At 66.7% G+C, this 108958-nt stretch carries 113 protein-coding genes and 1 riboswitch (2 of these 114 only partly in view); of the genes, 51 read left to right on the top strand and 62 right to left on the bottom strand.

Annotated elements, in window-relative coordinates; all coding sequences use genetic code 11:
- The 6 genes in view from ACIIOY_RS11240 to deoA are tightly spaced (at most 4 nt apart) and all read left to right on the top strand, a layout consistent with a single transcriptional unit that may run on beyond the window.
- A protein-coding gene (locus tag ACIIOY_RS11240; RefSeq protein WP_411034743.1) for an ABC transporter permease crosses the window boundary here: on the top strand, window positions 1-550 show its 3' end. The gene continues 584 nt to the left of window position 1, outside the view; only the last 550 of its 1134 coding nucleotides appear in the window; the start codon falls outside the window, past its left edge; it ends in the stop codon at window positions 548-550.
- 4 nt (window positions 551-554) lie between these two features.
- Window positions 555-1526 (top strand): ABC transporter permease, encoded by a 972-nt coding sequence (locus ACIIOY_RS11235; protein WP_411034742.1) that lies wholly within the window; start codon window positions 555-557, stop codon window positions 1524-1526.
- 1 nt (window position 1527) lies between these two features.
- Window positions 1528-1920, top strand: coding sequence for a cytidine deaminase (locus tag ACIIOY_RS11230; RefSeq protein WP_411034741.1), 393 nt, complete (start codon window positions 1528-1530; stop codon window positions 1918-1920).
- Window positions 1917-2729, top strand: a complete 813-nt coding sequence (locus tag ACIIOY_RS11225; protein ID WP_411034740.1) for a purine-nucleoside phosphorylase — start codon at window positions 1917-1919, stop codon at window positions 2727-2729. The genes ACIIOY_RS11230 and ACIIOY_RS11225 overlap by 4 nt, the downstream gene beginning before the upstream one ends.
- Window positions 2722-3495: a deoxyribose-phosphate aldolase gene (gene deoC, locus ACIIOY_RS11220; protein ID WP_411034739.1), complete on the top strand. Its 774-nt coding sequence runs from the start codon at window positions 2722-2724 to the stop codon at window positions 3493-3495. The genes ACIIOY_RS11225 and deoC overlap by 8 nt, the downstream gene beginning before the upstream one ends.
- Window position 3496: 1 nt before the next feature.
- Window positions 3497-4810, top strand: a complete 1314-nt coding sequence (gene deoA, locus ACIIOY_RS11215; RefSeq protein WP_411034738.1) for a thymidine phosphorylase — start codon at window positions 3497-3499, stop codon at window positions 4808-4810.
- Here deoA and ACIIOY_RS11210 read toward each other — a convergent pair.
- The 7 genes from ACIIOY_RS11210 to ACIIOY_RS11180 form a co-directional block, all read right to left on the bottom strand.
- Window positions 4800-5339: a TIGR02281 family clan AA aspartic protease gene (locus ACIIOY_RS11210; RefSeq protein ID WP_411034737.1), complete on the bottom strand. Its 540-nt coding sequence runs from the start codon at window positions 5337-5339 to the stop codon at window positions 4800-4802. The two genes, deoA and ACIIOY_RS11210, sit on opposite strands and share 11 nt — an antisense overlap.
- Before the next feature lie 137 nt (window positions 5340-5476).
- Entirely contained in the window at window positions 5477-6106 is a 630-nt protein-coding gene (gene upp / locus ACIIOY_RS11205; protein WP_411034736.1) for a uracil phosphoribosyltransferase, read from the bottom strand.
- Window positions 6107-6211: 105 nt separating this feature from the next.
- A complete protein-coding gene (locus ACIIOY_RS11200) occupies window positions 6212-7168 on the bottom strand; it encodes an adenosine deaminase (RefSeq protein WP_411034763.1) in 957 nt (318 codons plus the stop codon).
- Between the two features lie 8 nt (window positions 7169-7176).
- Window positions 7177-8406 carry a phosphopentomutase gene (locus ACIIOY_RS11195; protein WP_411034735.1) on the bottom strand — a complete coding sequence of 410 codons (1230 nt, stop codon included), beginning with the start codon at window positions 8404-8406 and terminating at the stop codon, window positions 7177-7179.
- Between the two features lie 85 nt (window positions 8407-8491).
- Entirely contained in the window at window positions 8492-9052 is a 561-nt protein-coding gene (locus ACIIOY_RS11190) for a TadE/TadG family type IV pilus assembly protein (protein WP_411034734.1), read from the bottom strand.
- Window positions 9053-9099: 47 nt separating this feature from the next.
- A complete protein-coding gene (locus ACIIOY_RS11185) occupies window positions 9100-9675 on the bottom strand; it encodes a TadE/TadG family type IV pilus assembly protein (protein WP_411034733.1) in 576 nt (191 codons plus the stop codon).
- Between the two features lie 123 nt (window positions 9676-9798).
- A complete protein-coding gene (locus ACIIOY_RS11180; protein ID WP_411034732.1) occupies window positions 9799-10212 on the bottom strand; it encodes a pilus assembly protein N-terminal domain-containing protein in 414 nt (137 codons plus the stop codon).
- A 322-nt stretch (window positions 10213-10534) separates the two neighbouring features.
- Between ACIIOY_RS11180 and ACIIOY_RS11175 the strand changes: the two genes are divergently transcribed.
- The 9 genes from ACIIOY_RS11175 to ACIIOY_RS11135 all read left to right on the top strand — a co-directional run bounded on the left by ACIIOY_RS11175 (window position 10535) and on the right by ACIIOY_RS11135 (window position 19490).
- A complete protein-coding gene (locus ACIIOY_RS11175) occupies window positions 10535-10708 on the top strand; it encodes a Flp family type IVb pilin (RefSeq protein WP_411034731.1) in 174 nt (57 codons plus the stop codon).
- A 129-nt stretch (window positions 10709-10837) separates the two neighbouring features.
- Window positions 10838-11344, top strand: coding sequence for an A24 family peptidase (locus ACIIOY_RS11170; RefSeq protein ID WP_411034730.1), 507 nt, complete (start codon window positions 10838-10840; stop codon window positions 11342-11344).
- A 159-nt stretch (window positions 11345-11503) separates the two neighbouring features.
- Window positions 11504-12319, top strand: a complete 816-nt coding sequence (gene cpaB / locus ACIIOY_RS11165; RefSeq protein ID WP_411034729.1) for a Flp pilus assembly protein CpaB — start codon at window positions 11504-11506, stop codon at window positions 12317-12319.
- A gap of 58 nt (window positions 12320-12377) precedes the next feature.
- Window positions 12378-13904, top strand: coding sequence for a type II and III secretion system protein family protein (locus tag ACIIOY_RS11160; RefSeq protein WP_411034762.1), 1527 nt, complete (start codon window positions 12378-12380; stop codon window positions 13902-13904).
- A 59-nt stretch (window positions 13905-13963) separates the two neighbouring features.
- Entirely contained in the window at window positions 13964-14617 is a 654-nt protein-coding gene (locus ACIIOY_RS11155; protein ID WP_411034761.1) for a CpaD family pilus assembly protein, read from the top strand.
- A gap of 61 nt (window positions 14618-14678) precedes the next feature.
- The gene (locus ACIIOY_RS11150; RefSeq protein ID WP_411034728.1) at window positions 14679-15959 is read left to right on the top strand and encodes a CpaE/TadZ family protein; all 1281 of its coding nucleotides are present in this window, start codon (window positions 14679-14681) and stop codon (window positions 15957-15959) included.
- A gap of 37 nt (window positions 15960-15996) precedes the next feature.
- The gene (locus ACIIOY_RS11145) at window positions 15997-17475 is read left to right on the top strand and encodes a TadA family conjugal transfer-associated ATPase (RefSeq protein ID WP_411034727.1); all 1479 of its coding nucleotides are present in this window, start codon (window positions 15997-15999) and stop codon (window positions 17473-17475) included.
- A gap of 18 nt (window positions 17476-17493) precedes the next feature.
- Complete coding sequence (locus ACIIOY_RS11140) at window positions 17494-18504, top strand: type II secretion system F family protein (protein WP_411034726.1); 1011 nt, start codon at window positions 17494-17496, stop codon at window positions 18502-18504.
- 11 nt (window positions 18505-18515) lie between these two features.
- Window positions 18516-19490 carry a type II secretion system F family protein gene (locus tag ACIIOY_RS11135; RefSeq protein WP_411034725.1) on the top strand — a complete coding sequence of 325 codons (975 nt, stop codon included), beginning with the start codon at window positions 18516-18518 and terminating at the stop codon, window positions 19488-19490.
- Between the two features lie 87 nt (window positions 19491-19577).
- Here the strand turns inward: ACIIOY_RS11135 and ACIIOY_RS11130 are convergent, their stop codons facing one another.
- Window positions 19578-20387 (bottom strand): tetratricopeptide repeat protein, encoded by an 810-nt coding sequence (locus ACIIOY_RS11130; RefSeq protein ID WP_411034724.1) that lies wholly within the window; start codon window positions 20385-20387, stop codon window positions 19578-19580.
- A gap of 136 nt (window positions 20388-20523) precedes the next feature.
- Here ACIIOY_RS11130 and ACIIOY_RS11125 point away from each other — a divergent pair, with 136 nt between their 5' ends.
- The 3 genes from ACIIOY_RS11125 to ACIIOY_RS11115 all read left to right on the top strand — a co-directional run bounded on the left by ACIIOY_RS11125 (window position 20524) and on the right by ACIIOY_RS11115 (window position 23206).
- A complete protein-coding gene (locus tag ACIIOY_RS11125; protein ID WP_411034723.1) occupies window positions 20524-21915 on the top strand; it encodes a leucyl aminopeptidase family protein in 1392 nt (463 codons plus the stop codon).
- Between the two features lie 64 nt (window positions 21916-21979).
- Window positions 21980-22330 carry a MarR family transcriptional regulator gene (locus ACIIOY_RS11120; RefSeq protein WP_411034722.1) on the top strand — a complete coding sequence of 117 codons (351 nt, stop codon included), beginning with the start codon at window positions 21980-21982 and terminating at the stop codon, window positions 22328-22330.
- A gap of 18 nt (window positions 22331-22348) precedes the next feature.
- Window positions 22349-23206 carry a C40 family peptidase gene (locus tag ACIIOY_RS11115; protein ID WP_411034721.1) on the top strand — a complete coding sequence of 286 codons (858 nt, stop codon included), beginning with the start codon at window positions 22349-22351 and terminating at the stop codon, window positions 23204-23206.
- A 35-nt stretch (window positions 23207-23241) separates the two neighbouring features.
- On the opposite strand, the gene ACIIOY_RS11110 is transcribed toward ACIIOY_RS11115, so the two are convergent.
- From ACIIOY_RS11110 to ACIIOY_RS11080, 7 genes are all read right to left on the bottom strand, one after another.
- Window positions 23242-24000 (bottom strand): SDR family NAD(P)-dependent oxidoreductase, encoded by a 759-nt coding sequence (locus ACIIOY_RS11110; protein ID WP_411034720.1) that lies wholly within the window; start codon window positions 23998-24000, stop codon window positions 23242-23244.
- 3 nt (window positions 24001-24003) lie between these two features.
- A complete protein-coding gene (locus tag ACIIOY_RS11105) occupies window positions 24004-25455 on the bottom strand; it encodes an aldehyde dehydrogenase (protein WP_411034719.1) in 1452 nt (483 codons plus the stop codon).
- A gap of 20 nt (window positions 25456-25475) precedes the next feature.
- On the bottom strand, window positions 25476-26189 hold the full coding sequence (locus ACIIOY_RS11100; protein ID WP_411034718.1) for an ABC transporter ATP-binding protein: 714 nt from the start codon (window positions 26187-26189) through the stop codon (window positions 25476-25478).
- The gene (locus ACIIOY_RS11095; protein ID WP_411034717.1) at window positions 26182-26910 is read right to left on the bottom strand and encodes an ABC transporter ATP-binding protein; all 729 of its coding nucleotides are present in this window, start codon (window positions 26908-26910) and stop codon (window positions 26182-26184) included. Before ACIIOY_RS11095 ends, ACIIOY_RS11100 begins: the two co-directional genes overlap by 8 nt.
- Window positions 26907-27830 carry a branched-chain amino acid ABC transporter permease gene (locus ACIIOY_RS11090; protein WP_411034716.1) on the bottom strand — a complete coding sequence of 308 codons (924 nt, stop codon included), beginning with the start codon at window positions 27828-27830 and terminating at the stop codon, window positions 26907-26909. Before ACIIOY_RS11090 ends, ACIIOY_RS11095 begins: the two co-directional genes overlap by 4 nt.
- Window positions 27827-28699, bottom strand: a complete 873-nt coding sequence (locus ACIIOY_RS11085) for a branched-chain amino acid ABC transporter permease (protein ID WP_411034715.1) — start codon at window positions 28697-28699, stop codon at window positions 27827-27829. Before ACIIOY_RS11085 ends, ACIIOY_RS11090 begins: the two co-directional genes overlap by 4 nt.
- 203 nt (window positions 28700-28902) lie before the next feature.
- Window positions 28903-30129: an amino acid ABC transporter substrate-binding protein gene (locus ACIIOY_RS11080; RefSeq protein ID WP_411034714.1), complete on the bottom strand. Its 1227-nt coding sequence runs from the start codon at window positions 30127-30129 to the stop codon at window positions 28903-28905.
- Window positions 30130-30311: 182 nt separating this feature from the next.
- Here ACIIOY_RS11080 and ACIIOY_RS11075 point away from each other — a divergent pair, with 182 nt between their 5' ends.
- Complete coding sequence (locus ACIIOY_RS11075; RefSeq protein ID WP_411034713.1) at window positions 30312-31205, top strand: helix-turn-helix domain-containing protein; 894 nt, start codon at window positions 30312-30314, stop codon at window positions 31203-31205.
- 3 nt (window positions 31206-31208) lie between these two features.
- On the opposite strand, the gene ACIIOY_RS11070 is transcribed toward ACIIOY_RS11075, so the two are convergent.
- Genes ACIIOY_RS11070 through ACIIOY_RS11060 form a run of 3 tightly spaced genes read right to left on the bottom strand, consistent with a single transcriptional unit; the run spans window position 31209 to window position 33398 of the window.
- A complete protein-coding gene (locus ACIIOY_RS11070; RefSeq protein ID WP_411034712.1) occupies window positions 31209-31553 on the bottom strand; it encodes an ArsC family reductase in 345 nt (114 codons plus the stop codon).
- A 50-nt stretch (window positions 31554-31603) separates the two neighbouring features.
- Complete coding sequence (locus ACIIOY_RS11065) at window positions 31604-32221, bottom strand: YitT family protein (RefSeq protein WP_411034711.1); 618 nt, start codon at window positions 32219-32221, stop codon at window positions 31604-31606.
- Window positions 32222-32228: 7 nt separating this feature from the next.
- The gene (locus ACIIOY_RS11060; protein WP_411034710.1) at window positions 32229-33398 is read right to left on the bottom strand and encodes an amino acid aminotransferase; all 1170 of its coding nucleotides are present in this window, start codon (window positions 33396-33398) and stop codon (window positions 32229-32231) included.
- Between the two features lie 149 nt (window positions 33399-33547).
- On the opposite strand from ACIIOY_RS11060, the gene ACIIOY_RS11055 reads away from it, so the two are divergent.
- Both ACIIOY_RS11055 and ACIIOY_RS11050 read left to right on the top strand, forming a co-directional pair.
- Complete coding sequence (locus ACIIOY_RS11055; protein WP_411034709.1) at window positions 33548-34027, top strand: Lrp/AsnC family transcriptional regulator; 480 nt, start codon at window positions 33548-33550, stop codon at window positions 34025-34027.
- Between the two features lie 116 nt (window positions 34028-34143).
- Window positions 34144-34965 carry an endonuclease/exonuclease/phosphatase family protein gene (locus ACIIOY_RS11050; protein WP_411034760.1) on the top strand — a complete coding sequence of 274 codons (822 nt, stop codon included), beginning with the start codon at window positions 34144-34146 and terminating at the stop codon, window positions 34963-34965.
- Here the strand turns inward: ACIIOY_RS11050 and ACIIOY_RS11045 are convergent.
- Together ACIIOY_RS11045 and ACIIOY_RS11040 are read right to left on the bottom strand one after the other, a co-directional pair.
- Window positions 34937-36397, bottom strand: a complete 1461-nt coding sequence (locus tag ACIIOY_RS11045) for a phospholipase D-like domain-containing protein (RefSeq protein ID WP_411034708.1) — start codon at window positions 36395-36397, stop codon at window positions 34937-34939. The genes ACIIOY_RS11050 and ACIIOY_RS11045 overlap by 29 nt on opposite strands.
- Window positions 36398-36515: 118 nt before the next feature.
- Window positions 36516-37574 (bottom strand): M14 family metallopeptidase, encoded by a 1059-nt coding sequence (locus ACIIOY_RS11040; RefSeq protein WP_411034707.1) that lies wholly within the window; start codon window positions 37572-37574, stop codon window positions 36516-36518.
- A gap of 129 nt (window positions 37575-37703) precedes the next feature.
- Between ACIIOY_RS11040 and ACIIOY_RS11035 the strand changes: the two genes are divergently transcribed.
- On the top strand, window positions 37704-38264 hold the full coding sequence (locus tag ACIIOY_RS11035) for a methylated-DNA--[protein]-cysteine S-methyltransferase (RefSeq protein WP_411034706.1): 561 nt from the start codon (window positions 37704-37706) through the stop codon (window positions 38262-38264).
- 7 nt (window positions 38265-38271) lie between these two features.
- On the opposite strand, the gene guaA is transcribed toward ACIIOY_RS11035, so the two are convergent.
- The 13 genes from guaA to ACIIOY_RS10970 form a co-directional block, all read right to left on the bottom strand.
- A complete protein-coding gene (gene guaA, locus ACIIOY_RS11030) occupies window positions 38272-39834 on the bottom strand; it encodes a glutamine-hydrolyzing GMP synthase (RefSeq protein ID WP_411034705.1) in 1563 nt (520 codons plus the stop codon).
- A 53-nt stretch (window positions 39835-39887) separates the two neighbouring features.
- Window positions 39888-40532, bottom strand: a complete 645-nt coding sequence (locus tag ACIIOY_RS11025; RefSeq protein ID WP_411034704.1) for a 5'-methylthioadenosine/S-adenosylhomocysteine nucleosidase — start codon at window positions 40530-40532, stop codon at window positions 39888-39890.
- On the bottom strand, window positions 40529-40978 hold the full coding sequence (locus tag ACIIOY_RS11020) for a PaaI family thioesterase (protein WP_411034703.1): 450 nt from the start codon (window positions 40976-40978) through the stop codon (window positions 40529-40531). The genes ACIIOY_RS11025 and ACIIOY_RS11020 overlap by 4 nt, the downstream gene beginning before the upstream one ends.
- 86 nt (window positions 40979-41064) lie before the next feature.
- Window positions 41065-41520 (bottom strand): TspO/MBR family protein, encoded by a 456-nt coding sequence (locus tag ACIIOY_RS11015; protein WP_411034702.1) that lies wholly within the window; start codon window positions 41518-41520, stop codon window positions 41065-41067.
- Window positions 41521-41563: 43 nt separating this feature from the next.
- Window positions 41564-42667 (bottom strand): DUF1513 domain-containing protein, encoded by a 1104-nt coding sequence (locus ACIIOY_RS11010; RefSeq protein ID WP_411034701.1) that lies wholly within the window; start codon window positions 42665-42667, stop codon window positions 41564-41566.
- Window positions 42667-43791, bottom strand: coding sequence for an imelysin family protein (locus ACIIOY_RS11005; RefSeq protein ID WP_411034700.1), 1125 nt, complete (start codon window positions 43789-43791; stop codon window positions 42667-42669). The genes ACIIOY_RS11010 and ACIIOY_RS11005 overlap by 1 nt, the downstream gene beginning before the upstream one ends.
- The gene (locus ACIIOY_RS11000; protein WP_411034699.1) at window positions 43791-45326 is read right to left on the bottom strand and encodes a di-heme oxidoreductase family protein; all 1536 of its coding nucleotides are present in this window, start codon (window positions 45324-45326) and stop codon (window positions 43791-43793) included. Before ACIIOY_RS11000 ends, ACIIOY_RS11005 begins: the two co-directional genes overlap by 1 nt.
- A gap of 46 nt (window positions 45327-45372) precedes the next feature.
- Window positions 45373-46650, bottom strand: coding sequence for an imelysin family protein (locus ACIIOY_RS10995; protein ID WP_411034698.1), 1278 nt, complete (start codon window positions 46648-46650; stop codon window positions 45373-45375).
- A 211-nt stretch (window positions 46651-46861) separates the two neighbouring features.
- The gene (locus ACIIOY_RS10990) at window positions 46862-48151 is read right to left on the bottom strand and encodes an RsmB/NOP family class I SAM-dependent RNA methyltransferase (RefSeq protein WP_411034697.1); all 1290 of its coding nucleotides are present in this window, start codon (window positions 48149-48151) and stop codon (window positions 46862-46864) included.
- A 78-nt stretch (window positions 48152-48229) separates the two neighbouring features.
- Window positions 48230-48592, bottom strand: a complete 363-nt coding sequence (locus ACIIOY_RS10985) for a septal ring lytic transglycosylase RlpA family protein (RefSeq protein ID WP_411034696.1) — start codon at window positions 48590-48592, stop codon at window positions 48230-48232.
- A gap of 361 nt (window positions 48593-48953) precedes the next feature.
- Entirely contained in the window at window positions 48954-49829 is an 876-nt protein-coding gene (locus ACIIOY_RS10980) for an SDR family oxidoreductase (protein WP_411034695.1), read from the bottom strand.
- Window positions 49826-50971: a tRNA epoxyqueuosine(34) reductase QueG gene (gene queG, locus ACIIOY_RS10975; RefSeq protein ID WP_411034694.1), complete on the bottom strand. Its 1146-nt coding sequence runs from the start codon at window positions 50969-50971 to the stop codon at window positions 49826-49828. Before queG ends, ACIIOY_RS10980 begins: the two co-directional genes overlap by 4 nt.
- Window positions 50972-50981: 10 nt before the next feature.
- On the bottom strand, window positions 50982-51674 hold the full coding sequence (locus ACIIOY_RS10970; RefSeq protein ID WP_411034693.1) for a glutathione S-transferase family protein: 693 nt from the start codon (window positions 51672-51674) through the stop codon (window positions 50982-50984).
- A 189-nt stretch (window positions 51675-51863) separates the two neighbouring features.
- Here ACIIOY_RS10970 and ACIIOY_RS10965 point away from each other — a divergent pair, with 189 nt between their 5' ends.
- Window positions 51864-52670, top strand: a complete 807-nt coding sequence (locus tag ACIIOY_RS10965) for an undecaprenyl-diphosphate phosphatase (RefSeq protein ID WP_411034692.1) — start codon at window positions 51864-51866, stop codon at window positions 52668-52670.
- 442 nt (window positions 52671-53112) lie between these two features.
- Here the strand turns inward: ACIIOY_RS10965 and ACIIOY_RS10960 are convergent, their stop codons facing one another.
- The 6 genes from ACIIOY_RS10960 to dnaN form a co-directional block, all read right to left on the bottom strand.
- Window positions 53113-54093: a complex I NDUFA9 subunit family protein gene (locus tag ACIIOY_RS10960; protein ID WP_411034691.1), complete on the bottom strand. Its 981-nt coding sequence runs from the start codon at window positions 54091-54093 to the stop codon at window positions 53113-53115.
- Between the two features lie 119 nt (window positions 54094-54212).
- Window positions 54213-54500 (bottom strand): DUF1330 domain-containing protein, encoded by a 288-nt coding sequence (locus tag ACIIOY_RS10955; protein ID WP_411034690.1) that lies wholly within the window; start codon window positions 54498-54500, stop codon window positions 54213-54215.
- A 120-nt stretch (window positions 54501-54620) separates the two neighbouring features.
- On the bottom strand, window positions 54621-55319 hold the full coding sequence (gene pyrF, locus ACIIOY_RS10950; RefSeq protein WP_411034689.1) for an orotidine-5'-phosphate decarboxylase: 699 nt from the start codon (window positions 55317-55319) through the stop codon (window positions 54621-54623).
- A 2-nt stretch (window positions 55320-55321) separates the two neighbouring features.
- Window positions 55322-55903, bottom strand: a complete 582-nt coding sequence (locus ACIIOY_RS10945) for a histidine phosphatase family protein (RefSeq protein ID WP_411034688.1) — start codon at window positions 55901-55903, stop codon at window positions 55322-55324.
- Between the two features lie 10 nt (window positions 55904-55913).
- On the bottom strand, window positions 55914-56516 hold the full coding sequence (pmtA, locus tag ACIIOY_RS10940; protein WP_411034687.1) for a phospholipid N-methyltransferase PmtA: 603 nt from the start codon (window positions 56514-56516) through the stop codon (window positions 55914-55916).
- 220 nt (window positions 56517-56736) lie between these two features.
- Window positions 56737-57855: a DNA polymerase III subunit beta gene (dnaN, locus tag ACIIOY_RS10935; RefSeq protein WP_411034686.1), complete on the bottom strand. Its 1119-nt coding sequence runs from the start codon at window positions 57853-57855 to the stop codon at window positions 56737-56739.
- Window positions 57856-58069: 214 nt separating this feature from the next.
- Here dnaN and rsmI point away from each other — a divergent pair, with 214 nt between their 5' ends.
- From rsmI to ACIIOY_RS10890, 9 genes are all read left to right on the top strand, one after another.
- Complete coding sequence (gene rsmI, locus ACIIOY_RS10930) at window positions 58070-58996, top strand: 16S rRNA (cytidine(1402)-2'-O)-methyltransferase (protein ID WP_411034685.1); 927 nt, start codon at window positions 58070-58072, stop codon at window positions 58994-58996.
- Window positions 58986-59354, top strand: coding sequence for a YraN family protein (locus ACIIOY_RS10925; protein ID WP_411034684.1), 369 nt, complete (start codon window positions 58986-58988; stop codon window positions 59352-59354). The genes rsmI and ACIIOY_RS10925 overlap by 11 nt, the downstream gene beginning before the upstream one ends.
- 102 nt (window positions 59355-59456) lie before the next feature.
- Window positions 59457-60755, top strand: a complete 1299-nt coding sequence (locus tag ACIIOY_RS10920; RefSeq protein WP_411034683.1) for an extracellular solute-binding protein — start codon at window positions 59457-59459, stop codon at window positions 60753-60755.
- Window positions 60756-60914: 159 nt separating this feature from the next.
- Window positions 60915-61796 carry an ABC transporter permease subunit gene (locus tag ACIIOY_RS10915; RefSeq protein WP_411034682.1) on the top strand — a complete coding sequence of 294 codons (882 nt, stop codon included), beginning with the start codon at window positions 60915-60917 and terminating at the stop codon, window positions 61794-61796.
- Between the two features lie 13 nt (window positions 61797-61809).
- Window positions 61810-62652: a sn-glycerol-3-phosphate ABC transporter permease UgpE gene (gene ugpE / locus ACIIOY_RS10910; RefSeq protein ID WP_411034681.1), complete on the top strand. Its 843-nt coding sequence runs from the start codon at window positions 61810-61812 to the stop codon at window positions 62650-62652.
- 14 nt (window positions 62653-62666) lie between these two features.
- A complete protein-coding gene (locus tag ACIIOY_RS10905) occupies window positions 62667-63773 on the top strand; it encodes a sn-glycerol-3-phosphate import ATP-binding protein UgpC (RefSeq protein WP_411034680.1) in 1107 nt (368 codons plus the stop codon).
- Window positions 63770-64762: an endonuclease/exonuclease/phosphatase family protein gene (locus tag ACIIOY_RS10900; RefSeq protein ID WP_411034679.1), complete on the top strand. Its 993-nt coding sequence runs from the start codon at window positions 63770-63772 to the stop codon at window positions 64760-64762. Before ACIIOY_RS10905 ends, ACIIOY_RS10900 begins: the two co-directional genes overlap by 4 nt.
- Window positions 64763-64830: 68 nt before the next feature.
- Window positions 64831-65775: a glutathione synthase gene (gshB, locus tag ACIIOY_RS10895; protein WP_411034678.1), complete on the top strand. Its 945-nt coding sequence runs from the start codon at window positions 64831-64833 to the stop codon at window positions 65773-65775.
- Between the two features lie 221 nt (window positions 65776-65996).
- Window positions 65997-67529, top strand: coding sequence for a YifB family Mg chelatase-like AAA ATPase (locus tag ACIIOY_RS10890; RefSeq protein ID WP_411034677.1), 1533 nt, complete (start codon window positions 65997-65999; stop codon window positions 67527-67529).
- A 288-nt stretch (window positions 67530-67817) separates the two neighbouring features.
- On the opposite strand, the gene cysK is transcribed toward ACIIOY_RS10890, so the two are convergent.
- From cysK to dut, 3 genes are all read right to left on the bottom strand, one after another.
- Window positions 67818-68786, bottom strand: a complete 969-nt coding sequence (gene cysK / locus ACIIOY_RS10885) for a cysteine synthase A (RefSeq protein ID WP_411034676.1) — start codon at window positions 68784-68786, stop codon at window positions 67818-67820.
- 131 nt (window positions 68787-68917) lie between these two features.
- Entirely contained in the window at window positions 68918-69535 is a 618-nt protein-coding gene (locus tag ACIIOY_RS10880; RefSeq protein WP_411034675.1) for a LysE family translocator, read from the bottom strand.
- An 84-nt stretch (window positions 69536-69619) separates the two neighbouring features.
- Complete coding sequence (gene dut, locus ACIIOY_RS10875; protein ID WP_411034674.1) at window positions 69620-70093, bottom strand: dUTP diphosphatase; 474 nt, start codon at window positions 70091-70093, stop codon at window positions 69620-69622.
- Between the two features lie 95 nt (window positions 70094-70188).
- On the opposite strand from dut, the gene ACIIOY_RS10870 reads away from it, so the two are divergent.
- Both ACIIOY_RS10870 and thiD read left to right on the top strand, forming a co-directional pair.
- Entirely contained in the window at window positions 70189-71769 is a 1581-nt protein-coding gene (locus ACIIOY_RS10870; RefSeq protein WP_411034673.1) for a peptide chain release factor 3, read from the top strand.
- 52 nt (window positions 71770-71821) lie between these two features.
- Window positions 71822-71918, top strand: a riboswitch (TPP riboswitch).
- A 44-nt stretch (window positions 71919-71962) separates the two neighbouring features.
- Window positions 71963-72772: a bifunctional hydroxymethylpyrimidine kinase/phosphomethylpyrimidine kinase gene (thiD, locus tag ACIIOY_RS10865; protein ID WP_411034672.1), complete on the top strand. Its 810-nt coding sequence runs from the start codon at window positions 71963-71965 to the stop codon at window positions 72770-72772.
- 3 nt (window positions 72773-72775) lie between these two features.
- Here the strand turns inward: thiD and ACIIOY_RS10860 are convergent, their stop codons facing one another.
- The 3 genes from ACIIOY_RS10860 to ACIIOY_RS10850 all read right to left on the bottom strand — a co-directional run bounded on the left by ACIIOY_RS10860 (window position 72776) and on the right by ACIIOY_RS10850 (window position 74682).
- The gene (locus ACIIOY_RS10860; protein ID WP_411034671.1) at window positions 72776-73390 is read right to left on the bottom strand and encodes a LysE family translocator; all 615 of its coding nucleotides are present in this window, start codon (window positions 73388-73390) and stop codon (window positions 72776-72778) included.
- A gap of 74 nt (window positions 73391-73464) precedes the next feature.
- Window positions 73465-74274, bottom strand: coding sequence for an AraC family transcriptional regulator (locus tag ACIIOY_RS10855; protein ID WP_411034670.1), 810 nt, complete (start codon window positions 74272-74274; stop codon window positions 73465-73467).
- Between the two features lie 3 nt (window positions 74275-74277).
- Entirely contained in the window at window positions 74278-74682 is a 405-nt protein-coding gene (locus ACIIOY_RS10850) for a GFA family protein (RefSeq protein WP_411034669.1), read from the bottom strand.
- Window positions 74683-74933: 251 nt separating this feature from the next.
- Between ACIIOY_RS10850 and ACIIOY_RS10845 the strand changes: the two genes are divergently transcribed.
- Window positions 74934-75755, top strand: a complete 822-nt coding sequence (locus tag ACIIOY_RS10845) for a class II glutamine amidotransferase (protein ID WP_411034668.1) — start codon at window positions 74934-74936, stop codon at window positions 75753-75755.
- Here ACIIOY_RS10845 and coaBC read toward each other — a convergent pair.
- The 4 genes from coaBC to ubiE all read right to left on the bottom strand — a co-directional run bounded on the left by coaBC (window position 75748) and on the right by ubiE (window position 80285).
- Window positions 75748-76953, bottom strand: coding sequence for a bifunctional phosphopantothenoylcysteine decarboxylase/phosphopantothenate--cysteine ligase CoaBC (gene coaBC / locus ACIIOY_RS10840; protein WP_411034759.1), 1206 nt, complete (start codon window positions 76951-76953; stop codon window positions 75748-75750). The two genes, ACIIOY_RS10845 and coaBC, sit on opposite strands and share 8 nt — an antisense overlap.
- 92 nt (window positions 76954-77045) lie before the next feature.
- Entirely contained in the window at window positions 77046-77849 is an 804-nt protein-coding gene (locus ACIIOY_RS10835) for an ion channel (protein ID WP_411034667.1), read from the bottom strand.
- Between the two features lie 47 nt (window positions 77850-77896).
- Window positions 77897-79471 (bottom strand): 2-polyprenylphenol 6-hydroxylase, encoded by a 1575-nt coding sequence (gene ubiB, locus ACIIOY_RS10830; protein WP_411034666.1) that lies wholly within the window; start codon window positions 79469-79471, stop codon window positions 77897-77899.
- 37 nt (window positions 79472-79508) lie between these two features.
- The gene (gene ubiE / locus ACIIOY_RS10825) at window positions 79509-80285 is read right to left on the bottom strand and encodes a bifunctional demethylmenaquinone methyltransferase/2-methoxy-6-polyprenyl-1,4-benzoquinol methylase UbiE (RefSeq protein ID WP_411034665.1); all 777 of its coding nucleotides are present in this window, start codon (window positions 80283-80285) and stop codon (window positions 79509-79511) included.
- A 183-nt stretch (window positions 80286-80468) separates the two neighbouring features.
- Between ubiE and mutM the strand changes: the two genes are divergently transcribed.
- From mutM to dnaA, 4 genes are all read left to right on the top strand, one after another.
- Window positions 80469-81362, top strand: a complete 894-nt coding sequence (gene mutM, locus ACIIOY_RS10820; protein ID WP_411034664.1) for a bifunctional DNA-formamidopyrimidine glycosylase/DNA-(apurinic or apyrimidinic site) lyase — start codon at window positions 80469-80471, stop codon at window positions 81360-81362.
- Window positions 81363-81428: 66 nt separating this feature from the next.
- Window positions 81429-82214 (top strand): enoyl-CoA hydratase, encoded by a 786-nt coding sequence (locus ACIIOY_RS10815; RefSeq protein WP_411034663.1) that lies wholly within the window; start codon window positions 81429-81431, stop codon window positions 82212-82214.
- A 191-nt stretch (window positions 82215-82405) separates the two neighbouring features.
- Window positions 82406-82672, top strand: a complete 267-nt coding sequence (gene rpsT / locus ACIIOY_RS10810) for a 30S ribosomal protein S20 (RefSeq protein ID WP_411034662.1) — start codon at window positions 82406-82408, stop codon at window positions 82670-82672.
- An 850-nt stretch (window positions 82673-83522) separates the two neighbouring features.
- Complete coding sequence (dnaA, locus tag ACIIOY_RS10805) at window positions 83523-85094, top strand: chromosomal replication initiator protein DnaA (protein ID WP_411034661.1); 1572 nt, start codon at window positions 83523-83525, stop codon at window positions 85092-85094.
- Window positions 85095-85157: 63 nt separating this feature from the next.
- On the opposite strand, the gene gcvA is transcribed toward dnaA, so the two are convergent.
- Window positions 85158-86054, bottom strand: coding sequence for a transcriptional regulator GcvA (gene gcvA / locus ACIIOY_RS10800; RefSeq protein WP_411034660.1), 897 nt, complete (start codon window positions 86052-86054; stop codon window positions 85158-85160).
- Between the two features lie 138 nt (window positions 86055-86192).
- On the opposite strand from gcvA, the gene ACIIOY_RS10795 reads away from it, so the two are divergent.
- Complete coding sequence (locus tag ACIIOY_RS10795; RefSeq protein ID WP_411034659.1) at window positions 86193-87128, top strand: DMT family transporter; 936 nt, start codon at window positions 86193-86195, stop codon at window positions 87126-87128.
- A gap of 6 nt (window positions 87129-87134) precedes the next feature.
- On the opposite strand, the gene hemW is transcribed toward ACIIOY_RS10795, so the two are convergent.
- From hemW to rph, 4 genes are read right to left on the bottom strand one after another with little or no spacing between them, the layout of a single operon-like run.
- Complete coding sequence (hemW, locus tag ACIIOY_RS10790) at window positions 87135-88328, bottom strand: radical SAM family heme chaperone HemW (RefSeq protein WP_411034658.1); 1194 nt, start codon at window positions 88326-88328, stop codon at window positions 87135-87137.
- A gap of 6 nt (window positions 88329-88334) precedes the next feature.
- Window positions 88335-88979 (bottom strand): RdgB/HAM1 family non-canonical purine NTP pyrophosphatase, encoded by a 645-nt coding sequence (rdgB, locus tag ACIIOY_RS10785; RefSeq protein WP_411034657.1) that lies wholly within the window; start codon window positions 88977-88979, stop codon window positions 88335-88337.
- Window positions 88980-88987: 8 nt separating this feature from the next.
- Window positions 88988-89404, bottom strand: a complete 417-nt coding sequence (locus ACIIOY_RS10780) for a VOC family protein (RefSeq protein WP_411034656.1) — start codon at window positions 89402-89404, stop codon at window positions 88988-88990.
- A 13-nt stretch (window positions 89405-89417) separates the two neighbouring features.
- The gene (gene rph, locus ACIIOY_RS10775) at window positions 89418-90134 is read right to left on the bottom strand and encodes a ribonuclease PH (protein WP_411034655.1); all 717 of its coding nucleotides are present in this window, start codon (window positions 90132-90134) and stop codon (window positions 89418-89420) included.
- A gap of 157 nt (window positions 90135-90291) precedes the next feature.
- Between rph and hrcA the strand changes: the two genes are divergently transcribed.
- Entirely contained in the window at window positions 90292-91368 is a 1077-nt protein-coding gene (hrcA, locus tag ACIIOY_RS10770; protein WP_411034654.1) for a heat-inducible transcriptional repressor HrcA, read from the top strand.
- Between the two features lie 90 nt (window positions 91369-91458).
- Window positions 91459-92082, top strand: coding sequence for a nucleotide exchange factor GrpE (grpE, locus tag ACIIOY_RS10765; protein WP_411034653.1), 624 nt, complete (start codon window positions 91459-91461; stop codon window positions 92080-92082).
- A 235-nt stretch (window positions 92083-92317) separates the two neighbouring features.
- Here the strand turns inward: grpE and ptsN are convergent, their stop codons facing one another.
- The 6 genes from ptsN to lptC form a co-directional block, all read right to left on the bottom strand.
- Window positions 92318-92782 (bottom strand): PTS IIA-like nitrogen regulatory protein PtsN, encoded by a 465-nt coding sequence (ptsN, locus tag ACIIOY_RS10760; protein ID WP_411034652.1) that lies wholly within the window; start codon window positions 92780-92782, stop codon window positions 92318-92320.
- A gap of 75 nt (window positions 92783-92857) precedes the next feature.
- Window positions 92858-93433 carry a ribosome hibernation-promoting factor, HPF/YfiA family gene (hpf, locus tag ACIIOY_RS10755; RefSeq protein WP_411034651.1) on the bottom strand — a complete coding sequence of 192 codons (576 nt, stop codon included), beginning with the start codon at window positions 93431-93433 and terminating at the stop codon, window positions 92858-92860.
- A gap of 248 nt (window positions 93434-93681) precedes the next feature.
- Entirely contained in the window at window positions 93682-95229 is a 1548-nt protein-coding gene (rpoN, locus tag ACIIOY_RS10750) for an RNA polymerase factor sigma-54 (protein ID WP_411034650.1), read from the bottom strand.
- Window positions 95230-95368: 139 nt separating this feature from the next.
- Complete coding sequence (gene lptB, locus ACIIOY_RS10745; RefSeq protein WP_411034758.1) at window positions 95369-96166, bottom strand: LPS export ABC transporter ATP-binding protein; 798 nt, start codon at window positions 96164-96166, stop codon at window positions 95369-95371.
- Window positions 96167-96193: 27 nt separating this feature from the next.
- Window positions 96194-96754 carry an LptA/OstA family protein gene (locus ACIIOY_RS10740; protein WP_411034649.1) on the bottom strand — a complete coding sequence of 187 codons (561 nt, stop codon included), beginning with the start codon at window positions 96752-96754 and terminating at the stop codon, window positions 96194-96196.
- 7 nt (window positions 96755-96761) lie between these two features.
- Window positions 96762-97433: an LPS export ABC transporter periplasmic protein LptC gene (lptC, locus tag ACIIOY_RS10735; RefSeq protein ID WP_411034648.1), complete on the bottom strand. Its 672-nt coding sequence runs from the start codon at window positions 97431-97433 to the stop codon at window positions 96762-96764.
- A 241-nt stretch (window positions 97434-97674) separates the two neighbouring features.
- Here lptC and sppA point away from each other — a divergent pair, with 241 nt between their 5' ends.
- From sppA to ACIIOY_RS10720, 3 genes are all read left to right on the top strand, one after another.
- Window positions 97675-98625 carry a signal peptide peptidase SppA gene (sppA, locus tag ACIIOY_RS10730; RefSeq protein ID WP_411034647.1) on the top strand — a complete coding sequence of 317 codons (951 nt, stop codon included), beginning with the start codon at window positions 97675-97677 and terminating at the stop codon, window positions 98623-98625.
- Between the two features lie 10 nt (window positions 98626-98635).
- Window positions 98636-98953, top strand: coding sequence for an integration host factor subunit beta (locus ACIIOY_RS10725; RefSeq protein ID WP_411034757.1), 318 nt, complete (start codon window positions 98636-98638; stop codon window positions 98951-98953).
- A gap of 87 nt (window positions 98954-99040) precedes the next feature.
- Complete coding sequence (locus ACIIOY_RS10720) at window positions 99041-99385, top strand: DUF1049 domain-containing protein (protein WP_411034646.1); 345 nt, start codon at window positions 99041-99043, stop codon at window positions 99383-99385.
- Here ACIIOY_RS10720 and ACIIOY_RS10715 read toward each other — a convergent pair whose 3' ends face one another.
- On the bottom strand, window positions 99386-99835 hold the full coding sequence (locus ACIIOY_RS10715) for an SRPBCC family protein (RefSeq protein ID WP_411034645.1): 450 nt from the start codon (window positions 99833-99835) through the stop codon (window positions 99386-99388).
- Between the two features lie 131 nt (window positions 99836-99966).
- Here ACIIOY_RS10715 and ACIIOY_RS10710 point away from each other — a divergent pair, with 131 nt between their 5' ends.
- The 5 genes from ACIIOY_RS10710 (at window position 99967) to olsB (ending at window position 105730) form a co-directional block, all read left to right on the top strand.
- A complete protein-coding gene (locus ACIIOY_RS10710) occupies window positions 99967-101061 on the top strand; it encodes a class I SAM-dependent methyltransferase (protein ID WP_411034644.1) in 1095 nt (364 codons plus the stop codon).
- Window positions 101058-101912 (top strand): TrmH family RNA methyltransferase, encoded by an 855-nt coding sequence (locus tag ACIIOY_RS10705; protein WP_411034643.1) that lies wholly within the window; start codon window positions 101058-101060, stop codon window positions 101910-101912. The genes ACIIOY_RS10710 and ACIIOY_RS10705 overlap by 4 nt, the downstream gene beginning before the upstream one ends.
- Window positions 101909-102400 carry a signal peptidase II gene (gene lspA / locus ACIIOY_RS10700; protein WP_411034642.1) on the top strand — a complete coding sequence of 164 codons (492 nt, stop codon included), beginning with the start codon at window positions 101909-101911 and terminating at the stop codon, window positions 102398-102400. Before ACIIOY_RS10705 ends, lspA begins: the two co-directional genes overlap by 4 nt.
- A gap of 56 nt (window positions 102401-102456) precedes the next feature.
- Window positions 102457-104745 (top strand): hybrid sensor histidine kinase/response regulator, encoded by a 2289-nt coding sequence (locus ACIIOY_RS10695; protein WP_411034641.1) that lies wholly within the window; start codon window positions 102457-102459, stop codon window positions 104743-104745.
- Window positions 104746-104851: 106 nt separating this feature from the next.
- On the top strand, window positions 104852-105730 hold the full coding sequence (olsB, locus tag ACIIOY_RS10690; RefSeq protein ID WP_411034640.1) for a l-ornithine N(alpha)-acyltransferase: 879 nt from the start codon (window positions 104852-104854) through the stop codon (window positions 105728-105730).
- Between the two features lie 91 nt (window positions 105731-105821).
- Here olsB and ACIIOY_RS10685 read toward each other — a convergent pair whose 3' ends face one another.
- Window positions 105822-108107, bottom strand: a complete 2286-nt coding sequence (locus ACIIOY_RS10685) for an NADP-dependent malic enzyme (RefSeq protein ID WP_411034639.1) — start codon at window positions 108105-108107, stop codon at window positions 105822-105824.
- A gap of 114 nt (window positions 108108-108221) precedes the next feature.
- On the opposite strand from ACIIOY_RS10685, the gene mutS reads away from it, so the two are divergent.
- Window positions 108222-108958 carry the beginning of a DNA mismatch repair protein MutS gene (mutS, locus tag ACIIOY_RS10680; RefSeq protein WP_411034638.1) on the top strand. Its footprint extends 2002 nt past the window's final position, so 737 of the gene's 2739 nt are visible here — the first part of the coding sequence; its start codon is at window positions 108222-108224; its stop codon lies beyond the right edge, outside the window.

Below are 108958 nucleotides of genomic sequence, written 5' to 3'. Positions count from 1 at the left end.
GATCTTCGGCCTTTCCGTCGGCTCGGCGCCGTTCAACATTTCCTTCCTGCTGGCGCTTCTCGCCGCCTTCGGCGTCTGGGTGCTGATCTGGCGCACGAAACTCGGCTACGAGATGCGCACGATGGGCCACAGCCCGGCCGCCGCGCGCTATGCCGGCATCAAGGAGGCGAAGATCATCGTCATCACCATGATGATCTCTGGCGGGCTCGCCGGCATGATGGCGCTGAACCCGATCATGGGCGAGCAGTTCCGCATGCAGCTCGATTTCGTGCAAGGGGCGGGCTTCGTCGGCATCGCCGTGGCGCTGATGGGCCGGTCGCATCCGGCGGGCATCATCCCCGCCGCGCTGCTCTTCGGCATGCTCTACCAGGGCGGGGCGGAAATCGCCTTCGAGATGCCCTCCATCTCGCGCGACATGATCGTCATCATCCAGGGTCTTGTGATCCTCTTTGCCGGCGCGCTCGAGCACATGTTCCGCCCGGCCATCACGCGGATCGTCCTCGGGCTGTCGCCCAAGGGCCGCGACGTCGCCGCCACCAAGGGAGCCTGACGCCATGGATTTCTTCCAGGTCTTCATCGAGCTGGCGCAGTCGACCGTCCGCGTCTCGACGCCGCTGATCCTCGCTGCCCTTGCCGGCCTTTTCACCGAGCGCGCCGGCGTCTTCGACATCGGCCTCGAGGGCAAGATGCTGGGCGCGGCCTTCGCCGCCGGCTGCGTCGCCTATATCGCGCAGTCCGTGACGATGGGGCTCTTCGCGGCCGTCCTCGTCTCCGTGCTGCTCTCGCTGGTGCACGGCTACGCCTCGATCACCCAGCGCGGCAGCCAGATCGTCTCGGGCGTCGCGATCAACTTCATCGTCGCCGGCTCCACGGTCATCCTCGGCGAGGCCTGGTTCCGCCAGGGCGGGCGCACGCCGGCGCTTTCGGCGGATGGTCGCTTCGGCACGATCCAGCTGCCCTTCGCAGACAGCCTGCGCGAGGTGCCGGTCCTCGGTCCCCTCTATTCGGGCCTCCTCTCCGGCCATTCGCCGCTCACCTACCTCGCCTTCCTGATGGTGCCTGTGAGCTGGTGGATCCTCTACCGCACGCGCTTCGGCCTGCGCCTTCGCGCCGTCGGCGAGAATCCCGGCGCGGTCGACACGGCCGGCATATCGGTCATCTGGCTGCGCTACCGCGCCGTCATCTGCTGCGGCATCCTGTGCGGCGTCGCGGGGGCCTACCTTTCGCTTGCGGCCAATGCCGGCTTCACGAAAGGCATGACGGCGGGCAAGGGCTACATCGCGCTCGCCGCCCTCATCTTCGCCAAGTGGCGGCCGAAGAACATCCTGTTCGCCTGCCTGCTCTTCGGCTTCCTCGATGCCTTCGCCATCCGCTACCAGGGCTATGCCTTCCCGCTGATCGGCCGGGTGCCGGTACAGCTCATGCAGGCGCTGCCCTATATCCTGACGGTGATCCTGCTCGCAGGCTTCATCGGCAAGGCCATTCCGCCGAAGGCCGGCGGCGTGCCCTACGTCAAGGAGCGATAAGATGTCCCACGACCTCTTCGAGGCGGCGCGCGCGGCGATGCGCCTCGCGTATGCGCCCTATTCGAAATTCCCGGTCGGCGCGGCGATCCGCGCCGAGGACGGCAGGATCTATGCCGGTGCCAATATCGAGAACATCTCCTTTCCCCAGGGCTGGTGCGCCGAGCCGACGGCGATCAGCCACATGATCATGGGCGGCGCGAAGAAGATCGTCGAGATGGCGGTGATCGCGGAAAAGCTGCCGCTCTGCCCGCCCTGTGGCGGCTGCCGGCAGAAGATCGCGGAATTCGCGACGGCCGAAACGCCGATCTACCTGTGCGACGAGACCGGCGTGAAGAAGACCGTCACCATGGCGGACCTGCTGCCGCACAGTTTCGAAACGGATGTCATCGGATGAGCATTCAGACCACGGACCTCCTGATCTCCCGCCTCGGCGGCATGCTCCCGCGCTACGGCATCGTGCTCGGCTCAGGCCTCGGCGCGCTGGTGGAGGCGGTGCGCGAGCCGCTGCGCATCCCCTATTCGGACCTGCCCAGCTTCCCGGTCAGCACCGTCTCCGGGCACGCGGGCGAGCTGGTCATAGGGCATCTCGGCAATGTGCCGGTCATCATGCTCTCCGGCCGCGTCCACTATTACGAGCGGGGCGACGCCAATGCCATGCGCACGCCGATCGAGGTGCTGAAGGGGCTCGGCGTCACCTCGCTGATCCTCACCAATTCGGCAGGGTCGCTGCGCGAGGACATGCCGCCCGGCTCGGTGATGCGCATTGCCGACCACATCAACTTCTCCGGCACGAACCCGCTGATCGGCCTCGACGGCGACGACCGCTTCGTCGGCATGACCAATGCCTATGACGCCGGCCTCGCCGCGCGCATGGACGCGGCGGCGGAAAGGCTCGGCATCCCGCTTTCGTCCGGCGTCTACATGTGGTTCTCCGGCCCGAGCTTCGAGACGCCGGCGGAAATCCGCATGGCGCGCGTCTTCGGCGCGGATGCCGTCGGCATGTCGACCGTGCCGGAAGTGCTGATCGCCCGGCATCTCGGCCTCAGGGTCGCGGCCGCTTCGGTCATCACCAATTTCGGCGCCGGCATGACGGGCACCGAGCTCAGCCATCACGAGACCAAGGACATGGCCCCGATCGGCGGTAGGCGGCTTGCTGCGATCCTTTCCGAAATGATCGCGGGCGGAGGCAGCGACCATGCATGAGGACAGCGCAAAGGAAACGGCGGGGACCGCGCTCTCGCTGCTCGACCTGACCGACCTCACAGACGACTGCGACGCAGCCGCCATCGAAAAGCTCTGCCGCCAGGCGCAAACCCCCTTCGGCAACACGGCCGCCATCTGCATCTGGCCGCGCTTCGTGACGCAGGCCCGCGGCATCCTGGGCAAGGATCATGCGGTGAAGATCGCGACCGTCGTCAACTTCCCTTCCGGCGAGCTTGCCGTTGCGGACGTGGTGGCCGAGACGCGGCAGGCGATCGCCGACGGCGCCGACGAGATCGACCTCGTCATCCCCTACCGTGCCCTCATCGCCGGCAACGAGGCGGCGGTGACGGGGATGGTGACCGCGGTGAAGGCCGCCTCTCCGCCGCCCGTCATCCTGAAGACGATCCTGGAGACCGGCGAGATCGGCGACCCGGCGCTCATCCGCAAGGCCTCGGACCTTGCCATCGCCGCCGGCAGCGACCTCATCAAGACCTCGACCGGCAAGGTCGCCGTCAATGCGACCCTGCCGGCCGCCGAGGTCATGCTGACGGCGATCAGGGACAGCGGCAAACCGGTCGGCTTCAAGCCGGCCGGCGGCGTGCGGACCGTTGCCGATGCCGGCGCCTATCTCGCGCTCGCCGCCTCGATTCTCGGGGAAGGCTGGGCGACGCCGAAGACCTTCCGCTTCGGCGCCTCGGGCCTCCTCGGCGACATTCTCGCCGTTCTCGGCGGCGGGGCCGCACCGGCTGCGCCGGCGAGCTACTGATATGCTCCCGCAGGAGACGATCCGCCGCAAGCGCGACGGCGAGCCTCTTTCCCCGCAAGAGATCGCCCGCTTCGTCGCCGGCGTGACCGAGGGCAGCGTCTCGGAGGGACAGGTGGCGGCCTTTGCCATGGCCGTCTGGTTCAACGGCATGGCGCGGGACGAGACGGTGGCGCTGACGCTCGCCATGCGCGACTCGGGCGACGTGCTCGACTGGTCCGGCATCGACCGGCCGATCGCCGACAAGCATTCGACCGGCGGCGTCGGCGACAATGTTTCCCTGATGCTGGCGCCGATAGCGGCGGCCTGCGGGCTTGCCGTGCCGATGATCTCCGGCCGCGGCCTCGGCCATACCGGCGGCACGCTGGACAAGCTGGAATCGATTCCCGGCTACGCCATCATGCCGTCCGCCGATCTTTTCCGCCGCACGGTGAAGGAGGTCGGCTGCGCGATCATCGGCCAGACGGCGGATCTCGCGCCTGCCGACAAGCGTATCTATGCGATCCGCGACGTGACGGCGACGGTCGATTCCGTGCCGCTGATCACCGCCTCCATCCTCTCCAAGAAGCTGGCCGCCGGTCTTGGATCGCTCGTCCTGGACGTGAAGGTCGGCAATGGCGCCTTCATGACGGAAGCGGCCGAAGCCGAGATGCTCGCCCGCTCGCTTGTGGATGTGGCGAACGGCGCCGGCGTGAAGACCTCCGCCCTCATGACCGACATGAACCAGCCGCTCGCCGATGCGGCAGGCAATGCCGTCGAGGTCGCCAACTGCGTCGCCTTTCTTACGGGCGGGAAGGCGGGGACGCGGCTCGAACGCATCGTGCTCGCCTTCGCTGCCGAGATGCTGGTGCTGTCCGGGCTGGAGACGGACCTGGCCGCTGCCGAGGCAAAGGCGGGCAGGGCGCTTGCCAGCGGCGCGGCGGCGGAAATCTTCGCCCGCATGGTGCATGCGCTCGGCGGGCCCGCCGATCTCGTGGACAGACCGGATAGCCGTCTGGCGCCGGCACCGATCATCCGCCCGGTCGCGGCGCCGCAAGCCGGCTATCTCGTGTCCTGCGACACGCGCGGCGTCGGCCTTGCCGTCATCGAGCTTGGCGGCGGGCGCAGCCGGCCGGACGATAGGGTCGATCATCGCGTCGGCTTCGACCGGTTGTTGCCGCTCGGCGCGAAGGTGGACAGTGGCGCGGAAATCGGCCGCGTGCATGCCGCCGACGAAGCGGATGCGGCACGCGCGGCGGAGCGGCTCGCTGGCCTTTACCGGATCGGGCCCGAACCCGCCGGCGCTTCGCCGGACATCCTGACGCGCATCAGCGGGTAAGGTGCAGCCTGCCGTCCTCCACCTTGTAGGAGGACAGGGCCTTCAGGAAGCTCATGCCGATCAGCATGCCGGAAAGGGCCTTGTCCTCCAGCACCATGGCGCCGACATTCTCGATGCGCACCGGGCCGATCTCGACCTTGTCGAGGCGGACATAGGCGGCGCGCGCCTTGCCGTTCGCCGTGTCGACGGCGTAGCGGAAATCGAGGTCGGCCCTGTCGATGCCGATGCGACGGGCCGTCGAGACGTTGAGCGCGACCATGCTGGCGCCCGTATCGACCATGCCCTCCTCCTTGCGGCCGTTGATGGAAAAGAGGCCGGTGAAATGGCCGTTCGCATCGGCGCTGATGACGGCGCTGCGATTGCCGGTGTAGCGCGCCGCGCCCTGCCCGGTCTGAACGGCGACCTTCTCGATCTTCGTTTCGGGCGCGCCGTTCCCTGTCGTTTCGAGATAGCGGGTCGCTATGCCGGGCACGAAAGCGGCTGCGGCGACGACGGAACCGACGACAAAAACAAGGCTGCGAACGAACATGGGGCTGTCTCCGGGAGGATTTGTCCCGAAATAGCACGGCCCCGGCTAACGGACGGCAAAAGCGCCGCCTGGGGCCGCCCCCTTCCACGATCTTTTACGCGCTTGGTGAACGGCGGGTTAAACCGCGAAGGAAAGCGTCACTTCGTGCCGTACATGCGATCGCCCGCGTCGCCGAGGCCGGGCACGATATAACCCTTCTCGTTGAGCTGGCGGTCGATGGAGGCGGTGTAGACCGGCACGTCCGGATGGTGCTCGCGGAAGCTCCTGATGCCTTCCGGGGCCGCCAGCAGGCAGAGGAAACGGATGTTCCTCGCGCCGCGTCCCTTCAGCGTGTCGATGGCGGCGATGGCCGAGTTGCCGGTCGCCAGCATCGGGTCGACGACGATGACGAGTCGCTCGTCGATGCTGTCCGGCGCCTTGAAGAAATATTCGACCGCCTCCAGCGTCTCATGGTCGCGATAGACGCCGATATGGGAGACGCGGGCGGACGGCACCAGCTCCAGCATGCCTTCCAGGAGGCCGTTGCCGGCGCGCAGGATCGAGGCGAAGACGAGCTTCTTGCCCTCCAGGACCGGCGCATCGATCTCTTCGAGCGGCGTCTCGATGCGTGCGGTCGTAAGCTCCAGGTCGCGCGTGACTTCGTAGCAGAGCAGCGTCGAGATTTCGCGCAGCAGGCGCCGGAAACTGCCGGTGGACGTTTCCTTCTTGCGCATGATGGTCAGCTTGTGCTGCACGAGCGGGTGATCGATGACTGTGACGCCGTCCATGGCCAACCTTCCCAGAAGTAAGTGAACACTTCTTTTTCCACGGAACGGCCGGGGCCTGCAAGAGAAGAGCGCCGGCCGCGCGCACCATCCCCAGCCGCCTGTGCATTACAGGCGGGAAAGCAGCCTCCGGCGCGTCGGCTCGTCGACGAAGGCCGCCTCGATGGCGGTGCGCGTCATGCCGAGGATGTCCTCGCCGCTGAAGCCCATGACGGTGGAGGCGATCTCGTATTCGCGGGCGAGCGAGGTGTGGAAGAAGGGCGGGTCGTCCGAATTGAGCGTGACGCGCACGCCGGCCGCATGAAGGGCGCGCAGCGGGTGGCTCTGGAAATCCGGAAAGACGTTCAGCGCGATATTCGAACCGGGGCAGACTTCCAGCACCACGCCGTCGTCCGCCAGCCGCCTGACGAGATCGACATCCTCGATGGCGCGCACGCCGTGGCTGATGCGCGAAGGGCGGACGTGGTCGAGCGCGTCGCGCACGCTGAAGGCGCCGCAAAGCTCGCCGGCGTGGATGGTGATGCCGAGACCGGCATCACGGGCGATGTCGAACGCGCGGGCGAAGTCGGCGACACGGTGCATGCGCTCCTCGCCGGCAAGGTTGAAGCCGGTGATCAGCGGATGCGGCCGTCGCGCGGCGTATTGCGCGGCCTTCACGACGCGCTCCGGCCCGAAATGGCGGATGCCGACGATGAGCAGCCGCGTTTCGATGCCGGTCTTGGCCTTCGCCCTTTCGGCTCCCTCCGCAAGGCCGCGGATATAGGCGTCGGCGCCGATGCCGACGGCATCTCCCTGGTCGGGCGAGACGATCAGCTCGCTGTAGATGGCGCCGGCTTCGGCGATCTCGGTGAGATAGGTTTCCGCAAGAAGGGCATAATCGTCCTCCGTGCGGAAGAGGTTGGCCGTCGCGTCGTAGCTCTCGACGAAGCTGGTGAAATCCCGCCAGGCATAGGCACCGTCGCGGATGAAGGCGGAGGTGTCGATATCATAGCGCTGCGCCTGTGCCAGCGCGAGCGCGGGGGGAGTGGCGCCCTCGATATGGCAGTGCAGCTCCGCCTTCGGCATGGCTATGGTCACAGGAAGCTCCTTCCGTGCGGTCCCGGCGGGATGCCGAGATGCCGGGCGACGCTTTCGCCGATATCGGCGAAGGTGGTGCGGGTTTCGATGAGCCGCGAGCGGAGGCCGGGGCCGAAGCTCATGATCGGCACGCGCTCGCGCGTATGGTCCGTGCCGCGCCAGGTCGGGTCGCAGCCGTGATCGGCGGTGAGGATCACGATGTCGCCGGGTTTGAGCTTGCGGTCCAGTTCCGGCAGGCGCCGGTCGAAGGCCTCGAGCGCCGCCGCATAACCGGCGACATCGCGCCGGTGGCCGTAGAGCATGTCGAAATCGACGAAATTGGTGAAGACGAGGTCGCCGTCCTTCGCTTCGTCCATCACGCGCAGCGTGGCGTCGAAGAGCGCCATGTTGCCGTTCGCCTTGGTGAGCGTTCCGATGCCCTGATGGGCGAAGATGTCGCCGATCTTGCCGACGGCATGCACCGTGCGGCTGGCCTCGGTCAGCCGATCGAGCAGGGTCGGTTCCGGCGGCAGCACGGAGTAGTCCCGCCGGTTGCCCGTGCGCTCGAAGGTCTGCGGCGTCTCGCCGAGGAAGGGGCGGGCGATGACGCGGCCGATGCGCCCGCCGGGCCGCTCGTCGAGGATCTTTCGCACAATCTCGCAAAAGGCGAGCAGGCGGTCGAGGCCGAAATGCTTCTCGTGCGCGGCGATCTGGAAGACGGAGTCGGAGGAAGTGTAGCAGATCGGCTTGCCGGTGCGGATATGCTCCTGGCCGTGCCGGGCGATGATCTCGGTGCCGGAGGCATGGCAATTGCCGAGGATGCCCGGAACGCCGCCGGCCGTACAGATGGCTTCCACGAGCGCAGGCTCGAACGCATCGCCCTCTGCGGGAAAATAGCTCCAGTCGAAGGTGACGGGAGTGCCGGCGATCTCCCAGTGGCCGGAGGGCGTGTCCTTGCCGTTCGACACTTCGCTCGCCGCGCCGTGATAACCGAAGACGCGCTGCGGCACGTCCATGCCCTGCGGGAACCGGCCGGTCGCGGCGCGAGCGGCGTGCAGCAGGCCGAGTGCGGACATGTTGGGAAGCTTCAGCGGCCCCTGCCGGAGGCCGGGCCGGTCGGCGACGCCCGCTGCGCAGAACTCGGCGATATGGCCGAGCGTGTCGGAGCCGAGATCGCCGAAGGCCGCCGCATCCGGTCCGCCGCCGATGCCGAAGGAATCGAGAACGAAGAGAAAGGCTCGCGCCATGGATCACCTGCCGACTGTCCGCATCTGCGTGACATGGCACGGGCGCGGCAGGGCGTTCAAGCGAAATTGAGCTGTGGAGGTGGTATCAGCAGTCGCTGCACGTGATCCTTTCGCCGGTACGCTGGCGGAAGTAGCTCGTCTTGGAGAGGTTGATCTTGTTGAGGCTGGAGCTCAATCCCGGTGCCATCAGAAGGATCGTATGCGGCACGGTGAGCTCCGTGCGCACGATGAAGGTGCTCCTCGCATCCATGTTCGCGGGCAGCGTGACCGGGCCGTTTTTGGAATAAGGTGAAGCCGCCTTCTGGTCACGCGACCAGGCGACGGTCGCATTGCCGTCGGCATCCACGGCGATGCCGGTGATCTTCAGCGTGTAGCCTTCCTGGGAAAAGGGGGCGATGACGTTCTTCGTGACATCCTTCATCGAATCGAGCGTCGCCAGGTTCGTCGTTTCGTTCCGCGTCAGCAGGTCGGAGACGGTACTGGAGGCCCGGCTGACCTTGCGCGACATGGCGATGGCGACCGAGATCTCGAAGGCGCCGATATAGGTCATGATCAACAGTGGCGCGACGATCGCAAATTCGATCGCGCCGACCCCGCGGCGGTCGTCGACAAAACGGCGCAGCCGAAGGAGCACCCCTCTACCCAACTGCTTTCCGTCCCGCCCGGTTTCCGCAGACGAAGTTTCTCCTTTCATCACGGATAGTCCTCGTTCTGGACGACGGTGGTTGCCACCATCAGGTAGTTCCGCCGGGAGCCGTCAGCCGACTGGATGTTAGCAATCAGGGGGCGCACGAGATCCGTCACAACATCCCATCGGTAGTAGGCGCGCACGATGTTGATAGACTTCTTGCCGCCGGGAGCGAACCTCAAGCTGTTCGTGTCGAGGTCCATATCGACAAGGGGAACGGCAGCCGGAATGTCGGAATACTTGTCGAAGCTGCGCACGTCGAGAAAGAGCTTGCCGGAGCAGGGCATCAATATCTTGATTTCTTCGCAGAACTCCGCCCGGAACGTCTGTTCTGCATTGGGTGTGGTGGCACGGATCTCGCCGGTGCGGATCTTGCGCGCCATTGTTTCCGTTGCATTTGCCAGCAATTGCTCGCCCGTGAAGGCGATGAAGGTCTCGATCGAGGCGAAGATGATCACGAAGAAGGGGATGGCGAGAATTGCGAATTCTATGGCCGTCGCGCCATCCCGGCGGGCGAAGAGGCGGCCAAACAGGCCCGTCATCCGCCGGCGTCGAGTGGTTGCGTCATGATCGAGCGACATCGCGATCCGTTCCCAAATCCTTGAGATGACGAGATTACGCGGCAGACCGTTTATATTTCGTGTGCGGGGCAGGGAAGATTTGAAAGGGTTCCCGTATTCGCACGCCCTGTGCGGGACATGGCGTCAACCGCCGCTGCCGGTCTTGGCGACATGCTCCTCGCAATTCGGCGTGCAGGAAAGGACGGATCGATCCGTCTGCCGGAAGACGCGCACGGTGTTGCCTTCATCGATCGACACGAGAATGCGCTCGTCGACGATCGCGTTGCCGTCGGCGTCGAGCAGCACGAGGTTGGTCGTTCCGAAATTGCGGCCGGTCAGGACGATCGTGTGTGCGTCGGCCACCGTCGCGTCGGCGACCTCGGCATTGCCCAGGATCACCTTGCTGACGGGCCGGTCCAGCCGGAGCACGCGCGCATGATCCATGTAGACGCGAAGGAAATGCTCCTCCGCCGCGGCATTGGCGGCAGTAGACAGCAAGACAAAGGCAATCGTCGCAAGCTTTGCTGCGCCCGCAGCGAGGGTCCGGTCGCGTCCCATAAACAGTCATCCCGACAAGAAAACACGCACAGCATCGCTGCGAATGGTGAATGAAGATTTAAGGAGGTCGCCGGCATTCTCATTTCAACTCTAGCGCTCATCGCCGGCCTTGGCGGCATAAACAGCGAAAACGGGGTCGGAATGCGGATATACGAGCAAATTAACCGATGTATAACCATATATCCGGTAGCCGGACGATAAGGCTTCGTTAACCGATTTCCTTAAGCCGATGGAAATGGCCTGCCTGTAGGTTGCAGTCATCCGAACAACGGAAACAGTTGGCGGACGTGCTGAACCAACACCGTGGAGCTAGGAGAGTACCATGACCAAGATTTTCGCTCGTCTTATGAAGGACGAGTCTGGCGCAACCGCCATCGAATACGGCCTGATCGCCGCCCTGATTTCCGTCGCCCTCATCACCGGCGCAACCGCGCTCGGCGGCTCGCTGAACAACCAGTTCAACGAACTGTCCAAGACGCTTAACTTCAAGAAGTAAGAGCTTCAAACCTTGGTTGGCTCGACAAACCGCCTCCGGCTAGGGGGCGGTTTGTTTTTTGGAAAGCGCTTTACGCGTTTAGTTCATCTTAAAGTCGGCTGGGCAGATCTTCTCAATCGGAGCACGTCAATGGTAAACGCTGTTATTTTTGTCGTTTTTCCTCTCTGCCTTGCCATGGCCACTTTCTCCGATTTCTTCACCATGACAATTCCGAACAGGGTGTCAGTAATACTGCTCGGCGCCTTTATCTTGGTTGCGCCACTCGCCGGCATGGATTTTTCACAGATCGCGGGTCATCTAGGCGCCGGACTACTCGTCTTCTCGGCTTGTTTCGTACTTTTCGCGCTTAACATCATGGGCGGTGGCGATGCGAAGCTATTGACTGCGAGTGCCGTTTGGTTCGGGATGACCTTCTCTCTCATTGAATATCTGGTTTATGTCTCCTTTTTTGGCGGTATTCTTACGCTGGGCATCCTGTCCCTTCGTTCGCATGCCGATACTATCCTGGCTTCCGGTCTGCCCGTTCCGGCACACCTTATGACGGCCAAGAAAGTGCCGTATGGCATCGCCATCGGCTTGGCAGCTTTCGCCGCATATCCATCCTCTCCACTGATGCTCGCCGTTCTCGGCAACTAAGCTCTGTAGGTCGTACGGAAAGCGGGTTTTCATCGTGCATCAGCCTATGGCGCTCCGCTAACCTGCCGTTAACCATACTCGTAAGGCGCTCATTAACCATAATTACACCTTTGCCGGTCAATGTGGGCGGATAGAACAGTCCGCATCCAGGGAAACCACATGAGACCGGCGCGAATCATCATTCTGGCAGTGGCCGTCGTTTCGGCGGGCGTTGCAGGGTTCCTCGCCTTGCAGATCGCCCGTGGCGGCGGCAAGTCGGTGGTGCAGACCGAGACCGTCGTCGAGCGCGAACCGACCATCAACGTGCTGGTCGCCAAGGAAAGCCTGCCGGTGGGCTCGCGGCTCAATTCCGAGGTGCTCGCCTGGGCGGCCTGGCCGGAAGGGTCCGTCGTCGAGGGTTTCATCACCGATCAGAATCGGCCGGACGCAATGGAAGCCCTCGCGGGCGCCATCGCCCGCATGCCGATCTTAAACGGCGAGCCGATCCGCCAGGAAAAGATCGCCGACTCGTCCAGCCGCATCATGTCGTCGCTGCTGCCTTCAGGCAAAAGGGCTGTGGCGACGGAAATTTCCGTCGCCACGGGTGCCGGCGGTTTCATCCTGCCGAACGACCGCGTCGACGTCATCATGGTGCGCAAGGGGGAAGCGAGCGCCTACCTCACGGAGACCGTGCTGTCCAATGTGCGCGTTCTCGCGATCGACCAGCAGATCCAGGAAAATCCGGACGGCTCCAAGGCCGTCGTCGGCACCACCGCCACGCTCGAGCTCACGCCCGACCAGACCAAGGTGATCGCCGTCGCCCAGCAGATGGCCGAACGCCTGTCTTTGGCGCTGCGCAGCGTCGCGGACGCGCAGGAGCCCGACACCGGCGCGGCCGACCACCTGCTCAGCGGCGGCGACGGCACGCCGCAGGTCCAGGTGATCAAGACCGGTACAATCGTCAACGGCGCCGCGCCGGCCGCAACGCAGCAATGACCAGGAGCTGACCGTGTTTGGAATCGCAAGAACTTTTCGGGCTTCTGTCGCCGGCGGGATGAGCTTCTGCCTGGCGTTTTCCGGCCTGCCGGCGGCCATTGCCACCGGTCAGCCCGTCGCGATCGCCAAGGCGGCGACCGCATCGGTCATCCGCATCCAGGAGAGTGGCCCTGGCGCCCGCAAGGCGGTGAAGCTCGGACTAAATAAGGCGGTGGTGGTGGACCTGCCGACCGACGCCCATGACATCCTCGTAGCCGATCCAGTCAAGGCGGACGCCGTCACACGTACTTCGCGCCGTATCTATCTCTTCGGCAAGGAGGTCGGCCAGACCAACATCTTCGTCTTCGGTCCCAACGGCGAGGAAATCGTCAGCATCGACCTTAACGTCGAACGCGACATCGATGGGCTTCAAGCGAATCTGCGCCGCTTCATTCCCGACTCCGATATCGAGGTTGAGATCATCTCGGATAATATCGTTTTGAACGGTACAGTCCGTACGCCGCAAGACGCCACTCAGGCGACACGCCTTGCGGAAATCTTCCTGCAGGGCGGCGAGGCGACGACCCGCAACATCACCGCCCAAGGCAACAATGGTGACGCTGCAATCTTCGGCGAGGTGCGCCAGCGCTCCCAAGTGGTCAATATGCTCAAGATCGAAGGCGAGGACCAGGTGACGCTCAAGGTCACGGTCGCCGAGGTCAGCCGCCAGGTGCTGAAACAGCTCGGCTTCAACGGCAGCGTCTACAGCAGCACGAGCGGCAATGGTATCAGTTTCGCCAATCCGACAAATCTCGGCTCTGCGGTCAACCCCACATCGGCCCTGCTTTCGGGCGCGCTCGGATCGGGGAGCATGGGGTTTGCGAGCTATCTGAACGCCATGGAGCAGGCAGGCGTAATGCGCACGCTGGCCGAGCCGAGCCTGACGGCGATCTCGGGCGAAGCCGCGCGATTCAAGGTGGGTGGCGAGTATCGCCTCAGCGGCACGCAATCCATCAACACGGAAGAGAATTCCGTGACCGGCAGGGAACGCCTCGTGCTCAACCGCCAAGTCGAAACGGTCGAGTATGGCATCGAACTGAACTTCCGCCCCGTCGTGCTGTCCGCCGGACGCATCAGCCTACGGATCGAGACAAAAGTCTCCGAACCCACCTATGAAGGCTCCGCCGTCACCGGCAACACCCGCGCGGATATGCCAGGAGCCACCTATCTCTCGATCCGCCGCCGCGAGGCGACGACGAGCGTGGAGCTTCCCTCCGGCGGTTCCATCGTGATTGCGGGCCTCGTGCAGGACAATATCCGCCAAGCCATGTCCGGCCTGCCAGGCCTCTCGAAGGTTCCGATCTTCGGCACGCTCTTCCGCTCGAAGGACTTTGTGCGCAACGAGACGGAAATGGTTATCATCGCGACGCCCTATCTTGTGCGGCCGGTGGCGCGTACCGCGCTGTCGCGTCCCGATGACAATTTCAACGCGGCGAATGATGCTGCGGGCTTTTTCCTCGGGCGGGTGAACAATATCTACGGCCGCAAGGAGAACGCTATGCCGGCCGGCAAGTACCACGGCTCCATCGGCTTTATTTACAAGTGATGAGGCGGGACATGCGCGACACGATCAGAAAGACCCGCCCTCCGGCAAGGAACTATGCCATGTCCAAGAGTTTGCCCATGCTCGCGACGCTGCTTCTCTCCGCCGCGATGCTTTCCGGCTGCGGAAACCGGGTCCGTTCTGTGACGGGTTCCATTCCGGATGACTACCGCACGCGTCATCCAATTATCTTGACTGAAACGGCCCAAACGATGGACATCCCGATCGCCACCGGCGACCGCGAGCTGACGATCGCCGTGCGGGACAATATTCGCGGCTTTGCCGCCGACCACGCCGCTAAGTCGCGTGGGGCGGTGCAGGTCATGCTGCCGCTCGGATCTGTTAATGCGGCGACGGCACAGCGCCTCGGCAAGGAGATTCGCGCCACGCTGATCGCGGCGGGAGTCAGACGCGACCAAGTGATCATGACGCGCTACGACGCGGCTGGCTATGGCGCCTCGGCACCGATCCGCCTTGCATTCTTCGCGATTACGGCAAACGCCGGTCCGTGCGGTGAATGGCCGGAGGATCTTGTGGTGAACACGATGGAGAATCGGAACTACCACAACTTCGGCTGCGCCTCGCAGGCGAACCTCGCTGCCCAAGTCGCCAATCCGATGGATCTGGTCCAGCCGCGCGGCATGACGCCGATCGACGCTGAGCAGCGTAACCTAGTGATCCAGGATTACCGTGACGTGGGACAACCGGAGTTCTGATGCTGGGCGTTACAGGCAACAGAGACATCCGGTCCGCCGGACATCAGGAACGGATATGACGATGAGCACAGTCGATTATAGTATTGAGGCCGCACCGGAGCAGCCGGACGAGATGGTTCGCTCGGCGGACCTCGAGGCCGTGCGTCCGTTGCCGCGCATCTCCGTGCATGCCTTCTGCGAGAGCGAGGCGATGCTGCGCACCATGGAGCGGTGCGGGCAGGACCGGCGCATGGCGAAGGTGAGCCTCAGGATATCGAGCGCGAGCATCGCGGCGGCAGCCAACATGTTCGCCTCCGCTCCCACGCCGAACCTCCTGATCCTTGAGACCTCGACGGAGCCGCGCGGCATCATGGCGGAGCTCGCCCCGCTCGCCGAAGTGTGCGATCCGAGCACCAAGGTCATCATCGTCGGCCGCTACAACGATATCCCGCTCTACCGTGAGCTCATCCGCAACGGCATCTCCGAATACATGGTCGGCCCCGTCGGGATGGCCGAGGTGCTGAATGCCATGGCGGCGATCTTCGTCGATCCGGATGCCGAGCCTCTTGGCCGCACCGTCGCCTTCATCGGCGCAAAGGGGGGATCGGGCTCATCGACGATCGCGCACAATTGCGCCTTCGATATTTCCAACCTGTTCCAGACCGAGGTGATCCTCGCCGATCTCGACCTGCCCTACGGCACGGCCAACATCGACTTCGACCAGGATCCGCCGCAGGGCATTTCCGAGGCGATCTATGCGCCGGAGCGCCTGGACGAGGTCTTCCTCGATCGCCTGCTGGCCAAGTGCTCCGAGCATCTTTCGCTGCTGGCCGCTCCCTCCATGCTCGACCGCGGCTATGATCTCGAGCGCGGCTCCTTCCAGCCGGTTCTGGAGGTGCTCCAGCGCAGCGCGCCGGTGACCGTGCTCGATGTGCCGCACGCCTGGTCGGAATGGACGCGCGCGCTGCTTTCCGAGGTGGACGAGCTGGTCATCACGGCCGTGCCGGACCTTGCCAACCTGCGCAACGCGAAGAACATGCTCGACGCGCTGAAGAAGCTCCGGCCGAACGACAAGCCGCCGCACCTGATCCTCAACCAGGTCGGCCTGCCGAAACGCCCGGAAATCGCGCCCGCCGACTTCTGCGAACCGCTCGGCATCGAGCCGGTCGCGATCATTCCCTTCGACGCGCAGCTTTTCGGCACGGCCGCCAACAGCGGGCGCATGATCACCGAGATGGATCGTAAGTCGCCGACGGCGGAGACCTTTTCGCAGATCGCCCACCTCGTGACGGGCCGTGCGACGGTGAAGAAACCCAAGAAGGCCGGGCTCGGCAAGATGCTGGGCCTGCTCGGACGCAAGTAGGCCCTGAAGGGCGATGCAACAGACTGGATGAAGCTGCATGTTCGGCAAACGTGGCAATGAAGGTTTCGGCAAGAGCGGCACGACGGGTCAGGCGACCCATGCCGTGCCCGCGGCCGCCACGACGGTAACGGCCGAGCGGCCGGTCGCCGCGGCCCCGGCCCAACCCGTCTTCGAACCTGCGCCTCCTCCCTTGGTGGCTCCTGCGCCCGCCGCGGCCGTTCGCCGCCGCACGCCGCGCACGGAGGACTACTACGACACCAAGAGCCAGGTCTTCTCCGCGCTCATCGACACGATCGACCTGTCGCAGCTCGCCAAGCTCGATACGGAGAGCGCGCGCGAGGAAATCCGCGACATCGTCAACGACATCATCACGATCAAGAATTTCGCGATGTCGATCTCCGAGCAGGAGGAGCTGCTCGACGACATCTGCAACGACGTTCTCGGCTACGGCCCGCTGGAGCCGCTGCTGGCACGCGACGACATCGCCGACATCATGGTGAACGGCGCCGGCAAGACCTATATCGAAGTGGGCGGCAAGGTGCAGGAATCGGAAATCCGCTTCCGCGACAACGCCCAGCTCCTCTCCATCTGCCAGCGCATCGTCAGCCAGGTCGGCCGCCGCGTCGACGAATCGAGCCCGATCTGCGACGCGCGCCTGCCGGACGGCTCGCGCGTCAACGTCATCGCCCCGCCGCTCGCCATCGACGGCACCGCGCTCACCATCCGCAAGTTCAAGAAGGACAAGCTGACGCTCGACCAGCTCGTGCGGTTCGGCTCGATCACGCCGGAAGGCGCGACGCTGCTCCAGATCATCGGCCGCGTGCGCTGCAACCTCGTCATCTCCGGCGGCACGGGCTCAGGCAAGACGACGCTGCTCAACTGCCTGACGCGCTACATCGATCCCGACGAGCGCGTCATCACCTGCGAGGACTCGGCCGAACTCCAGCTGCAGCAGCCGCATGTGGTGCGCCTCGAAACCCGTCCGCCGAACATCGAGGGCGAGGGCGAGATCACCATGCGCGACCTCATCAAGAACTGCCTGCGCATGCGTCCCGAACGCATCATCGTCGGCGAAGTGCGCGGACCGGAGGTCTTCGACCTGCTCCAGGCGATGAACACCGGTCACGACGGCTCGATGGGCACGATCCACGCTAATACGCCGCGCGAATGCCTCAGCCGCATGGAATCGATGATCGCGATGGGCGGCTACACGCTGCCGGCCAAGACCGTGCGCGAGATCATCGCCGGTTCCATCGACATCATCATCCAGGCCTCGCGCCTGCGCGACGGCTCGCGCCGCATCACCCACATCACGGAGGTGATCGGCATGGAAGGCGACGTCATCGTCACGCAGGACCTGATGCGCTTCGAGATCCAGGGCGAAGATGCCAACGGCCGCATCATCGGCCAGCACAAGGGCACCGGCATCGGCAAGCCGCATTTCTGGGACCGCGCCCGCTATTTCAACGAGGACAAGCGCCTGGCGGCAACGCTCGACGCGATGGAGAAGCCGTAAGGGGCGGGTGACGCGCGGATGTTCGGAATGGATATCACCATCGTGGCGATCTTCGCGCTGGCGGCGCTTTCCACCGCCGGCCTTGCCTATGGCGTGCTCTTCTCGCGCATCGAGGCCCAGAAGAAGGCGGAAAGCCGCGTCCGCCGCGTGCAGGCGGCCGAGACCGACCAGTCCAAGGCGAAGGCGGCGCGCGACCGCATGCAAGAGCTCTCTAAGCGCCGCAAGTCGGTGCAGGAATCCTTGAAGGACCTGGAGAAGAGGCAGCAGGAACAGACCAAGCGCGTCGCCGCCACGCTGAAGGCGAAGCTCGTTCAGGCCGGCCTTTCGATCAGCGAGACCCAGTTCTACCTCCTCAGTGCCGTCCTCGGCCTCTTTGCCTTCGTGCTGTCGCTTCTGGCCGGCACGGGCCTTCTCGTCTCGCTCGGCATCGCCTTCATCGCCGCCGCGGGCATTCCCCGCTGGCTGGTCGGCTTCCTGGTCAAGCGCCGCCTGAACAAGTTTCTCGAGGAGTTTCCGAACTCGCTCGACGTCATGGTGCGGTCCATCAAGTCAGGCCTGCCGCTGACCGACGCCCTGCGGCTGATCGCCGCCGAGGGCCAGGAGCCGGTGAAGACGGAATTCCGCAAGGTCGTCGAATCCCAGCAGGTCGGCCTCAGCGTGCCGGAAGCCTGCGCGCGCATGTTCACCAGCATTCCGCTGCAGGAGGTCAATTTCTTCTCGATCGTCATCGCCATCCAGAGCCAGGCGGGCGGCAACCTTTCCGAAGCGCTGGGCAACCTCTCCCGCGTGCTGCGCGAGCGCCGCAAGATGCGCGCCAAGGTCAACGCGCTGTCGATGGAGGCCAAGGCCTCGGCCGCGATCATCGGCGCGCTGCCGTTCATCGTGGCGCTCCTCGTCTACCTGACGTCACCGGAATACATCATGATCCTGTTCCAGGATTCACGCGGTCACCTCATCCTCGGGATTTCCGCCGTCTGGATGTCGATCGGCATTCTCGTGATGCGCAACATGATCAACTTCGACATCTAGGAGCGCGGATCATGATTGCCATGCTTACCGATCCAGCAGTCCTTCTCCCCGCCTTCGTGATGATTGCGGTTCTCGCGACCTTCTATACGCTCGCGGCACCCTATTTCGAGCGCGGCGACCTCGAAAAGCGCATGAAGGCCGTGGCGCTGGAGCGCGAGCAGATGCGCGCCCGCGAGCGTGCACGCCTCAACGCCGAAGCCGCCCAGAGCAAGGCGTCGCTGCGTGCGCAGCACAACACGTCCGTGCGCCAGATCGTCGAAAGGCTGAACCTGCGCGAGGCGCTGGTCGACGCCAACACGATGAACCGGCTGAGGCAGGCGGGCTACCGCTCGCAGAACGCGCTCAACGTCTTCCTCTTCGCGCGTTTCATCCTGCCATTCGTCTTCCTGGCGATCGCCGCCTTCTACATCTTCTATCTCGGCTTTCTCGGCGACAAGCCGCTGCCGATGCGCATACTCGCGACCGTCGTCATCGCCTATATCGGCTTCTATGCGCCCAACATCTTCATCTCCAACAAGGTGACGAAGCGCCAGCAGTCGATCCGCAGGGCCTGGCCGGATGCGCTCGACCTCATGCTGATCTGCGTGGAATCGGGCATTTCCATCGAGGTCGCCTTCAAGCGCGTGGCGGACGAGATCACCATGGCCTCGCCGGAACTCGCCGAGGAGCTGGTGCTCACCACGGCCGAGCTCTCCTTCCTGCAGGAGCGGCGCGTCGCCTACGAAAACCTCGGCAACCGCATCGGCCTCGACACGGTCAAATCGGTCACGCAGGCCCTCATCCAGGCGGAGCGCTACGGCACGCCGCTTGCCCAGGCGCTGCGCGTCCTGGCGCAGGAATGCCGCGACCAGCGCATGAACGAGGCGGAGAAGAAGGCCGCCGCGCTGCCGCCGAAGCTGACCGTGCCGATGATCCTCTTCTTCCTTCCCGTGCTGGTCGCCGTCATCCTCGGCCCCGCAGGCATCCAGGTCGCCGACCGCTTTTGACCGTACATGGACGACGACGCGCAAAAAAACGCCCCGGTCGAGACATCGGCCGGGGCGATAAGCGTCCTTGGGAGGAGACGCGGGAGGTTAATTCGTGTTGCCGCTGTCGTCGGCAGCGAGCTTCTTCCAGGCATTCTGCTGGGTGAGCATCGAACGAAGGTAGGCGACGTTCGCCTCGGCCTGCGCGGCGGTCAGTTCCTGGCGCGCGATGGTCTCCGCCTCCTGGAAGCGGCCCTGCAGGCCGACGGTGAGCGCGAGGTTCTGGCGCACGCTGCTGTCGGCGCCGGGCTGCGCGACGGCCGAGCGCAGATAGGTTTCCGCCGTCTTGAGGTCTCTGGCCAGCACGTAGGACATGCCGAGATTGGAGAGGACCGAAGGTTCGTTCGGGTTGAGGTCGAGCGCCTCGCGGTAACGCTGGCGCGCCTCGCCCGAGCGGCCGAGCTGGTCGAGGATCGCGCCTTCCGCCGACTTCAGCCGCCAGTCCGGCCGGTCCGGCGTCTGGGCGCGTAGGATCGTGTTCAGCGCCTGTTCGAGCTGGCCGGCGGCCGCCTGCGCCTTGCCGTAGGCGGCAAGCACCTCGCGGTTGCTCGGATTGCTGATGGCGACCTGCTGCATGACGGCGAGCGCCTGTTCGTTGCGCCCGTTCATGCGCAGGACGTTGGCATAGTTCATGCCGACCTGCGGATCCCTCGGGTTCTTCTCGTAGGCCTGGCCGATGCTGTCGGCGGCATTGCGCAGCTCCGTCGCATTCATCTCGCCGATCGGCTTCGAGCTCTTCGGGACGGAACCGGTGGTGATGTTGCTTTTGCCGGCGCACCCCGCCACCGCAACGCCGATGGCAACCAGTGCCGCGCCCGTAAGGAGCGCTGAGCGAAGTGATGTAAGGCAAGCGGCCATGTACGGTCCCCGAAGCGATTTCCGCATCTTGCGGCGGTTAAGGAATCACGCCGCAATCTCCACTCCAGCAATAATCTGTTAACCCTAACAGAGTGTTAATTGCCCCGATTCTGAAGCTCTCTTCAAAGGTTGCGCCATGGCCCCCTTCCAGTTCATCGACCGGCCCTCTCCCTTCAACACGAAGAACGGCAGGACGTTGCCGATCTTCGCGATCACGCCGGCCCATATCGAGACCGGGACGATCGACCCGATCGCGCTCGACTGGGCGCGAAAGGCCGGCTTCAAGGCCGAATCGGGCGCGCTGCTGATGGTGCCGACGGCGGACGGGCACCTCGGCGGCGCGCTGTTCGGCCTCGGCAAGAATCCCTCCGACGCGCCGTTCCTGACGGGCAAGCTCGCCCGGACGCTGCCGGCCGGCGACTGGCACATCGAGACCGCGCCGCTGACGGCAAACCGGCTGGCGCTCGGCTACGGTCTCGGCAGCTACCGCTTCGAGCGCTACAAGGCGTCCGCTTCCGAAGCACCGACCCTGCTCATACCGACCGATGCGGACGCCGCCGACATCAAGCGCCAGCTTGCCGGCGTCTTCCTCGCCCGCGACCTCATCAATACGCCGACCAACGACATGGGCCCGGAAGCATTGGAGGACGTTTTCCGCGCGCTCGGCGAGCACTACAAGGCGAAGGTTTCCGTCATCGCCGGCGACGACCTTCTCAAGGAAAACTTCCCGCTCATCCACACGGTCGGCCGCGCCTCGGCGCAGGCGCCGCGTCTGCTCGAGATGCGCTGGGGCAAGAAGGGCCACAAGCGCGTGACGCTCGTCGGCAAGGGCGTCTGCTTCGATACAGGCGGCCTCGACATCAAGCCGGCCTCCTCCATGCTCCTGATGAAGAAGGACATGGGCGGCGCGGCGAACGTCATGGGCCTTGCCCTGATGATCATGGACGCCAAGCTGAAGGTGGACCTGCGCGTGCTGCTGCCGGTCGTCGAGAACTCCATCTCCGCCAATGCCTTCCGTCCTGGCGACATTTATAAAAGCCGCAAGGGCCTGACGGTCCAGATCGACAATACCGACGCCGAGGGCCGCCTGGTCCTCGCCGACGCGCTCGCCTATGCGGACGAGGAGGACGCCGACCTCATCCTCGACATGGCGACGCTGACGGGTGCCGCCCGTGTCGCGCTCGGCCCCGACCTGCCGCCGTTCTTCACCGACGACGACGACCTTGCCCACGATCTTACCGAGGCGAGCCTTGCGGTCGACGATCCGATATGGCGGATGCCGCTCTACATGGGTTACGACAAGGACGTCTCCGCCCGCATCGCGGACCTCACCAATGCGCCGTCGGGCGGCATGGCGGGTTCGATCACCGCGGCGCTCTTCCTGAAGCGCTTCGTCACGCGCAACAAGCGCTGGGCGCATTTCGACATCTATGCCTGGGCGCAGTCCGAGCGGCCGCATTCGCCCGTCGGCGGCGAAGCGCAGGCGATCCGCGCGCTCTATCATCACCTGCGCCGGGCGGCTGCCTGACGCGGCGCTTTCCTTCCGGCGAATGATACGGTAGCGTAACGAAGTACATTCGCCCGGAGGAGCCGTGCCGGTAGATCTGACCCCATCGCAGGCGCTCGGCCTCTGGCACGCGGTGACCTTGCAGCAGGTTCATCAGGACGGGCGCGACCTGACGCTGCGGCAGCTCGCCCTCCTGCTCGAAATCTATCTCGTGCCGCCGCCGCATACGGTGCGCGGGCTGGCGGCCAAGCTCGGCGTCACCAAGCCGGTGATCACCCGCGCGCTCGACACGATGGGCGAACAGGGCCTCGTGACCCGCATGCGCGACGAGCGCGACCGCCGCAACGTCGTCATCAAGCGCACCGTCGACGGCGCGCTCTACCTCGAACGCCTCGGCGACCTTATTATCGCCAAGGGCCGCGCCCAGAATTCATGAAAGCCCCGTGAGAAGACCATGAACGCTCTGCCGGACCGCCGCCTCAACGCCTATCGCCCCGACCTCGCCGAAGAGGCCCTGCAGGGGACCGTCACGGCGGTGCGCTATGTGGCCGGCGTGCCCGCTCGCGTGGCCGTCCCGGTCGCCGCCCTCCGGCCCCGGCCGGACGAGGCCGCCGGCATCGACACGCAGGTGCTGTTCGGGGAAGACGTGCGCGTGCTCGACCGGGCGGACGGCTGGGCCTGGGTGAAATCGGATTTCGACGGATATGTCGGCTATCTGCCCGAGCCGGCGCTGGACGCCTCCGCGACGTCCGCAACCCATGTCGTCGCGGTGCCGCGCACCTTCGTCTATACCGGCGCCGACCTGCGCACGCCCGCAGCCTTCTCCCTTTCCATCGGAAGCCGGCTGACGGTCGTCGGCGAGAGCGAGACGCGCGGCACACGCTATCTGACGCTCGAAGGCGGCCAGTCCGTCGTCGCGGGCCATTGCCTGCCCATCGGCGTGGCCGCCAGCGACGACTATGTCTGCGTCGCCGCCCGCTTCCTCGAAACGCCCTATCTCTGGGGCGGCCGCTCCGGCTTCGGCCTCGATTGCTCTGCCCTCGTGCAGCTCTCGATGATGATGACGGGCCGCAGCGTGCCGCGCGATTCCGACATGCAGGCGGCAAGCCTCGGCACGCCCGTCGCGCGCGAGGAGCTGCGGCGCGGCGACCTCGTCTTCTGGAAGGGCCATGTCGCGATCATGGAGGACGAGCGCACGATCCTGCACGCGAACGGCCATACGATGAGCGTGGCCCGCGAGCCGCTGGCCACGGCCATCGAGCGCACCGGCTATCTCTACCAGGAGCCGACCGGCTACCGCCGGCCTGTCTGAAACCTTTCCGAACCGCGAAAAGCCCCGGAATTTCCTTAGGCGCTCATCCCGCCATCCACCATCAGCATCGTGCCGGTGACGAAACTCGCCTGGTCGGAGGCGAGATAGAGCACCGAGCGGGCGATCTCCTGCGGGCTGGCATGGCGGCCCATGGGAATGAGCGTGTTGAAGAATTCCGTGCCGTCCGCGCCGATCGCAGCGCCGAGGCCCTGCTCCACGGTGCGTTGGAAGTCGTTGTCGACGGGGCCGGGATTGACCGTGTTGACGCGGATGCCGCGCGGGGCGAGCTCCTTGGCAAGGCATCGCATCAGCCCCGTCTGGGCGTGTTTCGCCGTGATATAGGCATAGACGCCGGGATCGCCGCGCGTCGCCGCGACGCTCGAGGTGATGACGATGCTGCCGCCCGACCGCATGTGCGGCACGGCGTATTTCGCGGCAAGGAAAGCGCCGCGGACATGCACCGCCTGTACGGCGTCGAAGACCTCCAGCGGATAGGCGGCAATCGGCGCGACGGTGCCGAAGGTGCCGGCATTGGAGAAGAGCACGTCGACGCCGCCGAAGCGGTCGACGGCGAGTTTCACATAGGCCTTCGTCGAAAGCTCGTCGGTGACGTCCGCCGCGGCGAGCGCGACGCGTTCCCTCGGCAGGCTCGCCGCCGCCCTTTCGAGCGCTGCGCGGTCGCGGTCGACCAGGACCACGTTGGCGCCTTCGGCGAGGAACAGCCGGGCGGTGGCCAGGCCGATGCTGCCGGCCCCGCCCGTCACGATTGCGGTCTTGCTGCCGAGATGCGCCATGGCTCAGATCGGGTAGTGGATGTGGCCGTCCTGCACGGTGATCCAGCGCAGCTCGGTGAATTCGGCAATGCCGGCCTTGCCGCCGAAGCGTCCGTAGCCGGATTCCTTGACGCCGCCGAAGGGCATCTGCGCTTCGTCGTGCACCGTCGGGCCGTTGATGTGGCAGATGCCGGATTCGATGCGGCGGGCGACCTGCATGGCGCGGTTGACGTCCCTGCCGAAGACGGCGGCCGAAAGGCCGTATTCCGTGTCGTTGGCGACGCGCACGGCCTCGTCGAGCGAGCCGACCCGGATGACGCTGGCCACCGGCCCGAAACTTTCCTCGCCGTAGATGCGCATGGCGGGCGTCACGCGGTCGAGCAGCGTGGCGTCGACGATGGTGCCCTTGACGGTGCCGCCGGCGGCGAGCACCGCGCCCTTGCCGACCGCATCGCGGATGAGCTGCTCGAGGCGCTGCGCCGCATGGGCATCGACCACGGAGCCGAGCGGCGTATCGCCCGCGCGCGGGTCGCCGGCGACCAGCGTCTTCGCCTTTTCGGCGAGCGCCGCGACGAAGCGGTCGGCGATCGTCTCCTCGACGACGATGCGCTCGGTCGACATGCAGATCTGGCCCTGGTTCATGTAGGCGCCGAAGGCGGCGGCGGCGACGGCCTCGTCGAGGTCGGCATCGTCCAGCACGACGAAGGGCGCCTTGCCGCCGAGTTCGAGCAGAGCCGGCTTGAGATAGCGTCCTGCCGTCTCGGCGATGATGCGGCCGACGCGGGTGGAGCCGGTGAAGTTGACGCGGCGGACGGCCGGATGGGCGATCATCGCCTCGACGATGGCCGCGGCGTCCTCGGGAGCGTTGGAGACGGCGTTCAGCACGCCCTCCGGCAGGCCGGCCTCGTGCAGCGCGTCGACGATCAGCCGATGCGTGCGCGGGCAGATTTCCGAGGTCTTCATGACGACCGTGTTGCCGCAGGCGAGCGGCGTCGCCAGGGAGCGCACGCCGAGGATGACCGGTGCGTTCCACGGCGCGATGGAGAGCACGACGCCCGCCGGCTGGCGCACGCCCATGGCGAGCGAGCCGGGGCGGTTGGAGGGAATGATCTCGCCGGTGATCTGCGTCGTCAGCGCCGCGGCCTCGCGCAGCATGTCGGCGGCAAGGCCGACGTTGAACATGGCCCAGCCGGCGGTCGCGCCCGTCTCGGCGGCCATGGCGGCGACGAAGTCGTCTGCCTTCGCCTGCAATATGTCGGCCGCGGCGAGCAGCAGCTTGCGGCGCTGCCCGGGACCGGTCGCCGCCCAGGCGGGAAAGGCCTTCGCCGCGGCGTTCACGGCCTGGCGCGCATCCTCCAGCGAGGCGGCGGCGACCTCCGAGGCGACCTCACCGGAGATCGGGTTGATACGGGAGAAGGTGCGCCCGTCGGAGGCGGCCTGGTCCAGGTTGTTGATCTTCAGTCCAAGGACAGACATGGTTTGCTCCTGCTCGAAATTCAGACGGTTGCGCCGAGGAACGCGCGCTTGACGGCGTCGTCGTCCATCAGGGCTGTTGCGGTGTTCTCGCCGACGATGCGCCCGGCCTCCATGAGGTAGCCGCGGTCGGCGACGGAAAGGCTCATCTTGACGTTCTGCTCGACGACCAGCAGCGCAAGGCCGCTCTCGCGCACCCGGCCGAGCGCGGCGAAAAGCTCGCCGACCACGACGGGAGCAAGGCCGAGGCTCGGCTCGTCCAGCATGAGGAGTTCGGGCTTCGACATCAGCGCGCGGCCGATCGCCACCATCTGCTGCTCGCCGCCCGACATGGTGTTGACGAACTGCTTTCGCCGGTCGGCAAGCTTCGGGAAGAGGGCGTAGACGAGATCGCGGCTCGCCCCGCCGTGGGCGCGGGCACGCCGGGCGTAGGCGCCGAGCGCGAGGTTTTCTTCCACCGTCAGGTCGCCGAAGACGCCGCGGCCTTCCGGCACCAGCGCGATGCCCGCTTCGAGGATGAGATGGGCGGGACGGCCGGCGACATCCGCGCCGGCAAAGCGGATGTCGGCGCCGGGATCGGGCGCGACGAGGCCGGCGGCCGCCTTCAGCAGCGAGGACTTGCCCGCGCCGTTGGCACCGAGGATGACGACGGTCTCGCCCCTGCCGACGGTCACGCCGACGCGGTCGAGCGCGAGGTGCTGGCCGTAGTGGAGGCGGAGGTTGCGGATCTCAAGCATGGCCGTCTCCGAGATAGGCGCGCACGACCTCCGGGTCCTTCAGGGCCTCGGCGGTCGGCCCGTCGGCGATCTTGCGGCCGGCGTTCATGACGACGCATCGGCCGCAGAGGGCGCGGATCGCGTCCATCACGTGCTCGACCAGCAGCACGCTGATGCCGCGGTCCTTTAGCGAGAGGATGAGGTCGATGCCGGTCCGAAGCTCCGTCGGGTTGAGGCCGGCAAGCCACTCGTCGAGCAGCAGGAGCTCCGGTTCGGCGGCAAGCGCGCGGGCAAGCTCCATGCGCTTCTGGTCTATATAGGTGAGGAAACCGGCCGGCATGTCGGCGCGCCCGGCAAGGCCGACGGCCGCAAGATGCTGCAGGGCCGTCTCCCGGGCCGCCGCGCCCCAGAGCTTCCGCCGGCCGAAGGCGAGGGCGGCGACGACGTTTTCCGCGACGGTGAGCGAGGGCAGCGCCCGCACGAGCTGGAAGGTGCGGGCGACACCCTTCTTCGCGATGCGGTTCGGGCCGAGGCCGGAAATGGCCTCGCCGTTGAGCGCGATGCGCCCGCCGGTCGGCGGCAGGAAGCCGGAGATCATGTTGAGCACAGTCGTCTTGCCGGAGCCGTTCGGCCCGAGCAGCCCGACGACCTCGCCGCGCTCCAGCGAGAAGGAGACGGCGTTGACGGCGGTGAGGCCGCCGAAGCGCTTGGTGAGGCCGGTGAGGGCGAGCAGTTCGCTCATCGCGCGCCCTCCTTTTTGAGCCGGCTTTCGACGGCGGCCAGCACGCCCCTCGGCAGCACGAAGACGATGGCGATGAAGACGAGGCCGAGGATGATCGGATAGTGGTTCGGGAAATTGGCCGACAGCCATTCGAACAGAAGGAAGAGGGGAACGGCGCCGAGCAGCGGCCCCCACAGCCGGTCCGCCCCGCCGAGCAGCGCCATGATCAGCGTCAGGAACGAGATCGTCGGGTTGAAGACGATGCTAGGCTCGATATAGGTCCAACGCGGTGCCTGGATCGCCCCGACGAGGGTGATGATCACGGCGCTCGTCGCGAAGAGCGCGAGCTTCAGCCTCGTGATGTCGATGCCGCAATGGCTCGCCACCACCTCGTCGTCGCCGATCACCTTCAGCGCAAGCCCCCAGCGCGTGCGGCCGATGCCCCAGGAGAGGAGGAGGGTGGCGGCGGCGAGGGCGAGCAGCTGCCAGTAGATGCCCTCCGGCGTCACCGGCAGGAAGATGTAGCGGCCGAGCGTGCCGGTGACGTTGACCTCGTACCAGGTGACGATCTGGCGGGTCAGTTCGGCAAGCCCGAAGGTGAAGATGACGAAGTAGACGCCGGCGAGCCTCAGCGTCGAGAGCCCGACGACAACCGCCACGGCAACGCCGATGAGGGCCGCGACGAGGAGGACGAGCGGATAGGGCAGGGTCTCGCTGAGCGCGCCCACCGTATAGGCGCCGATGCCGAAGAAGGCGACCGTGGCGAGCGAGACGTAGCGCGTCGGGCCGGAGAAGAGGCCCCAGGCGGTGGCGAGGACGACATAGCCGGTCATGCCGATCATGAGGGTCACCGCGTAGGGGCCGGCGAAGAAGGGTAGCGCCGCAAGTAAAGCGAGGACGAGGCCGGCAACGGCGGGACCGAGAAGCATGCGGGCGTTCATCGCGCAGCCCTCCCGAACAGGCCGGCGGGACGCCAGAGCAGGATGGCGAGGAAGATGAGATAGGTGGCGGCGAGCGTCAGGCCGGGATCCACATAGGTCGCGACGAAGGTCTCGACGAGGCCGAGGATGAGGCCGGAGAAGAGCGCGCCGAGAATGTTGCCGACGCCGCCCATGATGACGACGATCAGCGCCTTCATGGTGAAGACGACGCCGGCCGTCGCGGTGAAGGTCTGGTACATGGAGATGACGACGCCGCCCGCCGCCGCGAGCGCACCGCCGATGGCGAAGGCGACGCGGGCCGCGCGATCGACGTCGATGCCGACGAGCGGGGCGGGGGCGGGCGAGACCGCGACGGCGCGCAATGCCGTGCCCCAGAGGGTGCGGGTGAGCAGGAGATAGAGCCCGCCGCCGAGCACGACGGCGAGGACGAAGGCGAGCAGGCGGTTGGCGGCGATATTGGTGCCGAGCACGTTGACGCCGACATTGAGGTAGCTGTAGCTCGTATAGTTGCTGCCGAAGAGCACGAGCATCACGCCCTGGATGACGAAGAGCAGGCCGAAGGTGGCGAGGATGGAGTCGATCTCCAGGCTTTCCCGGTTTCTCGCCCGGCGCACCAGCGGGCGCATCATCAGGCCGTAGACGAGATAGCCGAAGGCGAAACCGAGCGGGACGGCGAGAAGAAGGCCGAGCACCGGATTGATGCCGAGGCCGTTGAACAGCACATAGGCAAGGAAGGCGGCGGCGATGATCGTCTCGCCATAGGCAAGGTTCATGATGCGCGCGATGCCGTACTGGAGCGTCAGCCCCATGGCGACCAGCGCATAGGTTCCGCCGAGCACGAGCCCGGACAACAAGGCCGTGGCGAGCATGGCCGCTCCTTCATGTCTCGACCGGTCACGGCCGGTCTTCCGATTTCACAGAGTGCCCCTCATCCGGCCTGCCGGCCACCTTCCCCCGCAAGCGGGAAGAAGGAACCTGCCGCACCGTCCTCTCCCCGTCTGCGGGGAGAGGACCGGGGTGAGGTGCAAAGTCCCGAGCACACCGCGCATGGAAATGGTGGATCCGGAGCCCGCTATTTCTTCCACGCCTGCCGCGGCAGGATCGGCTGGCTGGCGCCGGCGCGGTCTGCGGGCGCGATGCCGACGAACTGGCCGTCCTGCCACTGGCCGGTCCACCAGAGCGTGCGAAGCTGGTTGTCTTCCATCCTCGTCTCGCCGAGCACGGTCTGGAAGGTTCCGGTCGACAGTTCCTGCGAGACCGCCTCGCGGTCGAGGCCCTTGCGCTTGATCGCCTCCTGCAGCATCTGGAGCGAGGCATAGGTGATGACGCTGCCCCAGTAGTCCGGCCCCTGGCCGGTGACGTCCTCGTGGCGCTTGCGGTAGGCGGCGTTCTCCGCGTTCGACGGGTCTATGCCGCCGAGGCTCATGATGCCGGTGGCATTGTCGCCGTTGTTCTTGCCATAGGCCGGAAAGCCCGTGCCGACGCCGAGATAGAGCAGTTTCGGATTGAAATCCGCGACCTGCGCCTGCTGGGTGATGGCGAACGTGTCCGGCGGATAGGAGAAGGCGACGAAGCTGTCGGCGCCGCTTGCCTTGGCTTCGTTGATCATCGGCGTGAAGTCGGAGGTGCCGACCGGATAGGTCTTGTCGTAGACGAGCTCGATGCCGGCTTCCTCGAAGGCGGGCCGGGCGGCGGTCACGAGGTCGATGCCGAAACCGTCGGCGACCGAGACCATGGCGACCTTGTTGTTGAGCGTGCCGTCGGTCGCCGCCTTCTTGATGATGCCGGCCAGCGCGCTCGCATAGTCATGGCCGCCGCCGAGCATCCAGAAGCTTCTCTTCCAGCGCTTGACGAAGTCCGGCGCCTTGTCGGTGACGGAGGAGACGGGGAGCTGCGGATAGCCGTAGCGGTCGAAGAGGGGGGCCGCGGCGAGGTTGAAGCCCGTGCCCCACGGCGCGAGGATGAAGTCCGCCTCGTCCTGGGTGGCCAGCCGCTCGACGGCGCGCACCAGCTCCTCCGAGGCGGAGCGGTCGTCATACTCGATCACCTCGATCGGCAGCCTCTTGCCGTCCGGCAGCTCGAGGCCGCCGGCATCGTTCACGTCCTTCACCCAGAGCTGGTAGTTCGGCAGCGTCGTGATGCCGGCGCCGCCGGCGTTGGGGCCGGTCTTGGAAATGGCATAGCCGATCTTCACGGACGTGCGGTCCTGGGCGAGCGCTGCCGGCGCCACGCCCGTCGCCAGCAAGGCGGAGACAGCCGCCATCACGCGCAGGACGCGCCTGCGTTGCAGAAGTGTCATTGTCGATTCCTCCCAAAAGGCCTGCTCTCCGGCAGGCGGCGCGTCACGGCGGTCAGCGGCCGCATTCTCCTCCGGGCCGGCTGTCGCTTCTTGACGGTTGAAAGGTTAGCCGCAGCGCAGCCGAAGCGGAATAGACTTCTACAAGAGATATTTGTACTTTTCACGGGAGGGAGGGCAGCCGCATGCCGTTCACGGAGGTTCTTGCGTCGCATCGTGCCGCCGGCAATCCGCCGCTGCCGACCGAGGCGCGTTTGTTCCGCGGCGCGTTATCACAATCGGGCTGGACCTTCCGCGGCGGACGCAACCGCGTCTTCCTGCTGCTGTCGGGCACCGGCCGCGTCACGCTGGGTTCTGCGGATCTGGGGCTTGCCGGTCCCTGTCTCGTCTGGGCGCCGGCGGGCGAGCGCGGCGCCGTGCTCTTCGATGCGGGAGCGGAGGGAGCGGCACTGGCGATCCCGGAACTGGCGCTCGGCCCCGCCATGCCGACGGGAGCGGTCTTCGCCGAGGTGCGCGACGCCATCGCCCGGCCGATCCTCGGCGCCAAGCTGGCGCCCGCGGATGCGCGCAAGATGCTGCAGACGGTGGAGACGATCGAGGCGGAACTGCGCGAGAACGCGGCGGGCATGCAGGAGGTGGTGCGCCATCATCTCGCGCTGCTGCTTATCGCCATCTGGCGCCGGGCCAATCCTGCGGCGGAAAAGCCGAAGCCCTCGCCGCGCGCCACGGTGCGCAGCTTCCTGCATCTGGTCGAGCTGCACATGCGCGAGCACTGGCCGCTCGCCGCCTATGCCGGCGTGCTGGGCGTCACGCCGGACCGGCTCAACACGGCGGTGCGGCGCGCGACGGGCCGCTCGCCGATGGAGCTGATCCATGCCCGGCTGATGATGGAGGCGGAGATGCTGCTCGACGGGTCGAGCCTGCAGATCGCCGAGGTGGCGGAAGCGCTCGGCTTCCGCGACGCGGCCTATTTCAGCCGCTTCTTCAAGCGGCTCGCCGGCGTGTCGCCGCGGGCACGGCGGGCCGGCCTCGCCAGCCGGCAGGTGCGCGAGGAGACCTCCTATGCCGCCTGGCCGTGAGGCTCAGAACAGGGTCTCGTAGAGGTCGGGCTTGAAGCCGGCGGCAAGCGCTCCGTCGCGGTCGAGGATGGGGCGCTTGATCATCGACGGCTGGGCGAGCATCAGCGCGATCGCCTTCTTCGCGTCGAGGTCCTGCTTGTCGGCATCCGGCAAGGTCCGGAAAGTGGTGCCGGCACGGTTGAGCACCGTTTCCCAGCCGAGCGCGTCGACGAAGCGCGTGAGGTTCGCCCTGTCGATGCCTTCGGCCTTGTAGTCGTGGAAGCGGTAGGCGACGCCCCTGGCGTCGAGCCAGGCCCGGGCCTTCTTCATCGTGTCGCAGTTCTTGATGCCGTAGATCGTGACGGTCACGCGTCTCTCCTCGATTGTCTCAACCCCGCCTTCTTAGAGGGGCCTTGCCGTCACGTCACCCCGAGATAGCGGCCGGGACGGTGATTGATGGCGAGCGTCATGTTGACGACGACGGCGCCGAGCACGGAAAGGGCGAGGCGGTCGAGCGGAAGGACGAAGAAGGCGGCGGACAGGATGGCAAGGTCGACGGCGAGCTGGAAATAGCCGGCACGCAGGCCGAAGCGGTCCTGCAGGTAGATCGCCAGCACATTGATGCCGCCGAGCCCCGTGCGGTGACGGAAGAGGATGAGCAGGCCCGTCCCGGAGAGCGCTCCGCCCATGACGGCCGCGTAGAGCGGATCGAGATGGGAGAAGGAGACGAGGCCGGACGTGAGCCGGGTAAAGATCGACACCAGCGTCACGGCGGCGAAGGTGCGCAGTGTGAAGGCCCAGCCGAGCTTTTTTGCCGCGAGGATGTAGAAGGGCAGGTTGACGGCGAAGAACAGCCACCAGAAGCCGATGCCGCTCGCATATTGCAGGAGCAGGGCAAGGCCCGCCGTGCTGCCGGCAAGCAATACGGTCTTCGTGTAGATCACCACGCCGAGCGCCATGAACATCGTGCCGACGACGATCGCGATGACATCCTCGTACGCGGAATGGCGCTCGGGCCGGGCGGCTTCGACGGACATGCTGCCCTCAGAGGCTCAGGAACTTCTCGATGACGGCATCGACCTCCGCCGACTTGAGGCCGGCGATGTTGATGCGCCCGGAAGTCGGCATGTAGATGGCGTGGTCGGCGCGCAGCTTCAGCACGTCCGCCTCTTCGAGCGGCAGCAGCGAGAACATGCCTTCCTGCTCGCGGATGGCCGTCAGCACCTGCCAGCGGGCGGAAAGGCCGGCGGCGAGCCGTTCGCGGATCGAGGTTATGCGCAGCCGCATGGCTTCGATCTCCGTCTTCCAGTCCGCCGTCAGCGCCGCGTCGCCGAGGATCGTGCTGACGACGGCCGCGCCGTGGTCCGGCGGCATGGAGTAGCTGGTGCGGGCCAGGGCGGCGAGGTTGCTGCGCACGGAAAGCGCGGTCTCGGCGCTGCCGCAGGCGGCATAGATCGCGCCGGTGCGCTCGCGGTAGAGGCCGAAGGATTTCGAGCAGGAGACGGCGACGAGGGCTTCCGGGACGGTGGCGAGCAACGTGCGCAGGCCCGCGGCATCCTCGTCGAGGCCGCGGCCGTATCCCTGATAGGCGATGTCGACGAGCGGCAGCAGGCCGCGCGACGCGATGAGGTCGGAAACGGCGCGCCATTCCTCGGCGGAAAGGTTCGCGCCCGTCGGATTGTGGCAGCTTGCATGCAGCAGCACCGCGTCACCCGGCGCCGCACCCGAGAGAGCTTCCATCATGCGGTCGAAGAGCACGGCTTGCGAGGGGATGTCGAAGAACGGATAGGCGATCACCTCGAGGCCGGCGGCCTTGAAGATGCTGGCGTGGTTCGGCCAGCTCGGCAGACCGAGCCAGATGCCCTTGGTGCCCATGCGTGCCATCAGGTCGGCGGCGAGGCGCAGCGCCCCGGAGCCGCCCGGCGTCTGGAGGGCGGCGGTCGCGCGGCCGCGGCCGGCCTCGCCCGCCGTCAGCGCCCACAGCCGCTCGAGGAAGATGGCATCGCCTTCCGGCCCGACATAGGCCTTGGTCGGCTGGGTCTCGACGAGGCGGCGTTCCGCCTCCTTCACCGCGCGGAAGATCGGCGTCGCGCCCGTTTCGTCGCGGTAGACGCCGACGCCGAGGTCCACTTTGCCGGCGCGCCCGTCCGCCCGGAAAAGGCCGATCAGGGCAAGCAGCGGGTCGTCGGGCTGGCGGGTGAGGGCGTCGAACATGGCCGGTTTCCTGTATGGCTGGAGCGTGGAAGCGGTGTAGGACAAAGCGCCCGCAAAATCGACCATGATATTGCGGAGGAGGCGCAACAAGCTTTTGTATTCTTGCCGATGCTTGCTAGATTGATGCAGGTTTTTGCGCGGAGACGGACATGGACAGAAAGGCGGGCGACGAGGTGGTGCTGGACCAGACCGACCGGCGCATCATCCGCCTGCTCGTCGAGGATGCCGGGCTCTCCAACAACCGGCTCGCGGAGAAGGTCGGCCTGTCGCCCGCGCCGCTCTCGCGCCGGCTCGCCCGGCTGGAGGCGGAGGGCGTGATCCATCATACCGTCATCGTCGATCCGCGCGCCGCCGGCATCGGCTTCCAGGCCTTCCTGGAGGTGACGCTGGAGCGCACGGCGCCGCGCGTCGGCGAGCGCTTCATCGATCTCGTGCGGCGCATGCCGGAGGTCGTCGAGTGCCACACGGTCGCGGGCGATTTCGATTTTCTCCTGAAGATCGCGGTGAAGGACGTCGCCGATTACCGGCGGCTGCTCTGGAGCGAGTTCGAGCGTATCGGCGAGATCAAGACGCTGCGCTCGACCATCCTGCTCGACAGCCCGAAGATGCAGGTGAGCGCGCTTCCTTGAGGACGCTTGCGGAACCTTTCGCGTCGGAGAGAGGTTGCCCATCGAAGAAAAGCGCCCATATGATGCGCTGCGCCACGAAGGAAGGACAAGTGGACAGGAAGCTGAACGACAGGATCATGTCGGCCGCGCTGCTTTCGGCCATCCGCAACCGCCGCGGCCACCGGCCGCCGGAAAACAATCGCCCGGGCGACACCGTGATCGCGTCCTACAACGTGCACAAATGCGTGGGCGTCGACAGGCGCTTCGACCCGGAGCGCACGGCGAGCGTGATTGCGGAGATCGACGCCGACATCATCGCCATCCAGGAGGCGGACAAGCGCTTCGGCGAGCGCTCGGGTCTCCTAGACCTCGACCTGCTGGAACGCGAATGCGGCCTCGTGCCGGTGCCGATCACCGCGCTGTCCTCCACCGGCCACGGCTGGCACGGCAACATGATCATGATCCGCAAGGGCGCCGTCGGCGGCGTGCGGCAGTTGAAGCTGCCGGGCGTCGAGCCGCGCGGTGCGCTGGTCGTGACGCTGGATCTGCCCGTCGGAAAGCTCCGGCTCGTCGCCGCCCATTTCGGCCTCCTGAAACGCTCGCGCGAGCAGCAGGCGATGGCGATCCTCGCCTCCGTGGCCGAGGAAGAGCAGATGCCGACCCTGCTCGTCGGTGACCTCAACGAATGGCGCGTCGGCCGCCGTTCCTCGCTCTCGCGTCTCCAGCCGACCTTCGATCCGGCCTCCGGCGCCGTGCCCAGCTTCCCGTCCCGCTTCCCGGTGCTGGCGCTCGACCGGGCGCTCGGCCATCCGCACGACCTCGTCACCTCCGTCGAGGTGCACGATACGCCGCTCGCCCGCGTCGCCTCCGATCATCTGCCGATCAAGGCGCATATCGACCTCAAGGTCGTTTGGGAGCGGTCGTTCGGCGCTACAGATAGGGTGAGCCAAGCCATGTGATTCGCTCGACGAGGCGTTGGGCGAAGGGCCGTGCCTTCAGGTCCTCGAGCCTGACTTCTTCCGCATCGGAAAGGGCGACGGCGATGCGGTTGGTGATGAGGTCGGCGAAGTCCGGATCCACCACCTCGATGTCCACCTCGAAATTCAGCCGAAGCGAGCGCGGATCGATGTTCGACGAGCCGATATAGGACCACGCGCTGTCGACGACCGTGAGCTTGGAATGGTTGAAGGCGCCGGATGCCCGCCAGATGCGGCAGCCGTATTTCAGGAGCTGGTCGAACTGCGCCGTCATGGCGAGGTCGACGAGCTTCAGGTTGTTGGAGGAGGGCACGACGATGTCGATCTCCACCCCGCGCCGCGCCGCCGTCACGATGGCGCTGATGAGCTCGCGATCGGGCAGGAAATAGGGCGACATGATGCGGATGTGCTTCTTGGCGACGGAGACGGCGCCCATCAGCATGCGGTGGTTGGTCTCCAGGCTCTTGTCCGGACCGGAAGGCACGACGCGGGCGAGCATGCCGCTCTCCGGCGCGTCCGGCGGCGGCGCGATCTGCCAGGCTTCGCCCGACAGGTCGTCGCCGCCGGAAAAGCGCCAGTCCTCGTAGGCGATGCGGAAGAGGTCGCTGACGACCGGGCCGGTGAGGCGGAAATGGGTGTCGAGCGCGGCCGCTTCGCCGGCGAACTCGGCGCAGAAGCCGGCGCGGATGTTGAGCCCGCCGGTGAAGGCGACGCTGCCGTCGACGATGAGGATCTTGCGGTGGGTGCGCAGGTTCGCATAGGGCAGGCGCAGGCCCATGACGATATTGCCGTTGAAGACATCCGTCGGCACGTTCGCCTGCTGCAGTTCCGAGACGATCGAGGGAATGGAATAGCGCGCGCCGACCGCATCGATCAGCACGCGCACCTCGACGCCGCGCGCCACTGCGGCCGACAGCGCCTCGACGAAGCGCTCGCCCGCCTTGTCGCGGTCGAAGATATAGGTTTCGAGCAGGATGGAGCGCTCCGCGGCGGCGATCGCCGCCAGCATCGCCGCATAGGCCTCGTCGCCGGTCGACAGCAGCGTGATGCGGTTGCCGGACGTGAGCTTGCAGCGCCCGACGGAATCGCCGAGCCGCTGCATGGCGGCGAGCGCCCCGCCATAGGTCACCTGCATGTGCTCGTTCGAGACGTCGTATTCCGCCATGTGGTGCCAGCCGGCGGCCAGCAGGCCCTCCCGGCTGAGGTTCAGCGTCTTGCGGCGGATGCGGTTCACGCCGCCGACGAAATAGATGACCGCGCCGACGACCGGCGACAGCACGATGACGCCCACCCAGCCGATCGCCGCCCGCACCTCTTCCTTCGTCATGGTCGCGTGGATGGCGGCCGGCACGCCGAGGGCGATCGACAGGGCGACGAGGATATGCGGCCAGTAGGTGGAGAACGTCTCAAACATGATGCGTGCGGATCATCCCAAGGCGGCGACCTCTTTGTCGCCTCTATATATTGCTTCGGATGATACGAATGCGAGGGGGACAATAGTCCCCCTTCCGAAGATTTTCTTGCAGGCAGGCTCAGTCCTCCAGCGTGCCCGGCCTGCGGTCCTTGCGCGTCGCCTCGTGGCAGGCGATCTTCATCAGGTCGTCGCCGCGCCGGGCATAGCGGGCGGAGCTGCGCGTGGCGACCAGCCCGTCATGGCCGGCCTTCACCGCGATCGCGCCGTCCGCCTCGCCCGGACAGGCGATGAGGGTCGCGAGAAGGTCGCCCGCCTTCACCTGCTCGCCGATGTCGCGGTGGAAGAGCACGGTGCCGGGCTGCGGTGCGCGCACCATCTCGATATTGTCGAGCGGTACGGCAGGGCCGGCGAAGGATTTCGGCTCGTGGGCGGGATCGGCGACGACGCGGCGGCCGGCGAGGAAGCGCCACAGACCGTCCGCATCGCGCCTGGCCATGTCGGGATGGACGTCGCGCCGTCCGCGCAGCTCGACCGTCACCGAGAGGCGGCCCGGCACGGCTTTCAGCTTCTCTCCGCCCTGGTGCTTGAAGGCATGGCCGACGGCTTCCTCGAAGGCGGTGCTTTCGCCGTCCGACAGGAACACGGCCTGCATGTCGAGCGCCGCGGCAAGGTCGGCGGCCTCCGGCCAGAACGCCTCGTCGACATAGGCATATTGCAGGGACTCGTCGTCGCAATGCAGGTCGAGCACGAGGTCGGCGCCGAGCGCGGTGTGGAGGAGCGTTCGCTTCAGCCGGTCGGCGGCGTCGCGGCCATCGAGATCGTGGAGCAGCGTGTCGCGGTCGCCGAGCCCCACCAGCGGGAAGTCGCGGTTGAAATTGGTGCGCGAGCCGAGATCGAACCGGCCCTGCATCTCGCCGAAATGGAATTGCGCAAGGCCGATCGGGTTGGCCTGCGGAACCACGGTGATGTCGCCGCGGATCGCGCCGCCGGCCTCCGCCTTGCGCAGCCGTTCGAGAAGGAAATGGAGGAGCGCTACGCCCGGCAGCTCGTTGGCGTGGAGCGCCGCCTGGAGATAGGCGGACGGCGCCGCCGCATCGCTGCCCTTGAAGCGAAAGACCGGCACGCGCCATTCGATGCCCGCCGTATCCCCGCCGATGATGATCTCCGAACGCACCACGCCGTCTTCTCCTGAATCGTTGCACAGGGTTTATGCGGATTGCCGCGGACGGCGCAAGGCCCGCAGGAAACGGGTTGAAAGCGGGCGGGCGAAGCCCGATCTTGTGGCAAACGGGAAGAGGAGCCGATCATGGCCGGCAAGACCCACTACCTGATCTTCGAAACCGAGGGCGGCCCCTGCGGCATCGCCTGGACGACGGCGGGCGTCGTGCGCTTCCAGCTGCCGGGCGAGGACGCCGCAACCACGCGCCGCCTGCTCCTGCGCCACCTTCCGGACGCGGAGGCCGCCGAGCCGCCGCCGGCGGTCGCCAGGGCCGTCGATGCCGCGAAACGCTATTTCGCCGGCGAGGCGGCGGATTTTTCGGATGTCCCGCTCGACCTTGGCGGCCAGAGCGATTTCTTCCGCGCGGTCTACGAGGCCGCGCGCCGCGTGCACTGGGGCAGGACGACCACCTACGGCACGCTCGCCCGAGAGCTCGGCGCCGGGCCGGAAGCCGCGCGCGAGGTCGGCCAGGCCATGGCCAAGAACCCCGTCGCCCTCATCATCCCATGCCACCGCGTTCTCGCCGCCGGCGGCAAGGTCGGCGGCTTCTCCGCCCCTGGCGGCTCCTCGTCCAAGGTGCGGATGCTTGCCCTTGAAGGCATTTCCTTCGCGCCGCCGGAGCCGGCCCAGCAGTCGTTCGGGTTCTAGGGGAGCCTTACTCCCACTCGATCGTGCCCGGCGGCTTCGACGTCACGTCGTAGACGACGCGGTTGATGCCGCGGACCTCGTTGATGATGCGGGTGGCGGCGCGGCCGAGGAAGTTCATGTCGTAGTGGTAGAAATCGGCCGTCATGCCGTCGACGGAGGTGACGGCGCGAAGGGCGCAGACGAATTCGTAGGTGCGCCCGTCGCCCATGACACCGACGGTCTGGACGGGCAGCAGCACGGCGAAGGCCTGCCAGATCTTGTCGTAGAGGCCGGCCTTGCGGATCTCGTCGAGATAGATGGCGTCGGCCTCGCGCAGGATCTCCAGCTTCTCGCGGGAAATGCCGCCCGGGCAGCGGATGGCAAGGCCCGGCCCCGGGAAGGGATGGCGGCCGATGAAACTGTCCGGCAGGCCGAGTTCGCGGCCGAGCGCGCGCACCTCGTCCTTGAAGAGCTCGCGCAGCGGCTCCACGAGCTGCATGTTCATGCGCTCGGGCAAGCCGCCGACATTGTGGTGCGACTTGATGGTGACCGAGGGGCCGCCGGTGAAGGAGACGCTCTCGATGACGTCCGGATAGAGCGTGCCCTGGGCGAGGAAATCCGCGCCGCCGAGCTTCCTCGCCTCGTCCTCGAACACCTCGATGAACAGGCGGCCGATGATCTTGCGCTTGGTCTCCGGGTCGGAAACGCCCTCCAGCTCGCCGATGAAGCGGTCGGAGGCGTCGACATGGATGAGGTGCAGGTTGTAGTGCTCGCGGAACATGGCGACGACGTCCGCCGCCTCGTTCTTGCGCATCAGGCCGTGGTCGACGAGGATGCAGGTGAGCTGCGCGCCGACCGCCTCGTGGATGAGGAGGGCCGCAACCGACGAATCGACGCCGCCCGAAAGGGCGCAGATGACGCGCTTGTCGTCGACCTGCTCGCGGATGGCTTCCACGGCGCGGGCGCGGTAGGCCGACATCGACCAGTCGCCCTTGATGCCGGCGATCTTGTGCACGAAGTTGGAGAGCAGCTTCGCGCCGTCCGGCGTGTGCACCACTTCCGGATGGAACATGGTGGTGTAATAGCGCTTCGCCTCGTTGACGCAGATGGCGAAGGGGGCATTCTCCGAGGTGCCGATGATCTCGAAGCCCTCGGGCGCGACGGTGACGCGGTCGCCGTGGCTCATCCAGACCGGATACTTTTTGCCGACCTCCCAGAAGCCTTCGAAGAGCGGGCTTTCCTTCAGGATCTCGACGTCCGCGCGGCCGAACTCGCGGGCGTGGCCCCCTTCGACTTTGCCGCCGAGCTGGGTGGCGAGCGTCTGCTGGCCGTAGCAGATGGCGAGGATGGGCAGGCCGGAATCGAAGGCGATCTGCGGTGCGCGGGGGCTGCCCTGGTCGAGGACCGAAGCGGGACCGCCGGAGAAGATGATCGCCTTCGGCTGCATGCGATGGAAGGCGTCTTCCGCCGACTGGAAGGGTATGATCTCGCAATAGACGCCTGCTTCGCGCACGCGCCGCCCGATGAGCTGGGTCACCTGGCTGCCGAAATCGATGATGAGGACGCTGTCGGGATGGGCTGTCTGGGTCATGGCGAGCCTTTAATGAATATCCTTTCGCCGCGCAACGGGGGAACGCCGGATTTTCAGCCCTTGAAGACGAGCGTCCCGTCGGCGAGCGCCGCTTCCAGCCGGTCGACCGCAGCGGCGAGCTTTTCGTCGATCACGTGCAGGTATTCCGTCCAGTCGCCAATATGGCTGAGCTCCGCCTTGCCGTCGGAAATGCCGCGAAGGCCGACGAGCCGGACGCCGAAGGCCTGGCAGGCGCGGAGCGCCGCATAGGTCTCCATTTCCACCATGTCCGCATCTATACTTGCATAGGCGGAGCCCGAGACGACGTCGGCGCCGGTCGAAAGCCGGGCCTCCGGAATGCCGGGGATGCGGACCGGAAGCGGCACTTCCGCCGGAAGGTCGAGGAAGGGCGTCGCCCCTTTCGTGAAGCCGAGCGGCGAGGCGTCCATGTCGCGATAGGACACGGTGGCCGCCTGGTAGATGCCGGTCTGCTCGAGGCTCGCCGAGCCGGCCGAGCCGAGCGAGACGACGAAGTCCGGCAGCCAGCCCTCGGCCTCCAGGTGGCAAAGGGCAAGCGTGAGCTGCACGGCGGCCTCGACCGGCCCGACGCCGGTCATGAAGGGCGTGATGCGGGCCTTCAGGTGCGGCCCGTATTCGGCGTCGACGGCCATGACGTAGAGGATGCGGTGCGCGCCGACGGCCTTGAGGGTCACGCTCATTCGGCGATGTCCTCGCGGCCGCGCACGACCATCATCGTTCCCGTCATGGAGGCGATCAGCTTTGCCGGGCCGTCCGAGACGGCATAGCCGCGCCCGTCGGCGACGATGATGTTGCTGCCCGGCTTGGTGACCTCGCCGCGGAAGAGGAAACGCTCGCCGCGCCCCGGCGACATGAGGTTGACCTTGAACTCGATGGTGAGGATCGAGGCATCCGCGCCGATGACGGAATAGGCGGCATAGCCGCAGGCGGCGTCGAGCGCGGCGGAGATGACGCCGGCATGCAGGAAGCCGTGCTGTTGCGTCAGCTTGGCGTCGAAGGGCAGCTCGATCTCGACCGTGCCGTGCGAGACCCGGGTGAGCTCGGCGCCGATCAGCCGCATGGCCGCCTGCCGGTTAAAACTCTTGGCGATGCGGTCGGCGAAATCGGCTGGCGGAAAATCGGTCATGGGTAGCGCACATGTCTGCCGGCACGCCGGCGTGGAAAGCGGAGATGGCCGACGTTTGCACGACCCATGCTGCACTGCAAGCGTCTTTAGTTCAGGACGAGGATCGCCGCGTTGAGCGCCGTCGCGAAGGCGACCCAGGCGAGATAGGGCAGGAACAGGAACGCAGCCGTGCGGTCCTGCCGCCACGAGGCGATGATGAAGCCGATGACGCAGACGAAGAGGCCGAGGATGATGATCATCGCCGAGGTCGGATCGCGAAGGCCGAAGAAGGCGGGCGACCAGGCGAAGTTGAAGACGAGCTGGGCGAACCAGAGCCGCATCGCCATCGAGCGGCGAAGCGAGAGCCAGGTGCGGGCGCCGGCCACGCCGATGAGGATGTAAAGGATGCTCCAGACCGGCGCGAAGACCCAGTTCGGCGGGTTGAATGCGGGCTTCGCCAGCGACTGGTACCACTCGTCCGGCATGTTGCCGGCGCCGATCAATAGGCCGCCGCCGAGAACGAGGATGATGAAGGCGAGATAGACGAGGGGCTTGTTGCTCATGCCTTGGAGGTAGTGCGCCCCGCGCGCCCGTCCAGGGGAGGCATCAACGGTGCGGCGCCAGGCCGGCGATATGCTGGTCCCAGGCGACATCCTCGCGGCGTCCGGCGAAACGGCCGTCATAGGAGGAGACGGCAAAGCCCTGCCGCGCGGCGGCGATGCCCGCGGCGTCGGACACGGCCTCGTCGCGCAGGACGCGGCCCGTCCCGGCGTCCAGCACCACGAAGCGCCCGCTGTTCGGCGAGGTAAGGCCGACGAGGCCCTCGCGCCGGTTGACGGCGATGGCGCCCACATAGTTGGCAAGGCCGATCGTGGTTTCCTCGGGCAGGGGAACGAAGGTCAGGCCTTCGCCCCTGCCGAAATGGCCGACGAGCGGCGGCAGGTCGTTGCGCGGCCCCTCGTACTGGCAGGCGAACCAGATGCGGCCTCGTGCGTCGAGGTCGATATGGCGGGTGGAGAGCCGGCGCAGCTTCTCCGGCAGGGCATGACGTTCGACCAAAGCGCCGGTCGCCGCGTCGATGAGGGCGAGCGAGGGCTCCATGCGGTCGAGGTTGAGCTTGGTGCGGCCGAAGTCCGGATGGGTTTCGATGCCGCCGTTGGCCGCGATCAGCAGCCTTCCGTCGTCGCTGACGGAGAGGTCGTGCGTGCCGATGCCGTAGGTCGGATATTCGCCGATGCGGCGGTAGCCGTCGCGGGCGTCGTAGAGGCCGATCACGCCGCGGCCCGCATCGAAGTGGTTCTCGCTTGCATAGAGCAGCTTTCCGTCCGGCGAGAAGCAGCCATGGCCGAAGAAGTGCCGGTCCTCGGCGGCGGCGATGGTCACGGGCTCCGCCCTGCCGCTTCGGTCGATCGCCAGCGCGAAGGTGCCGGGGCGCCGCGCGAAGGCGACGAGGTGGCCGGTGGCGGGCGAGAAGGCCATGCCGTGGCTGCGGGCGGGCAGCGCCGTGCGGTCGATCACCGTTCCGTCTTCCGCGAGCACCGCGATGCCGAAATTGCCGTCGCGGTCCATGTAGCCGGAGGCGAAGACGGCGTCGGTGCGGGAGAGAGCGAAGGCCTGGCGGGCGCCGAGCGTCGCGACGAAGGCCGCGCCCGCCATGCGCAGGAAGGCGCGCCGCTCGACGGCCGCGCTGCGGATGCCCGCCGCCCGCATCAGTCGCCGTCCGCGAAGGAGAAGCCGGCGCCGAGCCCGATGGCGCCGCCGTATTCCGTGTTGAGGCGCACGATCAGGTCACGGGAATTGACGAGCAGGAAGGCGATCTTCTGCTGCTCCCCGGGCGTCGAGACGGCCTTCTCGATGTCGGGGTCGACGGTCGGCGCGACGCGGCGGAGCGACTTCAGCACGAAGTCGATGTTGCCGGCGATCGAGCGGAAGCCCGGATCGATGAGGTCCGCCATGCCGGACTTGTCGAACAGCGTTTGCAGGCCTTCGATATTGGCGCCGATCGACGTCCAGGTATTGCCGGACCGCCAGAAGACGGCGGACTTCGGCCGTGCCGTGCCGCCGTTGCGGTAGAAGGTCTCGATACGCTGGTCGCGCACCGCCTCCGCGCCGTGCACGAGGATGCCGAGAAGGGCGGTGACCGCCTCCTTGCCGGTGCGGAAGACGGGGTTCTCGGGGCCGGGATGCTTCCAGTGCCGCTGCACGCCCTCCGGCGCCTCCCAGGCCGCGACGAGCTGGCCCGCCGTCGCGCCGATATGCGCGGCGACGGCCGCGCCATAGCGGCAGCGGAACGTGCCCGGCGCCTGCATCAGCCTTTCGGCGCCGGTGCCGTAGAGCACGAATTCGAGCGCGCCGAAGCCCTGGACGGCGACGCTCTTGCCCGCCATGGCCGCGGCATCCGTATCCGCCTCGTCCTCTTTCCGCAGTAGCGCCTGCACCTGCTTGAGGCCGGTGCTCTTGCGGTCCGGGTAGAAGAGGATGCGCTCGAAGCGGTTGTCCTCGAGCACGGGGCCGATGCGCACGATCTCGATGCGGCCCCAGTCGGCGACCGCCTGCCGGAAGGCGTCGTCGACGGCCTTGCGCGACGTTTCGGAAGGCGCCTTGCAGAAGGCGGTGGTGGCCTCGGCGAGTGCACCCGCGGAGGCCTCGAAGGCGCGGTAGCCGGGGCGGATGACCTCGTCGACGGCGCGCGTCATGACGCCAGCCACGCTCTCGTTGGTCAGGTCCGGCGGCACGGGCGTTCCGCCTTCCTGTGCCAGGGCCGGCGGGGTGGCGGACAACATCAGGCCTGCAAGAAGCGAGGTGAAACGAAGGTAAGGCGGGCGCCGGGTCATCACAGGCTCTCCAGGAAGGTCAGAAGGGCGTCGCGGTCACGTTTTTCCAGCGCGGCGAAGCGGTCGCGCGCAGCCTGCCCCTCGCCGCCGTGCCAAAGGATGGCCTCGGTGAGGTTGCGCGCGCGCCCGTCATGCAGGAAGAACGTATGGCCGTTGACGGTTTTAGTAAGGCCGATGCCCCAGAGCGGCGGGGTGCGCCACTCCCGGCCGCTCGCGGCCCCGACCTGCTGCCCGTCGCCGAGGCCCTCGCCCATGTCGTGCAGCAGGAAATCGGAATAGGGCCAGATGAGCTGGAAGGCATGGGCCTTGTTGCCGGCATCGCGCCGGGTCACGAATTTCGGTCGGTGGCAGGAAACGCAGCCGGTCTCGTAGAAGACGCGCTTGCCGGCCAGCGTCTCGGGGAAACTCGCCTTGCGCCGGGCCGGAACGGCGAGGTTCTCCGCATAGAAGGTCACGAGGTCCATGACCGGCGGCGGCGCTTCCGCCTCGCCGAGCCGGGCCTGCACGCCGTCCGGGCGTTCGAGGCAGGCGGCCTGCGCCTGCGTGCAGTCGCCCTGGTGCAGGGGCATTTCCGGCGTCGATATGCCGATGTCGAACGCGAAGGCTTCGGCGCTCTGCTGGCGTACGGTGGCGGACTGCGCCTTCCAGCCGAACCGGCCGAGCGTCTGCCTGCCGGTCTTCGGATCGATGGCGACGGCGGCCTTGCCGCTGATGCCGTCGCCGTCCGCGTCGTCCGGATCCGCGAGCGCCAGGATGTCCCTCTCGTGGATCGCCTCGACAAGGCCGAGGCCGAGCATCGGCTGGGTGATGCGCGGCGAGAGCGTGGTCGTCGGGTCGAGGTCGCCGTAGGCGAGGTCCGCGACGGAATAGGCCGGCCGGCGCAGCATGACGACCTCGCCGCCGGCAAGCGTCACGGGCTCTTCCGCGTAGTCGATCACGATGCGGCCTTCCGCCTTGAGGCCGGGGATCGCGAGGTCCTGGAGCTGGCGGCCGTAGACCGGGTCCGGCAGGCTCATCTCGCGTAAGCTTTCCAGCGCCGCCTCTTCCTCCTTGGTCCTTGCCGCGCGCGCGAGGCGCAGGAACATCGATGTCGCATCCGCCGCGCCTTCCGGCGGATGGCCGCGGCCGTCCCTGATATGGCAGGTCTGGCAGGAGCGGGCGTTGTAGAGCGGCCCGAGCCCGTCGGAGGCCTGCGTGGAGGAGGGCGACGACACCCAGAGCTTCTGGAAGAGCGCGTTGCCGAGCTTGAAGGTCTCTTCCTCGGCGAAGGTGATGTTCTCCGAAAAGTGGGAGAAGCTGTCCTTGTTGATGGAGGCGAGCGAGGTCGCCGCGCCGCCGGACATGGCCTCGTATTGCTCGGCCTTGGAAAAGTCCGTCGCCAGCGCCGTCACGGCTTCGACGCGCTTGCGGTCCTTCTGCGAAAGGTCGCCACGCCCGCCGCCGGCGGAATGGGCATCGGCCAGAACGGAAACGCCCGCCGCGACGGTGAACGCGGCGCAAACCGCGAGCAGGCGACGGGCGGGGCGTTCGGTCATTGTCGAAATCGGGCCGCCGCCCGGCCGGGAGGCGGCCCGCCTTCTATCATTGGAAGACGGCGTTAGGATTATCCAGGCTGTCGGAGCCTTCAAGTTCGATCTTGCCGAGGTCGAGCGACGCGATGACGCGTTCGATCGTCTTGGTCTGGTCGATCAGGCTGTCGACGGCGGCCTGCACCACCTTGTTGCCCTCGTCGTTGCCCTCGCCGATCATCTGGTCGTAGGCCTCGCCGCCTTCGGCGCGGTCGACCAGCGCCTTGAAGGCGGCATGGCTGGCATCGAGCTTCGCTTTCATCTCGGTATCGAGCGCCGCATCCTTCTCCGCAACCAGTTCGGAGAGCGACGGGCCGGTGAGCTTCGAGCCGTCCGGGCGGGTATATTCGCCCGTATAGACGGTCTGGATGCCGACGACGTCGTAGTAGTGCGAGTTGTGCGTGTTGTCGGAGAAGCAATCGTGCTCCTCTTCCGGATCGTGCAGCAGCAGGCCAAGCTTCATGCGCTCGCCGGCAAGCTCGCCGTAGGAGAGCGAGCCCATGCCCGTCAGCATGGCGGTGATGCCGGCCTTCGGATCGGCAGTCACGGTCTTGGTGGCGTCGCCGTCCGGCGACCAGGCCTTCACCATCTCTTCCAGATCGGTGACGAGCAGCGAGGAGGCGGCCTTCAGGTAGGCGGCGCGGCGGTCGCAATTGCCGTTGGTGCAGTTGGCCGTGTCGTAGTCGCTCGCCGGGCGGTTGCCGGCGCCCTTGCCGGTGCCGTTCAGGTCCTGGCCCCACAGCAGGAACTCGATGGCATGGTAGCCGGTGGCGACGTTCGCCTCGACCTCGCCGGCCTCGTGCAGCTCCTGCAGCACTTCCGGCGTGATCGTGGTGGCGTCGATCGTCTTGCCGGCGATCTCGACCTTCGGATTGGCAATGATATTGGCGACGAAGAGGGCGTTCTCGTCGCTTTCCGTGCCGTAGCCCGCGTCGACATAGTCGATCAGGCCTTCGTCGAGCGGCCAGGCGTTCACCTTGCCCTCCCAGTCGTCGACGATCGGATTGCCGAAGCGGTAGGCTTCCGTCTGCTGGTAGGGGATGCGGGACTTCAGCCACGCCTCGCGCGCCGCCGTCAACGTTTCGTCGCTCGGCTTGGCGATGAGGGCGTCGATCGCCGCGTCGAGCGCCTTGGCGGCTTCGAGCGAGTCGGAGAACTTGGCGTGCGCGATCTCGGCGTAGTGCTTGACGATCGCGGCCGGATCGGCTGCCGCGTGGGCGGAGCCGATGGCAAGGCTTGACGCCGCGGCAGCAAGCGCAAAGGCGGCCGCGCGAAGGAAGGAAGTGGTCATGACGTCTCCTGGTGTCCTGTTCGATGTGTCCCCCGACACCGGACGGCGCGGCTTGCCTTGATCAGCGGCCGTCGCCCGGATGGTCCGGCTTCCCGCCGGTCCCGGGTTTATTCAGGCGTTACTGTCATGGACCAAATAAAAACTGGTGTCAAAGTGTATAGTTTAGAACGATTTCAAGCTGTTCTGCACTTTTTGACAGAGCGCAACAGACTCACGCCTTGCGGCCCATCGCGCAGAAGAAGAAACCGTCCGTGTCGGTCGAGGCCGGCGTCAACGTCACGGTCTTTCCGTCCTTCGAGCGGGGCTGCGGCCCGTCGCTGCCGAAGAGGTTCCGCCAGGTGTCGGCGGCCGGCAGAATCTCGAATTCCGGATTGGCCGCGCAGAAGCCGTGGACCTGCGCCTCGTTCTCCTGCGGCAGGATCGAACAGGTGACGTAAAGCAGCAAGCCGCCCGGCCGCACGAAGGCACTCGCATTGGCAAGGGCTTCCTGCTGCTGGGCGAGGCGTTCTTCAAGGTTCTTTTCGGTAAGGCGCCATTTGGTGTCCGGCCGGCGGCGCCAGGTGCCGGTGCCCGTGCAGGGCGCATCGACCAGCACGCGGTCGAAACGGGCCGCAAGCGGCGAGAGGCTGGACATGTCCTCGTGGACCTGGACGTTGCGGGTGCCGGCGCGCTTCAGCCGCTCGATGATCGGGGCGAGGCGCTTGCGGTCGGTGTCGTAGGCGTGCACCTGGCCCTTGTTGTTCATCGCGGCCGCCATGGCGAGCGTCTTGCCGCCGCCGCCGGCGCAGAAGTCGAGCACCTGCTCGCCCTCCTGCGCGAAGACGAGGTCGGCGACGATCTGCGAACCTTCGTCCTGCACCTCGAACCAGCCCTTCTGGAAGGCGAGGTCGGCGGTGACGTTCGGCAGGCGGGACGGGCCCTCGCCGGCCGGGATGCGGATGCCGTGGCGGGCGATGGCGGCGGCGGCGGCGCCGTTGCGCTCGAGCGCCTTCAGAACCTTGTCGCGGCCTGCCTTCAGCGTGTTGGCGCGCAGGTCCAGCGTCGGCCGGCCGGCGAGCGCCTTGGCCTCGGCGAGCCAGTCGTCGGAAAAGTTGGCCTCGAAGGCGGGCTGCACCCACTCCGGGATATCGCCCTGCACATGCGGCGCGGCCTCGTCGAGGTTGCGGGCGCGCAAGGCCGCGAGCTTTTCGCCAGAGAGCGGCTCCGGGGCGAAACGGTCGCCTTCGAACTCGACGGCGAGCGCCTCGGGCGAAAGGCCCCACTGGCGCAGGAGGACGGCATGGCCGAGGGCGGCGGGGCTGTCGTCGTCCATCAGGTAGGCGTGCGACAGTTTCATGCGCAGCGCGTCGTAGACGATGTTGCCGATGGCGGCGCGGTCGCCGGAGCCGGCGAACCGGTGGGACAGGCCCCAGTCCTTGAGCGCATCGGCGACGGGGCGCCGCCGCGTCTCGATATCCGTCAGAACGTCGATGGCTCCCGAGAGCCGCCCACCCAATCGCATCCGTTTACTCCGTTTTGCGTCGTGGTAGCGGCGGAACGCGCGAAGGGCAAGCCGGGAGCCGCAGATTCGCGGCCGCCGTCAGCCGATGATCTGGTAGCAGATCTTGGCGTGGCCCGAGCGGATCATGCCGATGTTTGCGGCTGCCGCCTTGGAAAGATCCAGCACCCGGCCGCGGATGAAGGGGCCGCGATCGTTGATGCGCACCACGACGCTCTTGCCGTTCCTCGCGTTGGTGACCTTGACCTTGGTGCCGAAGCGCAGGCTCCGGTGGGCGGCCGTCATCAGGTTGGGGTTCATGCGCTCGCCCGAGGCGGTGCGCGACGTCAGCGAATACCAGGAAGCGCGGCCGCATCCTGCGGCTTGAGCATCGGAGAATGTAACGAAGGAGGAAGAGGCGGCGAGGAGAGAAGCGAGAGCGAGGCTGGAGAGCTTTGTCAGCATGTATCGGATGACCCTTGGGCGAGTTGTGGAAGTCCCCTGTGATGGTCGCCCTATGAAGAAGCAAAAATGGCGAAAACGTGCCTCAACCGGCCGCAATTGCTGCCAGATTGCCTCCGGATATACAGTCCATCGCCAGCGATGGATTCTTAATCTTCGTTAAGGTGGCAGGAAAAGTTCTTCCGAATCAGTCGCTAAACTGTCTCGACTTCAAAGCTGGAATGGCTGTGCGGCAATCGCGCAAATTTTCGGAAAAAACTTTCAATATTAGCGCTTTCTGCGCATGAATTCGGCGGCAAAAATGAGGCAGGTAAATTTCAGGTTGTATAAAACCGCAAAAGCCCTCCCTCCCGACTCCGCCCCATTAGCCCCGCCATCGCCCGGACAAGAAGAGCTCGGCGAGCGACTGGCGGTAGTTCGGGAAGCGGAATCGGAAGCCCGCAGCCTTCAGTTTCGCGTTCGAGACGCGTTTGTTCTCTCCGTAGAAAGACCGTGCCATGGGAGAAAGTTCCGCCGTCTCGAAAGGAATGTCGGGCGGGATCGGCCGGCCCAGCAGGCGCGCGGCCTCGGCGACGACATCCTGCGGCGGGCCGGGCTCGTCGTCGGTGATGTTCCACACGCCGCCGAGATGTCTTTCCGCAAGGAAGAGCGCCGCGCGGCCGATGTCCTCGACGCGGATGCGGTTGAACACCTGGTCCTTCTTGATGAGCCGGCGGGCGGTGCCCTCTTCCATGTTGCGCAGCGCGTTGCGTCCCGGCCCGTAGATGCCCGCAAGGCGCAGCACGGCGACCGGCAGTCCGGACGCCCTGCCGAAGCCGAGCCAGCGGTTCTCCGCCTCGACCCGCTCGACGGAGCGGGCGGAGACGGGGTTCAGCGCCGTCTCCTCGTCCACCCAGCTGCCCTTGTGGTCGCCGTAGACGCCGACCGTGGAAAGGTAGCCGGCCCATTCCAGCTCGGGCAACAGCGTGGAGAGCGCGGGCGTGCCCGCGCGGAAGAGCGGATCGCCGTCCTTGCCGGGGGCGATCGACTGCACGGCATGGGTGGCGCGCTTCATGTCGGCGGCAAGGGCCTCGGAAATCGCGCCGCCGTCGTAGAGGATGGGTTCGATGCCGCATTCGCGAAGGCTTTCCGCCTTCTCGGCCGAGCGCGTCGTGCCCGAGACGGAAAAGCCGGCCGCCCTGAAGGTTTCGCCGATGGCCTTGCCGGAAAAGCCGGCGCCGAGGATCAAAAGGTGCTTCATCGACAGTCTGCCTTCGCTCTTTCATACTCCGCGCGCACGTCTTCGTCCGCGTCTTCGGCCCTTCCTGCCGCAAATCGGCGGAATTCGGAAGCCGCCATCAGGCGGGAGAGCGCCCAGGCGGCCATGCCGCGCACCACGGGCGCGGCATCGTCGGCAAGGCGGACGCATTGGTCTATCAGGCTGCGGTCGCCGGAATTGCCGGCGGCGATCAGCACGTTGCGCACGAAGCGGTCGCGGCCGATGCGCTTGACGGGCGAGCCGGAAAAGTGGGCGCGGAAGCCGGCGTCGTCGAGCGTCAAAAGGTCGGCGATCCTCGGCGCCTTCAGCTCTTCGCGGGCGACGAGCTTCATTTCGGCGGCCGCGGCGGCGAACTTGTTCCAGGGGCAGGCGGCGAGGCAATCGTCGCAGCCGTAGATGCGGTTGCCGATCTTCGTGCGCAATTGCGGATCGATCGTGCCCTTGTGCTCGATGGTGAGATAGGAGATGCAGCGCCGCGCATCGAGCCTGTAGGGCGCGGGAAAGGCATCCGTCGGGCAGGCGTCGAGGCAGGCCCGGCACGAGCCGCAATGGTCGCGCTCCGGCGCGTCGCGGAGGAGATCGGCGGTGGTGAAGAGGCTGCCGAGGAAGAGCCAGGAGCCGTGCGTGCGGCTGACGAGGTTGGTGTGCTTGCCCTGCCAGCCGAGGCCGGCGGCCGCGGCAAGCGGCTTTTCCATCACCGGCGCCGTGTCGACGAAGACTTTCACGTCCGCCCCGCCGCGCGCGGCAAAGCGCGTCGCCACCTCCTTGAGCCTGCCCTTGATGATGTCGTGATAGTCGCGGTTCTGCGCATAGACGGAGATCGCCGCCCGGTCCGGCATGGCGAGCACGGCGCGCGGATCGTGCTCAGGCCCGTAGTTCATGCCGAACAGGATGACGGAGCGCACCTCGCTCCACAGCACGCGCGGATCGGCGCGGCGCGCCTCGGTCTCGGCCATCCAGTCCATCGTGCCGTGGTATCCGGCGGCGAGGAAATCGGCGAGCCGGGCGGGCGCTTGCGGGATCGAGTCGGGCCCGGTGATGCGACAGAGGTCGAACCCCTTGTCCGCTGCCTCCGCCTTGACGAAATCGGTCAGGCGGCGCCGGATCTTCTCCTCGCCCGACACGGCATCGTCCTCAGAAGTCCAGGTCCGCGTAGTGCGAGACCGGGGTGACGCCGCGCACGCGCTCGGCGAGCAGCGGGCGGAAGGAGGGGCGGGATTTCAGCCGCTGGTACCATTCCTTGGCCTGCGGCGCGTCCGCCCAGCTGATCTCGCCCATGTAGTCGAGCACGGAAATGGAGGCCGCGGCGGCGAGATCGGCATAGCTGAGGCGATCGCCGGCAAGGTAGGTGCGCGAACCGGCGAGCCAGGAGAGGTATTTCATGTGCTGGCGGATGTTGGCGCGGGAATTGCGCAGGATCTTGCTGTCCGGTGGTCCGCCGCCCTGGTCCGGCGTCATCTGCAGCTTGAAGATGCGCTCGCGCACCAGCGGACGCGTGACGTCCTGCTCCATCTTCTGCAGGAACCATTCGGTGAGGCGGCGGATCTCGGCGCGCTGGAACGGATCCTCCGCGAGCAGCCGGCGATCGCGCTTCAGGACGCCGTGGGTCTCGTCGAGATATTCCGAGATCACGCTGGCGCCACAGAGCGCCCGCATGCTGTCGTCGACATAGACGGGCAGCGTGCCGGCCGGGTTGAGCGCGAGAAAATCGCGCCGGTTCTCCCAGGGCTGTTCCTCGGCAAGCTCCGTCTGGAAGCCGTATTCGGCCAGGATGAGGCGGACAAAGCGGGAGGCCGAGGACATCGGGTGGTGATAGAGTGTGGGCATGAACGCAGCTTTTACTCGTCTTGCGGAAGGGTTTGCGCCGGGCCGGCCGCCTCATGCGGACCTGATTTGGCCACGGCTGATTTGACGAACCTATAGAAATTTGGTGGTACAAACACAAGCGAATCGGGCTTTTTGCCGTACGCCCGCTTCCGCATCGCGCATTTCCTTCCCCTGTCCCAAGGAACTTTCATGGCAGACCAATCCATTGTCAGCGCCCTCATTCTCGGTCTCATCGAGGGCCTGACCGAATTCATTCCCGTGTCCTCCACCGCCCATATCCTGCTCGCCGGGCATTTCCTCGGCTTCAAGTCGCCGGGCAACACCTTCGCCGTGCTGATCCAGCTCGGCGCGATTCTCGCGATCCTCTCCGTCTATGCGGCAAAGCTCCTGCATATCGCCTTCGCGCTGCCCTCCAGCCCTGAAGCGCGGCGCTTCGTCGCCAGCATCCTCGTCGCCTTCCTGCCGGCGGCCGTCATCGGCGCGCTGGCGCACGATTTCATCAAGACGGTGCTCTTCGAGACGCCGATGCTGATCTGCATCGTGCTGATCGTCGGCGGGGTCATCCTCTACGTGATCGACCGCCTGCCGCTCACGCCCCGCTATACGGACGCGATGACGTATCCGCCGTCGCTCGCCTTCAAGATCGGCCTCTGCCAGTGCCTGGCGATGATTCCCGGCACGTCGCGCTCGGGCGCGACGATCGCCGGCGCCCTGCTGATGGGCACGGACAAGCGGTCCGCCGCGGAGTTCTCGTTCTTCCTCGCCATGCCGACCATGGTCGGCGCCTTCACGCTCGATCTCTACAAGAACCGCGACGCGCTCTCGTCCGACGATCTTCTCGTCATCGGCGTCGGTTTCGCCGCTGCCTTCGTGGCGGGTCTCTTCGTCGTGCGCTCGCTGCTCGACTTCGTGTCGCGCCGCGGCTTCACACCCTTCGCCATCTGGCGGATCGTCGTCGGAACGCTGGGCCTGATCGGCCTCATGGTCTTCGGCTGAAGGGCGCGCTTCGGCCGGTCGGCTCAGGCCGGCCGGAGCCTATCTTGCCGCTGCCGTGGTGCAGGGATCGATGCCGTAGGCCGGCGAGCAGCCGTGCTTGCTGGCGGAGACCGTCGACGGCGCGGCAAAGGACCCGGCCACGATGACCAGAGCCGAAAATCCGAAGAAGATTGCAATTGCCTTGCCCATATGCGCCGGAAGCCTCTCAACGTGCTGAAATGCGCCGCTCTCTGCCTTTCATGCATCACGCGGCGGGGGCGGTGTTTATTCGCTGGTCCGGTCACAATCAATATCGGGACATGCTGAATCCCGCGTAAACGCCTCAACGCTTTTTTTAACCGCTGCATAAGTGCAACAGCGCGTCCAAGGCGCCTTCAGGAAAAGGGCCGGCCGCCGCGGGATTGCCCCCGCGGCGGCCGGTTCCGGATGGGAGAAGGGCGCCTCAGACCGTGCGGTCGATACGCGTGAACTGGCCCTGCTGGCGATAGTGCACGAGGTAGCTCGGCAGGATCGCCTCGGCGAGCACCGGCTCGATGCCGATCCCTTCGAGCGTGCGGCCTTCGTTGCGCGCGGCTTGCGAGACGACATTGTCCGAGCGCAGCAGCGCCACCTGGTCGGCCGTCAGCGGCGGCGTGATGAAGGGTACGAGCGAGGCGATGGAGCCGATCAGCGAGGCGATGCCGAAGGGCAGGGTGACGAACGGCCGCTTGCGGTCGACCACGCGCAGCATCAATTCGAGACACTGGCGGAAGGTCAGCACTTCCGGGCCGCCGAGCTCGTAGATGCGGCCGCGTTCGATGGTGCCGTCCACCGAGCGGGCGACGGCTTCCGCGACGTCGGAGACATAGACCGGCTGAAACTTCGTGTGGCCGCCGCCGATGAGCGGCAGGGCAGGGGCCAGGCGCGACATGTCGGCGAACTTGTTGAAGAAGCCGTCCTCCGGGCCGAAGACGATGGAAGGGCGCAGGATGACCGCGTCCGGAACCGTCTTCATGACGGCGGCTTCGCCGCGGGCCTTGGTGCGGGCATAGGAGGAGGCGGACTTTTCGTCGGCGCCGATCGCCGAGATGTGGGTGAGCTTGGCGCCGACGGCACGGGCGGCCTCGGCGACGGCGCGGGCGCCGAAATCCTGCACGGCATCGAAATTGTTGCGGCCGCTCTCGAAGAGGATGCCGACGCAGTTGACGACGTGGTCGGCGCCCTCGACGGCACGGTCGACGGACTGGCGGTAGCGCAGGTTCGCCTGGACGAAGGAGATCTGGCCGACGCCGCCGATCGGCTGGAGGAAGCCGGCGAGATCCGGGCGGCGGACGGCGACGCGGATGCGATAGCCGCGCCGCGCGAGCGCGCGCACCACATGACGCCCGACGAAGCCCGAGCCGCCGAAGACGGTGACGAGCGGCGGAAGGTTGGACAAGGTCATGAGGCTGCTCCTGAAGAACATGATGGGTAGGTGAGGCCTACATAGCCCAAACGACCGGCAAGGTGAAGCGCGGCGAAGCGTCCCTCATGCCGGTCTTGCAAGGGCTTGCGGCTTGCGGTTCAGAGGCCTTCGACGACCACCATCTCCGCGTCGGCCACTTCGTGGCGGATGGCGGCGGCGATCTGGTATTCCGGCGAGTTGTAGCATTCGACGGCGGCGGCAAGCGAAGGGAACTCGATGATCACGTTGCGGGCACGCACGCGGCCTTCCAGCCGCTCGTAGGCGCCGCCCCGGGCGATGAACTTCGCGCCGTACTTCTCGAAGGCCGGCTTGGCGGCGGCGACGTAGTCCTTGTAGCGCTCGGGGTCGCGTATGTCGACCTGTGCGATCCAGTAGCCCTTGGGCATGTTTCTCTCCCTTTTCTGTCAGCGTTGCCGTGGATACCCCTTCACGTCTGCCGCACCTTCTCCCCCAACGGGGGAAGGGAACGGAGGACCGGACGAAGGGAACCCGAAAGGGACGTTATTTCACGCCGCCAGCACGCCGTCCATCTCGGCGAGGATCGCCCTGGCCGCGGCCAGCGGGTCGTCGGCCTTGACGATCGGGCGGGCGACGACGAGGTGGCTGGAGCCGGCCTTCAGCGCATCGGCCGGCGTCATCACGCGCTTCTGATCCCCGGGTTCCGCGCCGGCGGGGCGGATGCCGGGCGTGACGATCGCCATGTCGGGGCCGACGATCTTGCGTACCGCCCTGGATTCTTCGGCCGAGCAGACGACGCCGCCCATGCCGGCGATGCGCGCCTGTTCGGCGCGGCGCAGGACGAGCGTATGCGGGTCGTATTCGTAGCCGGCGTCGATGACGTCCTTGGCGTCCATGGAGGTCAGCACGGTCACGCCAAGCAGACGGAGGTCGGAGCCCTTCGCGGCGGCGACGGCGGCGGCCATGGCCTTCGGATAGGCGTGCAGGGTCAGCATCGACATGCCCATCTTGACGATGTTCTCGACGCCCTTCGCCACCGTGTTGTCGATGTCGAGCAGCTTCATGTCGAGGAAGACCTTCTTGCCGTCCCTGGCAAGGTCGCGGGCGAATTCCAGGCCGCCGGCAAAGACGAGCTGGTAGCCGATCTTGTAGAAGAGTGCGGTATCGCCCAGCGTCCGGACCACTTTTTCCGCCTCCGCGACGGACGGTACATCGAGGCCAACGATCAGGCGGTCGCGCGCGGGCATGGTCAAATCCCCTTCCAAGATTCCATCGGCGTCCAGTCGCATGTCACGGTGCGGTCCGCAAGGCGGAACGCGAAAAGATTGCCGCCGCCGGCCGGCTGGTCGCCGTCCCGCCGGATCGGCGTACCCTTGAGATGGCATTTCAGCAGCGTGCCGACGCCGCCATGGCCGACGAAGGCGATGGGAACCGCCGGGTCATGCCCGGCAAGCACGCGCTCGACTGCCGCAACGATGCGCGCCTGCGCATCCGCCGCGCGCTCCCAGCCGCGGAAGCTCGTTTCCGGACGGGCGAAGAATTCGTCGGCCGCCGCCTCGAAGGCGTCGGGCGGCAGGAATCCGGTCGCGGAACGGTCGTTCTCGCCCATGTCGGGGTCGGTTTCGACGGGAAGGCGGCCGGCGGAAAGGATGTCCGCCGTCTCGGTCGCCTTGCGCTCGGTGCTGGCGACGAAGCGCCCGATCCGCCGTGCCCAGCCGGACCCCGCGGCGATCCGCGCCCGCGCCCGGCCGCGCTCGGAAAGGGACCATTCAGGCACAGGCACGGCGGGGTCGATCGCGACCTGCGGGTGGGTGATGTAGAGGGCGAACACCGCTGCCCGCTCAATGGGTGCGGCGGTAGGTCCACAGCTGCGCCGGCGGGATGTTGCGCACGACGAAGTCGAGATGGCTGATCTGGTAGCGGTCCGGCACGGCGACGACGGGGGAGAGCGGACCGTAGGAGATCTGCACGACGGGGCGGCCGACCGGGACGCGGGCAAGCAGGTCTTCGATCAGCGCGACGCGCCGGTGCATCGGGAAGTTGAGGAGCGGCACGGCGGAGATGACGCTGTCGAAGGTCGCGTCGCGGAGGTCGCCGAGGGTCCTGTCGAGGTCGAAGGCGTCGCCGTTGATGAAATTGACGCCGTGGAAGCGCTCGACGAGGTAATTGTAGAAATCCGTGGAGAATTCGACCGACGTCAACTTCTCCGGCGCAAGGCCGGTCTGGAGGATCGCCTTGGTGATGACGCCGGTGCCGGGACCGAGTTCGAGAACGGGCAGGCCGGAGGCGGGATTGACGACGCTCGCCATGCGGCGCGCGGTGACGGAAGACGTCGGGATGATGGCGCCGACCGCTTTCGTGTTGCTCACCCAGCCCTTGAAGAAGCGGATCTCGTCGTCGAACTTCTTGCCGAGCCGCTCCTTCACCTTTACGCGCAACGTCATGCCGTCCCCCTTCGTGGTAGCATCCAAACGGCCGCGGCGGCTTTCATTCCGCCCGGTCCGTCCAGCGTAGACAGAATATGTGACGCGGTTTGCGTCAAAAACAAGTCTGATTGCGCCGCCGCCTGCAAGTTTCCTTCGAGGCGGCGCGCTGCTTAAAAAAGAACCCGCCGGCCGGCCGGCGGGTTCCTCACAGGGTTTCCCGACGCCGCGGCGGCCGTTCTCACACGCGCATCGGCATGAGCACGTAGAGCGCGTCGTCACCGGCAAGGTCGCGCACCAGCGTCGGCGAGCCCGGATCGGCCAGCATGAAGACGGCTTCGGAGCCGGAAAGCTGCGCGGTGATGTCGAGCAGGTACTTCGCGTTGAAGCCGATTTCCAGCGGGTCGTTCTCGTAGCCGACCGGCAGTTCTTCCGTAGCGCTGCCCGAATCCGGGTTGTTGACCGTCAGCGTCAGCTGGCCGTCGCTCAGCGCCAGCTTCACGGCGCGGCCGCGTTCGGAGGAGATGGTGGAAACGCGGTCGACGGCCTGGGCGAAGGACTGGCAGTCGATCTTCAGCTCCTTGTCGTTGCTGGTCGGGATGACGCGCTGGTAATCCGGGAAGGTGCCGTCGATCAGCTTGGAGGTCAGCACGATCGAGCCGATGGTGAAGCGGATCTTCGCGTCGGAGACCTCGACGGTAACGGTAAGGTCCGGGTTGTCGACGAGCTTCTGCAGCTCGCCGACCGTCTTGCGCGGGATGATGATGCCCGGCATGCCCTCCGAGCCGGACGGGGCGTCCACATCGGCGCGGGCCAGGCGGTGGCCGTCGGTGGCGACGGCGCGCAGCTTGAGGTCGCCCTTGCTCTCGATCGTGTGGATGAAGATGCCATTGAGGTAGTAGCGGGTCTCCTCCGTCGAGATCGCGAACTGGGTGCGATCGATCAGCATCTTCAGGTCCGTCGCCTTGAGGCGGAAGGTGTGCGAGAAGCTGCCGGCGGTCAGGTCCGGGAAGTCGGACTGCGGCAGGCATTGCAGCGAGAACTTCGAGCGGCCCGAGGCCACCGTCATCGAAGCGCCGTCGGCACCGGTGGCCAGCAGCACTTCCGAGCCGTCGGGCAGCTTGCGCACGATGTCGTAGAGCAGGTGCGCCGGAACGGTGGTGGCGCCGGCCTGCTCCACCTGGGCGGGCGTCGCCTCGGTGATCTCGAGGTCGAGGTCGGTCGCCTTCATGTCGAGGCTCGCGCCGTCCGCGCGCAGGAGCACGTTCGAGAGGATCGGGATCGTGTTGCGCCGTTCGACCACGCGATGGACGTGGTTCAGCGACTTCAGAAGGTTGGACCGCTCGAGAGTAATGCGCATGAACTGTACCGCTTTCGACCGCTAGCACGCCGGGAGCCGGCGCGGCATTGCCTTGGAATTCCGGCAGGCGCCGGAAGATGTGGACGGGCAAAATGGCAGAAACTTGCGGAACTTTGCAAGTGCTAACGATACGAGACGCATCTTCCTTGGCGGCTGCACCTTGCGGGGGCCTGCTTGCTCGCCCATAAGGAGGAAAAGGAAGGGCGAGGGAACGATGCAGGACGGCAGGGCGGCAGGCGGCGCAGGCGAGGGCGGAAAGACTTTCCGCCTCAACAATGCCGTGATCCCCGCCCGGCCGTTGGAGCCGGCGCTCTACCTGGTCGCAACGCCCATCGGCAACCTGTCGGACATCACGCTGCGCGCGCTGGAAACGCTCGCCGGCGCCGACGTGCTCGCCTGCGAGGATACCCGCGTCACCCGCGTTCTGCTCGACCGCTACGGCATTGCGGGCCGGCCCTATGCCTATCACGAGCACAATGCCGCCGAGGCCGGCCCGCGCCTCATCGCCGCGCTTGCGGCCGGAAAGTCCGTGGCGCTCGTCTCCGATGCCGGCACGCCGCTCGTCTCCGATCCCGGATACCGGCTGGCGCTTTCGGCGATCGAGGCCGGCCATCGCGTCGTGCCGATCCCGGGCGCGTCCGCGCCGCTCGCCGCCCTCGTCGGCTCCGGCCTGCCGAACGACGCGTTCTTCTTCGCCGGCTTCCTGCCCTCCAGGGACAAGGCGCGGCGCGACCGCCTGGCCGAGCTGGCGGGCGTTCCGGCAACGCTCCTCTTCTTTGAATCGCCGCACCGCATCGCCGCGACGGTCGCGGCTGCCGCGGAGGTGCTGGGCGAAGGGCGCGCGGCCTGCGTCTGCCGGGAGCTCACGAAGACCTTCGAGGAATTCCGCCGCGGCACGCTCGGCGAGCTCGCGGCCCGCTACAAGGACGGGCCGGCGGTGAAGGGCGAGATCGTCTTCGTCGTCGGCCCGCCCGGCGAGGCGGCGGCGCCGGAGGCGGCGGACGTCGACCGGCTGCTTTCCGCGCTGGCAAAAGACATGCCGGCCGGCAAGGCGGCGACCGAGGCGGCGCGCCGGACCGGCCTGCCGCGCAAGGAGCTCTACCAGCGCCTCCTCGGCCTGAAGGACGCCGATGCGGGATAGGACGGCGGATCCGAACCGGCTCAGGGCCTTCCGCCGCGGGCGCGTCTGCGAATACGTTGCCGCGCTCTACCTCATCGCCAAGGGATACCGCATCCGTGCCATCCGCCATCGCACCAGGCTCGGCGAGATCGACATCATCGCCCGGCGCGGCGACTTGGTGGTCTGCGTGGAGGTGAAGGCCCGCCGCGATGTCGGCAGCGCCGTCTTCGCCGTCACCGGAACCGCCCAGCAGCGCATCCGCGCGGCGAGCGAGCTCTGGCTCGCCCGCCAGCCGGATGCCCATCGCCTGTCGCTGCGCTACGACATCGTGGCGGTGCTTCCGTGGCGGCTTCCCCGGCATTTTGTGGATGCGTTCTGATCAAAGGCAAAATGTAACGGAACTGACACGAAACCGTAACGCGTCCGTCACGGTGGCTGATTAGTGCACCCTCACACCAAGTCCGGTGAAGAGGAGCAACCCATGTTCAAGCCGCTTTCCCTCGCAGGTTTCGCACTCGCCGTTTCCGCCACGACCGCGATGGCCGCCACCAACATCACCTGGTGGCACGGCATGGCCGGCCGCAACGGCGAAGTCATCAACGAAGTCGCCCAGAAGTTCAACGCCGCCCAGTCGGCCTGCGCCCTCACGCCGGTTTCCAAGGGCACCTACGAGGAAGCGCTCGCCTCCGGCATCGCGGCCTTCCGCTCGGGCGAACAGCCCAACATCCTGCAGGTCTTCGACGCCGGCGCGGCGACGATCATCAACGCGCCCGGCGCCGTCATCCCGGCGGAGGATCTCATCACCGGCGCCGGCCACGCGTTCGACCGCGATGCCTTCATCGAGGGCGTGCGCTACTTCTACGCCGCGCCGGACGGCAAGTTCGTCGGCATGCCGTTCAACTCCTCGGCGCCGATCATGTATATCAACACCGAGGCCCTCGAAAAGGCCGGCGTCGAAGCGCCGAAGACCTGGGAGGAGTTCGAGGCGATCGCCCCGAAGCTGAAGGAAGCCGGCTACCTGCCGCTCGTCCAGTCGCAGCTCACCTGGCAGTTCACGGAGAACTTCTTCTCGCGCCACAACATCCAGTTCGCGACGAACAACAACGGCTACGACTCGGTCACCGACACCAGGATCAACATGACGGACAAAAACCTCGTCATGATGTTCACCAAGCTGAAAGCCTGGGCTGACGAAGGCTATTTCGGCTACTACGGCGCCGGCTGGAACGACAACCAGAAGCTCTTCGAAGACGGCAAGGCCGCGTTCTGGATCGGCTCCTCGGGCTCGTTCGGCGGCCTCCAGAAGACCGCGCAGAAGCCCTTCACGGCGACCTTCCTGCCCTACTGGCAGAGCGTCGAGGGCGCCGGCACCAACACCTTCATCGGCGGCGCCGCCCTCTTCGCCATGTCCGGCAAGCCGGACGCCGAGAACAAGTGCACGGCCGACTTCTTCCAGTTCCTGACCTCGCCGGAAATCCAGAAGTTCTACCATCAGGCCACCGGCTACGTCGCCATCACCAAGGCGGCCTACGAGCTAGCGAAGTCCGAGGGCTATTACGAGAAGACCCCGGTCGCCGAAGTCGGCATCCAGCAGCTCATGCTGCCGTCGGGCGAATGGTCGAAGGGCTACCGCCTCGGCTTCTACCCGCAGATCCGCGAGATCATGGAGCGCGAATACGGCCGCATCTTCGCCGGCGAAACCTCCGTCGAGGACGCCATGAAGACCATCGAGACCGAAGCGAACGAGCTGCTCGCCCGCTTCGCCAAGACCGCCGGTTGATAGGGTAGGGGTTTCCCCTCACCCCGCCTCCGCTTCGCTCGGCGACCCTCTTCCCACGGGGAGAGGGGGGACCGGCGACGTTACAGCATCTCACCTTCTCCCCTCGGGGAGAAGGTGGCCGGCAGGCCGGATGAGGGGGCTGCCATCGAAGGATCGCCCATGAAGCGCGTGCAATTCTCCTCGCCCTTTCTGCCCTATCTCTTCCTCGCGCCGCAGATGGCGATCATCGTCGTCTTCTTCTACTGGCCGTCGATCCAGGCGATCCGCTCGTCCTTCTATCTCGAGGATCCCTTCGGCTTCGGCTCCACCTTCGTCGGCCTCGGCAACTATTCGGATGCCTTCGCTTCCCTGCAGTACCAGGCGATTGCCCGCTTCACCGTCGTCTTCACGGCGCTCGTCACCTTCCTGTCGCTTGGGCTCGGCATGCTGCTCGCCGTGAAGGCGGATGCGGTGCTGAAGGGCGCCTCCGCCTACAAGACGCTGCTGATCTGGGTCTACGCCATCGCCCCGCCGGTCGCCGGCCTCATGGGCATGATGTTCTTCGACCAGCATATCGGCCCGCTGGTCAAGTTCGCCGGGCTTTTCGGCTGGGACATGAAGGTCGGCCTCAACTACTACGACACCGCCTTCGCGATGATCGTCGTGTCGGTCTGGAAGCAGATCCCCTACAATTTCATCTTCATCCTCTCGGGCCTGCAGGGCATCCCCGCCTCCGTGCGCGAAGCCGCCGCCATCGACTGCCGCTCCGGCATGCGGCGCTTCTGGACGATGACGCTGCCGCTGCTCGCGCCCACCGCCTTCTTCCTGCTCATCATCAACATGACCTACGCGCTGTTCGACACGTTCGGCGTCATCGACGTGATGGTGAAGGACAAGGCCGCCAACAACCCCATCACGCTCGTCTACAAGGTCTACATGGACGGCTTCCGCGGCAACGACCTCGGCGGTTCCTCCGCCCAGTCCGTGATCCTGATGATCGTCGTCTTCGTGCTCACCGTCTTCCAGTTCCGCTTCATCGAGCGGCGCGTGCACTACAATTGAGAGGGCGCCCGCGATGAACCGCATCCGTCTTTTCGATCACCTCGTCCTCCTCCTCGGCGTCTTCGTCATGGTCGCGCCCGTCGTGGTCGCCTTCATGACCTCGACGCACGAGGCGGCCGACATCCACAGGAACGGCCTGTCGCTGTCCTGGGGCGGCAACTTCACCGAGACCTACAACACCGTGCTGACCCGCAAGGGCGGTTTCACCGGCGAGATCACCGGCGCGCGCATGGTGTGGAATTCCCTGATCCTCGGCGTGGGTTTCGCCGCCGGCAAGATCATCCTGTCCATGCTCGCCGCCTATGCGATTGTCTATTTCCGCTTCAAGCTCGGCACGCTGTTCTTCTGGATGATCTTCACGACCCTGCTGCTGCCGCTCGAAGTGCGCATCGTCCCCTCCTACGAGGTGATGAACAAGCTCTCGCTCACCAACACCTATACGGGCCTCATCGTGCCCCTGCTCGCCTCCGCCACCGGCACCTTCTTCTTCCGCCAGTTCTTCAAGTCCGTGCCGGAGGAACTGCTGGAGGCCGCGCGCATCGACGGGGCAGGGCCGTTCAAGTTCTTCATCGACGTGCTCGTGCCGCTCTCGCGCACCATGATCGCCGCCATCTTCATCATCATGTTCGTCTACGGCTGGAACCAGTATCTCTGGCCGACGCTGATGACCACCGATGAGCGCTTCTTCACGCTGGTGCGCGGCATCAAGCAGATCCTGCTCGTCTGGGTGGGCTCCAACATTCCCGACTACAACGAGGCCTTTGCGCTGGCGATCCTCGCCATGCTGCCGCCGGTGATGATCGTCCTGATCTTCCAGCGGTGGTTCATCAAGGGCCTGACCGAAAGCGACAAATAGGGGAGTTTCGTCCGATGGCATCGATCGGCATCAGGGACGTGTCCAAGGTCTACAATGGCGGGGTGACCGCGGTCAGCTCCGTCAGCATCGACATCGCCGACGGCGAGTTCATCGTGCTCGTCGGCCCGTCCGGCTGCGGGAAGTCGACGCTCTTGCGCATGGTCGCCGGGCTGGAGACGATAAGCCGAGGACAGGTGGCGATCGGCGGGCGCGTGGTCAACGAGGTCGACCCCGCCGACCGGGACATCGCCATGGTCTTCCAGAACTACGCGCTCTATCCGCACATGACGGTCTACGAGAACCTCGCCTACGGCCTGAAGAACCGCCGCACGCCCAAGGCGGAGATCGACGCGCGCGTGGCGGAAGCCGCCCGCATGCTGGAGCTCCAGCCCTATCTGGAGCGCAAGCCCCGCGCGCTCTCCGGCGGCCAGCGCCAGCGCGTCGCCATGGGCCGCGCCATCGTCCGAAAACCCTCCGCCTTCCTCTTCGACGAGCCGCTGTCGAACCTCGATGCGAAGCTGCGCGTCTCCATGCGCGGCGAGATCAAGCGCCTGCAGCGCCGCGTCGGCACGACCTCGCTCTATGTGACGCACGACCAGCTGGAGGCCATGACGCTGGCCGACCGGCTCGTCGTGCTTTCCGGTGGCCGGATCGAGCAGGTCGGCCGCCCGCTCGACGTCTACCACCGTCCGGCGACGACCTTCGTCGCGAGCTTCATCGGCTCGCCGGCCATGAACCTCGTCAGCGGCGAAATTCACGGCAGCAGGCTTGCGATCGGCCCGGCCCTGGTCGACCTCGGTTCGGCCGTGCCCGCGCAGGGTGCCGTCACCGTGGGCCTGCGTGCGGAAGACCTTCGCCTTCATTCGGGACCGGAAGGCGCCTTGCCCTTCCGCGTCGACTATGTCGAGGAACTCGGCGCCCAGCGGCTCGTGCACGGCTTCGTCGGCGATCAGCCCATGGTCGCGGCGACCTCCTCCGAAGTCCCGCTTCCCGAGACCGCATCTCTCTCCATCCAGCCCTCCAGGCTGCACTTCTTCGACACCGCGGGCGGTCGCCGCATCGACTGGTCGCAGACGGCGATCGGCCGTGCCGCGGCCGCTCCGGAGGCCGTGGCGTCATGATCCGCACGACCGTCGACCGGCTGGCCGCGCCGACCCCTGCGGAACGCGCCGCGATCGCCGCGCTGGAGAAATCCGTTTCCGCGCACGACGCCCGCATGGCGGAGCTCGCCTGCATGAACGCCGTCGAAGCCGGCGGCCTTGCCGAACGCGCCGAGCCGCTACCCTTTCCTTTCACCGTGGCCGCCTGGAACCTGGAGCGCTGCCTGTTTCCGCTGCAAAGCGCCGAGCATCTCGGCGCGACCGGCGCCGAGATCGTGCTGGTCTCCGAAATGGACGACGGCATGGCCCGCACGCGCCAGCGCCATACCACGGCGGAAGTCGCCGAGGAGCTGGGCATGGCCTACCTTTACGGCGTCGAATTCATCGAGCTCGGGCTCGGCTCCGACACGGAGCGCGAATTCTGCAAGGACGATTTCAACCGCCGGGGCCTGCACGGCAACGGCCTCCTCTCCACCGTGCCCGTGCACGAGCCCTTCCTGCTGCGCCTCGAAGGCGGTCGGCTCTGGTTCATGGGCGAGGTGGATCAGCCGCGTCTCGGCGAACGCATGGCGATCGGCGGGACCGTCGTGACGCAGGCCGGTCCGCTCGTCGTCGTCTCCACCCACCTGGAAAGCGCCGCCAGCGCCGCCTATCGCGAACGCCAGATGGTGGGCCTCATGGACGCGCTGGACGCGGCGTTCCCCGGCCGGCCGCTGCTTATCGGCGGCGACCTCAACACCGGCAACCATGCCGGCGGCGATTTCGAGGCCGAGGGCCTTTTCGCCCGCGCCGCCGAACGCGGCTTCACCCGCCATGGCGGCCCGCTCGACGCCATGACCACGCGTCCGAGCCTCATCACCCGCTGGCCCGAACGGGCGATGAAGCTCGACTGGTTCCTCTCGCGCGGCCTTGCTGTGTCCGACACGCGCATCGTTGCCTCGCTTTGCCCCTCCGGACGGCCGCTCTCCGACCACGACCTCATCACCTGCCGCATCGACGGTTTCGCCTGAGGAGGCAAGCCCGTTGCGTTCCCGCCTGCGGCACCCTAAATGTGTCGGGCATTCCTGAGGGGACTTTCATGGCCAAGATCAAGAACGTCGCGGTCCAAATGGACCACGTGTCGACCATCAGCATCGCCGGCGATTCCACCTTCGCCATGAGCCTCGAGGCGCAAAGCCGCGGCTACAGGCTCTTCCACTATACGCCGGATCGCCTCAGCCTGCGCGACGGCAAGGTCTATGCCACCGTCGAGCCGATGGAACTGCGCGACGTCAAGGGCGACCACTACACGCTGGGTGAGGCCGAGCGCGTCGACCTTTCCACGATGGACGTGGTGCTGCTGCGCCAGGACCCGCCCTTCGACATGTCCTACATCACCTCGACGCACCTGCTGGAGCGCATCCACCCGAAGACCCTCGTCGTCAACGACCCGGCCTGGGTGCGCAACTCCCCGGAAAAGATCTTCGTCACCGAATTTGCCGACCTGATGCCGGCCACCCTCATCACCCGCGATCCGGCGGAGATCCGCCGCTTCCGGGAGGAGATGGGCGACATCATCCTCAAGCCGCTCTACGGCAACGGCGGGGCCGGCGTCTTCCATTCCACCAGGGACGACCGCAACCTCTCCTCGCTTCTCGAAATGTTCGGCCAGATGTTCCGCGAGCCCTTCATCGCCCAGCAATACCTGCCGGACGTGCGCAAGGGCGACAAGCGCATCATCCTCGTCGACGGCGAGCCGGTCGGTGCGATCAACCGCGTGCCCGCCGAGCATGACAGCCGCTCCAACATGCATGTCGGCGGCCGCGCCGAGGCGACGGAGCTGACGGCGCGCGAGGAGGAGATATGCGCCCGCATCGGCCCCGCCCTGCGCGAACGCGGCTTCCTGCTCGTCGGCATCGACGTCATCGGCGACTACATGACCGAGATCAACGTGACGTCCCCGACCGGGATCCGCGAGGTCAGGAAGTTCGGCGGCGCCGACATCGCGGCCCTCCTCTGGGACGCGATCGAAAAGAAGCGCTGAAACCCGTTTCTCATCCCTTGCGAAAGTTTCACGGGGACGGTCCGTTCGCGAACGTCCCGTTTTCGTTCCGCCGATGCAACCCGGTGCAACCGAAGCGTGGAGAACGTCTTAGCAAGTTCTATAATTGTTCTTGTTTCATTCCGGAATTCGTGCCAGATTTGCAGTTGCAACCCAGAGGCGGCTTGAAGGGCCGTTTTCGGCCAGGGCGAGCGGGGGCGATCATGGTGGCACGAGTCGGTACCATTGCGTTTCAGGGCATCGAGGGCGTGCCCGTAGATGTGCAGGTCATGGTGGCGCCCGGCAAGGTGGGCATGCAGATCGTCGGCCTGCCGGACAAGGCGGTCGCCGAAAGCCGCGAACGGGTGCAGGCGGCGCTTCATGCCTCCGGCCTTTCCCTGCCGCCGAAGCGCGTGACGGTCAATCTCGCGCCTGCCGACCTGCCGAAGGAAGGCAGCCACTACGACCTTGCCATCGCCCTCGGCCTCATGATGGCGCTCGGCGCCGTGCCGGGCGATGCGCTGGAGGACTATCTCGTCATCGGCGAGCTCAACCTCGACGGCACCATTGCGCCCGTCGCCGGTGCGCTGCCGGCCGCGATGGGCGCCAATGCGCTCGGCAAGGGCCTTGTCTGCCCGGCGGAAAACGGCGCGGAAGCCGCCTGGGCCGGCGGCGGCCTCGACATCCTCGCCCCGCGCAGCCTGATCGCGCTCGCCAACCACTTCAAGGGCACGCAGGTCCTGTCGCGGCCGACACCCGCGATCCGCGCGCCGGCGGCGGACCTGCCGGACCTTGCCGACATCCGCGGCCAGGAGAGCGCCAAGCGCGCGCTGGAAGTGGCGGCCGCCGGCAACCACAATCTCCTGATGGTCGGCCCGCCCGGCTCGGGAAAATCCATGCTCGCCGCGCGTCTGGCGGCCATCCTGCCGCCGCTTTCCCCGGCGGAGCTGCTGGAGGTCTCGATGATCCATTCCATCGCCGGCCAGCTTTCCGGCGGCCGCCTGTCGGATCGCCGCCCCTTCCGCGCGCCGCACCATTCCGCCACCATGGCCGCCCTCGTCGGCGGCGGGCCGCGGGCAAGGCCCGGCGAGGCCTCGCTCGCCCACAACGGCGTGCTCTTCCTCGATGAGCTGCCGGAATTCTCGCCGCAGGCGCTCGATGCGCTGCGCCAGCCGCTCGAAACCGGCGAATGCATCATCGCCCGCGCCAACCACCGGGTGAGCTACCCCGCCGCCGTCCAGCTCGTCGCGGCGATGAATCCCTGCCGCTGCGGCATGGCGGGCGAGCCGGGCCGCACCTGCGCCCGCGGTCCGCGGTGCATGAGCGACTACCAGGCCCGCGTCTCCGGCCCGCTGATGGACCGCATCGACATCCGCATCGACGTGCCGGCCGTCGCCGCGACGGACCTCATCCGCCCCATGGCCGCCGAGCCGAGCGAAACCGTCGCCCGCCGCGTCGCCCGCGCCAGGGCCTTGCAGGTCGATCGTTTCGCCCGTCTCGGCATGGGGTCGGTGACGAGCAATGCCCGCGCCTCGACGGCCCTCGTCGAAAAGGTCGCCGAACCCGATCCCGGCGGCCTGCAACTGCTGCGCGACGCGGCGGAGAAGATGCGTTTTTCCGCCCGCGGCTATCATCGCGTCCTGAAGGTCGCCCGTACGCTCGCCGATCTCGACGAGGCGCCGGTCGTCGGCCGCATCCATCTGGCGGAGGCGATTTCCTACCGCATCGCCGGCGAACGGCTGGTCGCGGCGGCATGATCGCGCAATGAATGCCCGTTCGCGGCAGCCGTCCGGACGGAACGGGTTCCTGTGCCGAAGGCCGGGTGCGGCAGCGGTTGGCGGCTCACGCTGCGTGACGCGGCAGCCGCCCCGAGGCGTGCGCAAAAAGGCAGGCCGCCGCTTCGGGAAGCGGCGGCCGTGGTTTCGTCCGGAGCAATTCCGGCCGGATTTGCAGGGCCATGCGGCTGGATTTCGCGAAAGCGAGGAGACGGAGTGCTTTCGCGATTTGCGTAAATGCGCAGACGATGACGTCTTGCGGGCCTTGCCTCAGCCGCCGAGACCCTCGAAGAGCGCAGTGGAAAGATAGCGCTCGGCGAAGGAGGGGATGATGACGACGACGGTCTTGCCCGCGTTTTCAGGGCGGCTGCCGACCTTGGCGGCGGCGGCGAGCGCCGCGCCGGAGGAGATGCCGACGGGAATGCCTTCGAGCCGTGCGACGAGCCGGGCGTTCTCGAAGGCCTCGTCATTGGTGACGGTCACGACCTCGTCGTAGATCGACGTGTCGAGGATCGCCGGGGCAAAGCCGGCACCGATGCCCTGGATCTTGTGCGGGCCGGGATTGCCGCCGGAAAGGACCGGGCTGTCGGCGGGCTCGACGGCGACGACCCTGATGCCGGGCTTCCGCGCCTTCAGGACCTGGCCGGCGCCCGTGATCGTGCCGCCGGTGCCGATGCCGGAAACGAGGATATCGACAGCGCCCTCCGTGTCGTTCCAGATTTCCTCCGCGGTCGTCCTGCGGTGGATTTCCGGGTTGGCCGGGTTCTCGAACTGCTGCGGGATGACCGCGTCCGGAATGGTGGCAGCCAGTTCCTGCGCCATGGCGATCGCGCCCTTCATGCCCTTCGGGCCTTCCGTCAGCACCAGCTCGGCGCCGAGCAGCGCCAGCATCTTGCGGCGCTCGACGGACATGGTCTCCGGCATGGTGAGGATGAGGCGATAGCCCTTGGCCGCGGCGGCAAAGGCGAGCGCGATGCCCGTATTGCCCGAGGTCGGTTCGACCAGCGTCGACTTGCCGGGCGTGATCCTGCCCTCGGCTTCGAGCGCTTCGATCATCGCCACGCCGATGCGGTCCTTCACCGAGGCGATCGGATTGAAGAATTCGAGCTTGGCGAGAAGGCTGGCCTGGACGCCCTTCTCCCTGGCAAACTTGTCGAGCCGCACGATCGGCGTATCGCCGATGGTCTCGGTGATGGAGGCGTAGATACGGCCGCGGCCGGGTTTGCGGGTGTCGGTCATCGGGGGCTCCCTCGGTTCTCGTTATTCGGAAGATAGGAGGGAACGCGCCCTTAGACGAGTCCGGATTTCGCGGCAAAAGCGCCGAAGGCGGAATAATTCCGTGACGATCCGGCCGAAGCCGGGTCGGCCGATCAGGCCGCGCGGGTCGCGATATAGGCGGCGGTGCCGGCGAGGATGCCGGCGGCGATGCGGTTCAGCCGCTGCAGCGCCTTCGGCTGCCTGAGCAGAAGCCGGGCGCGCGAGGCGAGCGCCATGTAGGGAATGAGCACGGTGAGCAGCACCACGAAGGTTGCGCCGAGCAGCACGCCATAGTCCTTCAGGCCGATCGCGTTGAGATCGACCAGCGTCGGCACGAGCGCGACATAGAAGAGCATGGTCTTCGGATTGCCGAGCGTCACGAACAGCCCGGAGAGGAAGGACATGGTCATGCCGGTCGAGCGCCGTGCCTCGATGTCCTGCGGCAGGAGGCCGGTGGTCCAGAGCTTCCAGGCGATGTAGCCGAGATAGAGCGCCCCGGCGATCTTGATCAGCATGAAGGTGGTGGTGAAGGTCTGCGCGATGAAGGCAAGCCCGAGGATGACCGCGGTCAGGTAGATCATGTCGCCGAGGATGAGCCCGAGCCCCATGAAGAAGGTCGGCCGGAAGCCGGAGCCGAGCGCGCGGGCGACGATCGCCGTGATGCCGGGACCCGGAATGACGGCGGCGATGAACAGCGCGCCGCAATAGGCGATCAGGACGGCGAGGGTCATGGAGAGCTCCTTGGATGGCCTCTTTTACCGCCCCCGGCGTTTTCCGGCAATGGCCGCGGGTCACGTTGCGGGGCGGGCATGCCCCTAGCGCACGCCGGTGGAGCCGAAGCCGCCGGCGCCGCGGGCGGTCTCGCTCGCTTCCGTCGCCTCGCGCACGGCGACCTGCGTGACGGGCGCGATCACCATCTGGGCGATGCGCATGCCGCGCTCGATCACGAAGGGTTCCTCGCCGAGGTTTATGAGCAGGACCTTCACCTCGCCGCGATAGTCGCTGTCGACGGTGCCCGGCGTGTTGAGGCAGGTGATGCCGTGCTTGAAGGCGAGGCCCGAGCGCGGGCGCACCTGGCCTTCGTAGCCGTGCGGAATCTCGAGGACGAAGCCGGTCGGCACGAGCGCCCGCTTTCCGGGTTGGAGTGTCAGCGGAGCGTCCGCCTCGACGGCGGCGCGCAGGTCCATGCCGGCGGCGCCGGATGTCTCGTAGGCGGGCAGCGCGATGCCCGCGCCGTGCGGCAGGCGGACGAGGCGGAGCGTGGGCTGGGCGGGGGCGTGCGCGTTCATGCGCCCAATAAGCCGGCGTGTCGTTCGCCTCGTCAATTGCGCTTTGCCGGCGGAGCCTGTAAAGACCGCGGCAACCCACAGGATATTGCTTGAAAATGGCCGAAACCCTTGCCGAGGCGGTCTCCCGCCGCCGCACCTTCGCGATCATCGCGCACCCGGACGCCGGTAAAACCACCCTCACGGAAAAACTCCTTCTCTTCGGCGGCGCCATCCAGCTTGCCGGCGAGGTGAAGGCGAAGAAGGACCGCATCCAGACCCGCTCGGACTGGATGAAGATCGAGCGCGAGCGCGGCATCTCGGTCGTCACCTCCGTGATGACCTTCGAATATGACGGCAACGTCTTCAACATCCTCGACACGCCCGGCCACGAGGACTTCGCGGACGATACCTACCGCACGCTGACCGCGGTGGACGCCGCCGTCATGGTCATCGACGCGGCGAAGGGCATCGAGCCGCGCACGCTGAAGCTCTTCGAGGTCTGCCGCCTGCGCGACATCCCGATCATCACCTTCGTCAACAAGATGGACCGCGAGAGCCGCGATCCGTTCGAAATTTTGGACGAAGTGGAGGAAAAGCTCGCGCTCGACACCGCCCCGGTGACCTGGCCCGTCGGTCGCTCGAAGACCTTCTGCGGCTCCTACCACCTCGCCGACCGCACCTTCCGCGGCTCTGATACGCAGGTCCAGCCGACGAGGATCGACGATGCCGACGAGGTTGCCAAGCACCTGCCGGAAAACGAGCGCCAGGCCTTCGTCGACGAGATGGAGCTTGCCCGCGAGGCCTGCCGCCCGTTCGACCGAGAGGCCTTCCTCGAAGGGCATATGACGCCGGTCTTCTTCGGCTCGGCGCTCCGCAATTTCGGCGTGCGCGACCTCATCAACGCGCTCGGGGCCTTCGCGCCGCCGCCGCGCGACCAGGTGGCGGACGTGCGCACGGTGCATGCCTCGGAAGACAGGATGACGGCCTTCGTCTTCAAGATCCAGGCGAACATGGACCCGAACCACCGCGACCGCATCGCTTTCGCCCGCGTCTGCTCGGGCATGCTGGAGCGCGGCATGAAGGTGCGCCTTGCCCGCACGGGCAAGACGATCGGCCTGTCGGCGCCGCAGTTCTTCTTCGCCTCGCAGCGCCAGCTTGCCGATACGGCCTATGCCGGCGACGTGGTCGGCATTCCGAACCACGGAACGCTGAGGATCGGCGACACGCTGACGGAAGGCGAGGCGCTGGTCTTCGAGGGCGTGCCGAACTTCGCGCCGGAGATCCTGCGCCGCGTGCGGCTGGAAGACGCCATGAAGGCGAAGAAGCTGAAGGAAGCGCTCCAGCAGATGGCGGAGGAGGGCGTCGTGCAGCTCTTCTCGCCGGAGGACGGCTCGCCGGCCATCGTCGGCGTGGTCGGCGCGCTCCAGCTCGACGTCCTGAAGGAGCGCCTTTCGGCGGAATACGGCCTGCCGGTCTCCTTCGAGATGTCGCGCTTTTCCGTCTGCCGCTGGATTTCCTCCGACAGCCCGGGCGAACTGGACAAGTTCGTCACCCAGCGCCGCGGCGATATCGCCCGCGATCTCGACGGCGATCCGGTGTTCCTGGCGCAGGACGCCTTTTCGCTGCGCTACGAGGCTGAACGCTATCCGGCCATCAAGATGGTCGCCATCAAGGAGTACCACGTCACCAAGGCGTAACCCGCGCCTGTCACTTTCATGGTGACAGGCGTCTCTCCATTTGCGAAAAGCATTGCCGAGACAGGGGCGTCCGCCGCAAGGCGGGCTGAGAAGCACCCTTTGAACCTGAACCGGATCATGCCGGCGGAGGGAGTCGCTCGGGTGCCGCATCGCGGTTGCCCGCAGGCCGCCTCCGCCGTCGATGGGAGGCAAGATGGCTGGCACGATCGCAAACATTCTCTCAATCGCAGGCTCCGATCCCTCGGGCGGCGCCGGCATCCAGGCCGACCTGAAGACCTTTGCCGCCTGCGGCACCTACGGCATGGCCGCGCTGACGGCGCTGACGGCGCAGAACACGCAAGGGGTGTCCGGCGTGCACCTCGTGCCGCCCGCCTTCGTCGCGGCGCAGATCGCGGACGTCTTCGCCGATGTGCGCGTCGACGCGGTGAAGATCGGCATGATCGCCTCGGCGGAGATCGCCGGGGCCGTGGCCGACGCGCTGTCGCCGCGCCGCGGCGTGCCCGTCGTGCTCGATCCGGTGATGGTCGCCAAGGGCGGCGCCTCGCTGCTCGCGCCGGAGGCCGTCGAGGCCCTGACGCGCCGGCTGCTGCCGCTCGCCGCCGTATTGACGCCGAACCTGCCGGAGGCGGCCGCCCTGCTGGGCGAGCCGGAGGCGGCCGACCGGGCGGCCATGGAAGACCAGGCCAGGAAGCTGCTCGCGCTCGGCCCGCGGGCGGTGCTCCTGAAGGGCGGGCATCTTGCGGGCGGCGAAAGCCCGGATGTGCTGGCGACGCCGGAAGGCTCGCGCTGGTTCGAGGGGGTGCGCATTCTGACGCGCAACACGCACGGCACCGGCTGCTCGCTGTCGAGCGCCATCGCCGCCGAGCTCGGCAAGGGGCGGTCCCTTGCCGATGCGGTGGCGGCGGCGAAGAGCTTCATCGCCGCCGCCGTGCGCGGTTCGGATGCGCTCGCCGTCGGATCGGGCCATGGGCCGCTCCATCATTTTCACGCGCTCTGGACCTGACCGTCAGCGGTCCGCCAGCGCGAGCCGCAGGCCCATGAGGCCGAGGGCGGCGGCGAAGCTGCGCTGCATCCAGACCATGATCTTCGGCCGGCTCAGCACCTGCCGGCGCAGGCCTGCGGCGAGCGCCGCGTAGAGGGCGAAGACGAGGAAGGTGAGCAGCATGAAGACGCCGCCGAGGAACAGCATCTGCGCCGTGGCGCCGGGCGCGCTGGCGGGAACGAACTGCGGCAGGAAGGCGAGGAAGAACAGCGACAGTTTCGGGTTCAGGATATTGGTGAGGACGCCCTTGCGCACGATGCGGAAGGCCTTTCCGGCCGGCGCCTGCTCCGCCCGCAGGTCCAGCGCCTTGCTCTCCTTCACGAGGCTCCAGGCGATGAAGAGGAGGTAGGCGACGCCGATATAGCGCAGCACCTCGAAGGCGAGCGCGCTGGCATGCAGCAGGGCGGCAAGGCCGACGACGCTGGCGAGGATGTGCGGGACGATGCCGAGCGTGCAGCCGAAGGCGGCGAGGAGGCCTGCGCGAAAGCCGCCGCCGATGCCGAGCGCCAGCGTGTAGATCACGCCGGTGCCCGGAAGCAGGATGACGACGAGCGAGGTGATGAGGAATTCGTAGGTCATGTGGGGCTCCATGCCGCTGGGGAAGCGGCAGGAGACACCGGAAGGCCCTCACGGGTCTTGAACGAAATTGCAGGTCAGGCGAGGGCGGCGAGATAGGCGCCCGGCGTATAGCCGTAGCGGCGCGTGAAGTTGCGCGTCATGTGGCTCTGGTCGGCAAAGCCGGCCGTAATCGCCGCCTCGGCAAGCGGCGTGCCCGCGGCGATCAACTGGCGGGCGAGTTCGACCCGCCGCTGAATGAGGTAGGCATGGGGCGTAAGGCCCGTGACGCGGGCGAAGTCGCGCACCAGCCGGAAGCGGCCGAGCCCGCAATCGGCGGCAAGGTCCTCGAGCGTCACCAGCGAGGCCGGATCGGCATCGAGCCGGTCGCGGGCGCGGGCGACGGCCGGCGCCGCGGCGCCCTCCGGCCGTGGCGGCTGCTCCCGCAGGGCCGCGGAAAGCAAGAGAAGGAGCCGCTCCTCCCCGGCGATGGAGGCGGCATGATCGTCCAACAGCGCGGCAAGGGCGGCCGAGACGAGCCCGGCAATGCGCCCGTCCTCCAGCACCGGTGCATGAAATTCCTCGCGCGGCCGGCCGTCGAAAATGTCCTCCACCGCGGCCGCGACGATGGCCTGCCGGATGTAGAGCATGCGCCAGGCGCGCGGCGCATCGCCGAGCGGTGCCCCGTCGTGCACCTCGCCGGGATTGACGGTGATCGTGTTGCCGGCTTCGGCCTCCACCATGCCCCGGCCGCTCGCCGACTTCTGCGCGCCGCGCTCCACGACGCCGATGCCGTAGACGTCATGGCTGTGGCGCGCGAATGTGTGGCGGCTATCCGCGAGGACGGCCTCGATGCCGTCGATGCCCGTCCGGAAGATCCGGAAGATCCGGAAGTGTCCGCTCGCCATGGCTCAGTCCCTCGGCGCGCCGGGCAGCGCGGCCGTCTCGCCGAACCAGTCCACGGCGGAACGGCACCAGATCTGGCGCGTCGGCCTCAGCGCGGCCCGCTGGCTGATGCTGCCCCAGCGGATGCCCCAGGTTTCGGCATCCGCGCCGGTGCCGGTGGTGAAGAGCGGCGAGCCGCATTCGGGGCAGAAATACTGCAGGCGGCTGCGGCCGCTGTCGGCGGTCTTGGTGTAGAGCTTCGGCGGGTTGCCGGTAAGGCGCACGGCCGTGCGCGGCACGCTCGCCGTGACGCGGTAGGGCGAGCCCGTCAGGCGCTGGCAGTCCGTGCAATGACAGATCGAGACCTGGTCCGGGTCTATCTCGGCCTCGTAGGTCACGAAGCCGCAATGGCATTGGCCGTCGATCCGCATGCCTGCCGTCCTCCATGGCGCGCAGATAAGGATAGGTGTTGATGCCAGCCCGTCAACGCACGATGGAAAATTCCCTGTTCCGCTGGAAACTGCCCGCGTTCTTCGATGTCGCCAAAATGACACGCATGGTTTCCGCCCGTTTACATTCTTTAACGCATTTTTACCCATTTGCGTTGAAAATCCGGGCAGTGCCATGGTTAATCTGTGTTTAACGCCGGTTCGCGCCGGTCTTCGAAAGCGAGAATTGCGTCATGTGCCGTTGGGCAGCCTACCGCGGGGAGCCGCTTTATCTCGAGGAGATCGTCTCCTCGCCCGCCCATTCGCTGATCGAGCAATCCCACTGCGCCACCCGCGCCAAGACGGCCACCAACGGCGACGGCTTCGGCATCGCCTGGTACGGCGAGCGGCCGGAGCCCGGACGCTACCGCGACATCCTGCCCGCCTGGTCCGATTGCAACCTGAGGAGCATCGCCCGGCAGGTCCGTTCGCCGCTCTTCCTCGCCCATGTGCGCGCCGCGACGGGCGGCGGCACGCGACGCGACAATTGCCATCCCTTCGTCAACGGCATCTGGTCCTTCATGCACAACGGCCAGATCGCCGATTTCGAGCATCTGCGCCGGCCGCTCGAAACGATGCTCGACAACGACCTCTACCATGCCCGCACCGGCTCGACGGATTCCGAGCTGCTTTTCCTGCTGGCGCTGCAATTCGGCCTTGCGCGCGATCCGCTCGGCGCCATGGCCGAGACGATCGCCTTCGTCGAGCGCCTTGCCGCGCATCTGGAGCGCCGCGTGCTCGTGCGCTTCACCGCCGCCTTCTCCGATGGCGCCGAGCTCTATGCCGTGCGCTATGCGACGGACTATGCCGCCCCGACGCTCTATGCCGCGCCGATGGGCGCGACCGGCGGCTACTGCCTCGTCTCCGAGCCGCTGAACGACGATACGGAAGCCTGGGTGGAGATCCCGGACGGCAGCGCGGTCGTGCTCGGGGAAAACGGCGTGGACGTGCGCATCTTCTCGCCTGCCGGCCGCCCGGCCGGCGCGATGGAAACGAAGCTCGCCCTCGTCAAGTAAGACGCCCGGCGATCCAGTCGGCAAGACGGCGGGCGACGTCGTCCTTCGAAAGGTCCGGCCATTCCTCCACGCCCGCGGCGGTGATCAGCTTCACGCTGTTGCGCGTGCCGCCCATGATGCCGGTCTGCGGCGAGACGTCGTTGGCGACGATGAGGTCCGCGCCCTTCTTCTCAAGCTTCACGCGGCCGTTCTTCTCGACATCCTGCGTCTCGGCGGCGAAGCCGACGACGACCTTCGGGCGCTGCTCGTGGTGGCCGACGGTCTTCAGGATGTCCGGGTTCTCCGCCAGCATGAGCGGTGGCGGGCCCTTGCCCGGCTGCTTCTTGATTTTCTCCGCGCCCGGCGCCGCGACGTGCCAGTCGGCGACGGCGGCGACCATGACCGCGATGTCCGCCGGCAGCGCGGCGAGCACGGCTCGAAGCATCTCCTCCGCCCGTTCCACCCTGACGACCCGGACCCCCGGCGGGTCGGGCAGCGCGACGGGGCCGGAGACGAGCGTCACGTCGGCGCCGAGCCGGGCGAGGGCCGCGGCGATGGCATGGCCCTGCCGGCCCGAAGAGCGGTTGGCGATGTAGCGCACCGGGTCGATCGGCTCGTGGGTCGGGCCGGAGGTGACGATGGCCCTGCGGCCGGCAAGCGGCCTTTGCCCGCCGTCGAGTAGGCCTTCCGCCGCCGCGACGATTTCGAGCGGCTCCGCCATGCGGCCGAGGCCCGCCTCGCCGCCCTCGGCCATCTCGCCGGCATTGGGGCCGACGAAGGAAAGGCCGTCCCTGCGCAAGGTCTCGACATTGCGGCGCGTCGCCGGATGCGCCCACATCTTCGGGTTCATGGCGGGCGCCAGCAGCACCGGACGGTCGGTGGCGAGGAGCACGGTCGAGGCGAGGTCGTCGGCAAGGCCGTGCGCCATCTTCGCCATCAGGTCGGCGGTGGCGGGAGCGACGACGACGAGGTCGCAGTCGCGCGCCAGCCTTATGTGGCCGACATCCTGCTCGTCCTCGCGGGAGAAGAGGTCCGTATAGACATGGCCCGCCGAGAGCGCGCCGACGGCGAGCGGCGTCACGAATTCCCGCGCCCCGGCCGTCATGACGGGCCGCACCTCCGCGCCCCGCTCGCGCAGCCGGCGGATGAGGTCCAGGCTTTTGTAGGCGGCGATGCCGCCGGAGATGACGAGGAGGATGCGTTTTCCTGCAAGCGGCATGGCGGGTCCCGGGCTCGTGAGGCGCATGGTCGGCGCCAGTTTCTCCTATCCCTTTGAAAGCGCTTTTCCAAGCCGTTTCAGGGCCGGGCGGATCAGGTGCCCTCGTCGGGAATGTTCAGCACATGGCCGCAGGCCTTGCAGTGCACCGCGTCCGCCTCGTGGCGCGACAGGCCGCATTGCGGGCAGGGAAAGGTGACCTTGTAGGGCCGCACGATCGCCTGCGCGAGGCGCACGAAGAGCGAGATGCCGACGATCATGGTGACGATGGAGGTGAGCTTGCCGAGCGTGCCGGGCAGCGTGATGTCGCCGAAGCCGGTGGTGGTGACGGTCGCGACCGAGAAGTAGAGCGCATCGACGAAACCCTCGAAGCCCTTCGCGCCGTAGAAGAAGTTGCTGTAGACGAAGCCGGCGATGAGGAAGAGGAAGACGAGGAAGTTCACGCAGGCCTGGATGACGTCTTCCTTGTCGCCGTGACCCGTGCGGCGGAGCGTCAGCGTCACGAGCTTGCTCTGGCTGATCGCCCAGATGCGCAGGACGCGGAGGAAGGCGAAGTTGTGCAGCTGGTTCGGGAACAGGAGCGTGCCGAGGATGACGATGTCCACCCAGGTCATCGGCCGCATCGCCCAGTAGCGCAGGTTCGGGGCGATCAGGGCCCGCGCGCCGAGCTCGCAGGCGATGATGGCGGCGATCGCGTAGTCGACGATGATATAGGCGGGCCCCGTGCGCAGATAGGGGCCGGCGATGAAGAAGACCAGTATCGCGATATCGACCAGCAGCATCGCGGCCTGGAAGCGGACCGCCTCGCGGTCGCGCCCGAAATAGAGCCCGCGCAACTGCCGGCGCGCCCGTTCGAGGAAGGATTGCGGTTCGGCGGCGTGCAGCGGCTTTTCGGTCATGGAAGGAGACTAGCGCCCGGCGGGCGCCGGTCAAGCGGCGCGCCGGGTCAGGTCAGCTTCCAGGCGATATAGACGAGCGTCGCCGCGATGATCCAGAGCGCCAGGCGGCCGGATCGGCTGTGGCGGGCCTCCGAGCGGCCGATCGCCTCGGCGGTTTCCGCATCGAAGCGCAGGCCCTTTTCGGCCATCGCGGTGAGATCCTGCGAGAACTTCTCCGCCTTGGCGGCGATTTCCGGCGCCGCCTCGGCGAGCCGCAGGGCGGCATGGGCGCCGTCGCGCAGGTCCGTCAGCAGCCGCCTGGGCCCGAGATTGTCTCGGATCCAGCCGCCGACGACGCCCTCGGAGGCCTTCCACATGTTGAAGCGCGGGTTCAGCGTGCGCGACACGCCCTCCACCACCACCATGGTCTTCTGCAGCATGACGAGCTCGGTGCGGGTCTCCATGTCGAAGAGGTCCGTCACCTCGAAGAGCAGGGTGAGCAGCTTGGCCATGGAGATCGTCTCGGCCGGCTGGCCGTGGATCGGTTCGCCGATCGCGCGGATCGCCTGGGCGAAGCTCGCCGTGTCGTGGTGCGAGGGCACGTAGCCCGCCTCGAAATGCACGTCGGCGACGCGCTGGTAGTCGCGGGTGATGAAGCCGTAGAGGATCTCGGCGAGGAAGCGGCGCTCCTTCTTGCCGAGGCGTCCGACGATGCCCATGTCGACGGCGACGATTACCCCTTGCGGGTCGACGAAGAGGTTGCCCTGGTGCATGTCGGCATGGAAGAAGCCGTCGCGCAGCGTGTGGCGCAGGAAGGACTGGATCAGCGTGTCGGCGAGCCTGTCGAGGTCGTGGCCGGCGGCGCGCAGGCCTTCGACATCCGACATCTTGATGCCGTCGATCCACTCCATGGTGACGACGTCGCGCCCCGTGCGCTCCCAGTCGACCTTCGGCACGCGGAAGCCGGGATCGTCCCTGGTGTTCTCCTCCAGTTCGGAAAGGGCGGCGGCCTCCAGGCGAAGGTCCATTTCCACTTTCGTCGTCTGCTCCAGCGTGCGCGTCACCTCCACCGGCTTCAGCCGCCGCGTGTTGGGCAGGATCCTTTCCTGAAGGCGCGAGGCCGCGTACATGGCTTCGAGGTCGTGGGCGAAGCGCTGCCGCACGCCGGGCCGGATGACTTTCACGGCAACCCGCCGCTCGCCGTTCGCATCCCGCACGGTCGCGGGATGGACCTGCGCGATGGAGGCGGCGGCGATCGGGTCGTCGAAGCTGGTATAGAGCTCGCCGAGCGGCCGGCCGAGCGAGCCCTCCACCGTGGCGATCGCCTCCTCGCGCGGAAAGGTCGCCATGCGGTCCTGGAGCGCCGAAAGGTCGACGGCGATCTCGGCGCCGACGACATCCGGGCGTGTGGCGAGGAACTGGCCCATCTTCACATAGGAGGGGCCGAGGCGTTCGATGGCGCGGGCGAAGCGGTAGCTGCGGTCCTCCCGCGCGGCGCGGCGGCGTTCGAAGAGGCCAGCAAAGGCATGGGCCGTGCGGGCGAGCGGCGGCATGCCCTCGGTCGGCAGCGCCGAAACGACCCCCTCGCGCACGAGGATCCAGCCCACGCGGGCGAGGCGGAGATAGGCGCCGACAACGCTCATGCGGAAAGGCTGTCCTTGGAGAGGAAAAGGGCCATGCTCACAGCTTCCAGCCCGAATGCAGCGCCGCGATGCCGCCGGTATAGCTGGTGTAGGTGACGCGCGAGAAGCCGGCCTTGCGGATCATCGCCGCAAAATCCTCCTGGTTGGGGAACTTGCGGATCGATTCCACGAGATACTGGTAGGGCTCCGCATCGCCGGTGATCATCTTGCCGAACTGCGGGATCGCCTTGAACGACCAGGCGTCGTAGAACCTGTCGAGCAGCGGCATCTCCACCTCGGAAAATTCTAGGACGAGCAGCCGCCCGCCGCGCTTCAGCACGCGATGGGCCTCCGACAGCGCGACGTCGATGCGCGGCACGTTGCGGATGCCGAAGGCGATCGTGTAGGCGTCGAAGCTGCCGGCCTCGAAGGGCAGCGCCTCGGCATTGGCCTCGACGAAGTCGAGATTGGCCGAAAAGCCCTTCTTCGCCGCGCGGTCGGCGCCGACGGAAAGCATGGAGCCGTTGATGTCGAGCACCGTCGCATGCGCCAGGCGGCCGGACGCCTCCACGATGCGGAAGGCAATGTCGCCGGTGCCGCCGGCAACGTCCAGCACCTTGTAGGAAGGATCCTTGCGCGGGTTGAAGCTCGCGATCATCGCGTCCTTCCAGGCCCGGTGCAGGCCGGCGGACATGACGTCGTTCATGATGTCGTAGCGCTTGGCGACCTTGTGGAAGACGTCGTTGACGAGCGCCTGCTTCTCGCCCTCCCGCACCTCGCGGAAGCCGTAGGAGGTCTCCATGCCGCCGTCTGCGGATGTGCGCTGTTCCGTCATCGTCGTCTCCATGGCAGGTCTTGCGGGCGGATTGCCGCAAGACCATAGCGAATTGGCGTCGGGCGCGCTATCTGAACACCGCGACCCGCGCTTCGCCGGGTATATAGGACATAGATTGCCGATAGGGAAATGCCGGACCGCGGCAAATGCGCCCAAGGCTGAATCGGCTTCAAGGAGGCAAGCATGCCGGAACTGCCGGAAGTGGAAACGGTGCGGCGCGGGCTCGCGCCCGTCATGGAGGGGGCGCTCATCCGCCGCGCGGAATTGCGCCGTCCGGACCTGCGCTTTCCGTTCCCGCCGTCCTTTTCCGAGGCGCTCTCCGGACGCCGCGTCGTTTCGCTCGGCCGGCGCGCCAAGTACCTGCTGATCGACCTCGACGGCGGCGATGTGGTGATCGCCCATCTCGGCATGTCCGGCTCCTTCCGGGTGGAGGGGGCCGGCCTCGACGCCCGCACGCCCGGCGATTTCCACATCCCGCGCAGCAAGGACGCGCGCCATGACCACGTCGTCCTCCATCTGGAGACGGCAGAGGGGGAGCGCCGCGTCGTCTACAACGATCCGCGCCGCTTCGGCTTCATGGACCTTGCGCGCCGAGAGAACCTTGCCGGCCACGCCTTCTTCCGCGATCTCGGCGCCGAGCCGACCGGCAACGCGCTCGATGCCGACTACATCGCGGCAAGGTTCCGCGGGCGCCAGGCGCCGCTGAAGGCGGCGCTGCTCGACCAGAAGAACATCGCCGGCCTCGGCAACATCTATGTGTGCGAGGCGCTCTGGCGCGCGCATCTTTCGCCCGAGCGGCTGGCCGGCTCGCTGGTGACGGCGGCGGGCAAGCCGAAGAAGGAGCTCGTCGCGCTCACGCAGGCGATCCGCCAGGTGATCGCCGACGCGATCGAGGCCGGCGGCTCGACGCTGCGCGACCATATCCGCGCCGACGGTTCGCTCGGTTACTTCCAGCATTCCTTCTCCGTCTATGACCGCGAGAAGGAGCCTTGCCGCACGCCCGGCTGCACGGGCATCATCGGCCGCATCGTGCAGTCCGGCCGGTCGACCTTCCATTGCGCCGTCTGCCAGAAATAGAGTGATGCCTGGAATGTGCGCAGCGCCTTGCGCACGGCATCGCGTAACGGGAACGAGGAGAGATACATGGCCCCCGAAGCTGCCTATGAAACCCTGCTGGTGGAGACGCGCGGGCGCGTCGGCCTCGTCACGCTCAACCGGCCGCAGGCGCTGAACGCGCTCAACCGCCGGCTGCTCGACGAGCTGAAGGACGTGCTCGCCTCCTTCGAGGCGGATGCCGGCATCGGCGCGGTCGTCGTCACCGGCTCGGAGAAGGCTTTTGCCGCCGGGGCGGACATCAAGGAGATGCAGCCATACGGTTTCGCCGAGGCCGCGGTGGAGGACCTTGCCGCCGGCTGGGACGACGTCGCCGCCTTCCGCAAGCCGTTGATCGCCGCCGTCAGCGGCTTTGCGCTCGGCGGCGGCTGCGAGCTCGCGATGATGTGCGATTTCATCATCGCGTCGGAGACGGCGAAGTTCGGCCAGCCTGAAATCACGCTCGGCATCATTCCTGGCATGGGCGGCACGCAGCGCCTCACGCGCGCCATCGGCAAGTCGAAGGCGATGGACCTCATCCTCACCGGCCGGATGATGGACGCGGCGGAGGCCGAACGTTCCGGCCTCGTCGCCCGCGTGGTGGCACCGGAAAGGCTCCTCGAGGAGGCGCTCGCCGCGGCCGAGAAGATCGCCAGCCACTCCATGCCCGCGACCATGATGGCCAAGGAGGCGGTGGGCCGTGCCCATGAGACGGTGCTGTCGGAAGGCATGCGGGCCGAGCGCAGGCTGTTCCATGCGCTCTTTGCGACCGAAGACCAGAAGGAGGGCATGGCGGCCTTCATCGAAAAGCGCAAGCCCGCCTTCCGCAACCGGTGATTCCGGCGTTCGGCGTTTCTTGCAGAATCCGCGTTGACGCCATCGCGGTTTCCGGCTATACGCCGCCCACAGTTTGGAAAGCCGAACTCCAGGGTTTTCCGATATTGCTCCCGAATTGCTTGGATGACAGGTCGCAGTGACCCGGCACGGCGAGGGCGGAGTTTGTGTCAGATTTCTGAAGAGAGGCATCGATGGCCAATACAACCTCGGCAAAGAAGGCGACCCGTAAGATCGCCGCGCGCACCGCAGTCAACAAGTCGCGCCGCTCGCGCGTCCGCAACTTCATCCGCAAGGTCGAAGAGGCGATCGCATCCGGCGACCAGGCTCAGGCCGCTGCCGCTCTGAAGGCTGCCCAGCCGGAACTGATGCGCGCTGCCACGAAGGGCGTCCTTCATTCCAACACGGCATCCCGCAAGGTTTCGCGTCTGGCGAACCGCGTGAAGACGATGTCGGCCTGATCGCCATCGAGCTATGCAATATTAGAAAAAGCCCGGTGCTTGCGCCGGGCTTTTTCTTTGTTTTTCCGCCCCGCCATGGTTAATGCGCAAGGCTTGATCGTGTCAAAAGAGTGACGAGAAAAATCATTTAAATTCAGTTGCTTGCGGGAGGTTATCCCCGCCGTTCGCCCCTTTCGTTGCGAGAGTTTGACAGCAATTTGAGTCAAGCGAATTTTTATTTTTTTCGTTTTCGGGGGCTTCCGAAAGCGGCCTGAAAACAAAGCCATTGATTCGTAATGGATTCTCCTTCCGGGGGTGATTCCGAGTCAGGAACGGGCTTGCGAGTCAACGCCCGCCCCTTAATTTTGCGTAAAATTCGTGATTGATCTTGATGCCTGATCCTGCCTAAATGCTTTCCACAGGGGGCGCGGACACAAGCCTTAAATGATCGCCGAATGACTGTCTTTCAGGGCAGAAGCGGCGGTTGTTTGTCCCCTGTAACGGAGCGGCTCCGCTTCGTAAAATCATCAAACTGGCAAAGCTTGCTCCAGATGCTTCCGGCACCCTGGTAAAGGCTTTTTGTGACCTTCGGTTGCGCCGGTTTGGCCGCGAGGACGGCCGGATGATGAGGGCATGCCTGCCGGGCGCTCTAACGAGGGAGCGGGCGGCGAGGTTCACAGGCGGGAATGCGGGATCGGGCATGATGCCGGATCGAGCGGAACCGAATTGTGTTTGAGAAACAGGGATTGCGCCGGAGGTAGGGGGCCGGTGCGGTCGGGGCACCAGATCCCGGACCGGGCTATGGCTCGGCACGGCCGGGTGATGGCAAACATGAAAGGCGCCGGCAGGAATGCCGACGTGGCGAAGAAGCATGAAAGGCGGCAAGATGCAGATGAATACGGCCAGAACGGCTGGTGCATTCGCAAACGGGGAAAATGCACGACAGGCGCTCCCGCAAGAAGGGGTGCAGGAAGCGGCGGGGGTTCCATCCGACATGAAGCAGGACGCGCTTTTCGAACGGGTCAGTGCGCGCCTGAAGGCGCAGGTTGGTCCGGACGTTTTCGCGAGCTGGTTCGGTCGCCTCAAGATCCATTCGGTTTCCAAGAGCGTCGTGCGCCTCTCGGTGCCGACGACCTTCCTGAAGTCCTGGATCAACAACCGCTATCTCGATCTCATCACCAGCCTGTTCCAGCAGGAGGATCCGGAGATTCTCAAGGTGGAGATCCTGGTGCGCACCGCCACCCGCGGCGTCCGTATCAGCGCGGCCGATGAATCGGCCGCCGCCGAGCAGCCCGCCCCGCAGGCCCAGCCGCGCCGTCCGTCCGGCGGTCCGCAGCCCGTCGCCAGCGCCGCCGCCTCCATTGCCGCCACGGCCCAGCCGCGCGTCCAGTCCGGCCCGCTCTTCGGCTCGCCGCTCGACCAGCGTTATACGTTCGACGCCTTCGTGGAGGGCACCTCGAACCGCGTCGCCCTGGCGGCCGCCCGCACGATCGCGGAGGCCGGCGCCGGTGCCGTCCGCTTCAACCCGCTCTTCGTCCATTCCAGCGTCGGCCTCGGCAAGACGCACCTGCTCCAGGCGATCGCCATCGCGGCGCTGTCGAGCGCCCGAAACCCGCGCGTCGTCTATCTCACGGCCGAATATTTCATGTGGCGCTTCGCTACCGCGATCCGCGACAACGACGCGCTCTCCCTCAAGGAGACGCTGCGCAATATCGACCTGCTCGTCATCGACGACATGCAGTTCCTTCAGGGCAACTCGATCCAGAACGAGTTCTGCCACCTCCTGAACATGCTGCTCGATTCCGCGCGGCAGGTCGTGGTCGCCGCCGACCGTGCGCCGTGGGAGCTGGAATCGCTTGATCCGCGCGTGCGCTCGCGCCTTCAGGGCGGCGTCGCCATCGAGATGGAGGCGCCGGACTACGAGATGCGTCTCGAAATCCTCAAGCGCCGGCTCGCGGCCGCGCAGCAGGAGGACCAGACCCTCGACATCCCGGTCGACATCCTCAGCCACGTCGCACGCAACATCACGGCCAGCGGCCGCGAGTTGGAAGGCGCCTTCAACCAGCTGCTCTTCCGCCGCTCCTTCGAGCCGAACCTGACGATCGAGCGCGTCGACGAACTGCTCGGCCATCTGGTCGCTGCCGGCGAGCCGCGCCGGGTGCGCATCGAGGACATCCAGCGCGTCGTCGCCAAGCATTACAACGTCTCGCGCCAGGAACTGGTCTCCAACCGCCGCACCCGCGTCATCGTCAAGCCGCGCCAGATCGCCATGTACCTGTCGAAGACGCTGACGCCGCGCTCCTTCCCGGAGATCGGCCGCCGCTTCGGCGGGCGCGACCACACGACCGTGCTGCACGCCGTGCGCAAGATCGAGGAGATGATCGCGGCCGACACCAAGCTCAGCCACGAGATCGAGCTTCTGAAGCGGCTGATCAACGAATAGGGCCACCGGCTCCTCCGCTCCGCGGGGAAACCTCGGGCTGAAGGCGGCGGGCCCAGCCGGCTCTCAGCTTCCCCGCACCGCCCGCGCCTCTTCGGTCAGCCATTGCCTGAGCGCCGCGACGGCGGGCCGGTCGAGTGCGCCGGGCGGATAGACGATGTAATAGGCGAGCCCCGTCGTGACGCCGCGTGAGAAGGGCGCCACGAGCCGCCGCTCCTGGATTTCCCGCGCCACCAGCGAAAGACGAACCAGCGCCACGCCGTCGCCGGCCTTCGCCGCTTCGATCGCGCCGTTGCTGTCGGTGAAGACGGGGCCGCGCAGCGCGTCGATGCCGGTCACGCCCATCGCCTCGAGCCAGAGCCGCCAGTCCTGCCGGTGCACGTCGTGGATCAGGACGTGGCTGGCGAGATCGGCGGGTTCGTCGAGCGGCCGGCTTTCCCGCAGCGCCGGAGCGATGACGGGCACGAGGTCGTCGTCGAGCAGCCGTTCGCTGACGAGGCCCTCGTAGCGGCCGAAGCCGTGGCGGATGGCGATGTCGACCCCGTCGCGGGCGAAATCGACGAGGCGGTTGGAGGCGCTGATGCGGATGTCGGCGCCGGGCACGCGTTCCTCGAACTTCGGAAGCCGCGGTACGAGCCATTGGGCGGCGAAGGTCGGCGTGCAGCTGATCGAGAGCGTCGCCGGCGACTTGGCGCGGGCGAGGAGTTCCTCCGTTGCCTCGCGCATCATCCGGAAGGCCGAGCGCATGGCCTTGAAGTACCCTTCGCCGTTCTCCGTCAGTGCCAGCTGGCGGGGGCGCCGCTCGAACAGGCGCACGCCGAGCGATTGCTCCAGCTCGCGGATCTGCAGGCTGACGGCGCCCGGCGTGACGTTGAGCTCGCCCGCGGCCAGCGTGACGCTCAGATGCCGCGCGGCCGCTTCGAAGGCGCGCAGGCCGGACAGGGAGGGAAGGCGACCGTTCATGGTTTAGTTTTCCTCGCGATAGGAGCGAAATATCATCGTTTGTACGGGATGGAAATTATCGGAATGATAGCGCGAATGCCGGGGCCCTGCACCCCGGCCGTGCCGATCAGTTTAGAAAATTTCCGGAAAGGTCCGTCCATGGCCAGCCGTCCCATGTCCCCCGTCGAATGGGGTCTGCTTATCGCTCTCTCGCTCCTGTGGGGCGGATCGTTCCTGTTCAACGGCATTCTCGTGCGCGAACTGCCGCCCTTCACCATCGTCACCGCGCGTGTGGCGCTGGCGGCCCTTGCGCTTTGGGCCATCGTGCGGCTTTCCGGCCATGCGGTTCCGCGCAGCCGCGAAGCCTGGTTCGCCTTCTTCGGCATGGGCGTGCTCAACAACATCATCCCCTTCTCGCTGATCGTCTGGGGCCAGACGCATATCGCGAGCGGCCTTGCCTCGATCCTCAACGCCACGACGCCGCTCTTCGCGGTGATCGTCGCCCATGTGCTGACCGAGGACGAGAAGATGACGGGGGGCCGGCTCGCCGGCGTGCTTGTCGGCTTCCTCGGCGTGGCCTTGATGATCGGCCCGTCGGCGCTCGGCGATCTCGGCACCAATGTGCTCGCGCAGCTTGCCGTGCTCGGCGGCGCCGTCTCCTATTCGATCGCCGGCATTTTCGGCCGCCGCTTCCGCAGCATGGGTCTGCCGCCCCTGCTGCCGGCCGCCGGGCAGGTGACGGCGTCTGCGCTGCTCATGCTGCCGGTGGCGCTCCTCATCGACCGGCCGTGGGCGCTTTCCGCGCCGTCGCCGGAAGCCTGGGCCGCCCTTTTCGGCCTTGCGTTCCTCGCAACGGCGCTCGCCTATGTCATCTTCTTCCGCATCTTGGCGACGGCGGGGGCGACGAACCTGATGCTCGTCACCTTCCTCATTCCCGTCAGCGCCATCCTGCTCGGCGCGCTGGTGCTGGGCGAGGTGCTGGCGCCGAAGCATTTCGCCGGCATGGCGCTGATCGCCGTCGGGCTTGCGGCGATCGACGGCCGGCTCCTGCGCCTCGTCAGGGAAAGACGCCGGCCGCTCGGCTCGGACGCCTGAGGCCGTTCAGCAGGCGAGGTCCGCAACGACTGCGTCGAGGATCAGCATGCCGGCCGGCGTACAGCGCAGCCGCGAATTGCCGATCCGCTCGATGAAGCCGTGCTCGATGAGGAACCGTTCGCGGTCCGGATCCGGGTCGCGGCCGGAAAGGGTCTGCCAGCGGGCGAGGTCGACGCCCTCCTTGAGGCGAAGGCCCATCAGCAGCAGCTCGTCGGCCTGCGCCTCGCGCTCCAGCAGCTCCTGGTCGACCATGCCGTGGCCCTGCGCCTCGACGAGGCCGAGCCAGCCTTCCGGACGCCGTTCCGTCGCGGTGGCGATCTTCGCGCCGCCGGTGGTGAGGCGGCCATGGGCGCCGGGGCCGATGCCGACATAGTCGCCGTAGCGCCAGTAGGTGAGGTTGTGGCGGCTCTCCGCGCCGGGCCTCGCATGGTTGGAGACCTCGTAGGCCGGCATGCCCTCGCGCTCGGTGATCTCCTGCGTCGCCTCGTAGAGCACGGCGGATTGCTCGCCGTCCGGCACCACCAGCTTGCCGGCCTTGTGAAGGCCGTAGAAGGGCGTGCCCTCCTCGATGGTGAGCTGGTAGAGCGAGAGGTGGTCCACGGCGTAGGAGACGGCCTCCTTCAGCTCGCGGTCCCAGTCCGCCACCGTCTGGTTCGGGCGGGCATAGATGAGGTCGAAGGACATGCGCGGGAAGATGTCGCGCGCAAGACGGATCGCCTTCAGCGCGTCGGCGACGTCATGCAGCCGGCCGAGGAACTTGAGGTCCCGGTCGTTCAGCGCCTGCACGCCGAGCGAGACGCGGTTGACGCCGGCCGCGCGGTAGCCGCGGAAACGCTCGGCCTCGACGCTGGAAGGGTTTGCCTCCATGGTGATCTCGATGCCGTCCGGCACGTGCCAGTGGCGGGCGATGCCGGAAAGGATCGCGTCCACCGTCTCCGGCGCCATCAGCGAGGGCGTGCCGCCGCCCATGAAGATGCTGGTGACGCTGCGCGGGCCGGTCAGCCGGCGCATCGCCGACATTTCCCGGAGGAACGCCTGCACGAAGCGCGGCTGGTCGACCGGCTGGTGGCGCACATGGCTGTTGAAGTCGCAATAGGGGCATTTGGCGGCACAGAACGGCCAGTGCACATAGATGCCGAAGCCGGGATCGAACATGTCCGCTCCCGTGCCCGGCCGGATGTCGAAGGGCACCGCCGTCATCGGCCTTCAAGCCTTCAGGCAGGTTTCGACGAAGAGCTTGAAGGCGCGGGCGCGGTGCGAAAGCGCGGCCGCATCGCCCGGCTTCCAGCCATGCTTTTCTTCCGCGCTCATCTCGCCGAAGGTCGTCTCGTAGCCTTCGGGCTGGAAGACCGGATCGTAGCCGAAGCCCCTCTTCCCGCGCGGCGGCCAGACGACATGGCCTTCCACCTCGCCGCGGAAGAGCTCCGTATGGCCGTCCGGCCAGGCAAGGCACAGCACGGAGACGAACCGCGCGGTGCGGTCCTCGGGCTTGGTCGCATTCTTCTCGTTGAGCGCTTTTTCCACCTTCTCCATGGCCATGGCGAAGTCGCGCGTGCCGTCCTCCTTCTCCGCCCAGTTCGCCGTATAGACGCCGGGCGCGCCGCCGAGCGCGTCGATCACCAGGCCGGAATCGTCCGAAAGGGCGGGAAGCCCCGAGGCCCTGGCGGAGGCGAGCGCCTTGATCGTCGCGTTCTCCTCGAAGGTCGTGCCCGTCTCGTCCGGCTCCTCGAAGTTCAGCTCGGCGGCGGATTTCGCGGAGAAGCCGAAGGGGCCGATCAGGTCCTCGATCTCGCGGATCTTGCCCGCGTTGTGGCTGGCGACGACGATCGTCTTGGTGTCGAGCTTGCGCATGGTGGTCCTTACGTGATGTTCCACAGGCCCGGCTCGGCACATTCGAGGCTGTTGCCGGCGGGGTCGCGGAAATAGATGGAGCGGGCGCCGTTCGGCCAGCGGAAATCCGCTTCGATGGCAATGCCCGCGTCTTCGAGCTTTTTCACCCAGAAATCAAGGTCCGGCCCCGGCACGCGGAAGCAGGCATGGCCAGGCCCGGCCGCCCCGTGCACCGGTACGGGAAAGGCACCCGGCGGCGGCGGGTTGACGGTCTCCTTCGGGTTGAAGATCAGGAGGACGCCGGGGCCGCAGCGGAAGAAGACATGGCGGTTCGCCTGCCGCGTGATTCTTTCGAGCTCCAGGATGCCGCCGTAGAAGGCCTCCGCCGCGTCGAGGTCGTCCGCATAGAGCGCGGTTTCGAGAATGCCTTCGATCGCGGCCGCCATGGGGAACCTTTCGTCAGGCGATCGCCTGCTTCTGCAGGGCGACGAGTTCGGCGATGCCGCTGCGGGCAAGCGCCAGCAGCGTGGAGAATTCCTCCTCCGTGAACGGCTTGCCCTCCGCGGTGCCCTGGATTTCGACGATGCCGCCCGAGCCGGTCATGACGAAATTGGCGTCCGTCTCGGCGGCGGAATCCTCCAGATAGTCGAGGTCGATGACCGACTGGGCGGCGAAGATGCCGCAGGAAATCGCGGCCACGTGGTCCTTGAGGACCTTCTCCACCTTGATCATGCTGCGCGCCTCCATCCACTTCAGGCAATCGTGCAGCGCCACCCAGGCGCCGGTGATGGATGCCGTGCGGGTGCCGCCGTCCGCCTGGATGACGTCGCAGTCGACGGTGATCTGGCGTTCGCCGAGGGCTTCGAGATCGACGACCGCGCGCAGCGACCGGCCGATGAGGCGCTGGATCTCCTGCGTGCGCCCGCCCTGCTTGCCGCTCGCGGCCTCGCGCTTCATGCGCTCGCCGGTGGCGCGCGGCAGCATGCCGTATTCCGCCGTCACCCAGCCCTTGCCGCTGTTGCGCAGCCACGGCGGCGTCTTCTCCTCGAGGCTCGCCGTCACCAGCACGTGCGTGTCGCCGAACTTGACGAGACAGGAGCCTTCGGCATGCTTGGAAACGTTGCGCTCGAAGGAAACCTTGCGCATCTGATCGGTTTTTCTGCCGGACGGCCGCATTGCGAACTCCTGTATGAGGTATCTGGGAAGCTGCTTTAGACCAGTTCGCCGAGCGAGGGAATGGCGATGCGCCGGACACGCGGAAAATCCGTTTTGCGCTGTCCCGCGAAATCACTATATTCCTGACGGATAACAGGGTTGCAGCAGAAAGATGGTTTTGAAGAGGTCTCCGGGTCCTGACAGCCAGGCGGCGCTCGACGAGCGTTCGGGCGAAATCTTCCGCCGCATCGTGGAAAGCTATTTGGAAAGCGGCGAGCCGCTCGGTTCACGCAACCTGTCGCGCATCCTGCCCATGTCGCTCTCGCCCGCCTCCGTGCGCAATGTCATGAGCGACCTTGAGGAACTCGGCCTCATCTACTCGCCGCATGTCAGCGCCGGGCGCCTGCCGACGCAGCTCGGACTGCGCTTCTTCGTCGACGCCTTCATGCAGGTCGGCAATATTTCGGCGGAGGACCGCGCCTCGATCGAGCGCCACGTGCGCCCGCACGGCCAGAAGCATGCCGCCGTCGAAACCCTGATGAACGAGGCGAGCCAGGCGCTTTCCGGCATGTCGCGCGGCGCCGGGCTCGTCATCACCACGAAAAACGACGCCGTGCTGAAGCATGTCGAGTTCATCCGGCTCGAGCCCACGAAGGCGCTCGTCGTTCTCGTCGGCGACCATGACCAGGTGGAAAACCGCATCATCGATCTGCCGGCGGGGGTCACGAGCTCGCAGCTTACCGAAGCGGCGAACTTCCTCAACGCGCACCTTGCCGGCAACACGCTGGTCGAGGCGCGCGCGCAGCTGGAGCGGCTGCGCGGCGAGATCAGCCGCGAACTCGACAAGCTCTCGCAGGACCTCGTCGAGCGGGGGCTTGCGGTCTGGTCCGGCGGCCTTGAGGACGGCAAGCCGACGCGGCTCATCGTGCGCGGCCGGGCGAACCTGCTGGAAGGGCTTGCCGGCGCCGAGGACATCGACCGGCTGCGCATGCTGTTCGACGACCTGGAGCGGAAGGACAGCCTGATCGAACTCCTGAACCTCGCCGAGGCGGGGCCGGGCGTGCGCATCTTCATCGGCTCGGAGAACAAGCTCTTCTCGCTTTCGGGCTCCTCGCTCATCGTCGCGCCCTACCGCGACAGCGAGGAGAAGATCGTCGGCGCCGTCGGCGTCATCGGGCCGACGCGCCTCAACTATTCCCGTATCGTGCCCATGGTGGATTATACGGCCCAGCTCATGTCGCGGCTTTCGCGCTGAACGGGCGTAATACGGCCACCGGCCCTTGATTTTTCAGGACCAAAGCTCGATATCGGGCGCAACCCCTCAAAATGCAATTCGGAGTACGTCATGACCGACGAGACCAAGAAACACGGACCTGACGAAGCGGCGGAGAACAGCGCCGCCGTGGAAGCGCCCGCCCCGGAGGAGGCCGCCGTTGAGGCGGATGCCCCGGGCGAGCCCGATCCGATCGGGGTTCTCAAGGCCGAGAATGCCGACCTCAAGGATAAGTATCTGCGCCTTGCCGCCGAGATGGACAACCTGCGCCGCCGCACCGAGCGCGACGTGAAGGATGCCAAGTCCTACTCCGTCGCCGGCTTCGCGCGCGACATGCTGGCCGTATCCGACAACCTGCGCCGCGCGCTCGACGCCATTCCGGCGGAAGCCCTGGAAAGCGGCGATGCGGGCCTGAAGGCACTGGCCGAAGGCGTCGAGATGACCGAGCGCTCCATGCTCGCCGCCCTGGAACGCCACGGCGTGCGCAAGCTCGACCCGATGGGCGAGAAGTTCGATCCGAACTTCCACCAGGCCATGTTCGAGGTGCCGAACACGGATGTCGCCAACAACACGGTCGTCCAGGTCGTGCAGGCCGGCTACGTCATCGGCGAGCGCGTGCTGCGCCCGGCGATGGTCGGCGTGTCCAAGGGCGGCCCCAAGGCGCCCGCAGGCGAGGCGAGCGCTGCCCAGGCCTGATCCTCGTTCTTGCGCATAAAGAAAAACCGGCGGTCCGAGAACCGCCGGTCAGGCTGCTGAAACAGGGCCGCAAACCTCTCCTCCGTCATGCTCGGGCCTGACCCGAGCATCCACCTGCGTCGGGTGGCGCATGGATCCTCGGGTCAAGCCCGAGGATGACGGCAGTGGGCGGGGCGAGGTTTTCAACACATTGACCGGCGGTTCCCAAACCGCCGGTTTTTTCATGCCGGACGCCTCAGGCCGCGTTGGACGCGTGCTCCTCGCTGAGGCAGGCATAGATCGCGCTCTCATTGTCGGAAGCGCGCAGCTTTGCGACCATCGTGGGGTCACGCAGCACGCGGGCGATGCGCGAGAGAGCCTTGAGGTGGTCCGCGCCCGCGCCTTCCGGGGCCAGGAGCAGGAAGACGAGGTCGACCGGCTGGTCGTCCAGGGCCTCGAAGTCCACGGGGGTTTCGAGTCGTGCGAAGAGGCCGGTGATCTGCGAAAGCTCCTTCAGCTTGCCGTGCGGAATGGCGATGCCATTGCCGACGCCGGTCGAACCGAGCCGCTCACGCTGAAGGATAACGTCGAAGATCTCGCGTTCCGGAATCCCGGTGATCTTTGCCGCTTTTGTCGCCAGTTCCTGAAGCAGCTGCTTCTTGGAGTTGGCCTTCATCGCCGGAATAATCGCACTCTGCTGCAGCAAACCTGCCAATGCCATGCTTTTGTCCTCGTGCGCTGCGTGAAGGGTTTCTTAGGAAATGTGGTGCCGTTTCCGGCACCACGCTCCCGTCACTCAGCCTTTGATATTGGCTGCGTCGATCCAGCCAATATTGCCGTCGTTGCGTCGGTAGACGATATTGAGCTGCTCCGACCCGGCGCTGCGGAAGAGAAGAACCGGCTCGTCCGTCATGTCGAGCGCCATGACGGCGCTTGCGACGGACATGGTCCTGAGTTTCTTCGTGCTTTCCGCGACGATGGTCGGCGCGTAGTCCTCGGGAAGCTCGTCGTCCTCGTCGGGGACCGAATCCATCACCGTGTAGGCCACTTCCGCAAAGGCGTCGTGGCCGTTGCCGTTGTGGTGTGCCTTGAGTTTGCGCTTGTACCGGCGCAGGCGCTTCTCGATCCGTTCGGAGGCTGCCTGGAAGGCTGCCAGAGGGTCGTTTGCTTCGCCATTCGCCTGCAAGGCCATGCCCGTATCGAGATGGATCTTGCAGTCCGCGCTGTACCGCGATCCCGCTTTTTCCACGGTGACCTGGCTCGAATATCCTCCGTCAAAATATTTGGTTACGGCCTCTCCCACCTGCTCTTCGATGCGCTGACGGAAAGTTTCGCCGATTTCCATATGTTTACCGGATACACGCACACTCATGGAGGTTTCCTCTCTTTCGTGATTTGCGCGCAACAGTCTATTCCAACCTCACCCACGTTCCAAGCTTTTCACGCATGCGATGGATTTTGCGCCGCATGCTGCAAAAAAGCGGGAATATGTCTGGAATTCCGGGCTGCCTTCTCTTCAGAATTGGGGCGCGCATTAGCCCTTCCCGACGGCGAAGTCAATCGGGATTGAGGCTCTGTTAACTTCTTGAGGTGTGGAACGCGGCTTTCCCCGGCTTTGTTTCAGGAACCGGCCGCCTTGGCGAGCGCCCGTTTTTCCCGGCGCCGCTGCACGGAGGAGGGGATGTTCATCGCCTCGCGGTATTTCGCGACCGTCCGGCGGGCAAGGTCGACCCCGCCCTTGCGCAGGATGTCGACGATGTCGTCGTCCGAGAGCACCGCGTCGGGGGATTCCTGCGCGATCATCGTGCGGATGCGGTGGCGTACGCTCTCGGCCGAATGGGAATCGCCGCCCTCCGCCGAGCCGATCGACACGGTGAAGAAGTACTTGAGCTCGAAGAGGCCGCGCGGCGTCAGCATGTACTTGTTCGAGGTGACGCGGCTCACCGTCGATTCATGCATCTTGATCGCCTCGGCGACCGTCTTCAGGTTCAGCGGGCGCAGGTGGTCGACGCCGTGCATGAGGAAGGCGTCCTGCTGGCGCACGATCTCGCTCGCCACCTTCATGATGGTGCGGGCGCGCTGGTCGAGGCTGCGCGCCAGCCAGCTGGCCGTCTGCAGGCATTCGTTGAGGAAGGCGTGGTCCTCGCTGTCGCGGCTCGTGCGGCTGGAAACGGCGGCATAGTATTCGCGGTTGACGAGCACGCGCGGCAGCGTGTCGGCGTTGAGTTCGACATGCCAGGTCCCGTCCGGGGCCGCGCGCACGATGATGTCCGGCACCACGGCCTCTAAGGCGCCCGTCTCGTAGCGCGTGCCGGGCTTGGGATCGAGCTTGCGGATTTCCGCCAGCATGTCGAGCAGGTCGTCCTCGCCCACGCCGCAGAGCTTCTTCAGCGTGGCGAAGTCGCGCCGGGCGAGCAGTTCGAGGTTGTCGATGAGCGCGGCCATGGCCGGATCGAGCCGGTCGAGAGCCTTTAGCTGGATCGCGAGGCATTCGCCGAGCGACCGGGCGAAGACGCCGGGCGGGTCGAGCTCCTGGAGGCGGAAGAGCACGCGCTCGATCTCGGCGACGGGCTTGCCGAGGCGCAGCGCCGTCTCGGCCGTGCTGCCCTGGAGATAGCCGGCCTCGTCGAGCTGGTCGACGAGATGCTGGGCGATCAGCCGGTCGACGGGGTCGGAGAGGACGAAGGGGATCTGTTCGTTCAGCACGTCGCGCAGCGTCTTGCGGGTCGCCACGAAGTCGTCGAGGTCGTAGCCTCCGCCGTCCTCGCCGCCCGGCATGGACTTCCACTGGCCGATGAGTTCCGGCGCGTCCGCGGCGCGCGGGCCGGCGTCGTCCGGAAAGACGTTGTCGAGGCCGCCGTCGAAGGTTTCGGCTGCGCCGCCCGCGGTGCCGGCGGTGGCCGAATCGTAGAGGTCGGGCTGGAAGCCCTCGTCGGAGCCCGCATTCTCGGCATGCCCGCGCTCCTCTCCCGCGGGGAAATGCTCGTCGGCGCCGCGGCCGTCGTCGTTCGGCGCGACTTCGAGGAGGGGGTTTTTCTCGACTTCCTGCTCGATGAACTGGTTGAGCTCGAAATGCGTCATCTGCAGCAGCTGGATCGACTGCATGAGCTGCGGGGTCATGACCAGCGACTGGCTTTGACGCAGGAAGAGGCTGGCTGCGAGTGCCATTCGGACGCTTTACTCCCCGGAAAAGCGCCCCTCGGCCGTCATGGCGGGGCGACAGGATCCAACTGGCCCAAAAATTGCTTTTTTGAGAAGTTTGGTCAAGTCGCGGCCGGAAACTTGGTGAAGATCGCGGCCGCAGGCCTCAAAGGCTGAAATTGTCGCCGAGATAGAGGCGGCGAACGTCCGGATTGCTGACGATGTCGTTCGCTCGGCCGTGGGTCAGCACCTCGCCGGCATGGATGATGTAGGCGCGGTCGATGAGGCCGAGCGTCTCGCGCACGTTATGGTCGGTGATGAGCACGCCGATGCCGCGCGAGGTGAGGTGGCGCACCAGCGCCTGGATGTCTGCGACCGAGATCGGGTCGACGCCGGCGAAGGGCTCGTCGAGCAGCATGAAGGTCGGGTCGGTGGCGAGCGCCCGGGCGATTTCGAGGCGGCGGCGTTCACCGCCCGAGAGCGCGACGGCCGGCGACTTCCTGAGGTGCGAGATCGAGAATTCGGCAAGCAGGCTGTCGAGCTTCTGCTCGCGCCGCGCCCTGTCCTTGTCGTGCACCTCCAGGACGGCGCGGATGTTCTCCTCCACCGTCAGGCCGCGGAAGATCGAGGCTTCCTGCGGCAGGTAGCCGACGCCGAGGCGCGCGCGGCGGTACATCGGCATCGTCGTGACGTCGTGGCCGTTGATCTCGATCGAGCCCTCGTCGACGGGCACGAGCCCGGTGATCATGTAGAAACAGGTCGTCTTGCCCGCGCCGTTGGGCCCGAGCAGTCCGACGGCCTCGCCGCGGCGCACGACCAGCGACACGCCGTTGACGACGCGGCGGTCGCGGTAGGTCTTTGTCAGCCCGCGGGCGATCAGGGTCCCCTCGTAGCGCGAGAGATCGACGCTGCGCTGCGGCTCCTGCGCGGCCTTCTTCTGGCGGCGCGTCAGACGGGTGAGCAGGGAGGAAGACACGGGGAAGGCGCTATATCAGTTCGTTTGCTTGCGGGATTTCGGGTCGAGCTGGATCATGACGCGTCCGCCGCAGGCGTCGAGCTTGGCTTCGCCGGTGCGCATGGTGACATGGAGCTGGCAGCCGACGAAGACGTTCTCGCCCTCCGAAAGCACGACCTTCTTGCCCTTCAGGAGCAGCGTCTCGTCGACGAGGTTGAAGGTGCCCGTATCGGCCGTCGCCTCCTGGGTCTCGGATTTCAGGTAGACCTTGTCGAAGACGTCGATCTTCTCGATGTCGGCATCGCCGCTGGCGACCGAGCCGCCGCCGGACTTGTAGTAGACGACCATCTTGCCGGCCTGCAGCGTCGTCGTGCCCTGCACGACCTTCACGTTGCCGGTGAATTCGGCCTTGTTCTCCTGGTCGCGGATCTCCAGCTTGTCGCTCTGGATCTGGATCGGCTGGTCGTTCGACAGTTCCATGCCCTTCATTCGGCTCGACGTCTGCTGGGCGCCGGCGTGGCCCGCGGCAAGCGCGAAGCCCGCGGCAAGAACGAAGAGGCTGGCAGCCCGAACGGGGGCGGAGAGAGTGGCGGACATGGCGCTCTTACTTTTCTCGGTTGCGGATGGCGGCAGGATCGACGTCGACGACGACCTTGCCTTCAAAGACGACGACCCGGCCTTTATCCGTCATTCGCAGCGACTGCGCAACAATGGATGCGGCGGACGAACGGATTGAAACGGGCTCGTCCGTCGACATGGTCCCGCCGTTGATGTCGAGGTGGGCGGAACGGAACGCCGCCTCGAGGCCCGTGTTGAGGTTGATGGTGAAGGGCGCGAGCATGTCGAGCAGGTTGCGCCCGCGGTCGTAGACGCCCGTCTTGGCGATCACCTCCGCGACCGTCTTCTCGTTGACGGGCATTTTCGCCGTGATGTTCTCCAGCGTGATGACGTCGGGATGCTTCATGTCCTGGAGCGCCCGCTCGGCCTTCATCGAGTAGCTGATGCCGTCGTCGTTGCGCCCGGCGATGGCCGGGTTGCGCATCACGATCTTGCCGTCCTCGATGGAGGCGCTTTCGACCTGGAGCTCGGAAGGGATGTAGGTGCGCACGATCGAGACGATCGCGAAGATCGCGCCGATGATCAGGGCGGCGACGGGCAGGGCGATCTTCAGGAAGCGCACGCGCGCGGAATGCCGCGTCGCGAGGCGGTAAGCCTCGGCGGAAACGCCCATGCCCTGTGCACCCGTCGTCGGTGCTTCTGTCACGCTGTCCAGCATACTGCCTGCTTGAGTTTCAGCTCCGGCCTTCGCCGCGGGTATGGCGGGCCGTATCCATAACGGGCCCCATATGGCGATTATTCCTGAACAAACAATGGATGTCCAAGAAACTTCGGCGACGATTTGCCATTTGTGCGGGGAATGCCATATCGATAGGGCTTTCTGCAAGCCGTCATCGGCGTGCAGGCTCCGCACGATATTTTCGGGAATCGTGCGGGGAACGGAATATCGAGGACAGTAGATGGACCAATCCACCATAGCAGACCGCCGGCAACTGCGCCGCAAGCTCACCTTCTGGCGCGTTGCGGCCATCCTGATCGCGCTTGTCGCCGTCTTCGCCGCGGCCGCCTGGCAGTGGCGGGGCAGCGGGGCGGGCGATCACATCGCGAGGGTGAAGATCTCGGGCATCATCCAGGACGACACGGAGCTTCTGGAACGGCTTGACCGCATCGCCCGCAACGACCGGGCAAAGGCGCTCGTCGTGACGATCGCCTCGCCCGGCGGCACCACCTACGGCGGCGAGGTCATCTTCAAGGCGTTGCGCAAGGTGGCGGAAAAGAAGCCGGTCGTTTCGGACGTGCGAACCCTCGCCGCCTCGGCCGGCTACATGATCGCGACCGCCGGGGACACGATCGTGGCGGGCGAGAGCTCGATCACCGGCTCGATCGGCGTGCTCTTCCAGTATCCGCAGATGAAGGATCTGATGGACAAGATCGGGGTGTCCCTCGAGGAGATCAAGTCCGCGCCGTTGAAGGCCGAGCCCTCGCCGTTCCATCCGGCGAGCGAGGAGGCCAAGACGATGATCCGCGCCATGGTGATGGACAGCTACGACTGGTTCGTCGATCTCGTCGCGGAACGCCGCAAGCTGCCCCGCGCCGAGGTCCTGCGCCTCGCCGACGGCAGCATCTTCACCGGCCGCCAGGCGCTTTCGGCCAGGCTCGTCGACAGGCTCGGCGGGCCGGAGGCGGTCCGCGCCTATCTCGACGAGCGCAAGGTGCCCGCCGACCTGCCCTTCGTCGACTACGAGGCGCCGAACCGTTCCGGCCTGCCCTTCATCGGCGGCAGCCTGCGCGAATTTGCCCGCTCCGTCCTCGGTCTGCCGCTCGACCTTCAACCGACGATCGAAAAGCTGGCCGGCGAGAAGTTGTTTCTTGACGGTCTGGTCTCGGTTTGGCAGGTTGATCGCGATTGAAAAGACAAGAATTTTTAAGGGGGATACAGTGATCAAGTCGGAACTGGTTCAGATTGTCGCCGCGCGCAATCCCCACCTTTACCACCGCGATGTCGAGAACATCGTCAACGCGGTGCTCGACGAGATCACCGACGCGCTCGCCGCCGGGAACCGGGTCGAGCTGCGCGGTTTCGGTGCCTTCTCCGTCAAGAACCGCCCTTCCCGTTCGGGCCGCAACCCGCGCACGGGCGATGCGGTCTTCGTCGAGGAGAAGTGGGTCCCGTTCTTCAAGACGGGCAAGGAGCTGCGCGAGCGCCTCAATCCCGGCCAGGCCGACCAGGACGACTGAAGCGGTTCCGCCGCAACGTGCGAGGCGGTTCTGCGAAAAACAGGGTAGGGGCGCCCTGCCGGCGCCTCGCGCCAGAAAGGTGACGCCATGATCAAGAGAATAGTCAACGTCCTCGTGCTGATCCCGATCGCCATCGTGCTGATCGTGCTGTCGGTGGCGAACCGGCAATCCGTGACGCTGGCGCTCAACCCCTTCCGGCCCGAGGACAGCGTGCTCTCCGTCACGGCGCCCTTCTTCGTCTATCTTTTCCTCGCGACGATCTTCGGCCTCGTGCTCGGCGCGCTGATCACCTGGTTCACGCAGGGCAAATACCGCAAGCGCGCCCGCATCGAGGCGAGCGAGGCGGTGAAGTGGCACTCGGAGGCCGAAAAGCACCGCACGCGCGCCGAGGCGATCGCCTCGCAGGCCGTCGTGCCGGCCTCGGGACGATGATCAGGCGGATCCGCCGTTCAGCCTGGCGCCGAGGTCCGAGAAGAACTGGGCCGCCAGCTTCTTCGACGTGGAATCGATGAGGCGGGAGCCGAGCTGGGCGAGCTTGCCGCCGACCTGCGCCTTCACGTCATAGGCAAGGATGGTCTCGTCGCCGTCCTCGGTGAGCCGCACGTCGGCGCCGCCCTTGGCGAAGCCCGCGATGCCGCCCTTGCCCTCGCCGGAGATCGTGTAGCTCTCCGGCGGATTGAGATTGGAAAGCTTCACCTCGCCATTGAAGGTCGCGGAGACCAGGCCGATCTTGACCTTGATGCTCGCCTCCAGCTCGCCCGGCGATTTCATGACGAGCGACTGACAGCCCGGAATGCAGGCCTTGAGGATCTCCGGATCGTTGAGCGCCGCCCAGACGGCGTCGCGCGGCGCGGCAATGCGTTCTTCGCCGGACATGTCCATGGTCGTTCCTCCTCACCGTTCCGATTTATCGCAGATCGGAAAGCGCTTTGCCAAGTGGGGGAGGGATGGTATGGGGACCGCTCGTTTTCCGGCGCTGCCGGCAAGTTTCAACCGACGACGGACGATCGATCGTGAAGGACAGACACCGCCGGCCGAAGAGCGGCTCGCCCGCACCCGCCAGGGTGAAGGCTTCGAGGGCGCAGGTTCCCAAGGCGCAAGCTCAAAGGGCGCCGGTCGCCAAGACGCCGGCGCCGGGAAGGGAGCCGCGTCCGGCGCCCGAGGCACCCGCCCGCCCCCTGATGCGCCGCGAGGGGGAAAAGCCTGCCGAACGCGTGCCGGTGATCCTGGAGACCGCCGGATCGGACCAGTACCGCCTGATCGACAGCGGCGCGGGCGAGAAGCTCGAACAGTACGGCCCCTACCGCATCGTGCGTCCGGAGGCGCAGGCGCTCTGGCAGCGCAGCCTGCCCGCCCTCTGGGACAAGGCCGACGCCGTCTTCACCGGCGACACGGATGAGGACGGCATGGGGCGCTGGAAGTTCCCCAGGGCCGCGCTCGGCGAGACCTGGCCGATGCAGCTGCTCGGCGTCGACTTCCACGGCCGCTTCACCGCCTTCCGCCATGTCGGCGTGTTTCCGGAACAGCTCGCCCACTGGCGCTGGATGCAGGAGAAGGTCGAGACGGCGGGGCGCCCGGTCAAGGTGCTGAACCTCTTCGGCTATACCGGCGTCGCCTCGCTCGTCGCGGCGGCTGCGGGCGCCGAGGTCACCCATGTCGACGCCTCGAAGAAGGCGATCGGCTGGGCGCGCGAGAACCAGGCGCTCGGCCGCATGGAGAAGCTGCCGATCCGCTGGATCTGCGAGGACGCGATGAAGTTCATCCAGCGCGAGGAGCGCCGCGCCAGCAAGTACGACATCATCCTCACCGACCCGCCGAAATTCGGCCGCGGCCCGAACGGCGAGGTCTGGCAGCTCTTCGACCACCTGCCGCTGATGCTCGATGTCTGCCGGGAGATCCTGTCGCCGAAGGCCATCGGCCTCGTGCTGACCGCCTATTCGATCCGTGCGAGCTTCTATTCCATCCACGAGCTGATGCGCGAGACGATGCGCGGGGCCGGCGGCACGGTGGAATCGGGCGAGCTCGTCATCCGCGAGAGCGGCCCGGACGGTGGGCCGGCCGGCCGCGCGCTCTCCACCTCCCTTTTCAGCCGATGGATCAGCGCATGAGCCACGACCATTCCGCAACGCGCCGCGTCGGGCAGGTGAAGGAGGTCACGAGCCTCTCCAACCCGATCGTCAAGGACATCAAGGCGCTTTCCAGCAAGAAGGAGCGCGACGAGACCAGGAGCTTCATGGCGGAAGGCCTGAAGCTCGTCATCGATGCGCTGGAGCTCGGCTTCGAGATCAGGACGCTGGTCTACGCCAAGAACGTCAAGGAGAAGCCGCAGGTCGTGCAGGTCGCGACGAAGACGGTGGCGCGCGGCGGGCTGGTGCTGGAGGTGAGCGAGAAGGTGCTTTCCTCGATCACCCGGCGCGACAACCCGCAGATGGTCGTCGGCATCTTCGGGCAACGCTGGACGAGTCTCAAGGACGTCAAGCCGAAGGCCGGCGAGACCTATGTCGCGCTCGACCGCGTGCGCGATCCCGGCAATCTCGGCACGATCATCCGCACGGCGGACGCGGCGGGCGCGGGCGGCGTCATCCTCATCGGCGAGACGACCGACCCCTTCTCGATGGAGACGGTGCGCGCCACCATGGGTTCGGTCTTCGCCGTGCCGCTGGTCAAGACCACCCCGGCCGACTTCCTTGCATGGAAGAAGGGGGCGGGCGTCTCGGTCGTCGCGACCCATCTTGCCGGCGCCGTCGACTACCGCACGATCGATTACCGCAGGAAACCCGTCGTGCTCCTGATGGGCAACGAGCAGTCCGGCCTGCCGGAAGAGCTTGCCCGCGCGGCGGACGCGCTCGCCCGCATCCCCCAGGCGGGCCGCGCGGATTCGCTCAATCTCGCCATCGCCACCGGCGTCATGCTCTTCGAGGCGCGCCGCCATCTCCTGACGCTGGACGAGCGCCCATGAACGAACGCATTCCCCTGATGTCGCGGCCGATGCCGGTGATCGTCTTCATCCTGGTCGCGCTGCTCCTCGACCAGGCGGTGAAGTTCGCCGTCGAGGCCTGGCTTCCCTTCCAGGAGGCCGTGCACGTGGTGCCGATGCTGGCGCTCTACCGCACCTACAATTACGGCGTCGCCTTCTCCATGCTGTCCGGCATGGAGGGCTGGTTTATCGTGACGCTCCGGCTCTTCGTCGTTGCTTTCGTCATCTGGCTCTGGCGCCAGACGCCGAAGGCGAGGGGCCTTGCCCATGCGGGCTATGCCTTCATCATCGCCGGCGCCTTCGGCAACCTCATCGACCGGGCGCTCTTCGGCTACGTGATCGATTACGTCCTCTTCTATACGCAGACGTGGTCCTTCGCCGTCTTCAACCTCGCCGACAGCTTCATCACCATCGGCGCCGGCCTCGTCATCCTTGACGAGCTCCTGCTGCTGCGCCGCGCGAAAAGCTAAAATTTGAGCGACTTGCTGAAGCCGATTTGAACGGTCCGTGTGCTAATCGGACCGTCATGAGCGAACCCGTCAAGCTACAGAAGCGGCTGAAGGCCGAATTTGCCGAAGCGCCGCGTCGTTCCGCCCGCACCCGTTCCGGCACGGACACGGCGCGCGATCGCCTCGATGTCGATGCGCGGCCGGCGGCGCCGCCGCCCGAACCGGAAGGCCAGGCGACGGTCCGCAGCGCGATCGCCGGCGTGGGCCTGCTGCTGGCAGCGCTGGTGCTCGCGACCGGCGTGGCGGCCGGTTTCTACGTGGCCGCCGTCGGCCTCGGCCTTGCCGGCATCGCGGGGGCCGCCTTCCTCTTCCGGACGCGCCGCCCGGCGGCAGGCCTGGAAGCCGCGCGCGACCGCTCCTGGGAGCGCAGCGAGACCTCGCAGATCCTCTCGGCCATCCACGACGTGCTCGGCGATATCGTCGTCATGCGCGCGCTCGACGGCCGCATCCTCAAGGCCAATGCCGTGCTCGGCGCGCTGACGGGCATCGCCGATGTCGAAGGCAAGACCTGCGAGGCGCTCGGCCTCACCTTCCGCTCGCAGGCGACCGCCCATCGCTACGATGTCGACGTGGACGGTCCGTTGGGCAAGCGCGTCTACGCCTGGCACGACGTCACCGTGCGCGATCCCGCCTCGGGCGAGCTCGTCGTGCATTCCATCGCCCGGGACGTGACGGAAGAGCGCCGCGCGGAAGGCGAGCGCGAACGCGCCCGCCAGCGCGCGGAGGAGGCGAGCGCGGCGAAGTCCCGCCTGCTCGCCACCGTCAGCCACGAGATCCGCACGCCGCTCTCCGGCATCCTCGGCATGTCGCACCTCATCGGCCAGACGCGGCTGACGGCCGAACAGAAGAACTACCTCGCCGGCATCCGGCAGTCCGGCCATGCCCTCGTGCAGCTGGTCGACGACCTGCTCGATTTCTCCACCATCGAGGCCGGCCGCTTCCAGCTCCGCCCGTCGGAAGAGCCGGTGCGCCCGATGCTGGAAAGCGTCGTCGAGATGCTTTCGCCCCGCGCCCACGAAAAGGGCATCGAGATCGGCTCCTTCGTCTCGCCGGAGGTTCCGGGCCTTCTCCTCTACGATGCGCCCCGCCTGCGCCAGGTCCTCTATAATGTCGTCGGCAATGCCGTGAAGTTCACCCATGCCGGCGGCGTCTCGCTCGAGACCACGCTGGATCGCGGCGCCGTCGTCATCCGCGTCACCGATACCGGTCCCGGCATGAATGCCGAGGAGCAGGCCCGCATCTTCGAGGAGTTCGAGCAGACCGGCAGCGCCGCCCAGCGCAGCGGCGGCACCGGCCTCGGCCTTGCCATCTCCGCCCGCATCCTGAGCGAGGCCGGCGGGGCCCTGACGCTGGAAAGCACGCCCGGCAAGGGCAGCACCTTCACCATCCGCATGCCGGTCGACCTGCGCACGAAAACGGCTGCCGGCGGCGCGCGCAGCGGCATGCTGGCGGGCAGCCTGGTCTTCCTGTTCGCGCCCGCGGGGCCGGCCTCGAAGGCGCTGGTGCGCACCATCGATGCGCTCGGCGGCACCTGCCATCCCGCCGCCTCCGTCGACGAGGCCCTCGACCTTGCCCAGCTTCTTTCCGGCCGCAAGGCGGAGCTCACCGACATCATCGTCGACAACCGCCTTGCCGGCGCCTTCCGCCGCGAGCTTGCCGATGTCGGCTATTTCCGCGACAGCCGCGCGCGCCGCATCTACCTCGTCAATCCGGAGGAGCGCGGCGGCCGGGCGCTCGGCAACGGCGAAGGCTATGATTCCTGGCTCATCCGCCCGCTGCGCGAGCGTTCGCTGGTCGAGGTCCTGCGCGGCCGCATGAAGGGCGTCGAGGTGCGCGACGCGATCAACGACAACCGCCCGATCCTGAAGGACCTGCCGCAGCAGACGGCTCCCGCGCCGGCCCAAGCGGCCGGTGCCCGCATCCTGCTTGCCGAGGACGATCCGGTGAACGCCATGCTGGTGCGCGCCGTGCTGGAGCGCGCAGGCCATACGGTGCGCCATGTGCCGGACTATCCGGCTCTTGTCTCCGCGCTTGCCGGCGCCACGGACGCGGGGCCGTTCGCGGCCGATCTCATCGTCACGGATCTCGGCATGCCGGGCGGCGACGGCAAGGAGATGATCGCCCGCATCGTCCAGCGGGACTACGGCAATGCGCCCCTGCCGGTCGTCGTGCTGACGGCCGACAGCCGTGCCGGCCTTCGCGAGGAGCTTCTGGCCGCCGGGGCCGATGCGGTGCTGGCCAAGCCGGCCGACCCCGTGCGGCTCATCGCGGAAATCGAAAGGCTTCTGCGCCGTGCCACCGCCTGATGCGCAGGCTGCATGCGCGTCAGGCTATCCAAGGCCGCCTTACGTCATTATCCTGTTGCAGAATCGTGGTTAAACCCACGCAGTTTCGCTCAACGGGTAGGCTTCCATGACGCTCGACCTCGCACAGACCATCGCTCCGGCGGAGATCGCCCAGCAGCCGGCCCCCGTCGCCGGCCGTTCGGGAACGGATGTGCTTGGCCGCATCGGCAACCTGGAAACGCGCATCGCCCGCTCCGTCGCCGAGATCGACGCCGCCCAGGCCGTGCGTTACCGCGTCTTCGCCGAGGAGATGAATGCCAGGCTTGCGCCCGATGCGGTTCGCCGCAAACGCGACATCGACGCCTGGGACATGGTGTGCGACCATCTGCTCGTGCTCGACACCTCGATCGAGGGCGATGCGGAAGAGCAGATCGTCGGCACCTATCGCCTGCTGAGGCAGGATGTGGCCGCAGGTTCGGGCGGCTTCTATTCCCAGTCGGAGTTCGACGTCGATGCGCTGATCGCCCGCCACCCGGACAAGCGCTTCATGGAGCTCGGCCGCTCCTGCGTGCTGCCGGCCTACCGCACCAAGCGTACGGTGGAGGTGCTCTGGCAGGGCGCCTGGGCCTATTCGCTCAAGCACGGCGTCGACGTCATGTTCGGCTGCGCCTCCTTCCACGGCATCGTGCCGGAGGAACATGCGCTGGCGCTCTCCTTCCTCCACCACAATGTCCTTGCCAGGGACGAATGGAGCGTTTCGGCCCGGCCGGAGCTCTTCCGCACCATGGACCTGATGCCGGTCGAGGGCGTCGACGCGCGCAAGGCGCTCTCCGGCATGCCGCCGCTCATCAAGGGCTACCTGCGGCTCGGCGCGGCGGTCGGCAACGGCGCCGTCGTCGACCATGCCTTCAATACGACGGATGTGCTGATCGTCCTGCCGATCGGCAGGATTTCCGGCCGCTACCTCAACTATTACGGCGCCGACGCGGGGCGCTTCGCCAGCTAGCCGCCAGGCGCCAAATGTATTTCATGAAGGTCAGCATAGTCTGATTTGCCGCCCGTCTCCGACCTCCGGGACGGGCGGCGTTTTCTATGGATCAGGCGCCGGAATTGTAGGCGGCGAGCGTCGCCATGTTGACGATGTCGCTGTCCTTCGCGCCCATCGAGACGATCTGCACCGACTTGTCGAGCCCGACGAGCAGGGGGCCGATGACCGTCGAGCCGCCGAGTTCCTGCAGCATCTTGGTGGAGATCGAGGCCGAGTGGAACGCCGGCATGACGAGAACGTTGCCGGGCCCGGAAAGGCGGCAGAACGGATACTGCTCCATGATGCGCGGGTTGAGCGCGACGTCCGCCGCCATCTCGCCGTCATACTCGAAATCGACGCGGCGGCGGTCGAGGATCTTCACCGCCTCGCGCACCCGCTCGGAACGTTCCCCCGAAGGATGGCCGAAGGTGGAGTAGGCGAGCATCGCGACGCGCGGCTCGTAGCCGAGGCGGCGGGCAAGCCCGGCCGCCTCCTCGGCGATGTCGGCCAGTTCCTCCGAGGACGGCATGTCGTGCACGGCGGTGTCGGCGACGAGCACGGCGCGGCCGCGGCACAGCGCGAGCGAGGCGCCGATGACCCGGTGGCCGGGCTTTGCGTCGATGCAGCGGCGCACGTCTTCCAGCGCCGTCGAATAGTTGCGCGTGAGGCCCGTCACCATCGCGTCCGCGTCGCCGAGCGCCACCATGCAGGCCGCGAAGTGGTTGCGGTCGTTGTGGATCAGGCGCTGGGCGTCGCGGAAGAGGAAGCCCTTGCGCTGCAACCGGGCGTAGAGATAGTCGATATAGACGTTGTTGCGCGTCGAGATGCGCGCGTTGACCAGCGCGATGCCGGGCCGGTCGAGGTCGATGCCGGCGCGTTCGGCCGTTTCGCGGATGCGCTCCTCGCGGCCGAGCAGGATCGCGGTGCCGAGCTGCTGGTTGGCATAGGAGACGGCGGCGCGCATCATCTGCTCTTCCTCGCCCTCGGCGAAGACGACGCGCTTGGGCTGCCGGCGCACGCGGGCGTAGATCTGCTGGAGCGTCGAGGCGATCGGGTCGCGCCGGGCCCTGAGGTCGCGGGCATAGGCGTCGAGGTCCGCGATCTCCTTGCGCGCGACGCCCGTTTCCATCGCGGCCTTCGCGACGGCGACGGGGATCGCCGAGATGAGGCGCGGATCGAACGGCACGGGGATGATGTATTGCGGCCCGAAGCGCGGCCGCACGCCCTGGTAGGCGGCCGCGACGTCGTCCGGCACGTCCTCCTTGGCGAGGTTTGCAAGCGCCTCGGCGGCGGCGATCTTCATCGCGTCGTTGATCGTCGAGGCGCGCACGTCGAGCGCGCCGCGGAAGATGTAGGGAAAGCCGAGGACGTTGTTCACCTGGTTCGGGTAGTCCGAGCGGCCCGTCGCGACGATCGCGTCGTCGCGGATGCGGGCGACCTCCTCGGGCGTGATCTCCGGGTCGGGATTGGCCATGGCGAAGATGATCGGCCGCGGCGCCATGGAGCGGATCATGTCCTCCGAAAGCGCGCCCTTGGCCGAAAGGCCGAAGACGACGTCGGCGCCGTCCATGGCCTCGGCAAGCGTGCGGCGGTCGGTCTTCACCGCATGCGCCGACTTCCACTGGTTCATGCCGTCCTCGCGGCCCTGGTAGATGACGCCCTTGGTGTCGCACAGGATGACGTTTTCCGGCGCAAAGCCCATCGCCTTGATGAGCTCGATGCAGGCGATGGCGGCCGCGCCCGCCCCGTTGCAGACGAGCTTCGTCGTCTTGAAGTCGCGGCCCGTCAGGGCGAGCGCGTTGATGAGGCCGGCCGCGGCGATGATCGCCGTGCCGTGCTGGTCGTCGTGGAAGACCGGGATGTCCATCAGCTCGCGCAGGCGGCTTTCGATGATGAAACAGTCCGGTGCCTTGATGTCTTCCAGGTTGATGCCGCCGAAGGAGGGGCCGAGATAGCGCACGCAGTTGATGAACTCGTCCACGTTCTCCGTGTCGACCTCGAGGTCGATGGAATCGACGTCGGCGAAGCGCTTGAAGAGCACCGACTTGCCTTCCATCACGGGTTTCGAGGCGAGCGCGCCGAGATTGCCGAGGCCGAGGATGGCCGTGCCGTTCGAGATGACGGCGACCATGTTGCCGCGCGTCGTGTAGTCGTAGGCTGTCGCCGGGTTCTCGGCGATGGCCTTCACCGGCACGGCGACGCCCGGCGAATAGGCGAGCGAGAGGTCGCGCTGCGTCGCCATCGGCTTGGTCGGCGAGATTTCCAGCTTGCCGGGACGCCCGGAAGCGTGGAAATCCAGCGCTTCCGTGTCCGTGACGGTTGCCCTCTGGCGGTCTGACTTGTCGGTTCCCGGCATGCTCCCCCCTTCACACTCCTGTGGGCGATAGGCCCGTAACTCCACGCAGGTGTTGTTTTCTATATCGCTGCATGGCTAGGGTGACACCTCTTTTTTAGGAAGAACAGACTCTCCGTGAACGATCAGATCGTGCGCCCGAACGATATCCTGTCGACGGCCGAGCTCGCCAGCGGCGAAAGCCGCGCCTCGGCGACGCCGATGATGGAACAGTATATCGAGATCAAGGCGGCCAATCCCGACAGCCTGCTGTTCTACCGCATGGGCGATTTCTACGAGCTGTTCTTCCAGGACGCCGTGGATGCCGCCCGCGCGCTCGGCATCACGCTGACGAAGCGCGGCCAGCACATGGGGCTCGACATCCCGATGTGCGGCGTGCCGGTGCATGCGGCGGACGACTATCTCCAGAAACTGATCGCGCTCGGCTTCCGCGTCGCCGTCTGCGAGCAGGTCGAGGATCCGGCCGAGGCGAAGAAGCGCGGCTCGAAATCGGTGGTGCGCCGCGACGTCGTGCGGCTCGTGACGCCCGGCACGCTGACGGAAGAAAAGCTGCTCTCGCCGTCGGACGCCAACTACCTGATGGCCGTCGCGCGCATCCGCGGCGGGGCCGAGCCCGCCATGGCGCTCGCCTGGATCGATATTTCCACCGGCATCTTCCGCGTGTCGGAAACGGCGCAGGGCCAGCTGCTCGCCGACATCCTGCGCATCGATCCGCGCGAACTGATCGTGCCGGATACGCTGTTCCACGACCCGGAATTCCGCCCCGTCCTGGATGTCGTCGGGCGCGTGGCGGTGCCGCAGCCGGCGGTGCTCTTCGACAGTGCGACGGCGGAAGGGCGCATCGCCCGCTATTT

The organism is Shinella agrisoli, from assembly GCF_046557955.1.
GTDB lineage: Bacteria > Pseudomonadota > Alphaproteobacteria > Rhizobiales > Rhizobiaceae > Shinella.
This window is presented reverse-complemented; position numbering and strand designations above follow the sequence as displayed.

Bases quoted from the DNA above. Each gene is read 5' to 3' on its own strand.
- ACIIOY_RS11170 (WP_411034730.1), top strand. From the start codon at position 10,838: ATGGTAAACGCTGTTATTTTTGTCGTTTTTCCTCTCTGCCTTGCCATG.
- guaA (WP_411034705.1), bottom strand. From the start codon at position 39,834: ATGACCCAGACAGCCCATCCCGACAGCGTCCTCATCATCGATTTCGGC.
- rdgB (WP_411034657.1), bottom strand. From the start codon at position 88,979: ATGCGCAAGCTCGACACCAAGACGATCGTCGTCGCCAGCCACAACGCG.
- ugpE (WP_411034681.1), top strand. From the start codon at position 61,810: ATGAACCGCATCCGTCTTTTCGATCACCTCGTCCTCCTCCTCGGCGTC.
- ACIIOY_RS10925 (WP_411034684.1), top strand. From the start codon at position 58,986: ATGCGGGATAGGACGGCGGATCCGAACCGGCTCAGGGCCTTCCGCCGC.
- ACIIOY_RS10740 (WP_411034649.1), bottom strand. From the start codon at position 96,754: ATGTCCGCCACTCTCTCCGCCCCCGTTCGGGCTGCCAGCCTCTTCGTT.
- ACIIOY_RS10720 (WP_411034646.1), top strand. From the start codon at position 99,041: ATGATCAAGAGAATAGTCAACGTCCTCGTGCTGATCCCGATCGCCATC.
- ACIIOY_RS10915 (WP_411034682.1), top strand. From the start codon at position 60,915: ATGAAGCGCGTGCAATTCTCCTCGCCCTTTCTGCCCTATCTCTTCCTC.
- ACIIOY_RS11125 (WP_411034723.1), top strand. From the start codon at position 20,524: ATGGCCCCCTTCCAGTTCATCGACCGGCCCTCTCCCTTCAACACGAAG.
- ACIIOY_RS10815 (WP_411034663.1), top strand. From the start codon at position 81,429: ATGGCCCCCGAAGCTGCCTATGAAACCCTGCTGGTGGAGACGCGCGGG.
- olsB (WP_411034640.1), top strand. From the start codon at position 104,852: ATGACGCTCGACCTCGCACAGACCATCGCTCCGGCGGAGATCGCCCAG.
- ACIIOY_RS11230 (WP_411034741.1), top strand. From the start codon at position 1,528: ATGTCCCACGACCTCTTCGAGGCGGCGCGCGCGGCGATGCGCCTCGCG.
- lptC (WP_411034648.1), bottom strand. From the start codon at position 97,433: ATGCTGGACAGCGTGACAGAAGCACCGACGACGGGTGCACAGGGCATG.
- ACIIOY_RS11185 (WP_411034733.1), bottom strand. From the start codon at position 9,675: ATGTCGCTCGATCATGACGCAACCACTCGACGCCGGCGGATGACGGGC.
- ACIIOY_RS11010 (WP_411034701.1), bottom strand. From the start codon at position 42,667: ATGCGGGCGGCGGGCATCCGCAGCGCGGCCGTCGAGCGGCGCGCCTTC.
- ACIIOY_RS11235 (WP_411034742.1), top strand. From the start codon at position 555: ATGGATTTCTTCCAGGTCTTCATCGAGCTGGCGCAGTCGACCGTCCGC.
- ACIIOY_RS10835 (WP_411034667.1), bottom strand. From the start codon at position 77,849: ATGACCGAAAAGCCGCTGCACGCCGCCGAACCGCAATCCTTCCTCGAA.
- ACIIOY_RS11225 (WP_411034740.1), top strand. From the start codon at position 1,917: ATGAGCATTCAGACCACGGACCTCCTGATCTCCCGCCTCGGCGGCATG.
- ACIIOY_RS11160 (WP_411034762.1), top strand. From the start codon at position 12,378: ATGAGCTTCTGCCTGGCGTTTTCCGGCCTGCCGGCGGCCATTGCCACC.
- ACIIOY_RS11140 (WP_411034726.1), top strand. From the start codon at position 17,494: ATGTTCGGAATGGATATCACCATCGTGGCGATCTTCGCGCTGGCGGCG.
- cpaB (WP_411034729.1), top strand. From the start codon at position 11,504: ATGAGACCGGCGCGAATCATCATTCTGGCAGTGGCCGTCGTTTCGGCG.
- ACIIOY_RS11150 (WP_411034728.1), top strand. From the start codon at position 14,679: ATGAGCACAGTCGATTATAGTATTGAGGCCGCACCGGAGCAGCCGGAC.
- ACIIOY_RS11200 (WP_411034763.1), bottom strand. From the start codon at position 7,168: ATGCCGAAGGCGGAGCTGCACTGCCATATCGAGGGCGCCACTCCCCCC.
- ACIIOY_RS11045 (WP_411034708.1), bottom strand. From the start codon at position 36,397: ATGTTTGAGACGTTCTCCACCTACTGGCCGCATATCCTCGTCGCCCTG.
- ACIIOY_RS11085 (WP_411034715.1), bottom strand. From the start codon at position 28,699: ATGCTCGCCACGGCCTTGTTGTCCGGGCTCGTGCTCGGCGGAACCTAT.
- ACIIOY_RS10960 (WP_411034691.1), bottom strand. From the start codon at position 54,093: ATGACCTTGTCCAACCTTCCGCCGCTCGTCACCGTCTTCGGCGGCTCG.
- deoC (WP_411034739.1), top strand. From the start codon at position 2,722: ATGCATGAGGACAGCGCAAAGGAAACGGCGGGGACCGCGCTCTCGCTG.
- ACIIOY_RS11135 (WP_411034725.1), top strand. From the start codon at position 18,516: ATGATTGCCATGCTTACCGATCCAGCAGTCCTTCTCCCCGCCTTCGTG.
- gcvA (WP_411034660.1), bottom strand. From the start codon at position 86,054: ATGAACGGTCGCCTTCCCTCCCTGTCCGGCCTGCGCGCCTTCGAAGCG.
- ACIIOY_RS11095 (WP_411034717.1), bottom strand. From the start codon at position 26,910: ATGAGCGAACTGCTCGCCCTCACCGGCCTCACCAAGCGCTTCGGCGGC.
- ACIIOY_RS11020 (WP_411034703.1), bottom strand. From the start codon at position 40,978: ATGACCGATTTTCCGCCAGCCGATTTCGCCGACCGCATCGCCAAGAGT.
- cysK (WP_411034676.1), bottom strand. From the start codon at position 68,786: ATGACCGACACCCGCAAACCCGGCCGCGGCCGTATCTACGCCTCCATC.
- ACIIOY_RS11005 (WP_411034700.1), bottom strand. From the start codon at position 43,791: ATGACCCGGCGCCCGCCTTACCTTCGTTTCACCTCGCTTCTTGCAGGC.
- ACIIOY_RS10990 (WP_411034697.1), bottom strand. From the start codon at position 48,151: ATGCGATTGGGTGGGCGGCTCTCGGGAGCCATCGACGTTCTGACGGAT.
- ACIIOY_RS11055 (WP_411034709.1), top strand. From the start codon at position 33,548: ATGGACAGAAAGGCGGGCGACGAGGTGGTGCTGGACCAGACCGACCGG.
- ACIIOY_RS11155 (WP_411034761.1), top strand. From the start codon at position 13,964: ATGTCCAAGAGTTTGCCCATGCTCGCGACGCTGCTTCTCTCCGCCGCG.
- ACIIOY_RS11210 (WP_411034737.1), bottom strand. From the start codon at position 5,339: ATGTTCGTTCGCAGCCTTGTTTTTGTCGTCGGTTCCGTCGTCGCCGCA.
- ACIIOY_RS11000 (WP_411034699.1), bottom strand. From the start codon at position 45,326: ATGACCGAACGCCCCGCCCGTCGCCTGCTCGCGGTTTGCGCCGCGTTC.
- dnaA (WP_411034661.1), top strand. From the start codon at position 83,523: ATGAAAGGCGGCAAGATGCAGATGAATACGGCCAGAACGGCTGGTGCA.
- rsmI (WP_411034685.1), top strand. From the start codon at position 58,070: ATGCAGGACGGCAGGGCGGCAGGCGGCGCAGGCGAGGGCGGAAAGACT.
- ACIIOY_RS11145 (WP_411034727.1), top strand. From the start codon at position 15,997: ATGTTCGGCAAACGTGGCAATGAAGGTTTCGGCAAGAGCGGCACGACG.
- ACIIOY_RS10685 (WP_411034639.1), bottom strand. From the start codon at position 108,107: ATGCCGGGAACCGACAAGTCAGACCGCCAGAGGGCAACCGTCACGGAC.
- deoA (WP_411034738.1), top strand. From the start codon at position 3,497: ATGCTCCCGCAGGAGACGATCCGCCGCAAGCGCGACGGCGAGCCTCTT.
- dnaN (WP_411034686.1), bottom strand. From the start codon at position 57,855: ATGCGCATTACTCTCGAGCGGTCCAACCTTCTGAAGTCGCTGAACCAC.
- ACIIOY_RS11090 (WP_411034716.1), bottom strand. From the start codon at position 27,830: ATGAACGCCCGCATGCTTCTCGGTCCCGCCGTTGCCGGCCTCGTCCTC.
- ACIIOY_RS10855 (WP_411034670.1), bottom strand. From the start codon at position 74,274: ATGGCGAGCGGACACTTCCGGATCTTCCGGATCTTCCGGACGGGCATC.
- ACIIOY_RS11130 (WP_411034724.1), bottom strand. From the start codon at position 20,387: ATGGCCGCTTGCCTTACATCACTTCGCTCAGCGCTCCTTACGGGCGCG.
- ACIIOY_RS10850 (WP_411034669.1), bottom strand. From the start codon at position 74,682: ATGCGGATCGACGGCCAATGCCATTGCGGCTTCGTGACCTACGAGGCC.
- rpoN (WP_411034650.1), bottom strand. From the start codon at position 95,229: ATGGCACTCGCAGCCAGCCTCTTCCTGCGTCAAAGCCAGTCGCTGGTC.
- upp (WP_411034736.1), bottom strand. From the start codon at position 6,106: ATGGACGGCGTCACAGTCATCGATCACCCGCTCGTGCAGCACAAGCTG.
- mutM (WP_411034664.1), top strand. From the start codon at position 80,469: ATGCCGGAACTGCCGGAAGTGGAAACGGTGCGGCGCGGGCTCGCGCCC.
- grpE (WP_411034653.1), top strand. From the start codon at position 91,459: ATGACCGACGAGACCAAGAAACACGGACCTGACGAAGCGGCGGAGAAC.
- lspA (WP_411034642.1), top strand. From the start codon at position 101,909: ATGAACGAACGCATTCCCCTGATGTCGCGGCCGATGCCGGTGATCGTC.
- ACIIOY_RS11180 (WP_411034732.1), bottom strand. From the start codon at position 10,212: ATGGGACGCGACCGGACCCTCGCTGCGGGCGCAGCAAAGCTTGCGACG.
- ACIIOY_RS11100 (WP_411034718.1), bottom strand. From the start codon at position 26,189: ATGCTTGAGATCCGCAACCTCCGCCTCCACTACGGCCAGCACCTCGCG.
- ACIIOY_RS10715 (WP_411034645.1), bottom strand. From the start codon at position 99,835: ATGGACATGTCCGGCGAAGAACGCATTGCCGCGCCGCGCGACGCCGTC.
- ACIIOY_RS10905 (WP_411034680.1), top strand. From the start codon at position 62,667: ATGGCATCGATCGGCATCAGGGACGTGTCCAAGGTCTACAATGGCGGG.
- ACIIOY_RS10985 (WP_411034696.1), bottom strand. From the start codon at position 48,592: ATGCTGACAAAGCTCTCCAGCCTCGCTCTCGCTTCTCTCCTCGCCGCC.
- ACIIOY_RS10965 (WP_411034692.1), top strand. From the start codon at position 51,864: ATGGCAGACCAATCCATTGTCAGCGCCCTCATTCTCGGTCTCATCGAG.
- ACIIOY_RS10705 (WP_411034643.1), top strand. From the start codon at position 101,058: ATGAGCCACGACCATTCCGCAACGCGCCGCGTCGGGCAGGTGAAGGAG.
- ACIIOY_RS10890 (WP_411034677.1), top strand. From the start codon at position 65,997: ATGGTGGCACGAGTCGGTACCATTGCGTTTCAGGGCATCGAGGGCGTG.
- ACIIOY_RS11080 (WP_411034714.1), bottom strand. From the start codon at position 30,129: ATGACACTTCTGCAACGCAGGCGCGTCCTGCGCGTGATGGCGGCTGTC.
- ACIIOY_RS11035 (WP_411034706.1), top strand. From the start codon at position 37,704: ATGGCCGGCAAGACCCACTACCTGATCTTCGAAACCGAGGGCGGCCCC.
- ACIIOY_RS11075 (WP_411034713.1), top strand. From the start codon at position 30,312: ATGCCGTTCACGGAGGTTCTTGCGTCGCATCGTGCCGCCGGCAATCCG.
- ACIIOY_RS11115 (WP_411034721.1), top strand. From the start codon at position 22,349: ATGAACGCTCTGCCGGACCGCCGCCTCAACGCCTATCGCCCCGACCTC.
- ubiB (WP_411034666.1), bottom strand. From the start codon at position 79,471: ATGAGCGTTGTCGGCGCCTATCTCCGCCTCGCCCGCGTGGGCTGGATC.
- ACIIOY_RS10995 (WP_411034698.1), bottom strand. From the start codon at position 46,650: ATGACCACTTCCTTCCTTCGCGCGGCCGCCTTTGCGCTTGCTGCCGCG.
- ACIIOY_RS11065 (WP_411034711.1), bottom strand. From the start codon at position 32,221: ATGTCCGTCGAAGCCGCCCGGCCCGAGCGCCATTCCGCGTACGAGGAT.
- ACIIOY_RS10970 (WP_411034693.1), bottom strand. From the start codon at position 51,674: ATGCCCACACTCTATCACCACCCGATGTCCTCGGCCTCCCGCTTTGTC.
- ACIIOY_RS10795 (WP_411034659.1), top strand. From the start codon at position 86,193: ATGGCCAGCCGTCCCATGTCCCCCGTCGAATGGGGTCTGCTTATCGCT.
- ACIIOY_RS11050 (WP_411034760.1), top strand. From the start codon at position 34,144: ATGTCGGCCGCGCTGCTTTCGGCCATCCGCAACCGCCGCGGCCACCGG.
- hemW (WP_411034658.1), bottom strand. From the start codon at position 88,328: ATGACGGCGGTGCCCTTCGACATCCGGCCGGGCACGGGAGCGGACATG.
- ACIIOY_RS11025 (WP_411034704.1), bottom strand. From the start codon at position 40,532: ATGAGCGTGACCCTCAAGGCCGTCGGCGCGCACCGCATCCTCTACGTC.
- pyrF (WP_411034689.1), bottom strand. From the start codon at position 55,319: ATGCCCGCGCGCGACCGCCTGATCGTTGGCCTCGATGTACCGTCCGTC.
- ACIIOY_RS10860 (WP_411034671.1), bottom strand. From the start codon at position 73,390: ATGACCTACGAATTCCTCATCACCTCGCTCGTCGTCATCCTGCTTCCG.
- ACIIOY_RS11110 (WP_411034720.1), bottom strand. From the start codon at position 24,000: ATGGCGCATCTCGGCAGCAAGACCGCAATCGTGACGGGCGGGGCCGGC.
- ACIIOY_RS10880 (WP_411034675.1), bottom strand. From the start codon at position 69,535: ATGACCCTCGCCGTCCTGATCGCCTATTGCGGCGCGCTGTTCATCGCC.
- coaBC (WP_411034759.1), bottom strand. From the start codon at position 76,953: ATGCCGCTTGCAGGAAAACGCATCCTCCTCGTCATCTCCGGCGGCATC.
- ACIIOY_RS11105 (WP_411034719.1), bottom strand. From the start codon at position 25,455: ATGTCTGTCCTTGGACTGAAGATCAACAACCTGGACCAGGCCGCCTCC.
- rph (WP_411034655.1), bottom strand. From the start codon at position 90,134: ATGCGGCCGTCCGGCAGAAAAACCGATCAGATGCGCAAGGTTTCCTTC.
- rpsT (WP_411034662.1), top strand. From the start codon at position 82,406: ATGGCCAATACAACCTCGGCAAAGAAGGCGACCCGTAAGATCGCCGCG.
- ACIIOY_RS10870 (WP_411034673.1), top strand. From the start codon at position 70,189: ATGGCCGAAACCCTTGCCGAGGCGGTCTCCCGCCGCCGCACCTTCGCG.
- ACIIOY_RS11195 (WP_411034735.1), bottom strand. From the start codon at position 8,406: ATGGCGCGAGCCTTTCTCTTCGTTCTCGATTCCTTCGGCATCGGCGGC.
- ACIIOY_RS10780 (WP_411034656.1), bottom strand. From the start codon at position 89,404: ATGGCGGCCGCGATCGAAGGCATTCTCGAAACCGCGCTCTATGCGGAC.
- ACIIOY_RS11060 (WP_411034710.1), bottom strand. From the start codon at position 33,398: ATGTTCGACGCCCTCACCCGCCAGCCCGACGACCCGCTGCTTGCCCTG.
- ubiE (WP_411034665.1), bottom strand. From the start codon at position 80,285: ATGACGGAACAGCGCACATCCGCAGACGGCGGCATGGAGACCTCCTAC.
- ACIIOY_RS10920 (WP_411034683.1), top strand. From the start codon at position 59,457: ATGTTCAAGCCGCTTTCCCTCGCAGGTTTCGCACTCGCCGTTTCCGCC.
- ACIIOY_RS11015 (WP_411034702.1), bottom strand. From the start codon at position 41,520: ATGAGCAACAAGCCCCTCGTCTATCTCGCCTTCATCATCCTCGTTCTC.
- sppA (WP_411034647.1), top strand. From the start codon at position 97,675: ATGGACCAATCCACCATAGCAGACCGCCGGCAACTGCGCCGCAAGCTC.
- ACIIOY_RS10695 (WP_411034641.1), top strand. From the start codon at position 102,457: ATGAGCGAACCCGTCAAGCTACAGAAGCGGCTGAAGGCCGAATTTGCC.
- ACIIOY_RS10845 (WP_411034668.1), top strand. From the start codon at position 74,934: ATGTGCCGTTGGGCAGCCTACCGCGGGGAGCCGCTTTATCTCGAGGAG.
- ACIIOY_RS11175 (WP_411034731.1), top strand. From the start codon at position 10,535: ATGACCAAGATTTTCGCTCGTCTTATGAAGGACGAGTCTGGCGCAACC.
- ACIIOY_RS10955 (WP_411034690.1), bottom strand. From the start codon at position 54,500: ATGCCCAAGGGCTACTGGATCGCACAGGTCGACATACGCGACCCCGAG.
- ptsN (WP_411034652.1), bottom strand. From the start codon at position 92,782: ATGGCATTGGCAGGTTTGCTGCAGCAGAGTGCGATTATTCCGGCGATG.
- thiD (WP_411034672.1), top strand. From the start codon at position 71,963: ATGGCTGGCACGATCGCAAACATTCTCTCAATCGCAGGCTCCGATCCC.
- dut (WP_411034674.1), bottom strand. From the start codon at position 70,093: ATGAACGCGCACGCCCCCGCCCAGCCCACGCTCCGCCTCGTCCGCCTG.
- ACIIOY_RS10980 (WP_411034695.1), bottom strand. From the start codon at position 49,829: ATGAAGCACCTTTTGATCCTCGGCGCCGGCTTTTCCGGCAAGGCCATC.
- hpf (WP_411034651.1), bottom strand. From the start codon at position 93,433: ATGAGTGTGCGTGTATCCGGTAAACATATGGAAATCGGCGAAACTTTC.
- ACIIOY_RS10900 (WP_411034679.1), top strand. From the start codon at position 63,770: ATGATCCGCACGACCGTCGACCGGCTGGCCGCGCCGACCCCTGCGGAA.
- pmtA (WP_411034687.1), bottom strand. From the start codon at position 56,516: ATGACGTTGCGCGTAAAGGTGAAGGAGCGGCTCGGCAAGAAGTTCGAC.
- gshB (WP_411034678.1), top strand. From the start codon at position 64,831: ATGGCCAAGATCAAGAACGTCGCGGTCCAAATGGACCACGTGTCGACC.